At 66.5% G+C, this 112,437-nt stretch carries 104 protein-coding genes, 7 tRNA genes and 1 pseudogene (1 of these 112 only partly in view); 39 read left to right on the forward strand and 73 right to left on the reverse strand.

Annotated elements, in window-relative coordinates; translation table 11 throughout:
* Nucleotides 1–225 precede the first annotated feature (225 nt).
* Complete coding sequence (locus HWX36_RS17805) at nt 226–2,748, reverse strand: penicillin-binding protein 1A (protein ID WP_175953354.1); 2,523 nt, start codon at nt 2,746–2,748, stop codon at nt 226–228.
* Between the two features lie 442 nt (nt 2,749–3,190).
* Here HWX36_RS17805 and HWX36_RS17810 point away from each other — a divergent pair, with 442 nt between their 5' ends.
* The 4 genes from HWX36_RS17810 (at nt 3,191) to HWX36_RS17825 (ending at nt 6,566) form a co-directional block, all read left to right on the forward strand.
* Nucleotides 3,191–3,871 carry a PspA/IM30 family protein gene (locus HWX36_RS17810; RefSeq protein WP_113045091.1) on the forward strand — a complete coding sequence of 227 codons (681 nt, stop codon included), beginning with the start codon at nt 3,191–3,193 and terminating at the stop codon, nt 3,869–3,871.
* Nucleotides 3,872–3,959: 88 nt separating this feature from the next.
* The gene (locus HWX36_RS17815) at nt 3,960–5,123 is read left to right on the forward strand and encodes a tetratricopeptide repeat protein (RefSeq protein ID WP_175953355.1); all 1,164 of its coding nucleotides are present in this window, start codon (nt 3,960–3,962) and stop codon (nt 5,121–5,123) included.
* A 231-nt stretch (nt 5,124–5,354) separates the two neighbouring features.
* Nucleotides 5,355–5,786 (forward strand): large conductance mechanosensitive channel protein MscL, encoded by a 432-nt coding sequence (gene mscL, locus HWX36_RS17820; protein WP_006487991.1) that lies wholly within the window; start codon nt 5,355–5,357, stop codon nt 5,784–5,786.
* Nucleotides 5,787–6,119: 333 nt separating this feature from the next.
* Entirely contained in the window at nt 6,120–6,566 is a 447-nt protein-coding gene (locus HWX36_RS17825) for a hypothetical protein (protein WP_027784713.1), read from the forward strand.
* A 78-nt stretch (nt 6,567–6,644) separates the two neighbouring features.
* Here the strand turns inward: HWX36_RS17825 and HWX36_RS17830 are convergent, their stop codons facing one another.
* Nucleotides 6,645–7,529 (reverse strand): NAD(P)-dependent oxidoreductase, encoded by an 885-nt coding sequence (locus HWX36_RS17830; protein WP_175953356.1) that lies wholly within the window; start codon nt 7,527–7,529, stop codon nt 6,645–6,647.
* A gap of 135 nt (nt 7,530–7,664) precedes the next feature.
* On the opposite strand from HWX36_RS17830, the gene HWX36_RS17835 reads away from it, so the two are divergent.
* On the forward strand, nt 7,665–7,874 hold the full coding sequence (locus HWX36_RS17835; RefSeq protein ID WP_006493215.1) for a dodecin: 210 nt from the start codon (nt 7,665–7,667) through the stop codon (nt 7,872–7,874).
* 221 nt (nt 7,875–8,095) lie between these two features.
* Entirely contained in the window at nt 8,096–9,025 is a 930-nt protein-coding gene (locus HWX36_RS17840; protein ID WP_006762467.1) for a LysR substrate-binding domain-containing protein, read from the forward strand.
* Nucleotides 9,026–9,118: 93 nt separating this feature from the next.
* Here the strand turns inward: HWX36_RS17840 and HWX36_RS17845 are convergent, their stop codons facing one another.
* Nucleotides 9,119–10,537, reverse strand: coding sequence for an 8-oxoguanine deaminase (locus HWX36_RS17845; protein WP_175953357.1), 1,419 nt, complete (start codon nt 10,535–10,537; stop codon nt 9,119–9,121).
* A 511-nt stretch (nt 10,538–11,048) separates the two neighbouring features.
* Here HWX36_RS17845 and uraH point away from each other — a divergent pair.
* Together uraH and HWX36_RS17855 are read left to right on the forward strand one after the other, a co-directional pair.
* A complete protein-coding gene (gene uraH, locus HWX36_RS17850; protein ID WP_175947483.1) occupies nt 11,049–11,402 on the forward strand; it encodes a hydroxyisourate hydrolase in 354 nt (117 codons plus the stop codon).
* 54 nt (nt 11,403–11,456) lie between these two features.
* Nucleotides 11,457–12,650, forward strand: a complete 1,194-nt coding sequence (locus tag HWX36_RS17855) for a urate hydroxylase PuuD (RefSeq protein ID WP_175953358.1) — start codon at nt 11,457–11,459, stop codon at nt 12,648–12,650.
* Between the two features lie 100 nt (nt 12,651–12,750).
* On the opposite strand, the gene HWX36_RS17860 is transcribed toward HWX36_RS17855, so the two are convergent.
* The 12 genes from HWX36_RS17860 to HWX36_RS17915 all read right to left on the reverse strand — a co-directional run bounded on the left by HWX36_RS17860 (nt 12,751) and on the right by HWX36_RS17915 (nt 22,185).
* Nucleotides 12,751–13,161, reverse strand: coding sequence for an ACT domain-containing protein (locus tag HWX36_RS17860; protein WP_175953359.1), 411 nt, complete (start codon nt 13,159–13,161; stop codon nt 12,751–12,753).
* Between the two features lie 72 nt (nt 13,162–13,233).
* Nucleotides 13,234–13,446, reverse strand: coding sequence for a hypothetical protein (locus HWX36_RS37210; protein WP_244136444.1), 213 nt, complete (start codon nt 13,444–13,446; stop codon nt 13,234–13,236).
* Between the two features lie 42 nt (nt 13,447–13,488).
* The gene (locus HWX36_RS17870; RefSeq protein WP_175953360.1) at nt 13,489–14,001 is read right to left on the reverse strand and encodes an ureidoglycolate lyase; all 513 of its coding nucleotides are present in this window, start codon (nt 13,999–14,001) and stop codon (nt 13,489–13,491) included.
* Nucleotides 13,998–15,011 carry an allantoicase gene (gene alc, locus HWX36_RS17875; protein WP_175953361.1) on the reverse strand — a complete coding sequence of 338 codons (1,014 nt, stop codon included), beginning with the start codon at nt 15,009–15,011 and terminating at the stop codon, nt 13,998–14,000. Before alc ends, HWX36_RS17870 begins: the two co-directional genes overlap by 4 nt.
* Nucleotides 15,012–15,074: 63 nt before the next feature.
* The gene (gene uraD / locus HWX36_RS17880; protein WP_089425659.1) at nt 15,075–15,596 is read right to left on the reverse strand and encodes a 2-oxo-4-hydroxy-4-carboxy-5-ureidoimidazoline decarboxylase; all 522 of its coding nucleotides are present in this window, start codon (nt 15,594–15,596) and stop codon (nt 15,075–15,077) included.
* Nucleotides 15,593–16,546 (reverse strand): allantoinase PuuE, encoded by a 954-nt coding sequence (gene puuE, locus HWX36_RS17885; protein ID WP_043187981.1) that lies wholly within the window; start codon nt 16,544–16,546, stop codon nt 15,593–15,595. Before puuE ends, uraD begins: the two co-directional genes overlap by 4 nt.
* Nucleotides 16,547–16,693: 147 nt before the next feature.
* Nucleotides 16,694–17,485, reverse strand: a complete 792-nt coding sequence (locus HWX36_RS17890) for an aspartate/glutamate racemase family protein (protein WP_174960932.1) — start codon at nt 17,483–17,485, stop codon at nt 16,694–16,696.
* Nucleotides 17,486–17,495: 10 nt separating this feature from the next.
* Complete coding sequence (locus HWX36_RS17895) at nt 17,496–18,980, reverse strand: NCS1 family nucleobase:cation symporter-1 (RefSeq protein ID WP_175953362.1); 1,485 nt, start codon at nt 18,978–18,980, stop codon at nt 17,496–17,498.
* Between the two features lie 150 nt (nt 18,981–19,130).
* Nucleotides 19,131–19,835, reverse strand: coding sequence for a GntR family transcriptional regulator (locus HWX36_RS17900; RefSeq protein ID WP_175953363.1), 705 nt, complete (start codon nt 19,833–19,835; stop codon nt 19,131–19,133).
* 307 nt (nt 19,836–20,142) lie between these two features.
* Nucleotides 20,143–21,081, reverse strand: a complete 939-nt coding sequence (gene ldcA, locus HWX36_RS17905; RefSeq protein WP_175953364.1) for a muramoyltetrapeptide carboxypeptidase — start codon at nt 21,079–21,081, stop codon at nt 20,143–20,145.
* 109 nt (nt 21,082–21,190) lie between these two features.
* Nucleotides 21,191–21,787 carry a tRNA adenosine(34) deaminase TadA gene (gene tadA, locus HWX36_RS17910; RefSeq protein WP_175953365.1) on the reverse strand — a complete coding sequence of 199 codons (597 nt, stop codon included), beginning with the start codon at nt 21,785–21,787 and terminating at the stop codon, nt 21,191–21,193.
* Nucleotides 21,784–22,185 (reverse strand): DnaJ family domain-containing protein, encoded by a 402-nt coding sequence (locus HWX36_RS17915; RefSeq protein ID WP_012328731.1) that lies wholly within the window; start codon nt 22,183–22,185, stop codon nt 21,784–21,786. Before HWX36_RS17915 ends, tadA begins: the two co-directional genes overlap by 4 nt.
* 302 nt (nt 22,186–22,487) lie before the next feature.
* Here HWX36_RS17915 and HWX36_RS17920 point away from each other — a divergent pair, with 302 nt between their 5' ends.
* From HWX36_RS17920 to HWX36_RS17940, 5 genes and pseudogenes are all read left to right on the forward strand, one after another.
* Nucleotides 22,488–22,733, forward strand: a complete 246-nt coding sequence (locus HWX36_RS17920; protein WP_175953366.1) for a ferredoxin family protein — start codon at nt 22,488–22,490, stop codon at nt 22,731–22,733.
* 50 nt (nt 22,734–22,783) lie between these two features.
* Nucleotides 22,784–22,972: pseudogene (locus HWX36_RS17925) on the forward strand (HEAT repeat domain-containing protein); the annotation flags it as partial.
* Nucleotides 22,973–23,135: 163 nt separating this feature from the next.
* Nucleotides 23,136–24,020, forward strand: coding sequence for an NAD(P)-dependent oxidoreductase (locus HWX36_RS17930; protein ID WP_175953367.1), 885 nt, complete (start codon nt 23,136–23,138; stop codon nt 24,018–24,020).
* A 50-nt stretch (nt 24,021–24,070) separates the two neighbouring features.
* On the forward strand, nt 24,071–24,562 hold the full coding sequence (locus tag HWX36_RS17935) for an NUDIX hydrolase (protein ID WP_175953368.1): 492 nt from the start codon (nt 24,071–24,073) through the stop codon (nt 24,560–24,562).
* 115 nt (nt 24,563–24,677) lie between these two features.
* Complete coding sequence (locus tag HWX36_RS17940) at nt 24,678–25,142, forward strand: acetyltransferase (RefSeq protein WP_175953369.1); 465 nt, start codon at nt 24,678–24,680, stop codon at nt 25,140–25,142.
* 112 nt (nt 25,143–25,254) lie between these two features.
* On the opposite strand, the gene HWX36_RS17945 is transcribed toward HWX36_RS17940, so the two are convergent.
* Nucleotides 25,255–25,809, reverse strand: a complete 555-nt coding sequence (locus tag HWX36_RS17945; RefSeq protein WP_175953370.1) for a TetR/AcrR family transcriptional regulator — start codon at nt 25,807–25,809, stop codon at nt 25,255–25,257.
* A 96-nt stretch (nt 25,810–25,905) separates the two neighbouring features.
* Here HWX36_RS17945 and HWX36_RS17950 point away from each other — a divergent pair, with 96 nt between their 5' ends.
* Both HWX36_RS17950 and HWX36_RS17955 read left to right on the forward strand, forming a co-directional pair.
* On the forward strand, nt 25,906–26,571 hold the full coding sequence (locus HWX36_RS17950; RefSeq protein ID WP_175953371.1) for a DJ-1/PfpI family protein: 666 nt from the start codon (nt 25,906–25,908) through the stop codon (nt 26,569–26,571).
* A gap of 233 nt (nt 26,572–26,804) precedes the next feature.
* Nucleotides 26,805–27,422 carry a 3'-5' exonuclease gene (locus HWX36_RS17955; protein WP_175953687.1) on the forward strand — a complete coding sequence of 206 codons (618 nt, stop codon included), beginning with the start codon at nt 26,805–26,807 and terminating at the stop codon, nt 27,420–27,422.
* Nucleotides 27,423–27,577: 155 nt separating this feature from the next.
* Here HWX36_RS17955 and HWX36_RS17960 read toward each other — a convergent pair whose 3' ends face one another.
* The 6 genes from HWX36_RS17960 to HWX36_RS17985 all read right to left on the reverse strand — a co-directional run bounded on the left by HWX36_RS17960 (nt 27,578) and on the right by HWX36_RS17985 (nt 34,121).
* Entirely contained in the window at nt 27,578–27,751 is a 174-nt protein-coding gene (locus HWX36_RS17960) for a hypothetical protein (RefSeq protein WP_175953372.1), read from the reverse strand.
* A 683-nt stretch (nt 27,752–28,434) separates the two neighbouring features.
* Nucleotides 28,435–30,054, reverse strand: a complete 1,620-nt coding sequence (guaA, locus tag HWX36_RS17965; RefSeq protein ID WP_175953373.1) for a glutamine-hydrolyzing GMP synthase — start codon at nt 30,052–30,054, stop codon at nt 28,435–28,437.
* Between the two features lie 116 nt (nt 30,055–30,170).
* On the reverse strand, nt 30,171–30,773 hold the full coding sequence (locus HWX36_RS17970) for a hypothetical protein (RefSeq protein ID WP_175953374.1): 603 nt from the start codon (nt 30,771–30,773) through the stop codon (nt 30,171–30,173).
* A 6-nt stretch (nt 30,774–30,779) separates the two neighbouring features.
* The gene (gene guaB / locus HWX36_RS17975) at nt 30,780–32,240 is read right to left on the reverse strand and encodes an IMP dehydrogenase (RefSeq protein ID WP_048020927.1); all 1,461 of its coding nucleotides are present in this window, start codon (nt 32,238–32,240) and stop codon (nt 30,780–30,782) included.
* 278 nt (nt 32,241–32,518) lie between these two features.
* On the reverse strand, nt 32,519–33,328 hold the full coding sequence (locus HWX36_RS17980; RefSeq protein WP_175953689.1) for a DUF2182 domain-containing protein: 810 nt from the start codon (nt 33,326–33,328) through the stop codon (nt 32,519–32,521).
* A gap of 28 nt (nt 33,329–33,356) precedes the next feature.
* On the reverse strand, nt 33,357–34,121 hold the full coding sequence (locus HWX36_RS17985; RefSeq protein ID WP_175953375.1) for a DUF899 domain-containing protein: 765 nt from the start codon (nt 34,119–34,121) through the stop codon (nt 33,357–33,359).
* A 114-nt stretch (nt 34,122–34,235) separates the two neighbouring features.
* Here HWX36_RS17985 and HWX36_RS17990 point away from each other — a divergent pair, with 114 nt between their 5' ends.
* The 3 genes from HWX36_RS17990 to HWX36_RS18000 all read left to right on the forward strand — a co-directional run bounded on the left by HWX36_RS17990 (nt 34,236) and on the right by HWX36_RS18000 (nt 37,294).
* Nucleotides 34,236–35,456: a helix-turn-helix domain-containing protein gene (locus HWX36_RS17990; RefSeq protein ID WP_175953376.1), complete on the forward strand. Its 1,221-nt coding sequence runs from the start codon at nt 34,236–34,238 to the stop codon at nt 35,454–35,456.
* A 31-nt stretch (nt 35,457–35,487) separates the two neighbouring features.
* Nucleotides 35,488–36,174, forward strand: coding sequence for a glutamine cyclotransferase (locus HWX36_RS17995; RefSeq protein WP_175953377.1), 687 nt, complete (start codon nt 35,488–35,490; stop codon nt 36,172–36,174).
* Between the two features lie 136 nt (nt 36,175–36,310).
* The gene (locus HWX36_RS18000) at nt 36,311–37,294 is read left to right on the forward strand and encodes a DMT family transporter (protein WP_175953378.1); all 984 of its coding nucleotides are present in this window, start codon (nt 36,311–36,313) and stop codon (nt 37,292–37,294) included.
* Between the two features lie 54 nt (nt 37,295–37,348).
* Here HWX36_RS18000 and HWX36_RS18005 read toward each other — a convergent pair whose 3' ends face one another.
* Entirely contained in the window at nt 37,349–37,672 is a 324-nt protein-coding gene (locus HWX36_RS18005; RefSeq protein WP_175953379.1) for an RnfH family protein, read from the reverse strand.
* A gap of 4 nt (nt 37,673–37,676) precedes the next feature.
* On the reverse strand, nt 37,677–38,114 hold the full coding sequence (locus HWX36_RS18010) for a type II toxin-antitoxin system RatA family toxin (protein ID WP_034181130.1): 438 nt from the start codon (nt 38,112–38,114) through the stop codon (nt 37,677–37,679).
* 98 nt (nt 38,115–38,212) lie between these two features.
* Between HWX36_RS18010 and smpB the strand changes: the two genes are divergently transcribed.
* Nucleotides 38,213–38,659 (forward strand): SsrA-binding protein SmpB, encoded by a 447-nt coding sequence (smpB, locus tag HWX36_RS18015; protein WP_039342760.1) that lies wholly within the window; start codon nt 38,213–38,215, stop codon nt 38,657–38,659.
* A 237-nt stretch (nt 38,660–38,896) separates the two neighbouring features.
* Here smpB and HWX36_RS18020 read toward each other — a convergent pair whose 3' ends face one another.
* The 3 genes from HWX36_RS18020 to ppsA all read right to left on the reverse strand — a co-directional run bounded on the left by HWX36_RS18020 (nt 38,897) and on the right by ppsA (nt 42,953).
* Nucleotides 38,897–39,832 (reverse strand): SPFH domain-containing protein, encoded by a 936-nt coding sequence (locus HWX36_RS18020; protein WP_175953380.1) that lies wholly within the window; start codon nt 39,830–39,832, stop codon nt 38,897–38,899.
* 33 nt (nt 39,833–39,865) lie between these two features.
* Nucleotides 39,866–40,300: an NfeD family protein gene (locus HWX36_RS18025; RefSeq protein WP_175953381.1), complete on the reverse strand. Its 435-nt coding sequence runs from the start codon at nt 40,298–40,300 to the stop codon at nt 39,866–39,868.
* A 253-nt stretch (nt 40,301–40,553) separates the two neighbouring features.
* Nucleotides 40,554–42,953 carry a phosphoenolpyruvate synthase gene (ppsA, locus tag HWX36_RS18030; RefSeq protein ID WP_175953382.1) on the reverse strand — a complete coding sequence of 800 codons (2,400 nt, stop codon included), beginning with the start codon at nt 42,951–42,953 and terminating at the stop codon, nt 40,554–40,556.
* Between the two features lie 376 nt (nt 42,954–43,329).
* Between ppsA and HWX36_RS18035 the strand changes: the two genes are divergently transcribed.
* Nucleotides 43,330–44,145 carry a pyruvate, water dikinase regulatory protein gene (locus HWX36_RS18035; protein WP_006483812.1) on the forward strand — a complete coding sequence of 272 codons (816 nt, stop codon included), beginning with the start codon at nt 43,330–43,332 and terminating at the stop codon, nt 44,143–44,145.
* A gap of 78 nt (nt 44,146–44,223) precedes the next feature.
* On the opposite strand, the gene HWX36_RS18040 is transcribed toward HWX36_RS18035, so the two are convergent.
* From HWX36_RS18040 to rpsB, 16 genes are all read right to left on the reverse strand, one after another.
* Nucleotides 44,224–45,006 carry an RNA methyltransferase gene (locus tag HWX36_RS18040; protein WP_175953383.1) on the reverse strand — a complete coding sequence of 261 codons (783 nt, stop codon included), beginning with the start codon at nt 45,004–45,006 and terminating at the stop codon, nt 44,224–44,226.
* The gene (rnhB, locus tag HWX36_RS18045; protein WP_175953384.1) at nt 45,003–45,647 is read right to left on the reverse strand and encodes a ribonuclease HII; all 645 of its coding nucleotides are present in this window, start codon (nt 45,645–45,647) and stop codon (nt 45,003–45,005) included. The genes HWX36_RS18040 and rnhB overlap by 4 nt, the downstream gene beginning before the upstream one ends.
* Nucleotides 45,644–46,813 (reverse strand): lipid-A-disaccharide synthase, encoded by a 1,170-nt coding sequence (lpxB, locus tag HWX36_RS18050; protein WP_175953385.1) that lies wholly within the window; start codon nt 46,811–46,813, stop codon nt 45,644–45,646. The genes rnhB and lpxB overlap by 4 nt, the downstream gene beginning before the upstream one ends.
* Nucleotides 46,814–46,816: 3 nt before the next feature.
* Nucleotides 46,817–47,605 (reverse strand): acyl-ACP--UDP-N-acetylglucosamine O-acyltransferase, encoded by a 789-nt coding sequence (gene lpxA / locus HWX36_RS18055; protein ID WP_175953386.1) that lies wholly within the window; start codon nt 47,603–47,605, stop codon nt 46,817–46,819.
* A gap of 58 nt (nt 47,606–47,663) precedes the next feature.
* Nucleotides 47,664–48,131, reverse strand: coding sequence for a 3-hydroxyacyl-ACP dehydratase FabZ (gene fabZ / locus HWX36_RS18060; protein ID WP_011352450.1), 468 nt, complete (start codon nt 48,129–48,131; stop codon nt 47,664–47,666).
* 129 nt (nt 48,132–48,260) lie between these two features.
* Complete coding sequence (gene lpxD / locus HWX36_RS18065) at nt 48,261–49,355, reverse strand: UDP-3-O-(3-hydroxymyristoyl)glucosamine N-acyltransferase (protein ID WP_175953387.1); 1,095 nt, start codon at nt 49,353–49,355, stop codon at nt 48,261–48,263.
* A 16-nt stretch (nt 49,356–49,371) separates the two neighbouring features.
* The gene (locus HWX36_RS18070; RefSeq protein WP_043190836.1) at nt 49,372–49,869 is read right to left on the reverse strand and encodes an OmpH family outer membrane protein; all 498 of its coding nucleotides are present in this window, start codon (nt 49,867–49,869) and stop codon (nt 49,372–49,374) included.
* Nucleotides 49,870–49,933: 64 nt separating this feature from the next.
* Nucleotides 49,934–52,243, reverse strand: coding sequence for an outer membrane protein assembly factor BamA (bamA, locus tag HWX36_RS18075; protein ID WP_175953388.1), 2,310 nt, complete (start codon nt 52,241–52,243; stop codon nt 49,934–49,936).
* Between the two features lie 61 nt (nt 52,244–52,304).
* A complete protein-coding gene (rseP, locus tag HWX36_RS18080) occupies nt 52,305–53,675 on the reverse strand; it encodes an RIP metalloprotease RseP (protein ID WP_175953389.1) in 1,371 nt (456 codons plus the stop codon).
* Nucleotides 53,676–53,686: 11 nt separating this feature from the next.
* On the reverse strand, nt 53,687–54,883 hold the full coding sequence (locus tag HWX36_RS18085; RefSeq protein ID WP_175953390.1) for a 1-deoxy-D-xylulose-5-phosphate reductoisomerase: 1,197 nt from the start codon (nt 54,881–54,883) through the stop codon (nt 53,687–53,689).
* A 15-nt stretch (nt 54,884–54,898) separates the two neighbouring features.
* Complete coding sequence (locus HWX36_RS18090; protein WP_175953391.1) at nt 54,899–55,720, reverse strand: phosphatidate cytidylyltransferase; 822 nt, start codon at nt 55,718–55,720, stop codon at nt 54,899–54,901.
* Nucleotides 55,714–56,496, reverse strand: coding sequence for a polyprenyl diphosphate synthase (uppS, locus tag HWX36_RS18095; protein ID WP_034188847.1), 783 nt, complete (start codon nt 56,494–56,496; stop codon nt 55,714–55,716). The genes HWX36_RS18090 and uppS overlap by 7 nt, the downstream gene beginning before the upstream one ends.
* Before the next feature lie 47 nt (nt 56,497–56,543).
* Nucleotides 56,544–57,104 (reverse strand): ribosome recycling factor, encoded by a 561-nt coding sequence (frr, locus tag HWX36_RS18100; RefSeq protein WP_021159105.1) that lies wholly within the window; start codon nt 57,102–57,104, stop codon nt 56,544–56,546.
* A gap of 91 nt (nt 57,105–57,195) precedes the next feature.
* Nucleotides 57,196–57,909, reverse strand: a complete 714-nt coding sequence (pyrH, locus tag HWX36_RS18105) for a UMP kinase (RefSeq protein WP_011352459.1) — start codon at nt 57,907–57,909, stop codon at nt 57,196–57,198.
* A gap of 163 nt (nt 57,910–58,072) precedes the next feature.
* A complete protein-coding gene (tsf, locus tag HWX36_RS18110; RefSeq protein WP_021159104.1) occupies nt 58,073–58,954 on the reverse strand; it encodes a translation elongation factor Ts in 882 nt (293 codons plus the stop codon).
* 162 nt (nt 58,955–59,116) lie between these two features.
* Nucleotides 59,117–59,857 (reverse strand): 30S ribosomal protein S2, encoded by a 741-nt coding sequence (gene rpsB, locus HWX36_RS18115; RefSeq protein ID WP_006483818.1) that lies wholly within the window; start codon nt 59,855–59,857, stop codon nt 59,117–59,119.
* 377 nt (nt 59,858–60,234) lie between these two features.
* Here rpsB and map point away from each other — a divergent pair, with 377 nt between their 5' ends.
* The 3 genes from map to HWX36_RS18130 are packed head-to-tail and all read left to right on the forward strand — an operon-like array spanning nt 60,235 to nt 65,722.
* Nucleotides 60,235–61,050: a type I methionyl aminopeptidase gene (gene map / locus HWX36_RS18120; protein ID WP_175953392.1), complete on the forward strand. Its 816-nt coding sequence runs from the start codon at nt 60,235–60,237 to the stop codon at nt 61,048–61,050.
* Nucleotides 61,051–61,095: 45 nt separating this feature from the next.
* On the forward strand, nt 61,096–63,672 hold the full coding sequence (locus HWX36_RS18125; protein ID WP_175953393.1) for a [protein-PII] uridylyltransferase: 2,577 nt from the start codon (nt 61,096–61,098) through the stop codon (nt 63,670–63,672).
* Between the two features lie 16 nt (nt 63,673–63,688).
* Nucleotides 63,689–65,722: a pseudouridine synthase gene (locus HWX36_RS18130; protein WP_175953394.1), complete on the forward strand. Its 2,034-nt coding sequence runs from the start codon at nt 63,689–63,691 to the stop codon at nt 65,720–65,722.
* Nucleotides 65,723–65,825: 103 nt separating this feature from the next.
* Here the strand turns inward: HWX36_RS18130 and def are convergent, their stop codons facing one another.
* From def to HWX36_RS18155, 5 genes are all read right to left on the reverse strand, one after another.
* Complete coding sequence (gene def / locus HWX36_RS18135) at nt 65,826–66,359, reverse strand: peptide deformylase (RefSeq protein WP_175953395.1); 534 nt, start codon at nt 66,357–66,359, stop codon at nt 65,826–65,828.
* Entirely contained in the window at nt 66,356–68,431 is a 2,076-nt protein-coding gene (gene ligA / locus HWX36_RS18140) for an NAD-dependent DNA ligase LigA (RefSeq protein ID WP_175953396.1), read from the reverse strand. Before ligA ends, def begins: the two co-directional genes overlap by 4 nt.
* Nucleotides 68,432–68,597: 166 nt before the next feature.
* Nucleotides 68,598–69,869 carry a cell division protein ZipA C-terminal FtsZ-binding domain-containing protein gene (locus HWX36_RS18145; protein ID WP_175953397.1) on the reverse strand — a complete coding sequence of 424 codons (1,272 nt, stop codon included), beginning with the start codon at nt 69,867–69,869 and terminating at the stop codon, nt 68,598–68,600.
* An 85-nt stretch (nt 69,870–69,954) separates the two neighbouring features.
* Complete coding sequence (gene smc / locus HWX36_RS18150) at nt 69,955–73,467, reverse strand: chromosome segregation protein SMC (protein ID WP_175953398.1); 3,513 nt, start codon at nt 73,465–73,467, stop codon at nt 69,955–69,957.
* 139 nt (nt 73,468–73,606) lie between these two features.
* Entirely contained in the window at nt 73,607–74,548 is a 942-nt protein-coding gene (locus HWX36_RS18155) for a DMT family transporter (RefSeq protein WP_175953691.1), read from the reverse strand.
* Nucleotides 74,549–74,707: 159 nt separating this feature from the next.
* Here HWX36_RS18155 and dapC point away from each other — a divergent pair, with 159 nt between their 5' ends.
* The 6 genes from dapC to cls all read left to right on the forward strand — a co-directional run bounded on the left by dapC (nt 74,708) and on the right by cls (nt 80,884).
* On the forward strand, nt 74,708–75,940 hold the full coding sequence (gene dapC / locus HWX36_RS18160) for a succinyldiaminopimelate transaminase (RefSeq protein WP_175953399.1): 1,233 nt from the start codon (nt 74,708–74,710) through the stop codon (nt 75,938–75,940).
* A 43-nt stretch (nt 75,941–75,983) separates the two neighbouring features.
* Entirely contained in the window at nt 75,984–76,811 is an 828-nt protein-coding gene (gene dapD / locus HWX36_RS18165) for a 2,3,4,5-tetrahydropyridine-2,6-dicarboxylate N-succinyltransferase (RefSeq protein ID WP_014896723.1), read from the forward strand.
* Nucleotides 76,811–77,179, forward strand: a complete 369-nt coding sequence (locus HWX36_RS18170; protein WP_011352471.1) for an ArsC family reductase — start codon at nt 76,811–76,813, stop codon at nt 77,177–77,179. The genes dapD and HWX36_RS18170 overlap by 1 nt, the downstream gene beginning before the upstream one ends.
* Nucleotides 77,180–77,276: 97 nt before the next feature.
* Entirely contained in the window at nt 77,277–78,416 is a 1,140-nt protein-coding gene (dapE, locus tag HWX36_RS18175) for a succinyl-diaminopimelate desuccinylase (RefSeq protein WP_175953400.1), read from the forward strand.
* Nucleotides 78,417–78,427: 11 nt separating this feature from the next.
* Entirely contained in the window at nt 78,428–79,336 is a 909-nt protein-coding gene (gene prmB, locus HWX36_RS18180) for a 50S ribosomal protein L3 N(5)-glutamine methyltransferase (RefSeq protein WP_175953401.1), read from the forward strand.
* A 108-nt stretch (nt 79,337–79,444) separates the two neighbouring features.
* Nucleotides 79,445–80,884: a cardiolipin synthase gene (cls, locus tag HWX36_RS18185; RefSeq protein WP_175953402.1), complete on the forward strand. Its 1,440-nt coding sequence runs from the start codon at nt 79,445–79,447 to the stop codon at nt 80,882–80,884.
* A 63-nt stretch (nt 80,885–80,947) separates the two neighbouring features.
* Here cls and HWX36_RS18190 read toward each other — a convergent pair whose 3' ends face one another.
* Complete coding sequence (locus HWX36_RS18190; RefSeq protein ID WP_027787077.1) at nt 80,948–81,427, reverse strand: glutathione peroxidase; 480 nt, start codon at nt 81,425–81,427, stop codon at nt 80,948–80,950.
* A 136-nt stretch (nt 81,428–81,563) separates the two neighbouring features.
* On the opposite strand from HWX36_RS18190, the gene HWX36_RS18195 reads away from it, so the two are divergent.
* Nucleotides 81,564–83,495 carry an ATP-binding cassette domain-containing protein gene (locus HWX36_RS18195; protein WP_175953403.1) on the forward strand — a complete coding sequence of 644 codons (1,932 nt, stop codon included), beginning with the start codon at nt 81,564–81,566 and terminating at the stop codon, nt 83,493–83,495.
* A 162-nt stretch (nt 83,496–83,657) separates the two neighbouring features.
* On the opposite strand, the gene HWX36_RS18200 is transcribed toward HWX36_RS18195, so the two are convergent.
* The 3 genes from HWX36_RS18200 to alr form a co-directional block, all read right to left on the reverse strand.
* Nucleotides 83,658–83,924 (reverse strand): DUF2866 domain-containing protein, encoded by a 267-nt coding sequence (locus HWX36_RS18200; RefSeq protein ID WP_174944456.1) that lies wholly within the window; start codon nt 83,922–83,924, stop codon nt 83,658–83,660.
* 146 nt (nt 83,925–84,070) lie between these two features.
* Nucleotides 84,071–85,447, reverse strand: coding sequence for a DNA repair protein RadA (radA, locus tag HWX36_RS18205; RefSeq protein ID WP_175953404.1), 1,377 nt, complete (start codon nt 85,445–85,447; stop codon nt 84,071–84,073).
* Between the two features lie 11 nt (nt 85,448–85,458).
* Nucleotides 85,459–86,529, reverse strand: a complete 1,071-nt coding sequence (gene alr, locus HWX36_RS18210; protein ID WP_175953405.1) for an alanine racemase — start codon at nt 86,527–86,529, stop codon at nt 85,459–85,461.
* A 218-nt stretch (nt 86,530–86,747) separates the two neighbouring features.
* Between alr and lplT the strand changes: the two genes are divergently transcribed.
* Nucleotides 86,748–88,055, forward strand: a complete 1,308-nt coding sequence (lplT, locus tag HWX36_RS18215; protein WP_175953406.1) for a lysophospholipid transporter LplT — start codon at nt 86,748–86,750, stop codon at nt 88,053–88,055.
* 58 nt (nt 88,056–88,113) lie between these two features.
* Complete coding sequence (gene thiD / locus HWX36_RS18220; protein ID WP_175953407.1) at nt 88,114–88,923, forward strand: bifunctional hydroxymethylpyrimidine kinase/phosphomethylpyrimidine kinase; 810 nt, start codon at nt 88,114–88,116, stop codon at nt 88,921–88,923.
* Between the two features lie 18 nt (nt 88,924–88,941).
* On the opposite strand, the gene HWX36_RS18225 is transcribed toward thiD, so the two are convergent.
* From HWX36_RS18225 to tsaB, 4 genes are read right to left on the reverse strand one after another with little or no spacing between them, the layout of a single operon-like run.
* Nucleotides 88,942–89,907: a DUF1853 family protein gene (locus HWX36_RS18225; RefSeq protein ID WP_175953408.1), complete on the reverse strand. Its 966-nt coding sequence runs from the start codon at nt 89,905–89,907 to the stop codon at nt 88,942–88,944.
* On the reverse strand, nt 89,904–90,938 hold the full coding sequence (locus tag HWX36_RS18230; RefSeq protein ID WP_175953409.1) for a uracil-DNA glycosylase: 1,035 nt from the start codon (nt 90,936–90,938) through the stop codon (nt 89,904–89,906). Before HWX36_RS18230 ends, HWX36_RS18225 begins: the two co-directional genes overlap by 4 nt.
* On the reverse strand, nt 90,925–91,425 hold the full coding sequence (rimI, locus tag HWX36_RS18235; protein ID WP_175953410.1) for a ribosomal protein S18-alanine N-acetyltransferase: 501 nt from the start codon (nt 91,423–91,425) through the stop codon (nt 90,925–90,927). Before rimI ends, HWX36_RS18230 begins: the two co-directional genes overlap by 14 nt.
* Complete coding sequence (gene tsaB, locus HWX36_RS18240; protein WP_175953411.1) at nt 91,422–92,189, reverse strand: tRNA (adenosine(37)-N6)-threonylcarbamoyltransferase complex dimerization subunit type 1 TsaB; 768 nt, start codon at nt 92,187–92,189, stop codon at nt 91,422–91,424. Before tsaB ends, rimI begins: the two co-directional genes overlap by 4 nt.
* 148 nt (nt 92,190–92,337) lie before the next feature.
* On the opposite strand from tsaB, the gene HWX36_RS18245 reads away from it, so the two are divergent.
* The 3 genes from HWX36_RS18245 to aceA all read left to right on the forward strand — a co-directional run bounded on the left by HWX36_RS18245 (nt 92,338) and on the right by aceA (nt 96,227).
* A complete protein-coding gene (locus HWX36_RS18245; RefSeq protein ID WP_011352486.1) occupies nt 92,338–92,607 on the forward strand; it encodes an acyl-CoA-binding protein in 270 nt (89 codons plus the stop codon).
* Nucleotides 92,608–92,966: 359 nt separating this feature from the next.
* On the forward strand, nt 92,967–94,508 hold the full coding sequence (locus HWX36_RS18250) for a DEAD/DEAH box helicase (RefSeq protein WP_175953412.1): 1,542 nt from the start codon (nt 92,967–92,969) through the stop codon (nt 94,506–94,508).
* Nucleotides 94,509–94,919: 411 nt separating this feature from the next.
* Nucleotides 94,920–96,227: an isocitrate lyase gene (aceA, locus tag HWX36_RS18255; RefSeq protein WP_175953413.1), complete on the forward strand. Its 1,308-nt coding sequence runs from the start codon at nt 94,920–94,922 to the stop codon at nt 96,225–96,227.
* 199 nt (nt 96,228–96,426) lie between these two features.
* Here aceA and HWX36_RS18260 read toward each other — a convergent pair whose 3' ends face one another.
* Both HWX36_RS18260 and HWX36_RS18265 read right to left on the reverse strand, forming a co-directional pair.
* Nucleotides 96,427–96,861, reverse strand: coding sequence for a universal stress protein (locus HWX36_RS18260; RefSeq protein WP_031399397.1), 435 nt, complete (start codon nt 96,859–96,861; stop codon nt 96,427–96,429).
* Nucleotides 96,862–97,017: 156 nt separating this feature from the next.
* A complete protein-coding gene (locus HWX36_RS18265) occupies nt 97,018–97,923 on the reverse strand; it encodes a LysR family transcriptional regulator (protein ID WP_175953414.1) in 906 nt (301 codons plus the stop codon).
* A gap of 154 nt (nt 97,924–98,077) precedes the next feature.
* Here HWX36_RS18265 and HWX36_RS18270 point away from each other — a divergent pair, with 154 nt between their 5' ends.
* Both HWX36_RS18270 and aceB read left to right on the forward strand, forming a co-directional pair.
* Complete coding sequence (locus HWX36_RS18270; RefSeq protein WP_175953415.1) at nt 98,078–98,839, forward strand: haloacid dehalogenase type II; 762 nt, start codon at nt 98,078–98,080, stop codon at nt 98,837–98,839.
* Nucleotides 98,840–98,906: 67 nt separating this feature from the next.
* Nucleotides 98,907–100,499: a malate synthase A gene (gene aceB / locus HWX36_RS18275; protein WP_175953416.1), complete on the forward strand. Its 1,593-nt coding sequence runs from the start codon at nt 98,907–98,909 to the stop codon at nt 100,497–100,499.
* Nucleotides 100,500–100,624: 125 nt separating this feature from the next.
* Here aceB and HWX36_RS18280 read toward each other — a convergent pair whose 3' ends face one another.
* On the reverse strand, nt 100,625–101,038 hold the full coding sequence (locus HWX36_RS18280; protein ID WP_175953417.1) for a gamma-glutamylcyclotransferase family protein: 414 nt from the start codon (nt 101,036–101,038) through the stop codon (nt 100,625–100,627).
* Between the two features lie 256 nt (nt 101,039–101,294).
* Between HWX36_RS18280 and HWX36_RS18285 the strand changes: the two genes are divergently transcribed.
* The gene (locus tag HWX36_RS18285; protein ID WP_175953418.1) at nt 101,295–102,170 is read left to right on the forward strand and encodes a helix-turn-helix transcriptional regulator; all 876 of its coding nucleotides are present in this window, start codon (nt 101,295–101,297) and stop codon (nt 102,168–102,170) included.
* Between the two features lie 26 nt (nt 102,171–102,196).
* Here the strand turns inward: HWX36_RS18285 and HWX36_RS18290 are convergent, their stop codons facing one another.
* The 9 genes from HWX36_RS18290 to gltX all read right to left on the reverse strand — a co-directional run bounded on the left by HWX36_RS18290 (nt 102,197) and on the right by gltX (nt 105,588).
* The gene (locus HWX36_RS18290; protein ID WP_175953419.1) at nt 102,197–102,661 is read right to left on the reverse strand and encodes a GNAT family N-acetyltransferase; all 465 of its coding nucleotides are present in this window, start codon (nt 102,659–102,661) and stop codon (nt 102,197–102,199) included.
* 354 nt (nt 102,662–103,015) lie between these two features.
* A tRNA-Asp gene (locus HWX36_RS18295) sits at nt 103,016–103,092 on the reverse strand.
* A 73-nt stretch (nt 103,093–103,165) separates the two neighbouring features.
* A tRNA-Glu gene (locus HWX36_RS18300) sits at nt 103,166–103,241 on the reverse strand.
* A gap of 66 nt (nt 103,242–103,307) precedes the next feature.
* Nucleotides 103,308–103,384, reverse strand: a tRNA-Asp gene (locus HWX36_RS18305).
* Nucleotides 103,385–103,462: 78 nt separating this feature from the next.
* Nucleotides 103,463–103,538 (reverse strand) — tRNA-Glu (locus HWX36_RS18310).
* Nucleotides 103,539–103,601: 63 nt separating this feature from the next.
* A tRNA-Asp gene (locus tag HWX36_RS18315) sits at nt 103,602–103,678 on the reverse strand.
* 79 nt (nt 103,679–103,757) lie between these two features.
* Nucleotides 103,758–103,833, reverse strand: a tRNA-Glu gene (locus tag HWX36_RS18320).
* 141 nt (nt 103,834–103,974) lie between these two features.
* Nucleotides 103,975–104,050, reverse strand: a tRNA-Ala gene (locus HWX36_RS18325).
* 128 nt (nt 104,051–104,178) lie between these two features.
* Complete coding sequence (gltX, locus tag HWX36_RS18330) at nt 104,179–105,588, reverse strand: glutamate--tRNA ligase (RefSeq protein WP_175953420.1); 1,410 nt, start codon at nt 105,586–105,588, stop codon at nt 104,179–104,181.
* Between the two features lie 280 nt (nt 105,589–105,868).
* Between gltX and HWX36_RS18335 the strand changes: the two genes are divergently transcribed.
* A complete protein-coding gene (locus tag HWX36_RS18335) occupies nt 105,869–106,795 on the forward strand; it encodes a patatin-like phospholipase family protein (protein ID WP_175953421.1) in 927 nt (308 codons plus the stop codon).
* Between the two features lie 147 nt (nt 106,796–106,942).
* On the opposite strand, the gene HWX36_RS18340 is transcribed toward HWX36_RS18335, so the two are convergent.
* The 5 genes from HWX36_RS18340 to HWX36_RS18360 all read right to left on the reverse strand — a co-directional run.
* Nucleotides 106,943–107,617, reverse strand: a complete 675-nt coding sequence (locus tag HWX36_RS18340; protein ID WP_175953422.1) for a C40 family peptidase — start codon at nt 107,615–107,617, stop codon at nt 106,943–106,945.
* A gap of 128 nt (nt 107,618–107,745) precedes the next feature.
* A complete protein-coding gene (locus tag HWX36_RS18345) occupies nt 107,746–109,368 on the reverse strand; it encodes a dipeptide ABC transporter ATP-binding protein (RefSeq protein WP_175953423.1) in 1,623 nt (540 codons plus the stop codon).
* The gene (locus HWX36_RS18350; RefSeq protein ID WP_175953424.1) at nt 109,365–110,462 is read right to left on the reverse strand and encodes an ABC transporter permease; all 1,098 of its coding nucleotides are present in this window, start codon (nt 110,460–110,462) and stop codon (nt 109,365–109,367) included. Before HWX36_RS18350 ends, HWX36_RS18345 begins: the two co-directional genes overlap by 4 nt.
* A 48-nt stretch (nt 110,463–110,510) precedes the next feature.
* Nucleotides 110,511–111,554, reverse strand: coding sequence for an ABC transporter permease subunit (locus tag HWX36_RS18355; RefSeq protein WP_059532181.1), 1,044 nt, complete (start codon nt 111,552–111,554; stop codon nt 110,511–110,513).
* Nucleotides 111,555–111,604: 50 nt separating this feature from the next.
* Nucleotides 111,605–112,437, reverse strand: partial view of an extracellular solute-binding protein gene (locus HWX36_RS18360; RefSeq protein WP_175953425.1) — the end only. The gene runs 1,039 nt beyond the window's last position; the window shows 833 of its 1,872 coding nt (coding positions 1,040–1,872); the start codon falls outside the window, past its right edge; it ends in the stop codon at nt 111,605–111,607.

Consider the following 112,437-nt stretch of genomic DNA (forward strand, 5'->3'; position numbering starts at 1 on the left):
CGCCCTGCTCAGCAATGCCTTCTATACGGTTCTTGTCCATCGGCTCGCGATTTACGCTCCACGCTTCCTTCCCACACTCGGTCACACTCATGCAGTTGCGCTTCACTTCGTTCGTTGTGACCAACTTACGGCGGGACTTACACCCGCAGGAGTGCGCCCATGCTGGGCGCACAAAAAACGGGCGCCCGAAGGCGCCCGTCGCATGCCGGCACGGCGGCATGCCGCTTACTTGTTCTCGAACATATCCATGATCTGCTGCTTCTCCTGCGGCGTGACGGGCGGCGGCGCAAGCCCCGCCGCACCGGCCGAGCCGAGCGCGTCGTTCGCGCTGATCGAATTTTCGGCCGGGTTGATGTCGACGTTCGCGACGAAGCCGTTGCCCGGCGTGCGGTCGGCGTAGTACAGCTCGCCGTCGATCGAGGTCAGGCCGTCCGGCATCGGCATCTGCTGCTCGGGCACGCCGTTCAGCGCGGTGCGCATGTAATTCACCCAGATCGGCAACGCGAGCTGCGCGCCGAATTCGCGGCTGCCGAGGCTCTTCGGCTGGTCGAAGCCCATCCACGCGACCGCGACGAGCGACTGCTGGTAGCCGGCGAACCAGCCGTCCTTCGCGTCGTTCGTCGTACCGGTCTTGCCCTGCAGGTCGCTGCGGCCCAGTACGTTGGTGCCCGCGCCCGTGCCGGCCGTCGCGACCGAATGCAGCAGGCTGTTCATCACGTATGCGTTGCGGCCTTCGATCGTGCGCGGCGCCGTGCTGCCCGCGAGCACCGGCTGCGACTTCTGCAGCGGCTGGCCGCGTGCGTCGTCGACCTCGGCGATCAGGTACGGATCGACCTTGTAGCCGCCGTTCGCGAACACCGCATAACCGGTCGCGAGCTGCAGCGGCGTCACGAGGCCCGCGCCGAGCGCCATCGGCAGGTAAGGCGGCGTCTTCGCGGGATCGAAGCCGAAGCGCTGCGTCACGTACTGCTGCGCATACTGCGTGCCGATCGACGCGAGGATCCGGATCGACACGAGGTTCTTCGAACGCTGCAGGCCGGTGCGCATCGTCATCGGGCCGTCCGGCTGGTCGTCGTCCTTCGGCTCCCATGCGGTGCCGCCCGGCACGCTCGGCGGGAAGTACAGCGGCGCGTCGTTGATCATCGTCGCCGGCCCCATGCCCTTGTCGAGCGATGCCGAGTAGATGAACGGCTTGAACGACGAGCCCGGCTGCCGCCATGCCTGCGTCACGTGGTTGAACTTGCTCTTGTTGAAGTCGAAGCCGCCGACGAGCGAGCGGATCGCGCCATCCTGCGGCGCGATCGCGACGAGCGCGCCCTCGACCTGCGGCAGCTGCACGACCTGCCAGCCCGTCTTGCCGTCCTTCAGCACGCGCACGACCGAACCCGGCTTGATGCGCAGCGTGTCGTTCGCACGGGGGCCGAGCGCGGCCGCCACGAAGCGCAGCCCGGCCGGACCGATCGTCGTGGTCGCGCCGCCGACGAACTGCACCTCGACCGCATTGGGCGACGCCGACAGCACGACCGCCGACTGCAGGTCGCCGTTGTCCGGGTGATCGGCGAGCGCGTCGTCGATCGCCTCGTCGCGGTCGTCGCCGGCCGCGGGCAGCTTGATCGACGCTTCCGGCCCGCGATAGCCGTGGCGGCGCTCGTAGTCGAGAATGCCGCGACGCACGGCCTGGTACGCGGCTTCCTGGTCGGACGAGTTGATCGTCGTCGTGACGGTCAGCCCGCGCGTATAGGTTTCGTCCTTGTACTGCTGATACATCATCTGCCGCACCATCTCGGCAACGTACTCGCCGTGCACCGCGTACTGGTTGCCCGGCGTACGCACGTGGATCTCTTCCTTCACGGCCGCGTCGTACTGCGGCTGCGTGATGTAGCCGACCTCGAGCATGCGCTTCAGGATGTATTCCTGGCGCACCTTCGCGCGCTTCGGATTGACGACCGGGTTATACGCGGACGGCGCCTTCGGCAGCCCCGCGAGCATCGCCGCTTCCGCGAGCGTGATGTCCTTCAGGTCCTTGCCGAAATAGACGCGCGCGGCGGCTGCGAAGCCGTACGAGCGCTGGCCGAGATAGATCTGGTTCATGTACAGCTCGAGGATCTGGTCCTTCGTCAGGGCCCTCTCGATCTTGTACGCGAGCAGCATTTCGTAAATCTTGCGCGTATAGGTCTTCTCGCTCGACAGGAAGAAGTTGCGCGCGACCTGCATCGTGATCGTGCTCGCACCCTGGCGCGCGCCGCCGTGCATCAGGTCGGCGACGCCCGCGCGAAGGATACCGACGAAGTCGACGCCGCCGTGTTCGTAGAAGCGGTAGTCCTCGATCGCGAGCACGGCCTTCTTCATCACGTCCGGAATGTCCTGGAAGCGCACGAGGCTGCGGCGCTCCTCGCCGAACTCGCCGATCAGCACATGATCGGCCGTGAACACGCGCAGCGGCACCTTCGGCTGGTAGTTGGTCAGCGCGTCGAGCGACGGCAACTGCGGCGCCATCACGACCAGCGCGTAGCCGACGATCAGCGCGCCGACGATCGCCAGCGTCACGAACAGGCCGACGAACCACAGCACGACGCGCGAGCCGAACGAGCGGCGGCGCCCGCCGCCGCTGCGCTGGGTGCGGCGGTCGTCGTCGCGATGGTCGCGATCGTCGTCATCGGGGTAATAGGCTCCGGACGGCGAACGGCGCAGCGTGTAGTGGGGTTCGTTCCTGTCGGAAGAAGAAGGCGGTCGTTTGATAATTGGCATGTCGGAATGGCGGGTGTACGTGGCACCCTCGGACGCATGCGTAATGCAGGCGAATGAATCAGAGCGGATACGGCGTGATACGGCTGTCACGTCGACAGACCCCGCCGCGCGGCGATCCGTTCCCGCGACGTGACAGCGCATTTTAATGAAATCGACCGGGTGCCTTCGCGATTTTTTGTAAAAATTCCCGCAATGCCGAGATTTGAGGAACGTATTGTCGGCATCCTCTGCCTATCATGGACACGCAATATGGCGCGCACGGCCGATATTCTTTCAACCGCGAAAGGTTCGACATCCTGATGCGCAAGCCGCTTGAACTCGCGCGTTTAAGCCGTATTTAAGTGAACCGGTGGTGTAATATCCGCCGGCTCATGCGGGTCGGAACCGGCTCGCAACGGGCACTGCCGCGGTCACGCGGCGCCTTTCAACCACGGAGGATTTCATGTCGCTTTTCGACTCTGTTTCGCGCACGATCAAAGGCCTGCTGAACGATGCGGCCGATTCGGTACAGGATCCGTCGCGCGACGCACGGCAGATCGTGCGGGAGCTCGACGACAGCATCGGCCGTGCCGAGAATTCGCTGATCGAGATCGAGGCACAGGTCGCGACCCAGCGCAGCAAGCGCGATGCGGCCGACGACAAGGTGAAGAAGTACGAGGACGGCGCGAAGCGCGCGCTGCAGGCCGGCGACGAAGCACTCGCACGCGAGGCACTCAGCGCACAGTCGAACGCGGAAGCCGAGCGCGACGCGCTCGCGGCCGAGCTGTCGACGCTCGAGCCGTCGGTCGACAAGCTGAAGGGGCAGATCGCCGACATGCGTCAGCGCCGCAACGACCTGAATGCACGCTCGAACATCCTGCAGGCCAAGCAGGAAATCGCGCAGGCGAAGGATGTTGCAGCCAGCGCCCTGGGCGGCATCGGCGGCAAGAACCTGTCCGAAGACTTCCAGAAGCTCGAGGACAAGGTCGCGCTGCAGAACGCACGCTCCGACGCACGCCTGAATTCGGCCGACACGTCGAGCGGCAAGGCGCTCGACGACAAGCTCGCCGCGCTGAACAAGGGCCCGTCGGTCGAGGATCGCCTCGCCGCACTGAAGAAGCAGCTCGATACGCCCGCGCAGTAACGGCAACCGCGGGCAACCGCGCCGCCGCCCGCCCCGGGCGCGGCGCGAACCGATCGTCAGGAGACGGGCGCCTGCGCCCGGTTCGACCATGAAGAAATCTCTCGCCGCACTCGGCCTCTCGCTGATGTTGCTGTCGTCCGCCGCGTTTGCGGTCCCGTCGCTGCAGCAGGTCGAGCAATCGATCGCGCAGCGCAACTGGCAGCAAGCCGACACGCAGCTGTCGCAAGTCATCGACGCCCATCCGAACAACGCGCACGCGCGCTACCTGTACGCACAGGTGCTGGATCGTGAAGGCCGCGCGTCCGACGCCCTCGAGCAGCTGCAGCGCGCCAAGTCGCTCGATCCGCAACTCAAGTTCACCGACGCATCGCGCTTCGCGCAGACGGAGTCGCGCATCCGCGCCGACGCCGCGCGCGTGAACGGCAACGCGCCTTCGGCCGCGCAGGCCGGTACGCTGCAATCGTCGCTCGCGCCCGCCGTCGCGCCGGCCGAAAAACACGGGCCGTCGACCGGCATGTGGATCGGCCTCGGGCTGATCGTCGCGGTGATCGCGCTGGTGCTGCGCTGGACGCTGCGGCGTGCGCGCACGGCCGACGACAGCCGCGCCGACGACGAGCGCCGCACGCAGCTCAAGCGTGCCACCGACGTGCTGAACGACATCCGTCCGCTGAAACTCGACGCGAAGCTGTCGACGGCGCCCGGCGCCGCGGCGCTCACGGGTGACCTCGACGCGATCGAGACCGATGCGCGCACGCTCGTCGAATCGCTCTCGAACGGCAAGAATCCGGTGCCGCCGTATCGCATCGACGAACTCGAACAGCGTCATGCGAGCGTGAAGGCACGCGTCGAAGGCCGCCCCGATCCGGCCGCGCAACCCGCGGCACCGGCGAACGGCAGCGGCTCCGTGTATGCGCAGGAAGCCGATCGCATGACGGGCGCGCAAGGCCAGCCGTATCCGCAGCAGCCCTACCCGCAACAGCAACCGCCAGTCGTGATTCAGCAAGGCGGCGGCGGTTTCGGCGGGGGCATGGGCGGGCTGCTGACCGGCGTACTGCTCGGCGAAGCGATGTCGGGCGGCCGCGAGCGCGTGGTCGAACGCGACGTGATCGTCGACGGCGAGCGCCGCCGGCAGGACAACGACCCGGGCTTCGACCTCGGCCGCGGCGACAGTTCGAACTGGAGCGACGGCAACGGCGGCGGCGGCATGGATCTCGGCAGCAACGACGACGGCTGGACCGACGACAACACCTGACGCCGCGCAGCGCGTCGACGCACCCGCGACGCGCTGCAACGCACGCCACGCTCCCCTGCATGCCGGCCCCGCCGACCCGCGGATTTGTCAATCATTTCAAGATGGACTACCGGCAATGGGGAGCGTTCGCTATCATGCGGCCATCGGCGTGCCACCGACCCTCATTCGACGCTCTGCATCCCTGCGCGTCGCGGCACGCCTCCCCTCGCCCCAACCAGGAGAAAGCCGCTCATGAGCATCATCAAGGAATTCAAGGAGTTCGCCGTCAAGGGCAACGTCATGGATCTCGCCGTCGGCGTGATCATCGGCGGCGCGTTCTCGAAGATCGTCGACTCGGTCGTGAAAGACCTCATCATGCCGGTCATCGGCGTGCTGACCGGCGGCCTGGATTTCTCGAACAAGTTCGTTCTGCTCGGCACCATTCCCCCGACGTTCAAGGGTAATCCCGATTCGTTCAAGGACCTGCAGGCCGCAGGTGTCGCGGCGTTCGGCTACGGCTCGTTCATCACGGTGGCGATCAATTTCGTCATCCTCGCGTTCATCATTTTCCTGATGGTGAAATTCATCAACAAGCTGCGCAAGCCGGAAGAAGCCGCACCGGCCGCGACGCCGGAAGACACCGTGCTGCTGCGCGAGATCCGCGATTCGCTGAAGCAGCGCTGATCGCCAAGCGTCCCGCCAGCCAGGCCCGCCCCGTGCGGGCCTTTTTATTGCGCGCGCGATGCACCGCCGCATGCGGCCTATCTCACTTTTTTGTGACGGGCGAATGCACGCGCGGGGAAAGCAGGTCTATGATGGAGACTAAACGACAGTACGGGCGCCAAGACGCTGGCTGTGTCGATCATGGCGAGCAGGTCGACGGGAGACATTGATCGTCGTACTGCACGAAGGCAGCATTTTCGTGTGCTATAAAGGATCGACATGCGGCGTACATAGCCGGGAGTGGGTCGCATGAAAGTGCCGCATTTCTTGCAATTGTTTTTGAGGCGAGTGTTTATGTCCTTCCCGAAAAAACGTCGGCGTGCCCAGCAGGATGGCCAGGAGTCATTCCTCGCGGTATTGCGCCACTCGAAACCGTTTGCCCAGCTCGACACCAAGATTGCCCGCGCCCGCGCGCAGGACGAACCCGTCCTGTACGCGCATGTGCTGCCCGGTCTCGACGTGCTCCTGTGCAGCGTGCGCGGCGCGCAGCCGCCCTATCCGGCCATCGCCGAATTGCGCAAGCGCTGCATCGAATCGATCGCCAACGCGCTCGAGCAGCCGCTGGACGGCCTCGAGAACGGCGGATACTGGTATGAAGCAAACGGCTTCGGCTTCCTCGTGTTCGCCAGCCGTGCGCGTGCGCGCATCCTGCCCGAGTTTGGTGCAGGCACGAAAGCGAGCCTGCGCGGCGGGCTCGGCCGCCAGAACGCCGGCGACACGACACCACGCTCCCTCGGCTGATCAACCTGCCATTCGATGGGCCGCCTCCGGGCGGCCCATCTGCCATTCACGCCCCCTCCTGCCCGTCACGACGCCAGTTCACTGACGCCCGTTGCCGGGCCGCACGATGTCGATGAACGCGGCGAAATCGGCACCGGCGAGCCCTTGCGCAGCGCCGAGCCGCAGCACCTGCTGCACGGTGGCCGACACGGGCATCACCGCGCCGGTGTCGCGCGCCGCGTCGGCAATCGCATCGACGTCCTTCTGGAATGTACCGAGCGCGCCGATGGGTGCATGACCGCCGGACGTCATGCGCGGCACGAACGTCTGCAGCAGCACCGAATCGGCCCAGCCACCGGCCAGCGCTTCGGCCAGCCGCGCGGCATCGATGCCGCTCGCCTGCGCAAGACCGACGGCCTCGGCAATCGCGGTCACCGTCGCGGTGACGATCGCCTGGTTGCACAACTTCGCCGTCTGCCCCGCGCCCGCGTCGCCCATGTGCGTGATCCGCGACGCGTACGTGTCGATCAGCGGCCGCACCGCGTCGAGATCGGCCGCGCGGCCGCCGGCCATCACCGCAAGCGTGCCGGCCTGCGCGCCGGGCACGCCGCCCGACACCGGCGCATCGACCCAGCCGACGCCGAGTGCGGCCGCGCGCGCCGCGTAATCGCGCGTCGCGGCAGGCGGAATGCTCGAATGATCGACGATGCGCCGCAGGCGGCGCGCAGCGGCGTCGCCGGAGAGCAGCCCGTGCTCGCCGAACACGACGTCGCCCACCGCGCGGCCGTCGAGCACGCACACGAATACCGTATCGACGCGCTCCGCCAGTTCGCGCGGCGTGCCGACCACCTGCGCGCCGTCCTTCACGAGCGCCTCGGCCTTGTCGCGCGAACGATTCCACACGCTGACCCGATGCCCGGCCGCCAGCAAATGCCGAATCATCGGCGCGCCCATCAATCCCGGTCCGCAAAATCCGACTTCCACGATGCTCCTCGTCTCCGATATGGGTTGAACTTGCCGCCCATCATACCTATCACTCAAGAAGCCGGGCACACGCGGCGCCGCCTCGGGACCACGGCTTGCACCTTCAATCCATACCGATATCCCAGGGAGCGCATCATGAGCGACCACGTGTACAAGATGATCGAGCTGACCGGTTCGTCGCGGCAATCGAGCGACGATGCGATCCGCAACGCGATCTCGAAAGCCGGCAAGACGCTGCACAACCTGCACTGGTTCCAGGTAACCGAAACGCGCGGCCATATCGAAGGCGACCAGGTCGTGCACTGGCAAGTGACGCTGAAGGTCGGCATGCGCATCGACGACTGACGCGCACGCCACATCACACGCCGCACCGCGATCCGGATACACGCCCCGCGCATCCGCGCGGCGCCGCGCGCACCGCCATCCGCCCCGTTCAGGCCCCTTGCCGCGGCCCGGCCGGTGGGTGCCTGCGGGTATCCATCTCTTGACGCTGATTTTCGTTCATATTAAAAACGATATACCCACAGTACCCCTCGATCAGCCCAGACATATAACCCGGAGAAATCATGAGTCAGCAACGCGAGGCGATCGACACGTACCTCTTGCGCGTCTTGCACACCTTGTTGATGGAGCGCAGCGTCACGCGCGCGGCCGTCAAACTGAACCAGTCGCAACCGGCGATCAGCGCCGCGCTGCGGCGCCTGCGCGACATCACCGGCGATCCGCTGCTGGTGCGCGGCAAATCCGGCATGGTGCCGACCGAATACGGGCTGCGCCTGCTCGAGCCCGTGCAGAACGCGCTGCGTGAAATCGAGCGCATCAAGTTCCAGCAGCACAACTTCGACCCGGCCACGTCGATCCGCTGCTACCGGATCGGCTGCCCCGACTACCTGAACGTGCTGTTCGTGCCGACCGTCGTCGAGCGCTTCCGCCAGGCCGCGCCGAACGCAACGCTCGAATTCCACTCGCTCGGCCCCGCATTCGACTACGAACTCGCGCTGGAAGACGGCAAGCTCGACATCGTCGTCGGCAACTGGCCCGAGCCACCCGAGCAGTTGCACCTGTCGAACCTGTTCGTCGACGAAATCGTCTGCCTGATGAGCAACACGCACCCGTTCGCGAAGCGCGGCGGGCTCACGCTCGACCAGTACCTGAACGCACCGCATCTCGCGCCGACGCCTTACTCGGTCGGCCAGCGCGGCGCGATCGACGTGCATCTCGCGCGCGAACGGCTCAAGCGCCACGTGGTCGTCACGCTGCCGTACTTCAACCTCGCACCGTACGTGCTCGTGAAGTCCGACCTGATCTTCACGACGACGCGCCTGTTCGCCGATCACTACGCGAAGTTCCTGCCGCTGTCGGTCGTGCCCGCGCCGCTCGACTTCCCGCCGATGCAGTACTACCAGCTGTGGCACGAGCGCTGCCACTACTCCGACGAAGTGCGCTGGCTGCGCAGCCTCGTCGCCGAAGCCACCCGCACGCTGATCGAGGCGTAACGGCACACGCCGCCCGCGCCGTTACGGGCGCGGCGCGACGACGCGCCAGCGGCAGGCTCGGCCAGGCCGCCACCGCCCGGCTTCAGGATTGCTTCAGCGCGATGCCTCGACGAGCGCGTGCGCAAGCGCGTTGTGGCGCTCGATCACGGGCGGCAAGTCGAGCGTCGCCAATCGCCCTTCCCGCACCACCACCTTCCCGTTCACCACCGTGTATGCCGCCTGCGACGGCGCGCAGAACACGAGCGCCGCAACCGGATCGTGCAGCGCCCCCGCGAACAGCGGCTGGCGCAGGTCGAATGCGGCGAAGTCCGCGGCCATGCCGGGCTTCAGCGCGCCGATATCGTCACGGTTCAGCACCTTCGCGCCGCCGAGCGTCGCGATCTCGAGCGCTTCGCGCGCGGTCATCGCATCGGGCCCGAAACCGACCCGCTGCAGCAGCAGCGCCTGCCGCACTTCCGCAACCATCTGCGCGCCGTCGTTCGATGCGGAGCCGTCGACGCCGAGGCCGACCGGCACACCCGCGAGACGCATCTTTTTCACCGGCGCGATACCCGACGCGAGCCGCATGTTCGAGCATGGACAGTGCGCGACGCCCGTGCCGGTGCGCGCGAACAGGCCGATGCCCGCATCGTCGAGCTGCACGCAGTGCGCATGCCACACGTCGTGACCGACCCAGCCGAGATCTTCCGCATATTCGGCGGGCGTCATGCCGAATTTCTCGCGGCTGTACGCGATGTCGTTGACGTTCTCCGCGAGGTGCGTGTGCAGCGACACGCCGTATTCGCGCGCGAGCACGGCGGCGTCGCGCATCAGGTCGCGGCTCACCGAGAACGGCGAGCACGGCGCGACCACCACACGCAGCATCGCGTAACGGCCTTCGTCGTGATAGGTCTCGATCAGGCGCTGCGTGTCGCGCAGGATGTCGGGCTCGCGCTCGACGACGGAATCGGGCGGCAGCCCGCCGTCGCGCTGGCCGACGCTCATCGCGCCGCGGCTCGCATGAAAACGCATGCCGATCCGCTGCGCGGCGCCGATGCTGTCGTCGAGGCGGCTGCCGTTCGGGTAGATGTACAGATGATCGCTCGACGTCGTGCAGCCCGACTGCAGCAGCTCGGCCATCGCGGTGAGCGTCGACACCTCGATCATCTCGGGCGTCAGGTGCGCCCAGATCCTGTACAGGTTCGTGAGCCAGCCGAACAGCTCGGCGTTCTGCGCCGCCGGCACCGCGCGCGTCAGGCTCTGGTACATGTGGTGATGCGTGTTCACGAGCCCCGGGATCACGAGGTGGCCGCGCAGGTCGAGCACTTCATCGGCCGTATCGGGCAGCTCGGCGGTCGGGCCGACCGCGACGATCCGGTTGTCTTCGATGTAGAGCCCCGCGTCGCGCAATTCGCGGCGCGCGTCGTCCATCGTCACGAGCACGTCGGCGTGCTTGACCAGCAGGGTTTTCGGGCGGGATGAGGAGGTGTTCGTGTTCGGCGCACGTGCGCCGGCGTGCTGCTCAAGGTTCATGCGTTCTCCGCGTCGGTCTGCCCCCAGGGGAGGATCCTGGGGACGGTCACACAGCCGTTCGAACGCTGAATCGCGGCACGCTCCGGCGCCTGCGTCCGTTCGAACGCCCTGGCCCGGTTACCCGGCGTGCTCGCCGTCTTCGGGGTACGCGCGGGCCACAGGCCGACGCGCACGGCGGGAGGATCGCCCAAGCGCGCGCCGCGCACAATGCGCGATCCGGAATACCGCGATTCACGGTTTCGATATGGTACGCCGCGCAACGCCCCGCCGGTGCGCCGAAACGCCCGCCGGAAGCCGTATCCGGCGTGCCGTCGACAGCCGCTCATGCGCGGCGCATTATCTTTGATATCGCGCCCGTATTTGCGCGGGGAACCTTTTTACAATGCCTGCACGGCGCTCGCTTCAATCTCGCCGACGGGTATGTAGCCACGTGACGTGGAGCCTCGATCCGCCGCACAGTCTATGGATCGAGTCGCCGCCGAACCTCGCATTCACACAAGGACAATTGCGAATGGGAAAGCTCACTACCCACGTACTCGATACGGCGCACGGCCGTCCCGGCGCTGCAATCAAGGTGGACCTCTACGCGCTCGACGGCGAATCGCGCCGCGCGATCAAGACCGTGCTGACCAATAGCGACGGCCGCTGCGACGAACCCCTGCTCGAAGGCGCCGCGCTCGCCGCCGGCGAATACGAACTCGTGTTCCATGCCGGCGACTACTTCGCGTCGCTCGGCGTGAAGGTGCCCGAACCCCGTTTCGTCGATCGCGTCGTGCTGCGCTTCGGCATCGCCGACGCCGGCTCGCACTACCACGTGCCGCTGCTCGTGTCGCCGTGGTCGTACAGCACCTATCGCGGCAGCTGACACACGCATCGGCGCCGGCATCAAAGACAAACGATCTGAGTCTGGAGGAGTTTCATGGAAGGCTTCATCACCGACTGGCTGAACCTCGCATTGCGATGGCTGCACGTCATCGTCGCCATTGCGTGGATCGGCGAGTCCTTCTATTTCGTCGCGCTCGACAACAGCCTGAAACCGCCGACCGACCCGAACCAGCGCAAGCGCGGTGTGTTCGGCGAGCTGTGGCACGTCCACGGCGGCGGTTTCTACAACATGCAGAAGTACACCGTCGCCCCGCCGGAAATGCCGGATGACCTGCACTGGTCGAAGTGGCCGTCATACACGACCTGGCTGTCGGGCTTCTCGCTGTTCTTCGTGCTGTACCTGCTCGCGCCGAACACGTACCTGATCGACAAGAGCGTGCTCGACATGGGCCCGGTGGTCGCCGTCGCGTCCGCGCTCGGCTTCCTGATGGCCGGCTGGATCGTCTACGACTCGCTGTGCCGCATCCTCGGCACCAACGACCGCGTGCTCGGCATCTGCGTCGGCATCTACGTGGTCGCCGCCGCGTATCTCGCGTGCCACATCTTCGCAGGCCGTGCCGCCTACCTGATCGTCGGCGCGATGCTCGCGACGATCATGTCGGCGAACGTGTTCTTCGTGATCATCCCCGGCCAGCGCAAGATGGTCGACAAGATGCTCAAGGGCGAAGAGCCGAACCCGATCTACGGCAAGCGCGGCAAGCAGCGCTCGGTGCACAACACGTACTTCACGCTGCCGGTCGTGTTCGCGATGCTGTCGAACCACTATGCAATGACCTACACGAACAAGTTCAACTGGGTCGTGCTCGTGATGATCATGCTGGCCGGCGCACTGATCCGCCAGTTCTTCGTGATGCGTCACCGCGGCAAGCAGCTGTGGTACCTGCCGATCGGCGGCGTCGCACTGCTGTCGGGTGCGCTGGTGTGGACGATGCCGAAGCCGATCGCACCGGAAGCGCAGGCCGCGAACGCACCGAAGGTCGTGATCAACGACATCATGCCGATCCTGCAGCAGCGCTGCGTCGAGTGCCACTCGGCCAAGCCGACGCTGATGGGCAGCGCGCCCGCAGGCGTGATGTTCGACACGCCGGACGAAATTTCGAAGAACGCGCAGCGCATCTACGAACAGGCCGTACGCCTGAAGGCGATGCCGATCGGCAACGTCACGCACATGACCGACGACGAGCGCACGAGGCTCGCCGCCTGGTTCGAGGGTGGCGCGAACAAGTAAGCCGCCGTGCGCCGTGGGTCGTTCCCGGCGCCATCCTCTCCGTTCGCGGGCCCGGTGACGGGCCCGTTCTTTTTTGCGTGTCCCGGACGCCCTTCGCGCGTCAGCCGCGCATCGCGTCGCGCTGAAGCGCGACGAGCGCATCGAGCGCGCGCGGGCCGTCGTCGAACGGCACGAAGATGTGATCGTGGCAGGCAGCCGCCATTACGTTGCAGCCGATGCCGGCCGCGCCGAGTGCTCGTGCGAACGCCGCCGTGAGGCCAACAGCGGCAAGGTCGGAATGCACGGTCAGCGTGATCCAGGCCGCACGGAACAGCACGTGCCAGCCGTGACGCGCGGCTGTCTGCTCGTCGACGACGACCGTCAGCCCTTCCGCTTCGCGGAATGTTGCGATCACTTCGGATAACGATACGTCTGCGCCGGTCGGCAGCGATACGAAGGCGAACGCGCCCGGGTGCAGTTCGGGCTGCATCGTGCTCAGCAGGATCGCGAGGTCGTTTTCAGGTTGGCTCATCGGAGGAACACGTCCGAAACCGGACGTCGTGCGGTGAAGATGCGGGCACGATAGCATGCGCAGGCACCACCGCTACGCGCGCATCGTCGCGACTTCGTTCGCGAGCCAGTCGCGCAATGCGGCGGTACGCGGATCGTCCCGCGGGCGCGCCGGATACACGACGCGATACACACGTCGTGCACCGATTGCGAATCGGCGGCGCGGCGTCGGCAGGTCGCGCGACACCCGTAACAACGCGGCGACCTGAATCTCGCCGAACAGTCGCGCATAAAAAAACCCGCGCACGATGCGCGGGTTTCATCGGATGACGGTAGAAACGCCGGTGACTCAGGCCGTCAGCGCGTGCAGCGCTTCGTCGGTGAGCCACAGCGATTCCCGCAGGTCCTGCTCGTTCAGGTTCAGGCCGTCGCCGCCGCGATCGACGACGATGAAATCGCTGACCCCGCCCAGCGCGATCAGCGGGTGATGCCACACGCCCTTCGCATAGTTGACGCCCTGCCACCCGCTCGTCACGAACGCGCGGATCTTCGCCGGATCGAGATCGCCCGCGGGCGCCACGACGACGAGATACGGCTGGTCGTTCAGCGGCACGAACGCCTGGCTGCCGAGCGGGTGCCGCTCCAGCATCTTCACTTCGAACGGCAGCGTGCGCGGCTGGCCGCGAAACAGGTTGACGAGCGTGCGGCCGCCTTCATCGGTCACGTCGACTTTCGCGAGATCGTGAAAGCGGATCGTGGTGCCGAGGTTGATCGGGATCTGCTTCGCCCCTTCCGTTTCGATCACGTCGCCGAACGGCGCGAACGCTTCCTTGGTCAGCGGTTCGATAACAAGCGTCTTCATTTGTCGAGCGTCCCCCACAGACGCAACCGCGACACGCCGCCGTCCGGAATGATGTTCAGCCGCACGTGCGTGATGGGGCCGAGCGACGCGATGTCCTGTTCGAAGTAGTGCTGCTTGTCCATCTGCAGCTTCTGTTCGCCGAGCAGCACGGGCCAGAACATCGACTGCGTGATCAGCGAGCTGTCCGTGCCGCCCGACACGTACGCGGCCTGGATCGAGCAGCGATCCGGGTAGTTGCCCTTGAAGAACGCGGTATCGACTTCGATCTTGCGGATCACGCCCGGCTGCGCGAGCGCAATGATCGCCCAGTCGTTGCCCGGTTCGCGGCGGCGGCGGGTTTCCCAGCCGTCGCCCATGTTCACGCCGCGGCCCGGCAGCAGCAGGTTCGACGCGACGCCGAAGTGCTGGTTGTTCGCGGCCACCACGTAACCGCCGTTTTCCATCGCCGCGAGATCGAACTGCTCGGTCGCGCTCGCGCCGGCCCAGTCGAGCTGCGGCTGGCCGTACACGCGCAGGCGTGCAATGCCGCCGTCCGGATAGATGTTCACGCGCAGGTGCGTAAACGCTCGCGCATCGCTCGCTTCGACGTAGTGATGGCTGTTGCCCTGCAACGTCGTCGACGGCACGATCTCGACCCACTCGGTCGCATGCGTCGGCGCGCCGTCGGCCACGAACGCGGCCTCGATCGACGCGGCCGGCGGAAAGTTGCCGGTGAAGTGGCTCGTATCGATGTCGAAGCCCTTGATCACGCCCGGGCGCGCGAGCTTGACGATGCACCAGTCGTAGCCCGTCGTGCGCTTGCGGCGCGTTTCCCAGCCGTCCATCCACTTGCCGTGGTCGTCGTACTTGCCGGGGATGAAGACGGCCGGCTCGGGGTTCAGCATCCGGTCCTTCGGCGCGAAGAAATCGTCGCTGGCTTCGAGCGCCTGCGCACCGAGGCGCGGGTCGGCAAGGTTCACGTAGCGCCGCGTGAAGTCGGGTGCGTTGGGATCGAGAAGCGGAACAGCCATGATGTTTCCTTGGTTTCAGTGATGCGATCAGGCCGCTGCGCCGCAGCAGGCCGTATTGCGATGTCAGGCGTCGATCAGGTCGTCGAGGCGAAAGCGCGCGATCCGGTAGATCTGGTCGAGGCTCGCCCGCAGTTCCTCGGTGCGCGAATGATTCACGCGCGATTCGAAGTTCGCGATGATGCCGTGCCGGTCATAGCCGCGCACCGCGAGGATGAACGGAAAGCCGAACTTCTCGCGATACGTGCGGTTCAGCGTCAGCAGCTTGTCGAACTCTTCCTGCGTGCACTGGTCGAGGCCCGCGCCGCTCTGCTCGCGCGTCGACTCGGCGGTCAGCTCGCCGCGCACCGCAGCCTTGCCGGCCAGCTCCGGGTGAGCATTGATCAGTGCGAGCTGGCGCACTTCGCCGCTCGTTTCCACCGCGCCCGACATCGTCTTGTGCAGCGCGTCGATGCTCGCGAACGGTCGCTCGCCCGCGGCGACTTCGGCCACCCACGGCGAATGTTCGAAAATCCCCGACAACGCCGCGACAAATGCGCTCGGCGCCATCGTGTTCAGTTGTTCCAACGTGTAGCGCATCGCCTTCATGCTTTCCCTTCGTTTCGATGGTTGGGCTGATACGGATGATGTTCACGCCAGTGACGCGCGATATCGACACGGCGCGTCACCCATACGCGATCGTGTTTCTCGATGTGATCGAGGAACCGCTGCAGCCCGCGGAATCGGCCCGGCCGGCCGAGCAACCGGCAGTGCATGCCGATCGACAGCATCTTCGGCGCTTCGTCGCCCTCCGCGTACAGCACGTCGAATGCGTCGCGCAGGTAGTCGAAGAAGTGATCGCCGGTGTTGAAGCCCTGCGGCGTCGCGAAGCGCATGTCGTTCGTGTCGAGCGTGTACGGCACGATCAGCTGCGGCGACTTCTTGCCGCCCGACACGTCGACGTCCATCCAGAACGGCAGGTCGTCGCCGTAGTTGTCGGAGTCGTACAGGAAGCCGCCGTATTCCGCGACGAGGCGGTGCGTATTGGGGCTGTCGCGGCCGGTGTACCAGCCGAGCGGGCGCTCGCCCGTCACGCGCTCGATCGCTTCCATCCCGAGGCGCATGTGCTCGGCCTCGAGTTCCGGCGTCATGCTCTGGTAGTGAATCCAGCGCCAGCCGTGGCACGCGATTTCATGACCCAGCTCGACGAATGCGCGCGCGAGTTCCGGGTGGCGCTCGATCGCCATGCCGACGCCGAATACCGTCAGCGGCATCCCGCGCTTCTCGAATTCGCGCAGGATGCGCCAGACGCCGGCCCGCGATCCATATTCATAGATCGACTCCATGCTCATGTGGCGGTCGGGATACGCGGCCGCGCCGACGATTTCCGACAGGAACTGCTCGGAGCCCGGATCGCCGTGCAGCACGCAGTTCTCGCCGCCCTCCTCGTAGTTCAGCACGAATTGCACGGCGACGCGGGCGCGCCCCGGCCAGTTCGCCTGAACGGGATGGCGGCCGTAGCCGATCAGGTCGCGAGGATAGTTGGGATCGAGTGACATGGTTCGAATGCGGCGAAAGCTCGCTGAAATAATGGGTTCGCATCGACTGCGCGGGTGCCGGAGGCCGGCTGCGCAAGCCGATGCGATGACGGCCCAGTGTAGCGAAAACGCCCATACGCGCCCATACAGCGGCGCAGATAGTGCGTGTCAGACGGTGTGTATGTGCGGTTGCGGCAAATTCGGGACCGGTTCGGCCGCATCCCCGTCCGGCGGGCTGAAGCGGGCGAACGCGCCGTCATAGCGCTTCGGCAGCGGCCGCGCGTAGTCGCCGCGCTTCGCGGTCGCGAGGCGCAGCGCGACGAGCGCCTCGGCCCACTTGACGGCCGCGGTGACGCCCTCGACCACCGGCGCGCCGATCTGCTGTTCGATCTCGTGCGCGAACTCGGCCATCCCCGCGCAACCGAGCACGATCGCGTCGGCGCCGTCCTCGTCGAGCGCGCGCCGACATTCGTCGACGATGATCCGGCGCGCGGCCGAGCCCGGCCGGTCGAGTTCGAGCACGGCCACGTCGGTCGCGCGCACGTTGCGGCAGAACCGCTTCATCCCGTAGCGCTCGGCGAGATGCCATGCCATCCCGCAGGTGCGCGCGAGCGTCGTGACGACCGAAAAGCCCGGCGCGAGCACGCTCGCCGCATGCATCGCGGCCTCGGCAATGCCGATCACCGGCCCGCGTGCCAGCTCGCGCGCCGCGTAGAGGCCGGGATCGCCGAAGCACGCGATGACGTACGCATCACAGCCGTCGCGCTCGCCCTGCGCGATCTCGGCGAGCAGCCCCGGCGTCGCGAGCGCCTCGTCGTAATACCCTTCGATCGACGGCGGCCCCATCGGCGGGCTCACCGCGACGATCTCCGTACCGGCGGCCGCGACCTCGCGCGCGCAGCGGCCCATCGCGTCGGTCATCCTCTGGGTCGTATTCGGATTGATCAGTCGGATCTTCATCGCACGCTCCTCAGGCCTTCGCGCTCGCGAGCAGCCGGTAAAACACGAAGCCGAGCCCCGCGCCGATGAACCACGAGAAGTTCGCAACGCCCTGCCAGCCCGGCGCCATCACGCAGACGATCGCGATCACCGCGGCCGGCAACAGCGCGGCAAGCGCGCGGCGGTTCACACCGCCCGTGTACCAGTACGTGCCGCTTTCCGACATCGTGTACAGGTCGTCGCGCACGAGCCGGCCGCGCTTGACGAGGTAGAAGTCGGCGATCAGCACTCCGTACAGCGGGCCGATGAACGCGCCGAGCACGTCGAGCGTGTAGTGGATCACGGCCGGGTTGTTGAACAGGTTCCACGGCGTGATGAAGATCGACGCGACGGCCGCGAGCATCCCGCCCGCGCGCCAGCTGATCAGCCGCGGCGCGACGTTTGAGAAGTCGAACGCGGGGGACACGAAGTTCGCGACGATGTTGATGCCGATCGTCGCGATCGTAAACGTCAGCGCGCCGAGGATCACCGCGGTCGGATGGTCGATGCGGCCGACCGTCTCGACGGGATCGGTGATGAGTTCGCCGAACACGGGCAGCGTCGCGGCCGTCGTGATCACCGTGACGAGCGAGAACGCGAGGAAGTTGACCGGCAGCCCCCAGAAATTGCCGCGCTTCACGTCGCCGAACGAGCGGCAGTAGCGCGAGAAATCGCCGAAGTTCAGCATCGGCCCGGAGAAGTACGACACGACGAGCGACACAGCCGTGATCATCACCGGAATCACTTCCGCGCCGTGGTACTTCACGCCGCCGAGGTTGATGCCGATGTTGCGCCAGCCCGCGCGCCACACCATGTAGCCGGCGAGGATGAACATCACGACGTAGACGGCCGGGCCCGCGAAGTCGATGAACTTCTTGATCGTCTCCATCCCGTTCCAGAACACGAACGCCTGAAGCACCCACAGCAGCATGAAGCCGGCCCAGCCGACCGCCGAGAGCCCGAGGAAGCCGTAGCGATGCACGTCCGCGTAAGGCAGCCATTGCGGGAAGAATTTCAGCACGACGATCACGAGCGCACTCGATGCGAGATAGGTCTGGATGCCGTACCACGCGATCGCGATCAGCCCGCGGATCACGGCCGGCACGTTCGCGCCGAGCACGCCGAACGTCGCCCGGCACGCGACCGGATACGGCACGCCGATCTGCTGGCTCGGCCGCGCGATCAGGTTGCACAGCAGGTTGACGATGCCGATCCCGGCGATCAGCGCGAGCAGCACCTGCCAGCTCGTCAGCCCGAGCGCGAACAGGCTGCCCGCGAACACGTAGCCGCCGACGCTGTGCACGTCCGACATCCAGAACGCGAAGATGTTGTACGAACCCCATGTCTGATTTTTCAGGGGTGCCAAATCTTCGTTGTACAAACGTTCGCTGTAACCATTCGGCAGTGCCGGGTCGCCGCCCTCGCCGCCTTCTTCCGCCGGATAGGCGCTGTCGTGCGCCACACTGAACTGAGCCATGACTTCTCCTTGACGCGGCCGGGCGGCCGCTCCACCGTCATCGATATCGCTCCGGATCGACGCCCGGAGTCGGACCAGCGGCCCGCGGCAAACACCGCGGGCCTGCATTTCGCTCGTTCTTGTGGCGCGCGGCCGGGTTCGCGTCGCCGCTCAGGCGCCGCCGAACACTTCGCGCAAATCGACCTGCCCTTGCGCGGGCCGGTCCAGCATCTTCAGTTCGACATGCTGCAGGTGGTGCGCCATCAGCGTCACCGCCCGCTTCGGATCGCCCGCCTCCAGCGCGGCGAGGATCTCGTCGTGGTCGTCGCACGAACACGGGCTGCGCCCGTGCGACTCGTACAGCGCCGACATCAGCGTCGAGCGTGCGACGAGCCCTTCGAGGCACTCGCTGAGCGTCGCATTGCCCATCAGCGTGGCGAGCGCCGTATGGAATTCGCCCGACAGGCGGATCCAGGCCGCGAAGTCGTGCCGCTCGAACGCCTTGCGTTCCTTCTCGATCAGCGACGCGACGCCCTTCAGCCGCTTCGCGCCGGGCCCGGTCGCCAGCCGCTCGACCACGGCGAGCTCGATGATCCGGCGCATCTCGAACACCTCGTGCACGTCCTGCAGCGTCGGGCTCGCAACGAACGCGCCGCGGTTCGGCTCGAGATCGACCAGCTTGTCGGTCGCGAGCTGTGCGAGCGCCTGGCGGATCGTCCCGCGCTTCACGCTGAATACGTCGCAGAGCTGCGCCTCCGTCAGCTTCGCGCCGGGCGCGAGCCGATGCTCGAGGATCGCCGTGCGGATCCGCTCGGCGATCGCTTCGGGACTGGCGGCACCGGACAGGTGGGATTCGGGCTCGTTCATGATCGGCATCGTGTGATGATCCTCATCCTAGGGCGGACATAAAGATTGTCAACAATTCTTTTCCGGCATTGCGCACAATCGGCGTGCATCGATGCGACCCTGTTCGGTGCACGATGCGCAGAATCCATGCATGACAAGGCTTAGACGTAAGACAGAGGCGCTTCTCGTCGTATACCCTTCAGGCCATTTTGTTGACAAAACTGGTGCAAGATCTGGCATCGACCCCGCTGGCGTCGATGAAAATACTTGACCGTTAGTTGCGCGTCTACGTAAAGAAAAAGGCGGGAAACCCGCCTTTCGACCGACTGCGCCCGCGTCAACCGAGGTGCGGATAGTCCGACAAGGTGAGGCGGAAACCGTGCGCGTTCGCGACCAGTTGCGCCTGCGCGCCGAACGGCAGCGTCAACAGATCGGGCACGTGGCCGAACTGGAGCCCCGTCACGACCGGGATCCCGATCACCGCACGCATCTGGTCGATCATCGCCTGCATGTCGTAGCCGTTGTCGTACTCGAACGGCCGAGCGCCGGTGAACTGGCCGAGCACGAGCGCCTGCTGGCGCGCGAGCAGCCCCGACAGGTGCAATTGATAGATCATCCGTTCGATCCGGAACGGCTGTTCGTTGACGTCTTCGATGAACAGGATGCCGCCTTCGATGTCGGGCATGTACGGCGTGCCGACGAGCGACGTGAGGATCGCGAGGTTGCCGCCCCACAGCGTGCCCGTCACATCCACGCTCTGCACCTGCGGCGCTTCGGTAATGATCGTCGTACCCGGCTGCGTGAGCGTCTGCCAGAAGTGCTGCATCGTGAAATCGCTCGGCGTTTCCGCGCCGAAGTCGGCAGACAGCATCGGGCCGCCGAACGTCTTGATGCGCGCCTTCGCGTACAGCGCGAGCTGGAGCGCCGTGAAATCGCTGTGACCGACGAGCGCGACCGGCTGGTCACGCAGCCTGCGTTCGAGCCCGCGATAGTCGAGCCCGTGCAGGATGCGTGCGGCGCCGTAGCCGCCGCGCACCGCGAGCGCGATGTCCGGCAGCGGCCGCTCGGGATCGGCAAGTCGGTTCAGGTCGCCTGCCCGCTCGCCGTCGGTGCCGCCGAACCGCTGGAAGCGCCGCTGCGTCGCTTCGATGTTCTCGATGCGATGCTGCGCGGTGCTCAGGCGCTCGAGCGCGCGATTGATCGCGTCCGGGTCGTGCGGATAGCCGGATGGCGCAAGCAGGCGGATGGTGTAGGACGCGGCGGGCTGGAAGGACATGGCGAAGAGAGGTGGGGTCGTCAAACCTGCTTAGAGGGTCCGAACGGTCGCCGGTTCACGGAACCGAGCGCGCCCGGCTCGCACCGAGCGACGGGCGCGGCGGGCGCGCCTATGACGCGCCGGATTCGGCATCGCGGGCCAGCCGCGCTTCGCGCAGCGCGCGGCGGCGCTCGGCGAAGAACGACTTCAGCGCGGCGCCGCACTCGTCGGCGAGCACGCCGCCGGTCACTTCGGTATGGTGGTTCAGCTGAGGATTCGCGAAAGCGTCGATCACACTGCCGCACGCGCCCGTCTTCGGATCGGCGGCGCCGTAGACGACCCGCGCGATGCGCGCATGCATGATCGCGCCCGCGCACATCAGGCACGGCTCGAGCGTCACGTACAGTTCGCAGCCGGGCATCCGGTAATTCTGCAGATGCTGCGCGGCCATGCGCAGCGCGGCCATTTCCGCATGGGCCGACGGGTCGTGCCCGCCGATCGGATGGTTGAAGCCGCGCGCGATCACTTCGTCGCCACGCACGAGCACCGCGCCGACCGGCACTTCACCGGCCGCGCGCGCCTCTTCGGCGGCAGCCTGCGCAAGACGCATGAAATGCAGGTCGCGCGCCGATACGGGCGCTGCTTCGGGAACGGGAGAATCGGCGGCGGGTTCGGACGCCGGGGCGGCTGCCGAGCGGGCTGCATCGTGCAGCGCGTCGGACGTCACATCGGCCCCGCTTCGGCGGGCGCTTCGTCGAGCCCGCGCTCGCACAGGCGCTCCGCGATGCGCCGGCAGTAGTCGCGCGGCATCACCATCGGGCCGCCGCGCAGCGATTCGAGCGCCATGTCGAGTGCGAGGATCTTCGCCTGCAGCCGGCACCGCGCGGCACGGTCGCTGACCGCCTGCACTTCGTCATGCAGGTTGCGCAGCGCGCGCAATTGCTCGACGGCCGGCGGCACGAAGCCCGCATTCTTCAGGATACGGTTGGCCACCCGCACCTCCTCGGGCACGAGCAGGTCGTCATCCAGCGCCTGCGGCGCGCCGGTACCCGGCAAATCGTCGAACTCGCCCCGCGCGGCGGCGGCGGCAATACGTTGTTCGACCAGGGCGTCAAGCAATCTCATCAGTCAATCGGAACAATGCGGCAGGCCGAATTCTAGCAGGGTGACGCGGGTATGACAGGCCCTTCGAATATATGCTCGATATTGTATTTTTAGGGGCCGAATCGCAGCGCATGCGCGCCGATCGGTCTCTTTTGCCGCTCTGCTGCGCCGCAGCGGGCCGCGAGCCGTTCTGACACCCGCCAACCCGCACGGTGTCGGGCCGTGATTTTTTCGTCGGCAACGCGAATCATGCCGCGCCGCCTACACGAATCTGCGCATCCGTGAACCGGCCGCACTCGCGGCCGCCCGTTGAGGAACCAGCCATGCCCCATGCCCCGCACGACATCTTCCAGCGCAGCAGCGCACCCGTCACGATCGACGAGACCCGGTGCATCGCCGACAAGGGCTGCACCGTCTGCGTCGACGTGTGCCCGCTCGACCTGCTCGCGATCGACGTGACCAAAGGCAAGGCCCATATGCAGTTCGACGAATGCTGGTACTGCCTGCCGTGCGAGCGCGATTGCCCGACCGGCGCAGTCAAGGTCGACATCCCTTACCTGCTGCGGTGACCGCGGCCCTCGACGCTCTCTCCCGTCGCCCATGACCGACTCCTCCTTCGCTGCCGCGCGCACCCGCCTCCGACGAAGCTGCGCTCGTCGCCCGTCTCGCCGCGCCCGATGCCTGCGCGCGCCGCGTCGCGTTGTTCGAACTCGCCGATCTCGAGGCCCCCGGATTCGTGCCCGCTTTCATCGCCGCGCTGCGCGACGATCCGTCGGCCGACGTGCGCGGCGAAGCCGCCCGCGTGCTCGGCGACGGTCATGCCCGTGGCATCTATCCGTGGCCCTATCTGGCGGACATGACGGCGCGGCCGTGACGTGGCTCGCGCGGGTGCTCGGGCGAAAAAGCGGGCGTACGCAAACGCTGCGATACTGACGCCCACGATCGTCTCCACCCACCGTGGGAGCCAGAACATGCAAACCGCAGTCGGATTCATCGGCCTCGGCGTGATGGGCACGCCGATGGCGCTCAATCTCGCGCGGGCCGGCACGCCACTCGTCGTGTGGAGCCGGTCGCACGGCAGCGACGATGCGCTGCGGCACGCCGGCGCACGCGTGGCCGAGCACATCGACGACGTGTTCGCGGCCTGCAGCACCGTGATCCTGATGCTCGCGAACGACGCGGCGATCGACGCCGTCCTCGCGCGCGGCACGCCCGGTTTCGCTGCCCGTGTCGGCGGACACACCATCGTGAACATGGGCACGAACGCACCCGAGTATTCGCGCTCACTGGCCGATGACATCGCTGCCGCGTCGGGCCGCTACGTCGAGGCACCCGTGTCGGGGTCGCGCAAGCCGGCCGAAGCCGGTCAACTCGTCGTGATGCTTGCCGGCGCACCGGACGACGTCGACGCCGTCCGCGCGCTCGTGAGGCCGCTGTGCCGCGACAGCTTCGTGTGCGGCGACGTGCCGTCGGCGCTGACGATGAAACTCGCCGTGAACCTGTTCCTGATCACGATGGTCACCGGCCTGACCGAAGCCACACATTTCGCGCAACGCCACGGCATCGATCTCGCCCGCTTCGCCGATGTGCTGAACGCGGGCCCGATGGCAAGCGACGTGTCGCGCGTGAAACTCGGCAAACTCGTCGCGGCCGATTTTTCGGTGCAGGCCGCGATCACCGACGTGCTGAAGAATGCACGCCTCGTCGCCGAATCCGCCCGCGGCATCGGCATCGCGTCGCCGCTGCTCGACATCTGCCATGCGCTGTACGGCGAGACCGAGCGGGCCGGACATGGCGCGCACGACATGGTCGCCGTGATCCGCGCGATCGAGCAGCGCACCGACGACGCACGATGAATCGTCGCCGGCCGCCCCACACACTCGAACGCTTCTGCACGTAGCAACTCATGTCCGATTCTCCCCGCCCGCCGACCGGCGTCACCGCTTCCGTCCGCGCGGTTCCCGCCGTGATCGGCATCGTCCTGCGGGAACGCGACGTGCTGCTGGTACGCCGCGCCAATTCGCCCGATGCGGGCTGCTGGGGGTTTCCCGGCGGCAAGATCGAGGCGGGGGAATCGATTGCGCACGCGGTCGTGCGCGAGATCGCCGAAGAAACCACCGTCGATGTCGAAGCGCTCGACGCCTTTACCGCGCTGGATGCGTTCGATTACGATGCTGACGGCGACGTGCGTCAGCATTTCGTGATGGTCGCGGTGCTGAGCAGATGGTTGCGCGGTACGCCTGCTGCCGGCGACGATGCACTCGACGCGCGCTGGTTCGATCTCGCCGAACTCGACCGCGATGACTTGCCGATGAGCGCGGGCGTTCGCGACGTCGCACGCCGCGCGATCGAGCGTGCGGCGGACCTTGGCGGCGCGCAACGTCCAGCCAATGCCTGAAATACCTGAAAGCATCGCCGTCTTTCACGCAGCCCTTGCGAGTGGCCCGATCGGAGCCACGGCAGTGCCGGTTACCCGCCGAACTTCCAATGACAAATCAAAGCTGGGCCAAACCATGATCAGAATTCGCCAGTCCACCCAGGCCGACGGCGCACGCGTGCTGGATATCTGGCGCAACGCGGTCGACGCCACGCACCGCTTCCTCAGCGACGACGATCGTCGCACGATCGAATCCGAAGTCGTCGCGTTCCTGCCCGGTGCACCGCTCGATCTCGCCGTCGATGAAGGCGGCCGCGCGATCGGCTTCATGCTGCTCGACGGCAGTCACATGGAGGCGCTGTTCGTCGATCCCGCGCACCATGGCGCGGGCGTCGGGCGCCTGCTCGTCGAAGATGCGCTCAAGCGTCATCCCGACCTGTCGACCGACGTCAACGAACAGAACGAATCGGCAGCGGGATTCTATGAACGGCTCGGCTTCGAGCGCACCGGGCGATCGGCGCTCGATGGACAAGGGCGAGCCTATCCGCTGATTCACCTGCGCTACCGCGCGGCACCGCTGTCCTCGCCGCCGCGCGCATAACAGTGGCTGGCGCGGGATATCGCGCCGCCTGCCACGTCATGCACGCCGGGCATGCGAACGCGGCTGCCCGATATCGAGCCCGGCCACGCGTGCAACACGCGCGCGTGACACGTCATGTGCGACGCATCGGCAGCACGCGTTCGACCATTGCAGCCGCGCGCTGCATGAACCCGTTGAACCGGTCGGCATCGCGCCGCAGCCCGGCCTGTTGTCCGCCGATCAGGCACAGGTGCACGGCCTGCCCGACGATCTCCGCCTCGCCCGGCGTACGCACCAGCCCGCGTGACGTCTCGATCGCAAACGCGAGCCGCGCCGCATCCACGCGCTGCTGGAATTGCGCGACCAGCGGATCGTGCAGCGCCCATGCGCGGATCGCGATTTCGCGCCCCGGCCGCTTTTCGGCGGCAATGCGCAGATAGCGCGCCAGCGTGTCGCCGGCACCGTGGCCGCCCGCCGCATACGCAAGCATGCGAGCGGTGTAGTCGTCCTCCCACGCGGTCAGCAAGGTCCTGACGAAGTCCTCGCGATTGCGGAAGTGGTGATAGAACGATCCGCGGGTCACGTTCAGCCGGCGCGCGAGGCTCTCGGCCGAAATGCCCGCGTACCCTTCCCCGTCGAGGGCATCGAAGCCCGCTGCAATCCAGTCGTTACGCGTCAGTGTGCTCATCGTCATCGCCATACAGGCTGTGTATGGTGCGGCATGGACAGATAGGCTGCGAACTCTATCACGGCCGCCGCCGCTCCCGGCAGCGCGCCACGACGCATGGAGTCCGCCTTGAAAGACATTGCGCTCGTCGCCTTCGACCGGTTCACCGACATCGACCTGTTCCTGACGTGGGACATTCTCGGCCGCAACAACAAGGACTGGCGCGTCCGGATTCTGGGCGCGACGCCGGTGCTGCGGTCCGCGCATGGCCTGGCGATCCCGACGCACGGTCCGCTCGCCGACGCCAATCACGCCGACGCGGTGCTCTTTTCGAGCGGCAAGGAAGGCGTACCGGCCGCACTGGCCCATCCCGATTTCCTGCCGTCGTTCGATCTCGATCCCGAGCGCCAGCGTGTCGGGTCGATCTGCGGCGGGGCCTTCATTCTCGAGCAGCTCGGGCTGCTGCCGGCGCGCCGCGCCACGACGCATCCCGACGCGCGGAAGAGTTTGCAGACGCTCGGGCTGGACGTGCGTGACCAGCCGCTCGTGTGCCATCGCAACGTCGCGACCGCGGGTGGGTGCCTGGCGTCGCTCTATCTGACGGGATGGCTGGTGGAATCAATGTTCGATGCGGACAAGCGGCGCGAGACGCTCCGGCCTGTGCTGCCCGCCGGGCAACGGGAAATTTATGAAGACCTGATCGAGTTCAGCATCAGGCAGGGTGCGGGACAGGCTGCGGGCACGATCCGGATGGTCGAAGGCGAAAACGGGCTTGCGGCATGACACGCGGGCCAATCAGCTGCCGATCGTCGGCGGCCAGCACCGTGTTGCATCGTCGCGCGTCCTGCCGAGCCAATGGCGAATCGTGACGAATTGGCGGGCAGTCCGGATCATCGACCGGGTCGGCGTTCGCCGCAAGGATGGCCGTTTCTCGAGTTGAACGAGTCTGTCGCGGGCTGGAGATGCTAACCTCTCGGCCACTCTAACGACACCGCGTGAAGCAACAGGATTCGACCATGCAAACCGTTGCGGTACTGGACTTCGAAACAACCGGACTTTCGCCGAATATGGGCGACCGTGCGACCGAAATCGCCGTCATCCTGCTCCGGGACGGACAAATCGTCGACCGTTTCCAGAGCCTGATGAATGCCGGCAGGCGCATACCGTCCGATGTCGTTGCGCTGACCGGCATCTCGAACGAGATGATCGCATCGGCGCCGCCGGCGTCGAAAGTCATGAAGGAAGCCGCGGCGTTCGTCGGCAAGCATGCGGTCGTCGCTCACAACGCCGGTTTCGACAAACGGTTCTGGCAGGCGGAACTCGGGCTTCTTGGCGTGTCGGCCGAGCATGCCTTTGCGTGCACGATGCTCGTGGCGCGACGCATCTACCCGGACGCCCAGAGTCACCGCCTGTCGAACCTGGTGGATATGCTACGGCTGCCGAAATCGGGCCGGGCGCATCGGGCGATGGTCGATGCCGAGATGGCCAGCCATCTGTGGTGCCGGCTGCAGCAGGACATTGCGCGGACCTACGGACTGGGTCGCATCGATCACGCGCTCATGACACGTGTGCAGGCAACGGCGAAGGCGAAGGTGCCGATGTACTTGCGTTCGCTCGTGGGCTCGCACGCGTGAGAATCCGGGGCGCGATGGCCCCGGCTTGCGCAATCCGTCAACGAAAAACGGCTTGGCAGCCTGCCAAGCCGTTTTCTTGCCGCAACAGTCATCCGGTTGATGCCGTCGTGACCTGCTCCGACGCTGACCAGCCGGGTCGCGACTTGGCTTTCGAACTAATCAAGGCCGATAAGAAGGACCTTGAGGGTACCGCCGTGGTTGAGGTCTCCCAGATAGGCCACGACCTTCTGCTTCTGTCCAAGCGCTGTGAGTGCGTTTCCGATCTGGATCAGCAACGCCGTATTCGAGGCATTCACTGCAAACGAATTCCCGCCCTCGTTATTGAGCATGAAGCAGAGTACCGTGATTGTCCCAATAGCCCAGTTGGATTGACTCAACGTCTACGTGTTTCAAATCGTCCGCCTACTCCGCGAACTTCTGAATTTCGCTGAAATTTTCGTTCGACATGACAATTTCTCCTGCTGTGAGTTGAAAAACCGAGAACCAGGGCCGTATAGGTCGAATCTGGCTCGCGCGAGTCACGCATCGACAACGTTCATCACAACCTCCGCGGCGGCTTGGGTCAGCCATCCGCGAAGCGCACCTGCCGGGAAGAAATTAGGCTGAGCGCGCGGAGCAATCAATTACACTCGATTACAGTCGCGGTGAAACTGGGCGGGGTAGCCGCATCGCGTTTACCGACTTCTCTGCCAGGCGGTCTCGCTACGCAGCCCGCGGACGCTGTTTCAAATCCGCGCCTTTTGCGCTGCAACTGATTGCAGGCACCGCTCGAGTACGGCACGGTGCAATTGATGAGCAAAGCCGCTGGTTGGACGAGTGCGGAAATAGAAGCACCCCCGACGCCTCATGGCGCACGAATGCTCGGGTGTGTTCCAGTCGATGAAACGCGAAATCCGCGCGATGTTCCAATCGGGCGGTGGCGCCCATCGGGCCAAAAACAAAAAAGCCCGCTGTGAGGCGGGCTTTGATGTGTTCTGCTGTCAGGTCGTACTGGTACGTGCCGGACGGCCGATCACTCCCACTCGATCGTCGCCGGCGGCTTCCCCGAGATGTCATACACCACACGGTTGATCCCGCGCACCTCGTTGATGATCCGGTTCGACGCGCGGCCGAGCAGCGCGTACGGCAGGTGCGCCCAGTGTGCGGTCATGAAGTCGGTCGTCTGCACCGCGCGCAGCGACGTCACGTAATCGTACGTGCGGCCATCGCCCATCACGCCCACCGACTTGACCGGCAGGAACACCGCGAAAGCCTGGCTCGTCAGGTCGTACCAGCTCTTGCCGACATCGGATTCACCGCACAGGCCGGCAGCCGCATCGTGCGCGGTCGCGGTCGTGTTGCGCAGTTCCTCGATGAAGATCGCGTCCGCGCGGCGCAGCAGATCCGCGAACTCGCGCTTCACTTCGCCGAGAATCCGCACGCCGAGGCCCGGGCCCGGGAACGGATGGCGGTACACCATCTCCGGCGGCAGGCCGAGCGCGACGCCCAGTTCGCGCACTTCGTCCTTGAACAGGTCGCGCAGCGGCTCGAGCAGTTTCAGGCCGAGCGTTTCCGGCAGGCCGCCGACGTTGTGGTGGCTCTTGATCGTCGTCGCCTTCTTCGTCTTCGTGCCGCCCGATTCGACCACGTCCGGGTAGATCGTGCCCTGCGCGAGCCACTTCGCCTTCGACAGCTTCTTCGCCTCGGCCTGGAACACCTCGACGAACTCGCGGCCGATGATCTTGCGCTTCGCTTCCGGATCGGTCACGCCGGCCAGGTGGCCGAGGAACTGTTCGGACGCGTCGACGTGCACGACCTTCGCATGCAGGCGGCCCTCGAACATGTCGAGCACCATCTTGCCTTCGTTCAGGCGCAGCAGACCGTGGTCGACGAACACGCAGGTGAGCTGGTCGCCGATCGCGCGATGGATCAGCGCAGCGGCAACGCTCGAATCGACGCCGCCCGACAGACCGAGAATCACTTCCTCGTCACCGACCTGCTCGCGGATCTTCGCGACGGCTTCCTCGATGTGGTTGCTCATGATCCAGTCGGGCTTCGCGCCTGCGATCTGCAGCACGAAGCGCTCGATGATCTGGCGGCCCTTCACCGTGTGCGTGACTTCCGGATGGAACTGCACCGCGTAGTAGCCGCGCGCCTCGTCGGCCATGCCGGCGATCGGGCAGCTCGGCGTCGACGCCATCAGCGCAAAGCCCGGCGGCAGCTCGGCAACCTTGTCGCCGTGGCTCATCCAGACCTTCAGCATCCCGTGGCCTTCGTCCGTCTTGAAATCCTCGATGCCGTCGAGCAGGCGCGTGTGGCCGTGCGCGCGCATTTCCGCGTAACCGAATTCGCGGTGGTCGCTCCACTCGACCTTGCCGCCGAGCTGCACGGCCATCGTCTGCATGCCGTAGCAGATGCCGAGCACCGGCACGCCGAGATCCCACACGGCCTGCGGCGCGCGCAGCTGATGGTCTTCGTACGTGCTCGCGTGGCTGCCCGACAGGATCACCGCCTTCGGCGCGAACTCGCGGACGAAGTCGTCGGACACATCGTTCGGATGGATTTCGCAGTAGACGTGCGCTTCGCGCACGCGCCGCGCAATCAGTTGGGTGACTTGCGAACCGAAGTCGAGAATCAGGATTTTGTCGTGCATGGCTGCGGACGGGATGAAGAGAATAAGAAAGGCAGCGCATCATTTTCATCATGCGCTGCGTCAATAGCATGGACTACGGCGTCGGGCGGAAGGCGGCACGCTCGACGCATGGCCGGTCAATCCTGCATCGGCGGGCGCTCGTCGAGTGCGACGCCGCCCGAAGATGATTGGCCGGATGCGGCCGGCGAAGGTGCCGCTGGCGCCGCGGGACGGCTGACGACAGGTTCGACGCGCTGCGGTGCGGACGACGACGCCGACGCCATCGCCGTCCCGGCCGGACGCTGCGCCGGCGCGCGCGCCTCGAGCGCCTGCGCCTTTTCGCGCCGACGCACGGCCGATGCGAGCCGCACGCCGCCGAGGCCGAGCACGATCAATGCGACACCGGCCACGGCCGACAGCACCCTGCCGGCGGCCGCGAGCGCGGGACCGCTGCCGGTGCCGATCGACCAGACGATCGTCAGCGCGCCGGTCAGCCAGTACACATGGCCGACCGCTCGCGCGACCGGCGCCGTGAGATCGCCGTTGAACGCTGCATGAAACGCGAGCCACGCGAGCCCGAGCAGCGCGATGCCGAACGCCTGGCCGAGCATCGCCGGCTGGACGTTCGCGAGCTGCAGCGCGTTGAAGAGCGACTGCCAGGGCGTCAGCACGAACAGCACGCCGAACGCCAGCAACAACACGGCATCGATGATCAGCACGGCTCGCAGCAGCGGTTTCATCGGCGATCAGTCCACGTGGTAGTTCGGCGCTTCCTTCGTGATCTGCACGTCGTGCACGTGCGACTCGCGCATGCCCGCCGCGGTGATCTGGACGAATTCGGCCTTGTCGTGCAGTTCGTCGATCGTGCGGCAGCCGCAGTAGCCCATGCTGGCGCGCACACCGCCGACCAGCTGGAACAGGATCGCGTTGACCGAGCCCTTGTATGCGACACGGCCTTCGATGCCTTCCGGCACGAGCTTGTCGATGTTCGCCGAGTTGTCCTGGAAGTAGCGGTCTGCCGCGCCGTCCTTCATCGCACCGACGGAACCCATGCCGCGATACGACTTGTACTGGCGGCCCTGGTACAGGAACACGTCGCCCGGCGCCTCTTCGGTGCCCGCGAACATGCTGCCCATCATCACCGCGTTCGCGCCGGCCGCGAGGGCCTTCGACACGTCGCCCGAGAAGCGCACGCCGCCGTCGGCGATGCACGGCACGCCCGTGCCCTTCAGCGCTTCCGCGACGTTCGCGATCGCGCTGATCTGCGGCACGCCGACACCGGCGACGATCCGCGTCGTGCAGATCGAGCCCGGGCCGATACCGACCTTGACCGCATCTGCGCCGTATTCGACGAGCGCCTTCGCGGCGGCGGCCGTCGCGATGTTGCCGCCGATCACTTCGACGTGCGGGAAGTTCTGCTTGACCCAGCGAACGCGCTCGAGCACGCCCTTGCTGTGGCCGTGCGCGGTATCGACGACGATCACGTCGACGCCGGCCTGCACCAGCAGCTCGACGCGCTCTTCGTTGTCGGGACCGACGCCGACTGCCGCGCCGGCGCGCAGCTTGCCGTGTTCGTCCTTGCACGCGTCCGGGTGCTCGGTCTGCTTCGTGATGTCCTTGACGGTCATCAGGCCGCGCAGTTCGAACGCGTCGTTGACGACCAGCACGCGCTCGAGGCGGTGGCTGTGCATCAGCGCCTTCGCTTCGGCGAGCGGCGTGCCTTCCTTGACCGTGACGAGCCGCTCGCGCGGCGTCATGATCGACTTGACCGGCTCATCGAGGCGGGTTTCGAAACGCAGGTCGCGGTTCGTGACGATGCCGACGAGCTGCGGGCCTTCGACGACCGGGAAACCCGAGATGCCATGCTGGCGCGACAGCGCGATCACGTCGCGCACCTTCATTTGCGGCGGCACCGTGATCGGGTCGCGGACGACGCCCGATTCGAAACGCTTGACCTTCGCGACCTCGCGGGCCTGTTCGGCCGGCGTCAGGTTCTTGTGGACGATACCGACGCCACCCTGCTGTGCCATCGCGATCGCAAGGCGACCTTCGGTGACCGTGTCCATCGCGGCGGACACGAGCGGCATGTTCAGGGAGATGTTGCGGGTCAGCTTGGTCTTGAGGCTGGTGTCGCGCGGGAGAACGTCGGAGAAGGCAGGAACGAGGAGCACGTCATCGAAAGTGAGTGCTTTTTGGATCAGACGCATGGCAAATCCTATGGGCGCAAAAGCGAATTATACGCGAAGCGCTGCGAATTTTCACAACACGAACAACGGCTTAGCCGGTTTCGGCCGTTCGGGGGCCGAATCGTTCGGATCGCCGTTCGGTTCGTTTTCGATCGCCTTTCGTTTCACCGCCGCATCGAGCCATTCGCGCAACCGGCCGCGAAACGGCCCACCCACCTGTTGCGGACGGGCCACGCGACGGTAGTGACGACGGGGAAGCGCGGCCCGGCAGCACGCCGCACGGGCACGCCTTCCCCGTCCTACAGCAGCCCGGCCGCGCGGACAATCATCGCCGCGCCGCCGCCGATCGCGACCCAGCCGACGATCCGCGCAACCCGCGCGCCGGCCGGCGCAAGGCGCTCGGCGGCGATCGCAACCGTCACGGCCGCCATCACGCGCAGGTCCATCATGCCGGCGGCCAGCGCGACCGCCATCAGGTTCCCGCAACACATCCCGCATCGCATGGCCGTTCGCACGCCGTGCCGCCATGCCGCACCGGCCGCCGCGCGCGGCGGCGACACACCGGTCGCGGCGTGCCGGCAGCACGCCAGCCGGCGCGCCTTCCATCCGGAGAATTGCAGCACACCTGCAGCCAATGCGACCGAGCCAGCCGCGAACGGCATCGCACCGGCAAGCGCCGGCAGCTTTGCGGCGGCGCCCGTCAGTGCGGCGCCGGCCGGAAACACGAGCGCTCCCACCGCCATCCACACCGCGAAATACCCGGCACCCGCGACGACGACGAGCCCGGCCGAACGTACCGCCGAGTGCAGACCGACGCACTGCCGGTATCGCCAGAGCACCGGCGCCAGCACGGGCAGCATCATCGTCACCGTCATCGTGCCCCACATGCCGGCGAACTCCGCGAACGCACGGCCGGCGCCCCATCCGCACGGTCGCTGCCATGCCGCCGACGTCATCGTCCAGCCGCCGGACACGGGAGCGCCGCCCATCGCGGCCATCGACGCGTACTGCGCCACGGTCGCCATCGCGGCGACGGCGAACACCGCCACGAGCGCCACCGCGAAGGCCCGCTGATCGGGCCCCGGCGCGCCGGCCGCCGGCTGCGTCATCGCCCGCCCCCGCCCGTCGCCGGCGCGCTCAGCCGCGTGCGTACTCGTCATGGCGGCGCCACCACGGGCCGGTCTCGTTGCGCCCGCGCGGCGCGCGATCGAGCCACGGGTACATCCCCCACAGCCCGTCGAGCCCGCGCGCATAGGTCGAGTACGTGTGATAGACGATGCCGTCCTCGCGCACGAACGCGCTCATCCCCGGCCGGTCGAGCGAATACGTGACCGCGTCGGTGCCGCATGTCGCCGCGAACTGCACGACGGGTGCCGGCGGCGGATCCCTGTCCATCGCGTGGCCGGCCCGCGCGTAGTTGTACTCGACGTCGCCGGCGCGCTGCTGCGCTTCGGTGAACGACACGTTGAAGTCGAAGTTGAAATCGCTGCCGATCGACGATGCCCACGGGAAGCGCCACCCCATCCGCTGCCGGTACGCGCGCAGTTTCGCGAGCGGCGCGCGCGACACGGCGGCGAGCGTCACGTCGTGGTTCGCCAGATGCACGGCGAAGCCGTCGAAACCGTCGGCGATCGACGAGCACGACGGACAGCCGGCCTTGTAGTCGGGGCCGAACATGAAGTGATAGACGAGCAGTTGCGAACGGCCGAGAAACAGGTCGTCGAGTGTTGCCTGCCCGTCCTCGGTGTCGAACCGGTAGGTCTTGTCGACGCGCACCCAGGGCAGTGCCTGGCGCCGCCGCGCGAGTTCGTCGCTTTGCCGCGTCAGCGCCTTTTCCGCGTCGAGCAGCGCGCGGCGCGCGGCCAGCCATTCGTCGCGGGTTCCGGTGAGATGGGTCGTCATGGCGGGTTTCTCCTTCCGATGGGTATCCAGGCACGGCATCCGGTGCCGTGTGCGTGGTGCTAGATTAGTGACGGGCATCGAACCGAAGGGAGTGACAAGTGTGTCGGGATTCGGATGGATTCGCTGATCACGGCGGCCGCGCGCGCACTCGCGGCCGGTGACGCGCTCGGCGCGCTGAATCGCGTCGCGCTGCGCGACGATGCGCCGGCGCTCGCACTGCGCGGGATCGCAATGGCGCAGCTCGGCGATTTCGAACGCGCGCGCGCACTCGTGCGCGGCGCCGCTCGTGCGTTCGGCCCGAAGGAGGCCGTGGCGCGTGCGCGCTGCGTCGTCGCGGAAGCGGAGATCGCACTCGCGTCGCGCGACCTGCGCTGGCCGACGCGCGCGCTCGATGCCGCGTGCGCGACGCTCGACGCGCACGGCGACCGCGCAAACGCCGCGCATGCACGCTATCTCGGCGTGCGCCGGCTACTGCTGATCGGCCAGCTCGACGATGCCGAGCGGATGCTCGCGAATCTCGATCCCGCGCCACTGCCGGCTGCATCGCGCGCCGCCCATGAGCTGATCGCGGCCGGCATCGCGATGCGCCGCATCCGCACGCACGCGGCGCGCGCTGCGCTCACCCGGGCACGCGCAGCGGCCCGCGACGCCGGCATCGCCGCGCTGACGGCCGAGGTCGACACTGCGGCACGCGTGCTCGACGCACCGGCCGCGCGCCTCATCACGCGCGGCACATCGCGGCTCGTGCAACTCGACGAAGTGGAGGCGCTGTTCGCATCGAACGCGCTCGTCGTCGACGCGTGCCGCCACACGGTGCGCGACGCGCGCACGACCGTGTCGCTTGCGCGACGGCCCGTGCTGTTCATGCTCGCCCGCGCGCTCGGTGAAGCGTGGCCGGCCGACGTGTCGCGCAACGCGCTCGTCGCTGCCGCGTTCCGCGCAAAACACGCGGACGAATCGCATCGCGCACGCCTGCGTGTCGAGATCGGCCGGCTGCGCGCGCTGCTGCGGCCGCTCGCGAACGTCATCGCAACCCCGTGTGGCTTCGCGCTCGAACCACTCGGCATACGCGAGACCGTCGTCCTGGCGCGCCCGGTCGACGATCGCCACGCGGCCGTGCTCGCGCTCCTCGCCGATGGCGAAGCCTGGTCGAGCTCCGCACTGGCGCTGGCCCTGCGCGCGAGCCAGCGCACCGTGCAGCGCGCGCTCGACGCGCTCGCCGAAGCAGACAAGGTCCAGGCGCTCGGCCGCGGCCGCGCCCGCCGCTGGATGACGCCGCCGCTGCCCGGTTTCGCGACGACCTTGTTACTCCCTGCCCCGCTGCCGGACGATTAGGATGGCCTCACCGAACGACGAGGTGACGAACATGAAACGCTCCCGTGCAGACATCCTTCGCGAATACGGCCCGTTTCCGGGCGTCGACAGCGTACACGGCGTCACGTACGACGGGCAGTACGTGTGGTACGCGTGCGGCGACAAGCTGAATGCGCTCGACCCGGAGCGCGGCACGACCGTGCGCTCGATCGCCGTCGCCGCGCATGCGGGCACGGCGTTCGACGGCCGCCACCTGTACCAGATCGTCGAGAACCGCATCGAGAAGATCGATCCCGGATCGGGCCGCGTGCTCGCAACGATCCCCGCCCCCGGCAATGGCCTCGATTCGGGGCTGGCTTGGGCCGAAGGCACGCTGTGGGTCGGCCAGTACCGCGAACGCAAGATCCATCAGGTGGATCCGCAGTCGGGCGCCGTGCTGCGCACGATCGAATCGAACCGCTTCGTCACCGGCGTGACGTGGGTCGACGGCGAGCTGTGGCACGGCACCTGGGAAGCCGACCAGGCCGACCTGCGGCACATCGATCCGCACTCGGGCCAGGTGCTCGAGCAGATTGACATGCCGGCCGGCGTCGGCGTATCGGGGCTCGAATCCGACGGCCACGACCGCTTCTACTGCGGCGGCGGCAACAGCGGCACGCTGCGCACCGTGCGTCGGCCCGCGCGGGCGCGGACGTCGGGCAACAACGCGGGCGCAACGCCCGACCCTGCTGACGAATGATCCACCGCCTGCCTTGATCGCTCCCGGGCGCGGCACGCCTGCGCCCCGCCCTGCGCCGAGTGCAGGAATGAACAAGACGACGCAACGACCGCGTCGCTAAGATGCGCGCTCGTCAGTCATGTGTTCGGAGCGGTCGATGCAGCGCGGTGTGGTCTATGGTGTTCTGGCAGGGGCCCTGTGGGGCATGGTGTTTCTCGTTCCGCGGCTGCTGACAGACTTCTCGCCGCTGCTGCTGAGCGCCGGCCGCTACGCGATGTACGGCCTCGTATCGCTCGCGGCCGCGCTGCCGGCCGCCCGCTCGTTGCTCGCGCGGCTGACCCGCGAGGATCTCGCCGCGCTGGTCAGGCTCGCCGTCGTCGGCAACGTCGCGTACTACATGCTGCTGTCAGGCGCCGTGCACCTGATCGGCATCGCGCCCAGTTCGCTGATCGTCGGCGTGCTGCCCGTCACGGTCACGCTCGCGGGCCTCGGCGACCACGGCGCCGTGCCGCTGCGGCGGCTCGCCGCCCCGCTCGCGCTGGTGATCGCAGGCATCGTCTGCATCAACGTCGACCTGTTCACGTCCGAGGCCGCGCATGCGACGACGCTCGGCCAGAAGCTCGCGGGCATCGCCTGCGCGGCCGGCGCGCTCGCGAGCTGGACCTGGTATGCGGTCGCGAACGCACGCTATCTGCAGCGCCATCATCATTTCGGCGGCAACGAGTGGTCGGTGCTGTGGGGCGTCGTGACGGGCCTGATCGGCGGGCTCGTCGGGATCGCGATCCTCGCGCTGCCGGCCGGCACCGTGCAGGCGGCGGTCCCGGCGTCGCGCTGGCAGTTGTTCTGGCTGCTGAACCTCGTGCTCGCGATCGGCGCATCGTGGCTCGGCAACGGGCTGTGGAATGCCGCGTCGAAACGGCTTCCGCTCACGCTGTCCGGCCAGCTGATCGTGTTCGAAACCGTGTTCGCGATGCTTTACGCATTCGTGTACGACCAGCGGATGCCGCATGCGCTCGAGATCGCCGCGCTGGCGCTGCTGCTCGCAGGCGTCTACGGATCGGTGCGGCAGCATGGCAACAGGCCCGCCGGCGGCGATACGTCGGGAAGCCCGCCGGCAAGCGCAAACGCCGCGGCCCACTGAGCGCCACGGCGTTTGATCAGACGATTCGGGGCGAAAGCCGCGAATCGGCCCGCGTCAGCGCGCGTCCTTGTGCATCCACTTGCGGCCCTCGATGGAGCCTTCGCGACGCGACTTGTCGACGCGCCGCTGGCGCGCGAGCTTCGGATCGACGATCAACGGGCGGTAGATCTCGACGCGGTCGTGGTCGGCGAGCGGCGCGTCGAGCGGCGCAAGCTTGCCGTACACGCCCGTCTTCGCGTTCGCGAGATCGATTTCCGGGTGCAGCGCGAGCACGCCGCTCGCATCGATCGCGGAACGAACGGTCGCCCCTTCCGGCAGCGACAGCGGAATCAGCGTCTGGCGATCCGGCAGCGCGTAGCAGACTTCAATCGACAGCATCGCGTCACCCCTTTCCGTAGCGCTGGTCGGCGCGCTTCACGAACGAATCGACGAACGTGTTCGCGATATGGCTGAACACGGGCCCAATGATCTTCTCGAGCAGGATGCTCGAGAACTCGTAGTGCAGCGCGAATTCGATCTTGCACGCATCGGCACGCAGTGCCGTGAAGCGCCACGAGCCCGTGAACTTCTTGAACGGGCCGTCCGTGAACTCCATGTCGATCCGCGTCGGACGCTGCTGCGTGTTGCGCGTCGCGAAATGCTGCTTGATACCCTTGAAGTTGATGTCGATGCGCGCTTCCATCCCGCTATCGTCCTGACGGCGAATCTCGACGCCGCCGCACCAGGGCAGGAAATTGGGGTAGTCGGCCACGTCGGTGACGAGGTCGAACATCTGTTCCGCCGAATGACGGATCAATACTGTTTTCTGGACATCTGCCATAAATCGCGCGGCATCGCTTAAGGTGAGAAAGCAAGCCGGACGATTCTCGCCCCGCTTTGCTAAAATCGTGATTTTAAACGAGTTGGCCCAATCCATTCATGAGCATCATCGACAACAGGAAGGCGCACTTCGATTATCACATCGAGGAACGCTACGAGGCGGGGCTCGTGCTGGAGGGCTGGGAAGTCAAGGCGCTGCGCGCCGGGCGCGGCCAGATCAGGGAAGGTTACGTCGTGATCAAGCACGCCGAGATCTTCCTGATCGGTACCCATATCAGCCCGCTGCCCGAGGCTTCGACCCACATCACACCCGACCCGGTTCGCACGCGCAAGCTGCTGCTGCACCGCGAGGAAATCAAGAAACTGATCGGCAAGGTCGAGCAGCGCGGCTACACGCTCGTGCCGCTGAACTTCCATTACAAGGGGGGGCGCGTGAAGTGCGACATCGCGCTCGCGAAGGGCAAGAAGCTGCACGACAAGCGCGAAACCGAGAAAAAGCGCGACTGGGAACGCGAAAAGGCACGCATCATGCGCGCCGGCACCTGACCCGCGCGACACGCATCACAAACGACACGGCCCGCTCGAAGCGGGCCGTGTTGCTTTGGGTGAGGTGTCTTGCATGCCGGCCGCCCGGCAGTGGCCGGATCGGCACGCCGGGCGCCACCCCGCCCGTTTCGACTGAAGAAAGGGTCCGCCTACGGGACCGCACGGGCATCATCCGCGCCCCGGTTGCGCGACGATTCGCCGCACGCGGCGACCTCCTGCGCACCGCGCAGGTCCGACTCAGGCCTTTCCGCCCGAAGCCGCCGCCGCGCTCTTGACGATCGTCAGTGCTGACGAGATCGCGGTGCCGAGATCCGACAGATTCGCCGGCACGATCAGCGTATTGCCCTGTTTCGCGAGATTCGAGAAGGCGCTGACATACTGCTCGGCAACCTTCAGGTTCACCGCGTCCATCCCGCCCTGCGATTGCATCGCGTTCGCGATCTTCTGGATCGCCTGCGCGTTCGCCTCGGCCACCGCCAGAATCGCAGCGGCCTCGCCCTGCGCCTGGTTGATCGCGGCCTGCCGCTCGCCTTCGGATTTCTGGATCGCCGCTTCGCGCGCGCCCGACGCGAGGTTGATCTGCTCCTGCTTGCGGCCTTCGGATGCGGCGATCAGCGCGCGCTTTTCACGCTCCGCGGTGATCTGCGCCTGCATTGCATGCAGGATTTCCTTCGGCGGCGTCAGGTCCTTGATCTCGTAGCGCAACACCTTCACGCCCCAGTTCGCAGCGGCCTCGTCGAGCGCCGACACGATGCTGTGGTTGATGAAGTCGCGCTCCTCGAAAGTCTTGTCGAGCTCCAGCTTGCCGATCACCGAGCGCAGCATCGTCTGCGACAACTGCGTGATCGCAAGCACGAAGTTGCTCGACCCGTACGACGCCTTCATCGGGTCCATCACCTGGAAATACAGCACGCCGTCGACTTGCAGCTGCGTGTTGTCGCGCGTGATGCAGATCTGGCTCGGCACGTCGAGCGGGATTTCCTTGAGCACATGCCGGTACGCGATGCGATCGACGAACGGCAGCACGATATTGAGACCGGGCGACAGCGTTGCGTGATAACGACCGAAGCGCTCGAGCACCCACGCATGTTGCTGCGGCACGATCTTGACCGTCTTCGACACGATCACGATCGCGATGACGAGCAGGACAACCCAGATGATCAGCGAATCCATGAAGTATTCCCTCCTTGTTGTATCGGCGGACGATCAGCCCGCGGGTTTCGCCACGACCACGAGACAGCTGCCGCGCACGGCGCTTACCTGATACACGTGCGCATCGTCGCGCTCGCCGTTCGCAAGCTCGACGTCCCAGTCGGCCCCGCGATACTGCACACGCGCGCGGCCGTCGCGCCACGCGTCGACCGTGACGGTCGCGCCGATATCGAGATTGACGTCGGGATTCGTCGACGTGTCGCGCTTCTGCTTGCGGCCGAGCCCCGAACGGCGCAGCACGATCATCGCGACGATCGCGACCACGGCCGCCGCGCCGAATTGCACGTGCGGCGCGAAACCGGCCAGTTGCAGCAAACCGCCCGCGAGAAAGCCGAGCGCGATCATCAGCAGGTAGAACGTGCCCGTCAGCAACTCGGCCACGACCAGCACACCCACCGCGACCCACCAGAACAGATGCCCCGACATCATTGTGGTCTCCAGAAAAACATCCCCGCGCTCACCGGCGTTGCATGGAACCAGAATAAGCGTTGGCGCGCGACTCCGGCGCGGCATGCCCGCTGCCCCCCCGACGGGGCGGTCGGCACGCTTGGGGCGGCCCGGGGTTACCGACAAACAAAAACACCCCGGTGCCTACCGGGGTGTTTATAGCATGAACCTTGCATTTTGCCTTCGACGAAAGCACGATGCCGCCGCGCTTTCGCCGATGGTGCGTTACCGGCCGTTACTTCCGGTTGGCAAGCGCCTGCCACGTATCGATGATCGTGTCGGGGTTCAGCGAGATCGACACGATGCCTTCGTCCGTCAGCCATTGCGCGAAGTCCGGATGATCGGACGGGCCCTGGCCGCAGATGCCGACATACTTGCCCATCTTGCGGCAGGTATCGATCGCGCGCTTCAGCAGGAACTTGACGGCCGGGTCGCGTTCGTCGAAGTCGACAGCCAGCAGTTCCATGCCCGAATCGCGGTCGAGGCCCAGCGTGAGCTGCGTGAGGTCGTTCGACCCGATCGAGAACCCGTCGAAGAACTGCAGGAAATCTTCGGCGAGGATCGCGTTGGTCGGGACTTCGCACATCATCACGAGGCGCAGGCCGTTTTCGCCGCGCTTCAGGCCGAACTTCTCGAGCAGGCCGACGACGCGCTCCGCCTGCTTCACAGTACGCACGAACGGCACCATGATCTCGACGTTGGTCAGGCCCATCTCGTCGCGCACGCGCTTCAGTGCACGACACTCCATCTCGAACGCCTGCGCGAAGTCTTCAGCGATGTAACGCGACGCGCCGCGGAAGCCCAGCATCGGGTTTTCCTCGTCCGGCTCGTAACGCGAACCGCCGATCAGCTTCTTGTACTCGTTCGACTTGAAGTCGGACAGACGCACGATCACGGGCTTCGGATAGAACGCCGCCGCGATCGTCGCGACACCTTCCGTCAGCTTGTCGACGTAGAACTGACGCGGCGATGCGTGACCGCGCGCGACGCTCTCGACGGCCTTCTTCAGGTCCTGGTCGATGTTCGGGTACTCGAGGATCGCCTTCGGGTGAACGCCGATGTTGTTGTTGATGATGAACTCGAGACGCGCGAGGCCCACGCCGGCGTTCGGCAACTGCGAGAAGTCGAACGCGAGCTGCGGGTTGCCGACGTTCATCATGATCTTGACCGGGATTTCCGGCAGTTCGCCGCGCTGCACTTCGGTGACTTCCGTCTCGAGCAGGCCGTCGTAGATCTTGCCTTCGTCGCCTTCCGCGCACGACACGGTGACGAGCGCGCCGTCCTTCAGGATGTCGGTTGCATCGCCGCAGCCGACGACTGCCGGCACGCCGAGTTCGCGCGCGATGATCGCCGCGTGGCAGGTCCGGCCGCCACGGTTCGTGACGATCGCGGCTGCACGCTTCATCACCGGCTCCCAGTTCGGGTCGGTCATGTCGGCGACCAGCACGTCGCCCGGCTGCACGCGTTCCATTTCCGACGGATCCTGGATCACGCGCACGGGGCCCGCGCCGATCTTCTGGCCGATCGCACGACCCGTCGCGAGCACCTGCGACTGGCCCTTCAGCTTGAAGCGCTGCTCGGCCTTGCCGGTCGCCTGGCTCTTCACGGTTTCCGGGCGTGCCTGCAGGATGAAGATCTTGCCGTCGCGGCCGTCCTTGCCCCACTCGATGTCCATCGGACGCTGGTAATGCTTCTCGATGATGACCGCGTACTTCGCCAGCTCGACCACGTCTTCGTCGGTGATCGAGTAGCGGTTGCGCTGCTCGTGCGGCACGTCGACCGTCTTCACGCGGCCCGGCTCGCCCGGCTGCGTGAATTCCATCTTGATCAGCTTCGAGCCGATCGAACGGCGGATGATCGGGTACTTGTCCTGCGCGAGCGTCGTCTTGAACACATAGAACTCGTCCGGGTTCACTGCGCCCTGCACGACGGTTTCACCCAGGCCATAGCTCGACGTGATGAACACGGCGTCCTTGAAGCCCGATTCGGTGTCGATCGTGAACATCACGCCGGCCGCGCCGACGTCCGAGCGAACCATGCGCTGCACGCCGGCCGACAGAGCGACTTCCGCGTGCGTGAAACCCTTGTGCACGCGATACGAGATCGCGCGGTCGTTGTACAGCGACGCGAACACGTGCTTCATGCGGTCGAGCACGTCATCGATGCCGACGACGTTCAGGTACGACTCCTGCTGGCCGGCGAACGATGCGTCGGGCAGGTCTTCCGCGGTGGCGGACGAACGCACGGCGAACGACAGCTCGCCCGGCGAGCTGTTCGTCAGGATTTCGAACTGCTCGCGGATTTCCTGTTCGAGACGTGCCTGCATCGGCGCATCGACGATCCACTTGCGGATTTCGGCACCGGCTTCGGCGAGCGCCTTCACGTCGTCGATGTCGAGCGACTCGAGACGCTTGGCGATGCGGTCGGTAAGGTCGTTGTGCTTGAGAAAATCGCGGAACGCGAGCGCGGTCGTGGCAAAACCGGTGGGTACGCGAACGCCTGCTTCGGAAAGCTGGCTGATCATTTCGCCAAGCGACGCATTCTTGCCGCCGACGATCTCCACATCGGTCATCCGCAACTGCTCGAACGGAATTACATACGCCTGGTCCTTTGCGACATTTGCTGCGTTAGTCATACAAGCCCCTAAGTGTGAAAAAAATGCTCGATTGCGCAAGTGGGCTTGGACGCGGGCGCTTGCAAAAAAGCGCGGCGCGTCTTGCGCAACCTGTTAGATAAACAATCGCAGCAGCGGGAAATCTTCCGACCCGATTTACAAAAATCCCGGCAGAAGGACGATATTTGCAGACAAATCGCCAAACTTGCCGGGAATTTTTGAATCAAGCGGCGAAGCCTGAGGCGCCGTTCGCGCCCTGCCCCCGCAATTGCTTATCCAACAGGTTGCCGCTATTCTACCGTGCCGGCTGCCGGATGTGGCGCGACCTTGTCACTGCGTCTGGAGGCGGACCTCCAGCCGCCCGCGCAACCGCCCTTCACGTTCGACGCCCAGATTCATGCTGCCTACCGTATTCATCGTCTCCGACGGCACCGGGATCACTGCCGAAACCTTCGCGCATTCGATCCTCTCCCAGTTCGACCAGAAATTCCGCCTCGTGCGCGTGCCGTTCGTCGACTCGCTCGACAAGGCCTATGCGACCGTCGAGAAGATCAACGAGGCCGCCGTGCACGACGGCCGCCGCGCGATCGTGTTCACGACGCTTGTCGACAGCGAGTCGAACGACATCGTCAAGCGCTCGAACGCACTCGTGCTCGACATGTTCCAGCGCTTCGTCGAACCGCTCGAGCAGGAACTGGAGCTCAAGTCGAGCCACGCGATGGGCCGCGGCCACCAGAACGCCGATACCGAGGAATACAAGACCCGGATCGAGGCGATCAACTTCTCGCTCGCCCACGACGACGGCCAGTCGAACCGCAACCTGTCGGAAGCCGACGTGATCCTCGTCGGCGTGTCGCGCAGCGGCAAGACGCCGACGAGCCTGTATCTCGCGATGCAGTACGGCGTGAAGGCAGCAAACTATCCGCTGATTCCGGAGGATTTCGAGCGCGGCAAGCTGCCGTCGGCGCTGTCGCCCTACAGCGAGAAGCTGTTCGGGCTGTCGATCGACCCGCAGCGCCTGTCCGAGATCCGTAACGAGCGTCGGCCGGGCAGCAAATACGCGGCGCCCGAGAACTGTCGCTACGAGATCAACGAAGCCGAAGCGATGATGCGCCGCGAGGGGATCAAGTGGCTGTCGTCGACGCACAAGTCGATCGAGGAAATCGCGACGACGATCCTGCAGGAAATCCGCCTCGACCGGCAGTCGTACTAAGACTGGCCGCCGCCGGAAACAAAAAGGCCGCGTCGAACGCGGCCTTTTTCATGGTGCGGAGCAAGCACGCGTGTGGCGTCACGCACGCCGCTGCTGACGCACCTGCTCGAACAGGCAGACCGCAGCCGCGGCCGCGACGTTCAGCGACTCCATCCCGCCCGGCTGCGGGATCGTTACGCGAAGCGTGGCCGCGTCGCGCCAGAACGCCGACACGCCGGCACCCTCGTTGCCGAACACCCATGCAACCGGCCCCGACAGGTCGCAGTCGTAGACCGCCTGCGCACCGTGCGAGTCGGTCAGCGCGACCGGCACATCGAGGCGCTCGGCGAGCGCGCCGGCTTCGACGTCCTCGTGGATCGACAGCAGGAAATGCGCACCCATGCCCGAGCGCAGCACCTTCGACGACCAGGCGTACGCGGTGCCCGGCGCACAGAACACGTGGCGCACGCCTGCGGCCGCCGCGCTGCGCAGGATCGAGCCGACGTTGCCGGCGTCCTGTACGCCGTCGAGCACGACCGACGTATGCATCACGCGCGCCGGCAGCGGCTGCGCCGGCCGGTCGACGAGCAGCAGGAAGCCGACGCCGCTGACGACGTTCGACAACTGCCCGAACAGCGCGTCGGGCAGCGTGACGACCCGTTGCGCATCGATGCGCGCGACGATCGCCTGGGCCTCGGCGTGGCCGAGTGCGCCTTCGGTCGTGACGCACAGCTCGGGCGTCGCGCCCGTGTCGAGGTACGCGCTTGCGAGATGGAATCCCTCGAGCAGCGCCTGGCCGCCGCGGCGCTGATGGGACGTCGAACCCGCGAGCGCCTTCAGGCGCTTGTACAGCGGGTTGTCGCGGGAAGTAATGCTTTTCATCGAATCAGGTCGAGTGCCGCACGCACCGGTGCGAACGAGCGCCGATGGGCCTCGCACGGGCCGTGCTCGCGCAGTGCGGCCAGGTGTTTCGCGGTGCCGTAGCCCGCATGCACGTTGAAGCCGTACACCGGGAAGCGTTCGTGCAGGTCGACGAGCATGCGGTCACGGGTGACCTTCGCGAGGATCGACGCGGCCGAGATGCTCGGCACGAGCGCATCGCCGCTGACGATCGCTTCGGCACGCACCGTCAGCGTCGGGCAGCGGTTGCCGTCGATCTGCGCGAGCGTCGGCAGGACCGACAGCCCTTCAACCGCCCGCTTCATCGCGAGCATCGTCGCGTGCAGGATGTTCAGCGTGTCGATCTCGTCGACGCTCGCCGATGCGACGCAATACGACAGCGAGCGCGCGACGATCAGCTCGTACAGCGCCTCGCGCTTCTTCGCGGACAGCGCCTTCGAATCGTCGAGCCCGTCGATCGGCTGCGCCGGATCGAGGATCACCGCGGCGGCCACCACCGGCCCCGCGAGCGGGCCACGGCCCGCTTCGTCGACGCCGCAGACGATCTCGTCGGGACGGCTGAAATCGAAACCGCCCTGCCCGTCGCTCGACGCGCGACGGCGTGGTGCACGTACTGCGGTCATGCGCGCCCCTTGCGTTGTTCGAGCACGCGCACGACCGCTTCGGCCGCCTTCGCGGCCGTGTTCTGCCGCAGCGAAAGATGCATGTCGGTAAATACTTCGGTCAGCGTGCGGCGGTTCGCGTCATCGCGCAGCTGCGTGAGCGTCGCATCGGCGAGCGCCTCGGGCGTCGCGAAATGCTGCAGCAGCTCGGGCACGACGAAACGCCCCGCCAGGATGTTCGGCAAGCCGACGTACGGCAGGTAGCCCTGCCGGCGCATGATCTGCCCGGTCAGCCAGGGCACCTTGTACGAAATCACCATCGGCTTCTTCAGCAGCGCGGCTTCCAGCGTCACCGTGCCGCTCTTCACGAGGATCGCGTCGGCAGCCGTCATCGCGACCTGCGAGCGGCCGTCGGTGATCGTCAGCGCGAGCTTAGGATGCGCATCGACGAGCGGCTGCAGCAGCGCGCGCAGCGCCGGCGTCGCCGCCGGCATCACGAACCGCACGCCAGGCTCGCGCTGCTGCATCAGCGCCATCGCCGCGAAGAACGTCGGGCCGATCAGCGCGATTTCCGAACGCCGGCTGCCCGGCAGCACGGCGATCACCGGGCCGTCGGCCGGCAGTCCGAGCGCGATGCGCGCACCGTGCGTGTCGGGCTCGAGCGGGATCTCGTCGGCGAGCGGATGGCCGACGTAGGTCGAGGCAACGCCCGCCTTGTCGAGGATCGCCGGTTCGAACGGGAACAGGCACAGCATGTGATCGACGGACTTCGCGATCTTCTTGATCCGGCCGCCGCGCCATGCCCAGATCGACGGGCACACGAAGTGAATCGACGGGATGCCCGCGTCGCGCGCGGCCTGTTCGACGTTGAAGTTGAAGTCGGGCGCGTCGATGCCGATGAAGGCGTCCGGCCGCTCGGCGAGCAACTGGCGCTTCAGCTCGCCGCGAATCCGCAGGATCTCGGGAATCTGGCCCAGCGCCTCGACATAGCCGCGCACGGTCAGCTTGTCCATCTGCCAGTGCGAGTCGAAGCCCTGTGCGAGCATCCGCTGCCCGCCGATCCCGTAGTACTGGGCCGATTCGGGCAGCCGCTCGCGCAGCCCGCCGAGCAGCGACGCGCCGAGCAGGTCGCCCGACGGTTCGCCGGCCACCATCGCGAGCCGGAGCTGAGTGGTCGGAAGCGGCATCGCTTAGCGGATGATGCCGCGTTGCGACGCGTCGATGAACTCGACGAGCGCCTTCACGGATGCGTCGCCTTCGCCACCCGCCGCCGCCAGCTCGCGCAACTGCACTTTCGCTTCCTCGAGCGACAGGCCGTTCTTGTACAGCAGGCGGTACGCGCTGCGCAGCGCGGAGATCGCGTCGGGCGAGAAGCCGCGCCGGCGCAGCCCTTCGACGTTGATCCCGTGCGGCTCGGCCTTGTTGCCTGCCGCGATCACGAACGGCGGAACGTCCTGCACGAGCGCCGACGCGCCGCCCAGCATCGAGTGCGCGCCAATGCGCACGAACTGGTGGACGCCCGACATCCCGCCGACGATCGCCCAGTCGCCGATCTCGACGTGGCCGGCCATCTGTGCGTTGCTCGACAGGATCACGTGATTGCCGACGGTGCAGTCGTGACCGATGTGCACATAGGCCATGATCCAGTTGTCGTCACCGAGCGTCGTCACGCCGACGTCCTGCACGGTGCCCGTGTGGATCGTCGTGAATTCGCGGATCGTGTTGCGGTTGCCGATCACGAGCTTCGTCGGCTCGTCCTTGTACTTCATGTCCTGCGGACGACCGCCGACCGACGCGTAATGGCCGATGCGGTTGTCCTCGCCGAGCGTCGTATGGCCTTCGATCACGCTGTGCGAGCCGATCGTCGTACGCGCGCCGATCGTGACGTGCGGACCGACGATCGCGTACGGGCCGATCTCGACCGATTCGTCGATCTGTGCGCCCGCCTCGACAATCGCGGTGGGATGAATCCTGGTCATGCGCCGTTGCCTCTCGATGTGATGTGTCGCGTTGCGTTGCCTGTCCGTGCCGCGTCGCTCAGGGCGCCACGTCGGTCGTCTTGACCGTGCACATCAATTCGGCTTCCGCCGCCACCTTGCCGTCCACTTCCGCCACCGCCTTGAACTTCCAGATGCCGCGGATGTAGCGTTCGAACGTCACGTTCAGAATCAGTTGGTCGCCCGGCTCGACCGGACGCTTGAAGCGCGCGCCGTCGATCCCGACGAAGTAGTACAGCGTGTTCTCCGGATCCTTCGGCTGCTCTTCCGAGAAGGTCAGCAGCGCCGCGGCCTGCGCGAGCGCCTCGAGGATCAGCACGCCCGGCATCACCGGCCGCTTCGGGAAATGTCCCTGGAAGTACGGCTCGTTGATCGACACGTTCTTCAGCGCTTTGATTCCCTTGTGCGGTTCGAGTTCGAGCACGCGATCGACGAGCAGAATCGGGTAGCGATGCGGCAGCAGCGTGAGGATCTTGTGGATGTCGAGATTGATTTTTTCAGTGCTCATGATGGTTCGTCTCACGCAGAGGCTGCGCGGTGGTGATGCAAAGGCTGAAGCGGGCCGCCGTGCGGCCCAGTCTGGCAAACCGGGCCGGTTGCGCTGGCCGTGCCCGGTTCGAGGGCTCGCATGATGCGCTCAGGCGTCCATGCCGCCCTGGGCGGCGAGCGCGGCTTCGAGCGCCTTGATGCGCTCGCGCAGCTTGTCGAGATTGCGCACGAGCGCGGCGCTCTTGTTCCATTCGCCGTGGTCGACGGCCGGGAACGCGCTGGTATAGATGCCGGCCTTCGGCAGCGACTTCGATACGCCCGATTTCGCGGTGATGATGACATAGTCGCCGAGCGTCACGTGGCCGGCGATCCCGGCCGCGCCGCCGATCATGCAATGGCGGCCGATCGTCGTGCTGCCCGCGATCCCGGCGCTGCCGGCGATCACCGTATAGGCGCCGATCCGGCAGTTGTGGCCGATCTGCACCTGGTTGTCGATCTTCACGCATTCCTCGATGACGGTATCCGCCATCGCGCCGCGGTCGATCGTCGTGTTCGCGCCGATCTCGACGTCCGGGCCGATCGTTACGCCGCCGACCTGAGGGATCTTGACCCAGCTGCCGGTGCGCGCGTCGCCGTCGCCGACGAAATCCGGCGCGAAGCCGAAGCCGTCGGAGCCGATCACCGCGCCCGCATGGATGATCGCGCGCGGGCCGACCTTGCAGCCGTGGTATACCGACGCGCTCGGATACAGGTGCGAGCCCGCGCCGATCGTCGTGCCGCGGCCGACGAATACGTTCGCGTCGAGCTGCACGCCGTCTTCGATCACCGCACCGGCCTCGACCGTCACGTGCGGGCCGATCACCGCGCTCGCGGCAACCTGAGCGGCCGGATCGATCGTCGCGCTCGGATGCACGCCGGCGGCACGCTGCGGCGTGGCCAGGTCGATGAACATCTGCGCGACGCGCGCGAAGTATGCGTACGGATTGGGCGTGACAATGAAATTGCGGGGGCCGGCCGTCCGGCCGCTCGCGGCCGCGCCCAGCTTTTCCAGATCCTTCGGCGCGATCAGCACCGCGCCGGCGCGGGTCGACTCGACCTGCGACAGGTACTTCGGATTCGCGAGGAACGCGAGTTGCTGCGGGCCTGCCTGGTCGAGCGGTGCGAGCCCGCTCACCTTGCACTGTGCGTCGCCGGCGATCTCGCCGCCGAACCGCTTTACGAGTTCCTCAAGCGTCAATGCCATTCGTCGTCTGCTCCGTTCAGTTCGTCGAGCCGGACGCGAGCGCCTTGAGCACCTTGTCGGTGATGTCGATGCGCGGGCTGACGTACACGGCCTCCTGCACGATCAGGTCGTAATTCTGCTGCTCGGCGATCTGCTTGATGACCTTGTTCGCCCGCTCGAGCACGGCCGCCAGTTCCTCATTGCGGCGCTGGTTCAGGTCTTCGCGGAACTCGCGCTGCTTGCGCTGGAAGTCGGTATCGAGCTGGGCGAGATCGCGCTGCTTCTGCGCGCGGTCGGCCGCCGACAGTGACGCACCGTTCTTGTCCAGCGAATCGGACATCGACTTCAGACGCGCCGCCAGATCCTGCAGATCCTTGTCACGCTTCGCGAACTCGGCTTCGAGCTTCGTCTGCGCCGCCTTCGCGGGCGCCGACTCGCGCAGGATCCGATCCGAATTGACCGCCGCGATGCGGGCGACGTCCTGTGCGTGCACCGTTGCCGCGCCCAAGGCCAGCGCAACGGTCAGCGCGCACATCACTCGTTTCGAAAACTTACCGGTTAGCAAAATTACCCTCTCGTTGCTGTTGTCATGCGTTCGATCAGAACGCCGTCCCGATCTGGAACTGGAATTTCTGGTACTGGTCGCCTTCGTGCTTCTGCAGCGGGAAGCCGAGGCTCAGCTTCAGCGGGCCGATCGGCGAGATCCACGCGAGACCCACGCCGTAGCCGTAACGCAGGCCGTTGGCGCCCGTACTCGTGCCGCCCGGCGCATTGCCCCACACGTTACCGCCGTCGAGGAACGTGAACACGCGCAGCGTGCGGTCGTAGCCCGTGCCCGGCAGCGGGAACGTCAGCTCGATGTTGCCGACGACCATCTTCGAACCGCCGATCGGGTCGTTCGTCGTGGTGTCGCGCGGGCCCAGCGAGCTCGGCTCGTAGCCACGCACGGAGCCGATACCGCCCGCGTAGTAGTTCTTGAAGATCGGGTACGTGTTGCCGATACCGTTACCGTAGCCGCCCTGCAGGTTCAGGCCCAGGATGAAGCCGCGCGAGAACGAATAATAGTACTGCGCCTGCACGTCGGTCTTGTAGTACTGGATCTTCCCGATGGGTGCGCCATATTCGACGTTCGCTTGCGTGAAGTAGCCCCGGCTCGGGATCAGCGCACTGTCGCGCGCGTCACGCGACCACGCAACCGTCAGCGGCGCGGTGTTCGACACGCGGCCGAACTCGTTCACGTAGTCCTTGTAGCTCTGCGGCGTCGCCGAATCGACATCGAGACGGTTCTGCTCGAGACCCACGCCGAAATAAACGGTGTCGACCTCGGAGAACGGGATACCGAACTTGAGGTTGCCGCCCACGGTAATGATCCGGAAGCTCGAGCTCGTCGAATAGTAGAGCGGCTGGTACGTGCGGTAGTAGACGTCCGTGATCCGCTTGATGCCGTCGACCGTGAAATACGGGTCGACCTGCGTGACGGTCAGCGTGCGGTAGCTCTTCGCGGTGTTGACGTTCACCGACAGGCTGGTACCCGAACCGAACACGTTGTCCTGCGACACGCCGGCCGACAGCACGACCTTGTCCGTCGACGAGAAGCCGGCACCCAGCGTGATCGCGCCAGTCGGCTTTTCGTCGACCTTCACGTTCACGTCGACCTGGTCGTTCGTGCCTTCGACCGGCACCGTCGTCACGTCGACGTTGGTGAAGTAGCCGAGACGGTTCACGCGATCCTTCGACAGCGCGAGGCGGTTCGAGTCGAACCACGAGCTTTCGAGCTGGCGCATTTCGCGGCGCACCACTTCGTCGCGCGTGCGCGTGTTGCCGACGACGTTGATGCGGCGCACGTACACGCGGCGGCTCGGATCGACGACGAGGTTCAGGTTCACCTTGTGGTTCGCCTGGTCGATGTCCGGCTGCGCGTTGACGGTCGCGAATGCGTAACCGTACTCGCCGAGCTTGTCGACGATCGACTTGGTGGTCTGCTGCAGCTTTTCGGCCGAGAAGCGGTCGCCCGGCTTGATCTTGATCAGCTTGTTGAGTTCGGCTTCGCGATCGAGCAGGTTGCCCGACAGCTTGATGCCCGACACCGTGTACGGCTCGCCTTCGTGCAGCGTGACCGTCAGGTACATGTCCTTCTTGTCGGGCGAGATCGACACCTGGGTCGACTCGATGTTGAACTCGAGGTAGCCGCGGTTCAGGTAATACGAGCGCACCGCCTCGAGGTCGCCCGTGAGCTTTTCCTTCGAGTACAGGTCGTTCTTCGTGTACCAGGAGAACCAGTTCGGCGTCGACAGCTGCATCTCGTCGCGCAGCGTGCTCGTGCTGAACACCTTGTTGCCGATGAAGTTGATCTGGCGGATCTTCGCGCTCGGCCCTTCGGCGACCGCGAACAGGATCGACACGCGGTTCGCGTCGACCGGCGTGACCGTCGTCTTGACCTCGGCCGCGTAGAAGCCGCGCGTGAGGTACTGGCGCTTGAGCTCCTGCTCCGCCTTGTCGACGAGCGCCTTGTCGTAGTAACGGCCGTCGGCGAGGCCGACCGCGCGCAGCGCCTTCGTCAGGTTATCCTTGTCGAATTCCTTCGTGCCGGTGAAGTCGATCGACGCGATGGCCGGACGCTCCTGCACCTGCACGATCACGACGTTGCCCTGCGTGGCGATGCGTACGTCGTTGAAGAAGCCCGTCGCGTACAGCGCGCGGATTGCTTCGGATGCCTTGTCGTCCGTGAAGGTATCGCCCTGCTTGATCGGCAGGTAGGCGAACACCGAACCCGCTTCGACGCGCTGCAGCCCCTCGATCTTGATGTCTTGCACCACGAACGGTGCCGCTGCATGCGCCGCGAGGCCGTGCGCGGCGAGCGCGGCCGCTGCAACTGTCTTAGGTACAAAGCGATGAGGTTTGAACAACATGCATCCCCAATATTTAGCTGCATCAAATCAGGCGGCTGCCCAGCGGCGGCCGCCTGACGCTTCAGAAATGGATTAACCGAGCCAGATCGTTGAACAGCGCGATCGCCGATAATGCGACGATGCAGATCAACCCGGCTCTTTGCAGAATCAGCTGCCAGCGCTCCGAGACGGCTTTCCCGGTCGCGGCTTCAACCGCATAATATAACAGATGCCCCCCGTCCAAAACGGGAATCGGCAACAAGTTCAGGACGCCAAGGCTAATGCTGACAAGGGCGAGGAACGACAGGAACGCCGACGGGCCAAGCCGCGCACTCTTGCCCGCGTAGTCCGCGATCGTTACCGGGCCGGACAGGTTCTTCAGCGACGCGTTGCCCGTGATCATGCGCCCGAACATCCGCAGCGAATACACGGAGATGTCCCATGTGCGGTGCGCGCCGAGCCGTAGGCTCTCGATCGGCCCGTACCGTACGTCGACGGACGGCGCATGCATCGACAGCGCCGCGCCGATACGGCCGACCTCCTGCCCCGACTCGTCGTCGCGCTGCATCTGCGGCACGATCGACACGGTCTGCGCGGCGCCGTCGCGCTCGATCTGCAGATCGAGCGGCGTGCCCGCATGGTGTTTCACGAAATCGATGAAACGCGACGCGCCGCCGATCGGCTTGCCGTCGAGCGCGACCAGCTTGTCGCCGGACTTCAGCCCCGCCTGCTCCGCCGCGCTGCCGGGCTGCACCGACGCGACCGACAGCGTGCCGCCGCCGGTCTCGAAGCCCAGATGGGCCATGAAATCGTCGTCGAGCTGACTTTCGGGAACATTGCGCAGGTCGACGCGAAAATCGAACGTCGTGTTGCCGTCTCGTGCACCGAGCACGATCTCGCGGTGATCGAACGCAGCCGCCAGCAGCTTCCAGCGCAGGTCCGACCACGACCGCACCGGCTCGGACTCGCCGCCCTGCCCGTTGCGGATCGACACGATCGTCTCGTTGCCGTCGAAGCCCGCGCGCGCCGCCACCGTGCCGGCGGCCGGCGGTGCGACGATCGCGGCCGGCTCGGTTACGCCGGTGGCGAATACGATGGAAAACAGTGCAATTGCCAACAGAAAGTTGGCAATTGGTCCGGCCGCGACGATTGCGATGCGCTTGTAGACGGATTGCCGGTTGAACGCCTGACCGAGTTCCTCGGGCGGGATGCCGGGGCCGGGATCGCGTTCGTCGAGCATCTTCACGTAGCCGCCGAGCGGCAGCGCCGACAGCGTCCACTCGGTGCCCGTCCTGCGGCTGACCCAGCGCGCGACGGGCTGGCCGAAGCCGATCGAGAAACGCAGCACCTTCACGCCGCACCAGCGCGCGACGCGATAGTGTCCGTACTCATGCACGACGACCAGCACCCCGATCGCCACCGCAAACGCGATCAGTTCGACCAGCACGTTCATGAGCACTCCATTCAGACAGTGCGCTCCACGCGTGGCGCAGGCGCTTTCGCAATGATGTCGGCGGCAAGGCGGCGTGCCTCGGCATCCGCCGCCAGGACGTCCTCGAGCCCGTCGGGCGTACGGTTCGGCAGCGTGTTGAGCACGGCGTCGACCGTCGCCGCAATCGCCATGAAGCCGATGCGGCGCTCGAGAAACGCTTCGACCGCGACTTCGTTCGCCGCGTTCAATGCGGCGCTCGCGATACCGCCTTCCTCAAGCGCCTTCAGCGCGAGCGCGAGGCACGGGAAGCGCGCGTAATCGGGCTTCTCGAACGACAGCTGGGCGATCTGCGCGAGATCGAGCTGCTCGACGCCCGCATCGACACGCTCGGGGAATGCGAGCGCGTGTGCGATCGGCGTGCGCATGTCGGGGTTGCCGAGCTGTGCGAGCACCGAGCCGTCGCGATACGACACGAGCGAATGGATCACGCTCTGCGGGTGGATCAGCACGTCGATCCGGTCGCCCGGCAGCCCGAAGATCCAGTGCGCCTCGATCACCTCGAGGCCCTTGTTCATCATCGTCGCGGAATCGACCGAGATCTTGCGGCCCATCACCCAGTTCGGATGCTTGCACGCCTCGTCCGGCGTCACGTCGACCAGCGTAGCCGGTTCGCGCGTGCGGAACGGCCCCCCCGACGCGGTCAGGATGATCTTCGCGATCCCGCCGTGCTCGGCCGCGTCGCGCGGCATGCACTGGAAGATCGCGTTGTGCTCGCTGTCGACCGGCAGCAGGATCGCGCCATGGTCGCGCACGGCGTCCATGAAGATCGCGCCCGACATCACCAGCGCTTCCTTGTTCGCGAGCAGGATGCGCTTGCCGGCGCGCGCGGCCGCAAGGCTCGGCGCCATGCCGGCCGCACCGACGATCGCCGCGACCACCGTGTCGCAGCCATCGCTCTTCGACACGTCGACGAGCGCCTGCGGCCCGTGCAGCACGGTCGTCTTGCTGCCCGCCGCGCGCAGCTTCGCGTCGACGTGCGCGGCCGTCGCGGCATCGCCCACCACCGCCACTTCGGGTGCGAAGCGCAGGCACTGCTCGACCAGCTTGTCGCCGTTGCGGTGTGCGGTCAGCGCATAGACCGAGAAACGCTCGGGATGGCGCGCGACCACGTCGAGCGTGCTGTCTCCGATCGAGCCCGTGGAACCGAGCAATGTCAGACGTTTTTGCATAACAGAATTAATGGTTTAACCAAGCAGCAGCATCGCGAGCGGCAGCACCGGCAGCAGCGCGTCGACACGGTCGAGTACGCCGCCATGGCCAGGCAGCAGTCCGCTCGAATCCTTCACGCCCGCCTGCCGCTTCAGCAACGACTCGAACAGGTCGCCGATCACGCTGTACGCGACCAGCAGCGTCAGTGCGGCCCACGCGCCGGGCATCCCGTAACGCACGGCGAACGCGGAAAACAGGGTCGGCTCGAACGCATGCGCGGCCATCGCGACACCGGCGACGACCATGACGGCGAGCCAGCCACCGATCGCGCCTTCCCAGCTCTTGCCGGGGCTGATCGTGATGGCCAGTTTACGCTTTCCGAAGGCCTTGCCCGCGAAGTATGCGCCGATATCGGCGAGCCAGACGACCAGAAGCAGCGACAACACGAACGGCACGCCCTGCGTGCGCGCCGCGACGAGCGCATGCCAGCAGGCCGCAAAGACCACAAGGCCGGCCGCGAGCAGGAACGGCCGCCATACGCCGCCCGCGAGCTCCGGCTTGCGCCGCAGCGTAAACGGGCCGACCAGCAGCCAGAACACGCCGGCTGCCATGAAAAGGGGACGGGACGAAGCCGCGTCAACGCCGAGCGGCACCGTTGCCGCGAGCGCCAGCGCCGCGACGGCTGCATAGACGACCGGGCCGGCGCCGCCGAGCTTGAGCAGGCGCGCCCATTCCCATGCGGCAAACACGAGCACGACGCCGATCAGCGCGCCGAACGCGGTGAGCGGCGCGAACAGCGTCACCGGCAGCAGTACCGCCAGCATCACGATCGCCGTGATCACACGGGTTTTCAGCATGAAAGGGAGTCGGCGTTCTGCGATTGTGGTTCGAGCTGTGCGCTCGTGCGGCCGAAACGGCGCTCGCGCTCCGTATACGACGCCAGTGCGTCGGCCAATGCCGCGCCGTCGAAATCCGGCCAGTATTTGTCGGTGAAATAGAATTCGGCGTACGCGAGTTGCCACAGCAGGAAGTTGCTGACGCGCTGCTCGCCACCGGTGCGGATGAAGAGATCGGGCTCCGGCGCATAGGCCATCGCCAGGTGCGGCGCGAATGCGTCCTCGGTCACCTCGACCTCGCGACCTTCGCGCACGGCCTGCTCGACGAGCTTCTTCGTCGCCTGCAGGATGTCCCACCGGCCGCCGTAGTTGGCCGCGATGGTGAGCGTAAGACGGGTATTGCGCGCCGTCTTGGTTTCGGCGCGGCGAATCAGTTCGCGGATGCGCGGCTCGAAGCGGTCGAGATCGCCGACGACACGCAGGCGGATCCCGTTCGCGTGAAGCTTGCCGACCTCGCGCTCGAGCGCGGTGATGAAGAGACGCATCAGGAACGACACTTCGTCGTTCGGACGGCGCCAGTTCTCCGAACTGAACGCGAACAGCGTCAGGTATTCGACGCCGGCGCGCGCGCAACCTTCGACCACCGCCCGCACGGCATCGACGCCGCGGGTGTGCCCCGCGACGCGCGGCAAGCGGCGTTCGGTGGCCCAACGGCCGTTGCCGTCCATGATGATCGCGATGTGACGCGGCACGACGCCGACGTCAGGCACGCGAACGGTAGAGCTGGTATAGGTCATGGCCGTTGAGACAGTTGCGGGAAGAAGGCGGCGCGCGAGGACGGTCGTCAGACCGTCATGATCTCGGCTTCCTTGGTCTGTACGAGCTTGTCGATTTCGGCGACGTGCTTGTCGGTCAGCTTCTGCACGTCGTCGCTCGCACGGCGCTCGTCGTCTTCCGAGATTTCCTTGTCCTTCACGAGCTTCTTGAGCGCTTCGTTCGCGTCGCGGCGCAGGTTGCGGATCGCGACCTTGGCCGTTTCGCCTTCGCTCTTGACGACCTTGGTGAGCTCGCGGCGGCGCTCTTCCGTCAGCGCGGGCATCGGCACGCGGATCAGGTCGCCGGCGGTGGCCGGGTTCAGGCCCAGGTCGGCTTCGCGAATGGCCTTCTCGACCTTCGCGACCATGTTCTTTTCCCACGGCTGCACGCCGATCGTGCGCGCATCGACGAGCGTCAGGTTAGCGACCTGCGAGATCGGCACCATCGACCCGTAGTAGTCGACCTGCACGTGATCGAGCAGACCGGTGTGTGCACGGCCCGTACGGATCTTTGCCAGATCGTTCTTGAACGCTTCGATCGAGCGCTGCATCTTTTGCTCGACGCCCTTCTTGGTATCAGCGACACTCATTTCAACCTCCGAACCTTCTAACCTTCAAAGAACGCGGGACCTGCCCGGCGCATCCGGTGCGCCGCGGCCAACGACCCGCATCCGCGGGAGTTTACACGTGGACGAGCGTACCTTCGTCCTCGCCCAGCACGATGCGCTTGAGCGCGCCCGGCTTGTTGATCGAAAACACGCGAATCGGCAGCTTCTGGTCGCGGCACAGCGCAAAGGCCGTCGCGTCCATCACCTGCAGGTTGCGGCTGATCGCCTCGTCGAAAGTGATCGTCGTGTAACGCGTGGCCGACGGATCCTTCTTCGGATCGGCAGAATATACGCCATCGACCTTGGTCGCCTTCAATACGACCTCGGCGCCCACTTCCGAACCGCGCAGCGCGGCGGCCGTGTCCGTCGTGAAGAACGGGTTGCCCGTACCGGCCGCGAAGATCACGACGCGGCCTTCCTCGAGCTGGCGGATCGCGCGGGGCCGGATGTACGGCTCGACGACCTGGTCCATCCGCAGCGCGGACTGCACGCGCGCCTCGATGCCGGCGTGGCGCATCGCGTCCTGCAGCGCCAGCGCGTTCATCATCGTCGCGAGCATCCCCATGTAGTCTGCCGTCGCGCGATCCATGCCGGCCGCGCCGCCCGCGACACCGCGGAAAATATTACCGCCACCGATCACGACCGCGAGCTGCGTACCGAGACGCACGACTTCGGCGATATCGGCCACCATCCGTTCGATCGTCGCGCGATTGATGCCAAAGGCATCGTCGCCCATCAGTGCTTCGCCGGAGAGTTTGAGGAGAACGCGTTTATAGGCATTGGACATAGGGGCTTCCGAGCGACGAGAGGATGACAACCACGAACTGTAGGGGCGAAATACTGATTCGGGCAAGCGCCGACGGTCGGACCGGGTTTCCCGGCCGGCCGGCGGCGGCGCCGACCGCGGCGGAGCGGACGCCCGCCGCGGATACTGCCTGACTGCTTACGGCTTACTGCTGCTTTGCTGCTGCGACTTGCGCGGCCACTTCGGCGGCGAAGTCGTCCTGGCGCTTCTCGATGCCTTCGCCGACGACGAACAGCGCGAACTTCTGCACTGCGGCATTCGCTGCCTTCAGCATCTGCTCGATCGTCTGCTTGTCGTTCTTCACGAACGTCTGGTTCAGCAGCGACACTTCCTTCAGGTACTTCTGCACGCTACCGTCGACCATCTTCGCGACGATTTCGGCCGGCTTGCCCGATTCCGCAGCCTTCTGCTCGGCCACGCGGCGTTCCGTCTCGATCAGTTCTGCCGGCACGTCGGCCGACGACAGCGCGACCGGCTTCATTGCCGCGATGTGCATCGCGACGTCCTTGCCGACCTGCTCTTCCGCGCCCGTGTACTCGACGATCACGCCGATACGCGCGCCGTGCAGGTACGTTGCGATCTTGTTTGCGGTTTCGAAACGGACGAAACGGCGGATCGAGACGTTCTCGCCGATCTTGCCGATCAGCGCCAGGCGCACTGCATCGACCGTCGAGCCTTCGAGCGGCAGTGCCGACAGCGCAGCCACGTCGGCCGGGTTTTGCGTCGCGACGAGTTCTGCAACCGTCTTCGAGAATGCGAGAAAGTCGTCGTTCTTCGCGACGAAGTCGGTTTCGCAGTTCAGCTCGACCAGCGCGCCTGCATTGCCGCCGACGAACGATGCGACGACGCCTTCTGCCGTCACGCGCGATGCCGCCTTGCTCGCCTTGTTGCCGAGCTTGACGCGCAGCAGCTCTTCAGCCTTGGCCAGATCGCCGTCGGCTTCCGTCAGCGCCTTCTTGCACTCCATCATCGGTGCGTCGGTCTTTGCGCGCAGTTCTGCCACCATGCTTGCGGTAATTGCCGCCATCATTCGCTCCTTGAGTCTGTATTCACAACGCCGCCCGCTTGGACGCGAACGGCCGAGATTCGTTTCCGGACCCGCGCCGATTCGGCGCGATCAGGTCCGGCGCACAAGCTTAAAAAAAGGGGGCCTGTTGAGAGCCCCCTTTTTGCGCCGGCTCGGGGCCAGTTACGCGTTTTCCTCGACGTACTCGTCGTCGCCGCGCGCAGCCTGGACCACTTCGTTGACCGCGTTCGCACGGCCTTCGAGGATCGCGTCGGCCACGCCTTCAGCGTACAGCGCGACTGCCTTGCTCGAGTCGTCGTTACCCGGGATCACGTAATCCACACCTTCCGGCGAGTGGTTCGTATCGACCACGGCGATGACCGGCACGCCCAGCTTGTTCGCTTCGGTCACGGCAATCTTGTGGTAGCCGACGTCGACGACGAAGATTGCGTCCGGAATGCCGCCCATGTCCTTCACGCCGCCGATCGACTTCTGCAGCTTCGCGATTTCGCGTTCGAACAGCAGCGCTTCCTTCTTGCTCATCTTCTCGAGCTCGCCCGCCTCGACCGCCGCTTCCATGTCCTTCAGGCGCTTGATCGAAACCTTCAGCGTCTTGAAGTTGGTCATCATGCCGCCGAGCCAGCGTGCGTTGACGTACGGCATGCCTGCGCGTTGCGCTTCCTGGGCGATCGTGTCACGCGATTGACGCTTCGTGCCGACGAACAGGATCGTGCCGCGGTTCGCTGCCAGCTGGCGCACGTACTTCTGTGCGTCCGTGAACATCGGCAGCGTCTTTTCGAGGTTGATGATGTGAATCTTGTTGCGGTGACCGAAAATGAACGGGGCCATCTTCGGGTTCCAGAAGCGCGTCTGGTGACCGAAGTGGACACCCGCTTCCAGCATTTGGCGCATCGTAACTGCCATGTAAATTCTCCACGAGGGTTGGGTCTTAAGCCGGCTGCCGTACCGCCGCGCGATCCCACCCCGAAGGGCGCGAATGCCGCGCGGCCGGCACCCTGGTTGCGCCGGCTTGCGATTCGACACGTGCAAAATGCGCGTGCCGCAAGCCTTTCACCGCCATGCCGCCCCAAAACGGGGCACATCGGCATTTGGATATCGACTTAGCCAAAGAGTATAGCACGCCGATTTGTCCGCTCTCAAGTCGCCCGCCACTTTCGCTTGCCGCGCGGCATGCGGCCGGACAATCCGCGAAAACCCGCACCCGCACCGCCCGCAGGGGCTGCGACGCCTGCCAGAAGGTGCGATAATCCGTCAATTCACCGCATTCCAGGCATACCTCGATGGCTATTACGCTCAAAAACGAACACGATATCGCCGAGATGCGCGTCGCCTGCCGTCTCGCGAGCGAAGTGCTCGACTTCATCACGCCGCACGTCGTCGCGGGCATCACGACCGCCGAACTCGACCGCCTCTGCCACGAGTTCATGCTCAACGAACAGGGCACGATCCCCGCGCCGCTGAACTACCAGCCGCCCGGCTACCCGCCGTACCCGAAGGCCACCTGCATTTCGGTCAACGACGTGATTTGCCACGGCATTCCCGGCGAGAAAGTGATCAAGAACGGCGATGCGCTAAACATCGACATCACCGTGATCAAGAACGGCTACTTCGGCGACACGAGCCGCATGTTCATCGTCGGCGAGGGTTCGATCCTCGCGAAGCGCCTCGTGCAGACCACCTACGAATGCATGTGGCTCGGCATCGACCAGGTCAAGCCCGGCGCGCACCTCGGCGACATCGGCTACGCGATCCAGAAGCACGCCGAAGCGCAGGGCTACAGCGTCGTGCGCGAATACTGCGGCCACGGCATCGGCACGGTGTTCCATGAAGATCCGCAGGTCGTCCACTACGGCCGCCCGGGTACCGGCATCGAACTGAAGGCCGGGATGATCTTCACGATCGAGCCGATGATCAACGCCGGCAAGCGCGACATCCGCACGATGCCCGACCAGTGGACGGTCAAGACGCGCGACCGCAGCCTGTCGGCCCAGTGGGAGCACACGGTGCTCGTCACCGAAACCGGCTACGAAGTGCTGACCGTGTCGGCCGGCACGCCGGCGCGCCCCGTGTTCTCGCAACCGGCCGCCGCCGTCTGAGCGCCGTCGCGCCAGCCCGCCCCACCCGCACCTGAACGGCCGCCCATGAGCGCTCACGCTGCCCCCTCGCCCGAAGCGCTGTCGCGGCGCGCCGAATTCAAGGCCGCCAAGACGGAGATGCTCGAGCGCTTTCGCCGCGCGGCGAACGTCGCGTCGCTGATGCACGCGCTGTCGAAGCTCACCGACGAAGCGCTGAAGCGCGTGTGGGACGACTGCGGGCTGCCCGCGACGCTCGCCCTCGTCGCCGTCGGCGGCTACGGGCGCGGCGAGCTCGCGCCCTATTCCGACGTCGACATCCTGGTATTGCTGCCCGATGCGCACGACCCGGCGCTCGATGCACGCATCGAACGCTTCATCGGAATGGCGTGGGATCTCGGCCTCGAGATCGGCAGCAGCGTGCGCACGGTCGCGCAGTGCATCGAGGAGGCGTCGCAGGACGTCACGGTGCAGACCTCGCTGCTGGAAGCGCGCCGCATCGTCGGCAGCACCGCGCTGTTCGAACGCTTCACGGTGCGCTACCACGAGGCGCTCGACGCCCGCGCGTTCTTCACCGCGAAGGTGCTCGAGATGCGCCAGCGCCACGCGAAGTTCCAGGACACGCCGTACAGCCTCGAACCGAACGTGAAGGAAAGCCCCGGCGGGTTGCGCGACCTGCAGACAATCCTCTGGATCGCGCGCGCGGCCGGTTTCGGCAGCAGCTGGCGCGAACTCGACACGCGCGGCCTCATCACCGATCGCGAAGCGCGGGAGCTGCGCCGCAACGAAGGCTTCCTGAAGACGCTGCGCGCGCGGCTGCACGTGATCGCCGGCCGCCGCCAGGACATGCTCGTGTTCGACCTGCAGACGCAGGCTGCCGAGAGCTTCGGCTACCAGTCGACGCAGGCCAAGCGCGCCAGCGAGCAACTGATGCGCCGCTACTACTGGGCCGCGAAGGCCGTCACGCAGCTCGCGACGATCCTGATCCAGAACATCGAGGCGCAACTCTTCCCTGCGACGAGCGGCATCACGCGCGTGCTGTCGGCCGATCGCTTCGTCGAGAAACAGGGGATGCTCGAGATCGTCGACGACGGCGTGTTCGAGCGCTACCCCGACGCGATCCTCGAAGCGTTCCTGTTGTACGAGACGACCCGCGGCGTGAAGGGGCTGTCCGCCCGCACGCTGCGCGCGCTGTACAACTCGCGCGAGATCATGAACAACACGTGGCGCCGCGATCCGCAGAATCGCGACACGTTCATGCGGATCCTTCAGCAACCCGAAGGGATCACGCACGCGTTCCGGTTGATGAACCAGACGAGCGTGCTCGGCCGCTACCTGCTGAACTTCCGCCGCATCGTCGGCCAGATGCAGCATGACCTGTACCACGTGTATACGGTCGACCAGCACATCCTGATGGTGTTGCGCAACATCCGCCGCTTCGCGGTGGCCGAGCACGCGCACGAATATCCGTTCTGCAGCCAGCTGATCGGCAACTTCGAGCGCCCGTGGGTACTGTATGTCGCGGCGCTGTTCCACGACATCGCGAAGGGCCGCGGCGGCGACCATTCGACGCTCGGGATGGCCGACGCACGGCGCTTCTGCCGCGAGCACGGTATCGCCAGCGACGACGCGGCGCTGATCGTGTGGCTCGTCCAGCATCACCTGACGATGAGCCAGGTCGCACAGAAGCAGGATACGAGCGACCCCGAAGTCATCAAGCGCTTCGCCGAAGTCGTCGGCAACGAACGGTACCTCACCGCGCTGTACCTGCTGACCGTCGCCGATATCCGCGGCACGAGCCCGAAGGTGTGGAACACGTGGAAGGGCAAGCTGCTCGAGGATCTGTACCGCATCACGCTCGCGGTGCTCGGCGGGGCCAACCCCGACGCGCATTCGGAGTTGAAGTCGCGGCAGGAGCAGGCGCTCGCGCTGCTGCGCCTCGAGACCGTGCCCGAGGACGCACATCGCGCGCTGTGGGATCAGCTCGACGTCGGCTTCTTCCTGCGTCACGACGCGGCCGACATCGCGTGGCAGACACGCGTGCTGTACCGGCACGTGAATGCCGAAACCGCGATCGTCCGCGCGCGGCCGTCGCCGATCGGCGATGCGCTGCAGGTGCTCGTGTACGTGAAGGATCGCCCCGACCTGTTCGCGGGCATCTGCGCGTATTTCGACCGCAACGGGCTGTCGGTGCTCGACGCACGGGTCAGCACGACGCGGCACGGCTATGCGCTCGACAACTTCATCGTCACGCAGACCGAAAGCGACGTGCGGTACCGCGACATCGCGAATCTCGTCGAACAACAGCTCGCGTCGCGGCTCACCGAAACCGCACCGCTGCCGGAGCCGTCCAAGGGCCGCCTGTCGAGGCTGTCCCGGACGTTTCCGATCACGCCGCGCGTCGACCTGCGGGCCGACGAGCGCGGCCAGTACTACATCCTGTCCGTGTCGGCCAACGACCGGCCGGGCCTTCTCTATTCGATCGCGCGCGTACTCGCCGAGCACCGGATCGGCGTCCACGCGGCGCGGATCAATACGCTCGGCGAACGCGTCGAGGACATCTTTCTGCTTGCGGGTGCCGGCCTGTCCGACAGCCGCCTGCAGATCCAGCTCGAAACCGAATTGCTGCGTGCGATCGCAGTCTGAATGAATTCCAGCGTTTATGCGCACCAAATTAACCGTCAAGAACCCGAAGCCGGCGTCGCCGACCCGCGCCCCTGTCCGCTCCGGCAGCCTCGTCGCCCGCAAGGCGGTGCGCCCCGCTGCGCCGCCCGCAGGGGACAAGCCGGCCCGCCCGAAGAAGGCGGCCCCGGCCGCCGCCGGCGAGCGCACGTTCAAGCCGCGCGCTGCCGCGGGCGCCGAACGCCCGGGCGCGGATCGCGCACCGTCCAAGCGTGCGCCGCGTGACGGCGGTGCCGAACGCGGCACGCGTGCCCCGTATCGCGACAACGCAGCCGGCGACGGCGCGAAACGCAGCTTCGGCGACCGTCGCATGTCCTCGGATCGCCCGCCCCGCCGCGATGACGATGCACGTCCGCGTCGCGCAGGCGCCGGTGAAGGCGGTGCACGCGCACCGTATCGCGACAACGCAGCCGGCGACGGCGCAAAGCGCAGCTTCGGCGACCGTCGCACGTCGTCCGATCGCCCGCCCCGCCGCGATGACGATGCACGTCCGCGTCGTACAGGTGCCGGTGAAGGTGGCGCACGCGCACCGTATCGCGACAACGCAGCCGGCGAAGGCGCGAAACGCAGCTTCGGCGACCGTCGCACGTCCTCGGATCGCCCGCCCCGCCGCGATGACGATGCACGTCCGCGTCGTGCAGGCGCCGGTGAAAGCGGTGCACGCGCACCGTATCGCGACAACGCAGCCGGCGAAGGTGCGAAACGCAGCTTCGGCGACCGTCGCACGTCCTCGGATCGCCCGCCCCGTCGCGATGACGATGCACGTCCGCGTCGTGCAGGCGCCGGTGAAGGCGGTGCACGCGCACCGTATCGCGACAACGCAGCCGGCGAAGGCGCGAAACGCAGCTTCGGTGACCGTCGCACATCCTCGGATCGCCCGCCCCGCCGCGATGACGATGCACGTCCGCGTCGTGCAGGCGCCGGTGAAAGCGGTGCTCGCGCGCCGTATCGCGACAACGCATCTGGCGAAGGCGCGAAACGCAGCTTCGGCGACCGTCGCACGTCCTCGGATCGCCCGCCCCGCCGCGATGACGATGCACGTCCGCGTCGTGCAGGCGCCGGTGAAGGCAGTGCTCGCGCACCCTATCGCGACAAGGCAGCCGGCGAAGGCGCCAAGCGCAGCTTCGGCGACCGCCCGGCCCGCCCCGCCCGCGACGGCGAGCGTGGCAGCACCGAACGCCGCTCGTCCGGCGCGGGGATGAAGACCGCGAAACCCGTCAAGAAGCCGGCCACCGACATCGACTACGGTGACGAATCGGGCCTGATGCGCCTGTCGAAACGGATGTCCGAGCTCGGCATGTGCTCGCGCCGCGAAGCCGACGAATGGATCGAAAAGGGCTGGGTTCTCGTCGACGGCGAACGCATCGACACGCTCGGCACCAAGGTACGCGCCGACCAGAAGATCGAGATCGACGAACGGGCAAGCGCCGCGCAGGCCGCGCAAGTGACGATCCTGCTGCACAAGCCGGTCGGTTACGTGTCGGGCCAGGCGGAAGACGGCTACGAGCCCGCGGCCGTGCTGATCACGCGTGCGAACCGCTGGAGCGGCGACCATTCGCCGGTGCGCTTCTCGCCGCAGCACCTGCACGCGCTCGCACCGGCCGGCCGCCTGGACATCGATTCGACCGGCCTGCTCGTGCTGACGCAGAACGGTGTGATCGCGAAGCAGTTGATCGGCGAGCAGTCGGATATCGACAAGGAATACCTGGTGCGCGTGCGCTTCGGCGAGCGGCTCATCGACATCGACCAGCACTTCCCCGCGGAATCGCTCGCGAAGCTGCGCCACGGCCTCGAGCTCGACGGCGTCGCGCTGAAGCCCGCGATGGTGAGCTGGCAGAACGGCGAGCAGTTGCGCTTCGTGCTGCGCGAAGGCAAGAAGCGCCAGATCCGCCGCATGTGCGAACTGGTGGGCCTCGACGTGATCGGCCTGAAGCGCGTACGGATGGGCCGCGTGATGCTCGGCGCGCTGCCGCAGGGTCAATGGCGCTATCTGTCGGCCGACGAGACGTTCTGACCGCGGGCGCGCACACACGTGCGCCACGCAATGAAAAAGCCCGCGCAAGCGGGCTTTTTCGTTTCCTGCGAGAAACCGGGCAAGCGCCGGGCAAGCCGGCGGATCAGTCGTCGGGAGCCGGATCGAGCCCCGGGAACAGCACTTCCGTGAAGCCGAAGCGCGTGAAGTCGGTGATCCGCATCGGATACAGCTTGCCGATCAGGTGATCGTATTCGTGCTGGACGACGCGTGCGTGAAAACCGTCGGCGACGCGATCGATTTTCTCGCCGTACTGGTCGAAGCCGCTGTAGCGCACCTTCGCATAGCGGCTGACGACGCCCCGCATGCCCGGTACCGACAGGCAACCTTCCCAGCCCTCTTCCATGTCCGGCGGCATGTATTCGACCTTCGGGTTGATCAGCACGGTCTCGGGTACCGGCGGCGCATCCGGGTAGCGGTTGTTGTTACCGAAGCCGAAGATGATGATCTGCAGCCCGACGCCGATCTGCGGCGCGGCCAGGCCGGCGCCGTTCGCATGGTGCATCGTCTCGAACATGTCCGCGACGATCTCGTGCAGTTCGGGGGTATCGAACCGTTCGACCGGCTTGGCGACTTCGAGCAGGCGCGGATCGCCCATCTTCAGGATCTCGCGAATCATGGCGTATTGCCCTCCAGGAGTTGGTGCAGACCGTCTTCGTCCAGCACGGGGATGCCGAGCTCCTCGGCCTTCGCGAGCTTGCTGCCGGCTTCGGCGCCCGCGACCACGTAATCCGTCTTCTTCGATACCGAACCGGCCACTTTCGCGCCGGCCGCTTCGAGCATTTCCTTCGCGGCATCGCGCGTGAGCGTCGGCAGCGTGCCCGTCAGCACGACCGTCTTGCCGGCCAGCACACCCTGCGGCGCCTTCGGCGCGGGCGGCCCTTCCGGCCACGTCACCTTGCCCGGCGCACGCAATTGCTCGATCACGGTCCGGTTGTGCGCTTCCGCGAAGAACTGATGGAGCGACTCGGCGACGATCGGCCCGACGTCGTTGACTTCGAGCAGCTCTTCGATCGATGCGTCCATGATCGGCGTCAGCGAGCCGAAATGCTTCGCGAGATCCTTCGCGGTCGATTCGCCCACATGACGGATACCGAGCCCGTAGATGAAGCGCGCGAGCGTCGTATGCTTCGCCTTCTCGAGCGAGTCGAGCAGATTTTGCGCCGACTTCTCGGCGAACCGGTCGAGCTCGGCGAGCGTCGCAAAGCCGAGATTGAACAGGTCCGCCGGCGTGCGCACGAGATTCAGCTCGACGAGCTGGTCGATGATCTTTTCGCCGAGCCCGTCGATGTCGAGCGCGCGGCGCTGCGCGAAGTGCCACAGCGCCTGCTTGCGCTGCGCCGGGCAGAACAGGCCGCCCGTGCAGCGCGCGATCGCCTCGTCCGGCAGGCGCTCGATCTTCGAGCCGCACACCGGGCATTCGGTCGGCATCACGAATTCGGCCGCATCGGCCGGGCGCCGGTCGAGCAGCGCGCCGACCACCTCGGGGATCACGTCGCCCGCGCGGCGCACGATCACGGTATCGCCGATCCGGATGTCCTTGCGGCGCACTTCGTCCTCGTTGTGCAGCGTCGCATTGGTGACGGTCGCGCCGCCGACGAACACGGGCTCGAGGCGCGCGACCGGCGTGATCGCACCCGTCCGGCCGACCTGCACGTCGATCGCGACGAGCTTGGTCAGCGCTTCCTGCGCGGGGAACTTGTGCGCGAGTGCAAAGCGCGGCGCGCGCGACACGAAGCCCAGGCGCTCCTGCTCGTCGCGCCGGTTGACCTTGTAGACGACGCCGTCGATGTCGTACGGCAGCGACTCGCGCTTCTCGCCGATCTTGCGGAAGAAGTCGAGCAAGCCTTCGGCACCGTGCACGACCGCGCGCTCCCGGTTCACGGGCAGGCCGAGCGACTCGTACCAGTCGAGCAGCGCGCTGTGTGTGTCGGGCATCGGCATCCCGTCGAGCACGCCGATCCCGTACGCGAAGAACGACAGCGGGCGCTGCGCGGTGATCTTCGAGTCGAGTTGGCGCAGGCTGCCGGCCGCCGCGTTGCGCGGGTTCGCGAATTCGCGCTGCTCGGCCGCGCGCTGGCGTTCGTTCAGGCGTGCGAAATCGCGCTTGAACATCAGCACCTCGCCACGTACATCGAGCACGGCCGGCACGTTCGTGCCCTTCAGCTTCAGCGGAATCGAGCGGATCGTGCGCACGTTCTCGGTCACGTCCTCGCCCGTCGTCCCGTCACCGCGCGTCGACGCCTGCACGAATACGCCCTGCTCGTAGCGCAGCGAGATCGCGAGACCGTCGAACTTCAGTTCGCATGCGTATTCGACGGGCTCCGTTACCGAGCCGGCGAGATCGGTCGTCTTGTCGAGCGCGTCGGCGACACGCTTGTCGAACGCGACGATATCCTCGTCGGCGAAGCCGTTGTTGAGCGACAGCATCGGCGCGTCATGGACGACCGGCGTGAAGCCGCCGGCCGCCTCGCCACCGACGCGCTGCGTCGGCGAATCGGGCGTCACGAGTTCGGGATGGTCGGTTTCGAGCTGCTGCAGTTCGCGGAACAGCCGGTCGTATTCGGCGTCGGGCAGATCCGGCTGGTCGAGCACGTAGTAGGCGTAGTTCGCCCGCTCGAGTTGATCGCGCAGCCACGCGGCGCGCGCGTCGGGCTGGCTGGCTGGCGGTTCGGCTTGGGTTCGGGCCATGCTGGCGGCAAATTCGTTCTGAGAAAATCGGATGCCCGATTATCTCAGTTTGCCGCCGTGGCGGGGCGTGCAATGCGCGCCCGACGCGCGTGCTGCAGCGCAAACGGCAAGGTGTGCGCCGCAGCGACGAACGGCGGCGCCGACGCCCGCCGCCCGCGCGTTCGCGTTACTGGCTGAAGAGGCGGCGCGTGACCGGCGAACCGGCCGGAATGCCGGCTTCCTCGAGCTTCGCGTACAGCTTCATCAGCTGCTGCTCGATCGCCAGCAGCGTCGACTCCGGCAACGGCCGGCGCGAATCGTCGACCACGCGTGCGCCGATCCGTTCGGACAGCGATTTCGCGTAATCGCACATCAGCCGGAACGGCAGGATGTCCTCTTCGGCAACCGGCACGTCGAGCACCAGCGTGATCATGTTGCCGCCCTTGTACGTGAGGTCGTCACGCAGGAAGTTCGTGTCGCCGAACTGCAGCATGAACACGGGGTTCTGCTTCGCGTCGAGCTTCACGAAACGCGTGCCGTCGCGCGACAGCAACAGCCCGTCCTGCGATGCGACCGCCTGCACGTAGTTCGCCGACCAAGGCGCGCCGTCCGACATCACGTTGATCGACAGTTGCGCGTCGCATTGCGCGGCAAACGCGTCGAGCTCGCGCGCCATCGCGACCGTTTCCATCATGTCCGGGAATTCGGGCGCGCCGTCGATCGCGTCGGCGAACTGCTGGACGCCCGTCACGAATTCGGAGAACTCGAGCTCGTTCAGCGCGCCGCTGCGGTTCGCGAGCTGCGCGGCCGCGCGCAGTTCCTCGTAGCGCACGCCGTTCTGCAGCAACTCCCACTGGCCGCCTTCCGGCTTGCCTTCGATGTGCACGGGCTTGCTGCCCGCGCGGCGCAGCCGCTGCGCGGCCGGCAGGATCTTGTCGCCCGGCAGCGACCCGCCGAGGCGGATCGGCACGATGCAGTCGATCCGGCGGTCGACGATCGCCGGCGGTGCCGACGAGATCGTCGTTGTGGCCGGCAGCACGGGTTCGGCCGGCTCGGCCGGTTCGGCGTGCGTTTCGTGCGCGGAGGCCGGCGCGGCCTCTTCGCCGGCAACCGGCTCGACCAATTCGGCCGGAGTATCGACGCCGGTCGCCTCGGCCTGCAGATCGGCCGGCATGTCGGCCGGCGCTGCGCCACCGAACGTCGGCTCGACGCGCGCGACTTCGGCTGGCGTGGCGGCCGCCGCCGGTGCCGTGGGCTCGCGCCGCACCGGCTGGCGCACCGGCTCGATGAACGGTAGCTCTTCTTCGCGTTCGGGGCGGTTCATCGCCTCGACCGCTTCCTCCGGCATCGGGCGCGGCATCCTGCGCCGCACCTTCGCGCCCTGCCATGCGTTGTAGACCACGACGCCGCCCACCACGACGGCGCCCGCGCCGATCAAACCGAGTGTCAACTCGTCCATGCACGCTCCATCAGCAATTCTTGTTCGTCGGAACCGCGAACGGGCGCCCATGCGCCGCGCGAACGCGGTCCGGTTTCGTCAAACATCAATTCTGGGCAAAACCCGCGGCGGTTTCCATGTCCACCGCGACGATCCGCGACACGCCCTGCTCCTGCATCGTCACGCCGATCAACTGCTGCGCCATTTCCATCGCGATCTTGTTGTGCGAGATGAACAGGAACTGCGTCTTGTCGGACATCGCGCGCACGAGATTCGCGAAACGCTCCGTGTTCGCGTCGTCGAGCGGCGCGTCGACCTCGTCGAGCAGACAGAACGGCGCCGGGTTCAGCTGGAACATCGCGAACACCAGCGCGGTCGCGGTCAGCGCCTTCTCGCCGCCCGACAGCAGGTGGATCGTTGCGTTCTTCTTGCCGGGCGGCTGCGCCATCACCTGCACGCCGGCGTCGAGAATTTCGTCGCCCGTCATGATCAGCTTCGCCTGACCGCCGCCGAACAGGCGCGGGAACAGGTCGCTGAAGTGACGGTTGACCTCGTCGAAGGTGCCCTGCAGCAGCGTGCGGGTTTCCTGGTCGATCTTGTGGATCGCGTCCTCGAGCGTCGTGATCGCGTCGATCAGGTCGGCCGACTGCGCGTCGAGGAACACCTTGCGCTCGCTCGCGGCCTTCAACTCGTCGAGCGCGGCCATGTTCACCGGGCCGAGCGCGTTGATCGCGTTGTTCAGGCGCGTGACCTCGCCCTGCAGGTATGACGGCTTCAGATCCGGCGTCAGCTTCTCGCTCAGCGCGGCCTCGTCGACCTCGGCCGTCGCGAGCTGCTCGGCGAACTGCTCGACCGACAGGCGCGCGGCCTGCTCCTTCAACTGCAATTCGGTGATGCGGTCGCGCAGCGGCTGCAGCGAGCGCTCGGCGACGAGCCGCTGCTCGTCCGACGCGCGCAGTTTTGCAGTCAGGTCGTCGAGTTCGATTCGTGCGGCCTGCAGCGCCTCTTCCTTCACCGCACGAATCTCGAGCGCGTCCTGCAGGCCCGTGTGCGCGGTCTGCTCGTTGATCGTCTCGAGCTCGGCGCGTGCGTCTTCCAGCGACGCGGCAACGCGCTCGCTCTGCTCGTGCGCGACCTGGATGCTGCGCTTGAGCTCGTCGATCCGGGTCACCGCGTTGCGCGCGGCGAAGCGCGCATCGTTCGCGCCGCGCTCCAGATCGCGCGCTTCCTGACGCGCCTGCGTCAGCGATTCGTCGAGCGCTTCGAACGCGAGCTGGTTGTCCTCGAAGCGCGCCTGCAGTTCCGCGAGTTCGCCGTCGAAACGCTCGAAATTCGCTTCCGACTCCGCGCGCATCGCGCGCTGCTCTTCGATCTGCGCGCCGATTTCCTCGAGTTCCTCGCGGATCTGCGTGCTGCGCTGCGTGTAACGTTCGTGCGCCTGCGCGAGCTTCAGCACGTCCATCTGCAGCGCGTGCACGCGCTGCGTCGCACGTTCGGCCTGCGCTCGCACGTCGCCGAGCGCCTGCGTGGCCTGCGTGTGCGCGGCTTCCGCACGCACGGCTGCCGTGCGCGCCTCGTCGGCGAGCAGCGCCTGCGCGCGCACCTGGCGCGTCAGGTTTTCGATTTCCTGCTGACGGGCCAGCATCCCGGCCTGCTCCGAATCGGCCGCATACAGCTGCACGCCGACGCGCGTGACGATATGGCCGGCCTTGACGACGAACGCGCCGCCTGCCGGCAGCTGCGCGCGCGTCGCGAGCGCCTGCGCGACGTCGTCGGCGACGTACACGCTGCCGAGCCAGTCGTTCAGCACCGCGCGGATGCCCGCATCGTCGATGCGCACGAGCGACAGCACCGGACGCAGGCCGGCCACGGCCGCAGGCGGTTCGCCGGCCACGGGCGGTGCGTAGAACGCGAGCTTCGCGGGCGGTGCGTCGGTGGCAAAAGCCTTCACCCAGTCGAGATTCGACACTTCGAGCGCGGCGAGGCGCTCGCGCAGCACGGCTTCGAGCGCGGCTTCCCAGCCCGCCTCGACATGCAGCTTCTTCCACAAACGCGGCAGCGCGCCGAGCTCGTGCTTGTCGAGCCACGGCTGCACCTTGCCTTCGGTCTGCACGTTTTCCTGCAACTGCTTCAGCGCGGCGAGACGCGCCTCGAGCTGGTGGATCTGCGCGGCTTCGGCCTGCACGCGCTCCTGCGCGGCACGCCGTTCGCCATCGAGGCGCGGCACCGTTTCCTGCGCATCGGCAAGACGCGCCTGCGCTTCGGCCAGGATCTCTTCCTGCTCGGCGAGTTGCATGCGCAGTTCTTCGAGCTGGGCTTCGTCCGGCGCGTCGAGCCCGCCCGCTTCGCTCTTCAGGCGCTCATGGCGCTGCTGAAGCTGCTGGAGCTGCTGGTCGGCGTTGCGCTGGTGCGCGGCTTCGAGCTTCAGCGACTGTTCGGTCTGTGCGATCCGCGCGCGCTCGTCGTTGAGCTGCGCCTGCGCGTCGCGCCACTTCGCCTCGAGCGCCGGCAACGCGTCGTGCTTCGCGGCCGCGTTGTCTTCGGCGAGCGCGGCCTTCTCGTCGGCCATCGCGCGCGCTTCCTCGGCTTCCTCGAGCTCGTCCTGCGCCTTCTCGGCCTGCGCGCGCCATTGCTCGCGCTGCGCATTGAGCGCGGCGATCTGCGCCTGCACGCGATTGCGCGATTCGACGATGAACTTGATCTCGGCTTCGAGGCGGCTCACCTCGGCGTTCGCCTCGTAGAGCGAACCCTGCGCGCCCTGCATCGCGTCGCTTGCCGAGTAATGCGCGACGCGCAGCGTCTCGAGCTGCGCCTCGACCTCGCGCAGCTTCGCCGTTTGCGCTTCGAGGTCGATCTGCGCCTGTTCGATCGCACGCTGCTGCTTCTGCTGTTCGCCGGCGGCCTCGTTCTTGCGCAGCAGCCACAACAGGCGCTGCTTCTCCTCGCCGTCGGCGACGAGTTCCTTGTACTTGGTGGCGACGACGGCCTGCGCCTCGAGCTTCTCGAGGTTCGCGCCGAGTTCGCGGACGATGTCCTCGACGCGCGTCAGGTTCTCGCGCGTGTCGTGCAGGCGGTTCTCGGTTTCGCGGCGGCGTTCCTTGTACTTCGACACGCCCGCGGCTTCCTCGAGGAACACGCGCAGCTCTTCCGGCTTCGCCTCGATGATCCGCGCGATCATGCCCTGCCCGATGATCGCGTACGCACGCGGCCCGAGGCCGGTGCCGAGGAAGATGTCCTGGATGTCGCGGCGGCGCGCCGGCAGGTTGTTGATGTAGTAACTCGACGTGCCGTCGCGCGTGAGCACGCGCTTCACGGCGATCTCGCCGTACTGGCCCCACTGGCCGGCCGCGCGGCCGTCGGAGTTGTCGAAGATCAGTTCGACACTGGCCCGGCTGCCGGGCTTGCGGGCGGTCGAGCCGTTGAAGATCACGTCCTGCATCGACTCGCCGCGCAGCTCGGAAGCGCGCGACTCGCCGAGCACCCAGCGCACGGCGTCGATGATGTTGGACTTGCCGCACCCGTTCGGGCCCACCACGCCGACAAGCTGGCCCGGAACCTGGAAATGCGTGGGATCGACAAAGGATTTGAAGCCAGCGAGTTTGATCGAGCTCAGACGCACGGCGGTATCGGATGTGAAGAAGGTGTGAAACGGACGGAGCCGCACTGCGCGAGGCCGGACGGCCCATGCGCGCGATGCGCCCCGGAATTCAAAAGCGGGGCCGCGCGCATCCAGCGTTGGGCCCCGCAAACGGCTTCCATCATACCATCGCGCGTGCACCGTCCCGACCGTCGCCGGGTTTGTCCGGTGCCGGCGCGGCGCGATGGACCCGGCTCGACAGCAGCGTCGCCAGCACGATGCACGCGCCGCCCGCCCACTCGCGCGCGCTCGGCAGCTCGTTCGCGAACACCCACGCCGACAGCGCGGTGATCACGATCTCGAACAGCATGATGATCGACGCACGGTTCGCCGGCACGCGCGCCAGCCCGTATTGCACGAGCAGGTTGTTCGACGCCATCGTCACGCCGATCGCAACGATGATCAGCGCGGCCGTGCCAAGCTGGCCGCCCGCCGGCGCCGCCGGTATCCCCTCGAACAGCGACGCGATCGCGCCGAACACGGCCGCGCCGCCGAACAGCGTCGCGGTGCGCATCTCGGCGCGCATCTCCGGCAACTCGCGGCTCGCCTTGATCACGAGCACGTTGCTCATCGCGAAGCTCAACCCGGCCGCGAGACCGGCCCATTCGGCCGGGGTGGCCGGCAGCGGCAGGCCGAGCTTCGGCGACCACAGCATCAGCATCGCACCGCCGATCGACAGCGCCGCGAGCCCGGCGCCGGCCCAGGTCAGCCGCTCGCGCAGCAGGAAGTGCGCGTAGATCGCGGTCCACGCGGGGGTCAGGTAGAACAGCAGCATCACGCGCAGCACTTCGCCGTGGATCGTGCCCCACACGAACCCGAGGTTCGTCACGCCGGCCGTCACCGCGATGCCGGGCAGCACCCAGTGCCAGCGCAGCGTCGAGATCGTGCGGTGCCGCGCGAATATCACGAACAGGAAGGCGACGAGGCTCGTCAGCGCGCTCGCCAGCGTGCCCGTCACGCCCAGCGACGCCAGGATCCGCAGCGGATACCAGATCAGGCCCCATACCGATGCGCCGATCAGGATGGCCAGCGTCGGCAGGCTGCCGCGTACCGCGTTATTCATTTGGTTCAATACCCTTTATTCGACTGGCCCGGCCGCCGTTCCGGCGGGCCGCGACCGCATTCCGTCACGCTATAATCGTCCGTTGCGACCCGCGCGCCATCCGCGCCCGTTCGCAGCCGCGCGGCGCGCCCGCCGCTTCTTTCGCTCCAACCGGCCGCGATGGCCGCTTCGCCCGTGAACCCTCGACTCGACTCGCTCCAGCCCTATCCCTTCGAAAAGCTGCGCGCCCTGTTCAAGGACGTGACGCCCTCCGGCGCCCTCAAACCGATCAGCTTCGGCATCGGCGAGCCCAAACATGCGACTCCGGCGCTGATCCGCGACGCCGTGGTGGCCGCGCTCGACGGTCTCGCATCGTACCCGGCCACCGCCGGCTCGGACGCGCTGCGCACGTCGATCGCGCACTGGCTCGAGCGCCGCTACGGGCTGCCGGCCATCGATCCGGCGACGCAGGTGCTGCCCGTGTCGGGGTCGCGCGAAGCACTGTTCTCGCTTGCGCAGACGGTGATCGACGCACGCCCGTCCGAGCGGGGCGAGAAAGCGATCGTACTCTGTCCGAATCCTTTCTATCAAATTTACGAAGGCGCGGCGCTGCTGGCCGGTGCCGAACCCTATTTCGCGAACAGCGACCCGGCCCGCAACTTCGCGTGCGACTACGCGTCCGTGCCCGACGAAGTCTGGGCGCGCACGCAACTGCTGTATGTCTGCTCGCCGGGCAACCCGACGGGCGCCGTGCTGACGCTCGACGACTGGCGCGAGCTGTTCGCGCTGTCCGACCGCCACGGTTTCGTGATCGCATCCGACGAGTGCTATTCGGAAATCTATTTCGACGAAGCGGCGCCGCCGCTCGGCGGCCTCGAGGCCGCGCACCGCCTCGGCCGCGGCTTCGAGCGGCTCGTCATGCTGTCGAGTCTGTCGAAGCGCTCGAACGTGCCGGGCATGCGCTCGGGCTTCGTCGCCGGCGACGCGGCGCTGCTGAAGAAATTCCTGCTGTACCGCACGTATCACGGCGCGGCGCTGTCGCCGGTCTGGCAGCACGCGAGCATCGCCGCGTGGAACGACGAGGCGCACGTGCGCGAGAACCGCGCGCTGTACCTGCAGAAGTTCAATACCGTCACGCCGATGCTGGCCGACGTGATCGACGTGAAGCTGCCGGACGCGGCGTTCTACCTGTGGGCCGACGTGTCGCGCACCGGGCTGTCGGACACCGAGTTCGCCCGCCGCCTGTACGCCGACTATAATGTGACGGTTCTGCCCGGCTCGTACCTGGCGCGCGACGCGCACGGCACGAATCCGGGCCGCGATTTCATCCGGATCGCGCTCGTCGCGGGCACCCCCGAATGCGTCGAGGGCGCGCAACGCATCGTCGATTTCTGCCGGTCTCTCGCGCGGTAATCGTCCATCCGATCAATTCCATCCATCTCCTGCGAAAACGAACATGTCGCAACAACTTCAGCAAATCATCGATACCGCCTGGGACAACCGCGCCGAGCTGTCGCCGAAGGCCGCACCGGCCGACGTCCGCGAAGCCGTCGCGCACGCGATCGAGCAGCTCGACAAAGGCGCGCTGCGCGTTGCCGAGAAGATCGACGGCAACTGGACCGTGCACCAGTGGCTGAAGAAGGCCGTGCTGCTGTCGTTCCGCCTGGAGGACAACGCACCGATGCCCGCCGGCGGCTACTCGCAGTTCTACGACAAGGTGCCGTCGAAGTTCGCGAACTACACCGCTGAAGATTTCGCCGCAGGCGGCTTCCGCGTCGTCCCGCCGGCCATCGCGCGCCGCGGCTCGTTCATCGCGAAGAACGTCGTGCTGATGCCGTCGTACACCAACATCGGCGCGTACGTCGACGAAGGCACGATGGTCGACACCTGGGCAACGGTCGGTTCGTGCGCGCAGATCGGCAAGAACGTGCACCTGTCGGGCGGCGTCGGCATCGGCGGCGTGCTCGAGCCGCTGCAGGCGAACCCGGTCATCATCGAAGACAACTGCTTCATCGGCGCGCGCTCGGAAGTCGTCGAAGGCGTGATCGTCGAGGAAAACTCGGTGATCTCGATGGGCGTGTACCTCGGCCAGAGCACCAAGATCTACGATCGCGAGACGGGCGAAGTCAGCTACGGCCGCATCCCGGCCGGCTCGGTCGTCGTCGCCGGCAACCTGCCGTCGAAGGATGGCTCGCACAGCCTGTACTGCGCGGTGATCGTCAAGAAGGTCGACGCCAAGACGCGCGCGAAGGTCGGCCTGAACGAGCTGCTGCGAGGCGACTGATGGCAAAGCCGCACACCGTGGTCGTCTACGGCATTCCGAACTGCGACACCGTGAAGAAGGCCCGCGTTTGGCTCGACGATCACGGCGTCGAATTCGAGTTTCACGACTTCAAGAAGCTCGGAGTCAGCGCACCGCTCGTCGAGGACTGGCTGAAGGACGTGTCGCTCGACGCGCTCGTCAACAAGCGCGGCACGACGTGGCGCGGCCTGGACGACGCGATGAAGGCGGCCGCCGAAACGAAGGCCGGCGCGGTCGCGCTGATGATCCACAAGCCGTCGGTCATCAAGCGCCCCGTGCTGGTGGTCAACGGCCGTGTGAAATCGCTCGGCTTCGCGGCCGATCAATACGCGGCGCTGTTTGCCGCATAGGGCTGCCCGCGCTGCGCGGCGCCCGTTCGCGCAGCGCACGACGTCTCATCGCTGCCGGCCACCGCGCCGGCATTTTTTATCGAAAGTGGTCCGAACCATGTCCGCCACCCTAGCCCTTACCGAACAACTGATCGCCCGCGCGTCCGTGACGCCCGACGACCAGCACTGCCAGCAGATCATGATCGAGCGCCTCGCCGCGCTCGGCTTCGAATGCGAGACCATCTCGTCGCACGGCGTGACCAACCTGTGGGCCGTCAAGCGCGGCACCGACGGCCGCGACGGCAAGCTGCTCGCGTTCGCGGGCCACACCGACGTCGTGCCGACCGGCCCGCTCGAGCAGTGGAGCTCGCCGCCGTTCATCCCCGCCCATCGCGACGGCAAGCTGTACGGCCGCGGCGCGGCCGACATGAAGACGTCGCTCGCGGCGTTCGTCGTCGCGTCCGAGGAATTCGTCGCGGCCCATCCCGGCCACCGCGGCGCGATCGCGTTCCTGATCACGAGCGACGAGGAAGGCCCCGCCACCGACGGCACCGTGAAGGTCGTCGAGCTGCTCGAAGCACGCGGCGAACGCATGGACTACTGCATCGTCGGCGAGCCGACGTCGACCACCGAGCTCGGCGACGTCGTCAAGAACGGCCGCCGCGGCTCGATGTCGGGCGAACTCGTCGTCAAGGGCGTACAGGGCCACATCGCGTACCCGCACCTCGCGAAGAACCCGATCCACCTGCTGGCGCCTGCGCTCGCGGAGCTCGCCGCCGAGCAGTGGGACGCAGGCAACGAATACTTCCCGCCGACCACCTGGCAGGTGTCGAACCTGCACGCCGGCACTGGCGCGACCAACGTGATTCCCGGCCACGCCGACCTGCTGTTCAACTTCCGCTTCTCGACCGCCAGTACGGTCGAGGGCCTGCAGGCGCGCGTGCATGCGATCCTCGACAAGCACGGCCTCGCATACACGCTGAAATGGTCGGTAAGCGGCCTGCCGTTCCTCACGCCGCGCGGCGAGCTGTCGGGCGCGCTGGAAAACGCGATCCGCACCGAGACCGGCATCACGACCGAACTGTCGACGACGGGCGGCACGTCGGACGGCCGCTTCATCGCGCGCATCTGCCCGCAGGTGATCGAGTTCGGCCCGCCGAACGGCAGCATCCACAAGATCGACGAGCACATCGAAGTGCGCTTCGTCGACCCGCTGAAGAACGTGTACCGCCGCGTGCTCGAACAACTGATCGCCTGACGGAGCCTCGCATGACGACACCTTTTGCCACTGTTCGCGACCTGCTGCGCTACGCGGTCACGCGCTTCTCGAAAGCGAAGCTCGCGTTCGGCCACGGCTCCGACAATGCGTACGACGAAGCGGCCTACCTCGTGCTGCGCACGCTCGACCTGCCGCTCGACACGCTCGAACCGTTCCTCGACGCGCGGCTGCTGCCCGACGAAATCGCGGCCGTGCTGGCGGTGATCGAACGGCGCGCGACCGACCGCGTGCCGGCCGCCTACCTCACGCATGAGGCGTGGATGCACGGCCACCGCTTCTACGTCGACGAACGTGTGATCGTGCCGCGCTCGTTCATCGGCGAGCTGCTCGACGACGGGCTGCAGCCGTACGTCGCCGATCCCGAGCAGGTCGGTGCAGTGCTCGAGCTGTGCACGGGCTCCGGCTGCCTCGCGATCCTCGCGGCGAGCGCGTTCCCGAACGCCGAGATCGACGCGGTCGACCTGTCCGACAAGGCACTCGAAGTTGCCGAGATCAACGTGCGCGACTACGGCCTCGAAGACCGCGTCGCGCTGCATCGCGGCGACCTCTACGCGCCGCTGCCCGCGTTCCGCACCGACCCGGGCTCACGCTATGACGTGATCCTGACGAACCCGCCGTACGTGAACGCGTCGTCGATGGCCGCGCTGCCGCCCGAGTACCGGCACGAGCCGGAGATGGCGCTCGCGGGTGGCGACGACGGGATGGACATCGTGCGACGCATCGTCGCCGAGGCCCATCGCTGGCTGCACGACGACGGCGTGCTCGTCGTCGAGATCGGCAACGAGCGCGAAAACGTCGAAGCCGCGTTCGGTGGCCTCGAACTCACATGGCTGCCCACCAGCGGGGGCGACGACGCCGTGTTCCTGATCCAGGCGTCCGACCTGCCGCGCAAGGGCTGAGACTTTCCGGCTTGCCCACCGTGCGGTGCACCGTTGCACCGCACGGTTGGGTAAGATGCGCGTAGGCGGCCGCCCGGCCGCGCGACCTCAGGAGTCCGTCACGCGCCCATGACCCTAGACTGGCTACATCTCGGCACCCTGATCCTGACCATCCACGTGCTCGGGATCGTCGCGGCGTGCCACGCGATCATGAACACACGCACGTCGCAAGGCGCGATCGCGTGGGCCGTCTCGCTCGCGGCCATGCCGTACCTGACGCTCATTCCGTACCTGTTCCTCGGCCGCAGCAAGTTCTCCGGCTACGTCGACGCACGGCGCCACGAGCTGGAAATGTTGCGCACGCACACACCGCGCTCGCCCTGGCTCAGCACCGACGCGACCGACGGGCCGGCCGCCGACGCGCTCGGCCAGGCCGCAGTGCTCGCGCTCACGCGGCTCGGCGGCATGCCGTTCCTCGGCGGCAACTCGGTGCGCACGCTCGTGAACGGCGACGCGACGTTCTCGGCGATCCTGGCGGCTATCGACGCCGCGCGTGACTACGTGGTGGTGCAGTTCTTCATCGTGCGCGACGATGCGCTCGGCCGGATGCTGCGCGACTCGCTGCTCGCGCGTGCGGCAGCCGGCGTGCGCTGCTGCCTGCTGTACGACAGCATCGGCAGCTTCGACCTGCCGCACAGCTACGTCGACACGCTGCGCCGGGGTGGCGTCGAAGTGCATCCGTTCGCGACCAACCGGAAGTTCGTCAACCGTTTCCAGCTCAACTTCCGCAACCATCGCAAGATCGTCGTCGTCGACGGCAATCGCGCGTTCGTCGGCGGCCACAACGTCGGCGTCGAGTATCTCGGCGCGAAGCCGCGCCTGTCGCCGTGGCGCGACACGCACATCGAGATCCGCGGCCCGGTGGTCGCGAGCATCCAGTACGTGTTCGCCGAAGACTGGCACTGGGCGACGCAGAAACTGCCGCCCCTCGCGCTGCCGCCGCCCGCTCAGCCCAGCGACAACATGCATTGCCTCGCGGTGCCGATGGGGCCGGCCGACAAGCAGGAGACGGGCTCGCTGTTCTTCGTCGAGGCGATCAACGCCGCGCGCGAGCGGGTCTGGATCACCACGCCGTACCTCGTCCCCGACGAAGCCGTGATCTCCGCGTTGAAGCTCGCCGTGATGCGCGGCGTCGACGTGCGCATCCTGATCCCGAGCCGGCGCGATCACTACGTGGTGTTCGAAGCGTCGAAGCTGTACGCACGCGACCTGGTCGATGCGGGCGTCAAGGTGTTCCGCTACCGGCCCGGCTTCCTGCACCAGAAGGTCGTGCTGATCGACCGCATCGCGGCGGCGATCGGCAGCGCGAATCTCGACAACCGCTCGTTCCGCCTCAATTTCGAGATCATGGTGCTGACCGTCGACCGCATGTTCGCCGATGAGGTCGAGACGATGCTGGATGCCGATTTCGCGCAGGCGTACGAGGTCGATGCGAACGAATACCGCCGGTCGCCCGCCTGGCGGCGCATCGCGATGCACGTCGCACGGCTGTTCGCCCCGATCCTCTGACGGCCGGGACGGTGGCGGCGCCCGTGCGATCCGCACCGGCGCCGCGAACGCCGCCGGCAGCCGTCACAGCAGCTTGTCGATATCCGCGGCGATTTCGTCGGGCTTGGTCGACGGCGCGTAGCGCTTGACGATGCGCCCTTCCCGATCGATCAGGAATTTCGTGAAATTCCACTTGATCGCCTTGAGGCCGAGGATGCCGGGCGCCTCGTCGGTCAGGTACCGGTACAGCGGATGCGCATGGTCGCCCTTCACGTCGATCTTCGCGAACATCGGGAACGTGACGCCGTAATTGCGCTCGCAGAACGCGCCGATCTGCGCGGCGTCGCCGGGCTCCTGCTTGCCGAACTGGTTGCACGGAAAACCGAGCACATAGAAGCCGCGTGCCGCGTACTGGTCGTACAGCTTCTGCAGGCCCGCGTACTGCGGCGTGAAACCACACTCGCTCGCGGTGTTGACGATCAGCAGCACCTTGCCGCGATACGCGTCGAGCGAGGCCGGCGCGCCGGCAAGCGTCTCTGCGCTGAACGAATACAGGGTGGACATCGGGCACTCCTCTTACGAAACCGGATCGACGTGAAGTCTAGGCGAAATTGCCCCGTTGCGGCATCCGCCGAACGGCCAATGCCCGGCGCGAGCGGCACGCAGTCTAGAATAGCGGTTTTGGCCAGTCATCTCCGCCGTGATCCGTTTCAATCAGTTCAGCCTTGCGCGCGGCACCAAGCCGCTGTTCGAGTCGACCTCCTTCGTACTCAATCCCGGCGAGAAAGCCGGCCTGATCGGCGCGAACGGCGCCGGCAAGTCGACCCTGTTCTCGGTCCTGCGCGGCGAGCTGCACTCGGACAGCGGCGATTTCTCGATGCCGCCGTCGTGGCGGATCGCCCATGTGTCGCAGGAAACGCCCGCCGTCGACCGCTCGGCGCTCGACTACACGCTCGACGGCGACGCCGCGCTGCGCGAGATCGAAGCGCGCATCGCCGCCGCGTCCGCCGCGCATGACGGCGCCGCCGAAGCCGACGCGCACGCGGCGTTCGCCGACGCCGACGGCTACACCGCACCCGCCCGCGCCGAGGCGCTGCTGCTCGGGCTCGGCTTCACGCTCGCGCAGACGCGCGAATCCGTCGCCAGCTTCTCCGGCGGCTGGCGCATGCGCCTGAACCTCGCGCAGGCGCTGATGTGCCGTTCCGACCTGCTGCTGCTCGACGAACCGACGAACCACCTCGACCTCGACGCGATCGTCTGGCTCGAAGACTGGCTGCACCGCTACCCCGGCACGCTCGTCGTGATTTCGCACGACCGCGAATTCCTCGATTCGATCTGCAATGTCACGCTGCATCTGGAAAACCGCCAGGTGAAGCGCTACGGCGGCAACTACTCGCAGTTCGAAGTGCTGCGCGCCCAGCAACTGGCGTTGCAGCAAAGCGCCTACGAAAAGCAGCAGAAGACGATCGAACACCTGCAGAGCTTCGTCGACCGCTTCAAGGCCAAGGCGACCAAGGCCAAGCAGGCCCAGAGCCGGATGAAGGCGCTCGAGAAGATGGAGTTGATCGCGCCCGCGCACATCGCGTCGCCGTTCACGTTCGAATTCCGTACGCCCGATGCCGCGCCGAATCCGATGATGGTGATGGAAGACGTCCGCTGCGGCTACCGTGCCGACGGCGGAGCAGAGATCCCGATCGTCGAGCGCGTCGCGCTGTCGATCCAGAACGGCCAGCGCATCGGCCTGCTCGGCGCGAACGGCCAGGGCAAGTCGACGCTGATCAAGACGCTGGCCGGCACGCTCGCGCCGCTGTCGGGGCACGTCCGCGACGGCAAGGGGCTGACGATCGGCTATTTCGCACAGCACCAGCTCGAAACGCTGCGCGAGGACGATTCGCCGCTCGCGCATCTGGCGCGGCTCGCGCCCGACACGCGCGAGCAGGAACTGCGCGACTTCCTCGGCGGCTTCAACTTCTCGGGCGACATGGCGACCACCCCGGTCGGGCCGTTTTCGGGCGGTGAAAAAGCACGCCTCGCGCTCGCGCTGATCATCTGGCAGAAGCCGAACCTGCTGCTGCTCGACGAACCCACCAACCACCTCGACCTCGAAACGCGTCATGCGCTGACGATGGCGCTCGCGCAGTTCGAAGGCACGCTGATCCTCGTCTCGCACGACCGCCACCTGCTGCGCGCAACGACCGACCAGTTCATGCTGGTGGCGAAGCACCGGCTGCAGCCGTTCGACGGCGACCTCGACGACTACCGCGACTGGCTGCTGCAGCACGCGGCCGAGCAGCGCGCCGCCGCGAAGGCCGACAGCGCGGCTTCGCCGGGCGCGGGCGCCGCAACCAACCGCAAGGACCAGAAGCGTCAGGCCGCCGAGGAGCGGCAGCGCCTGTCGGTATTGAAGAAACCGCTGCAGACGCGCATCACGAAGCTCGAGAAGGAGATGGAGACGCTGCACGCGGAGAAGGCGCGCCTCGACGCATTCGTCGCCGATCCGGCGAGCTACGAAGCCGAGCGCAAGACGGAACTGACCGATGCGATCCGCAAGCTCGGGGACATCAACACGCGTCTCGAAACGGTCGAGGTCGACTGGCTCGCCGCGCAGGAAGAGCTCGAGCAGATCGGCTGACCGCGGCCGCTGTACCGCCGGCCGGCGCCGCCAGCCCGGCAAGCCGGCGACGGGTTCTTCGACAAACCATCAGGCCCGCACAGGGCCCGGATGCAACGAGGCCGGGCACATTGGCCCGGCCTCGTTTTGCCGTCGTTCGCCGGCCGCTCGCCGCCTACCGGCTCAGCGTCGCGGCAACGTGTCGCGCGGCATCTGCTCGTCGTCACCCATCAGGTACCGGCGCCCTTCGGTCGGCCGCCTGATCGCCGCAGCCACTTCCGCTTCCGTCACATCCTCGGACACGACCTTGCGCGCCAGGCGCCCCTCTTCGTCGATCCATTCGACGATCCGGCATCCGCCGCCCCAGGGTTGGCGAATCGGCTCCGACACGCGACAGCCACGCAGGTTGTAAAGGCGTCCGCTCGGCGCTTCCCCGTACGATTTCAACATAGGTTCCCTTCGCATTGCGCGGTTCGACAATCGGGCAAAGGATAGGGAAAAGCAATGTCCGTCGGGTTACATAACCCTACATCTTCTTTACAGAGAATTACGCGACAGATCGCCAGCACGTATGGTCCGGGCGCCTGCCGGGCCGGTCACTCGAGATCGCGAACGCGGTCGATCGCCTGTTCGAGCCGATCGACGGCCATCACGTTCAGCCCTTCGATCGGCTGCTTCGGCGCATTCGCCTTCGGAATCAGCGCGGACGTGAAGCCGAGCTTCGCGGCCTCGCGCAACCGCTCCTGCCCGCGCGGCGACGGCCGGATCTCGCCCGCCAGCCCCACTTCGCCGAACACGATCAGCCCTTTCGGCAACGCCTTGTTGCGCATCGACGAATGGATCGCGAGCAGCACAGCGAGGTCGGCGGCCGGCTCGGTGATCTTCACGCCGCCAACCGCATTGAGAAAGACATCTTGGTCAAAGCACGCGATACCCGCATGCCGGTGCAGCACCGCGAGCAGCATCGCGAGCCGGTTCTGCTCGAGGCCGACCGCGAGCCGGCGCGGGTTCGGCACGTGCGCCGTATCGACGAGCGCCTGGATTTCGACGAGCAGCGGGCGCGTACCTTCCTGCGTGACGAGCACGCACGAGCCGGGCACGACCTGCTCGTGCTGCGACAGGAACAGCGCGGATGGATTCGTGACGCCGCGCAGGCCGCGCTCGGTCATCGCGAACACGCCGAGTTCGTTGACCGCACCGAAGCGGTTCTTGAACGCACGCACGAGCCGGAACGACGAATGCGTGTCGCCTTCGAAGTAGAGCACCGTGTCGACGATGTGCTCGAGCACGCGCGGGCCGGCCAGGTTGCCCTCCTTCGTCACGTGCCCGACCATGATGATCGCGGTGCCCGACTGCTTCGCGATGCGCGTGAGCTGCGCCGCGCACTCGCGAACCTGCGCGACCGAGCCCGGCGCCGACGTGAGCGCTTCCGAATAGACGGTCTGGATCGAGTCGATTACGGCCACGTCCGGCCGTTCCGTATCGATCGCGGCCTGGATCTTCTCGAGCTGGATCTCGGCGAGCAGCTTCAGTTCATCCGCCGGCGCACCGCCGTCGAGCAGCGCAAGCCGTTGCGCACGCAACGCGATCTGCGCGGCCGATTCCTCTCCGCTGATATAGAGCGCGCGCCGCTCGCTCGCGATGTCCGCGAGCGACTGCAGCAGCAGCGTCGACTTGCCGATGCCCGGGTCGCCGCCGATCAGCACGACGCCGCCGGCAACCAGCCCGCCGCCGAGCACGCGGTCGAATTCGCCGATGCCGGTCGAGAAGCGCGGCACGTCGGCCGCTTCGATGTCGACGAGACGCTGGACGGGCGCCCGCTTCGCGAGCGACTGGAAACGATGGGCCGACGGCGCCTCGGCGACCGATTCAACCAGCGTGTTCCAGGCCTGGCACGACGGGCATTGGCCCTGCCACTTCGGGGTCTGTCCGCCGCACTCGCTGCAGACGTATACGGTTTTCTGTTTGGCCACGCGCGACGCCCTTATTCCGCTCGCACGGGCACGCGGCCGGCGACCGCGCACATCAGCTCGTAACCGATCGTCCCGCAATGGCGGGCGACGTCGTCGATCGGCAGCGCGTTGCCCCACAGCTCGACGCGCGCGCCGACACCGGCCTGCGGGCACGGGGTCAGGTCGACGGTGATCATGTCCATCGATACGCGACCGACGATCCGCGTGCGGATGCCGTCGACGATCACGGGCGTGCCTTCGGGCGCGACCCGCGGATAGCCGTCCGCGTAACCGCACGCGACCACGCCGATCCGCATCGGTGCCTGCGCGGAGAACGTCGAACCATAGCCGATGGCCTGGCCCTTCCCGATCGTCTGCACCGCGATCAGCTCGGACGCGAGCGTCATCGCAGGCTTCAGCCCGGTATCGGCGATGTCGGACGACGACCCGGACGGCGATGCGCCGTACAGCACGATCCCCGGGCGAACCCAGTCGAAGTGCGTATCCGGATGCCACAGCACGGCCGCGGAGTTCGCGAGGCTGCGCGCACCGGCGATGTTTTCCGCGCCGCGCTCGAACGTCGCGAGCTGCTCGGCGACGCCGCGCTCGTTGTCCGCATCCGAAAAATGGGTCATTAACGTGATCTGGCCGATGCCCGGGCACGCACGGGCGCGCTCCCATGCGGCGCGGTATTTTTCCGGCAGGTAGCCGAGCCGGTTCATCCCGCTGTTCATCTTGAGCTGCACGTTGACGGGCTTCGACAGCCGCGCCGTTTCCAGCATCCGCATCTGCTCGTCGTTGTGGACGGTCGTGGTCAGGCTGTAGCGGTCGATCACGTCGATGTCGGTCGAGCGGAAGAACCCTTCGAGCAGCAGGATCGGGCCGGCCCAGCCGAGCTCGCGCAGCTTGACGGCCTCGTCGAGGTCGAGCAGGCCGAAGCCGTCGGTGCCGCGCAGGCCGGGAAACGCACGCGCGAGACCGTGGCCGTACGCGTTGGCCTTGACGACCGCCCAGACCTTGGACGGGCCGGCAAAGCGGCGGACGACGGAGAGATTGTTCGCGAGAGCGGCGGTATGGATGGTGGCGGAGATCGGGCGCGGCATGGGAAATTTACGTAAAGACGCTTGCGAATCATCAGCTTACCGTGCCTTTTGAGCACTGAAGCCGACAATTTGCGGAACGATCGGGGAATCTTGCTAGTCCGAATTGGCGTATTTTCATGTTATAAAGCCGTGCGCACAACCCATTTCGAACGGAATAAGCCGATCGCATATCAGGCGGCCTACGCGGCCCTGCCGCAGCGACGAAAGCATCGCATCAGATGAAAAAAGGTTTTTACACCATCATGGCCGCGCAGTTTTTCTCGTCGCTGGCCGACAATGCGCTCCTCATCGCCGCCATCGCCCTGCTGAAAGACCTCCACGCCCCCAATTGGATGACACCGCTGTTGAAGCTGTTCTTCGTGTTGTCCTATGTGGTGCTGGCGGCCTATGTCGGCGCCTTCGCGGATTCGCGCCCGAAGGGCCGCGTGATGTTCATCACCAACTCGATCAAGGTCGTCGGCTGCATGATCATGCTGTTCGGCGCCCACCCGCTGATCGCGTACGGGATCGTCGGTTTCGGTGCGGCGGCCTACTCGCCTGCGAAATACGGCATCCTCACCGAGCTGCTGCCGGCCGACCGGCTGGTCGCCGCGAACGGCTGGATCGAAGGCACGACCGTCAGCTCGATCATTCTGGGCACCGTGCTGGGCGGTGCGCTGATCAGCCCGCACATCGCATCGCACGTGATCGCGCACACGCCCGCCTGGATCAGCACGCCCGCCGAAGCGGCAATGGCGATCATCATGGCGATCTACGTGATCGCCGCGCTGTTCAACCTTCGCATCCCCGATACGGGCGCCCGCTACCCGAAGCAGGAACGCGGCCCGGTCAAGCTCCTCACGGATTTCGCCGACTGCTTCATGGTGCTGTGGCGCGACAAGCTCGGCCAGATCTCGCTGGCGGTCACGACGCTGTTCTGGGGCGCGGGCGCGACGCTGCAGTTCATCGTGCTGAAGTGGGCTGAAGTCTCGCTCGGCATGTCGCTGTCGGAAGGCGCGATCCTGCAGGCCGTGGTCGCCGTCGGCGTCGCCGCAGGCGCAATCGCTGCTGCGGCGCGGATCCCGTTGAAGAAATCGCTGACCGTGCTGCCCGTCGGCATCATCATGGGCATCGCGGTGATGTTGATGGCGTTCTACACGCGCGACCTGTTCCCGTCGCACTGGGCCGTGCACTTCGGCCACCTGCGCATGCCCGTGTACCTGATCGTTGCGTACATCTTCCTGATCTGCGTCGGCGCGTTGTCCGGCTACTTCGTCGTTCCGATGAATGCGCTGCTGCAGCATCGCGGCCACGTGCTGCTGTCGGCCGGCCACTCGATCGCGGTGCAGAACTTCAACGAGAACCTGTCGGTACTCGTGATGCTGTGCCTGTATGCGGTGCTCGTGTGGCTCGACGTGCCGGTCGGCGTCGTGATCGTGCTGTTCGGCACGTTCGTCTGCCTGACGATGTGGCTCGTGATGCGCCGTCACCAGGCGAACCAGCGCCAGTTCGACTCGGTCGCGCTGATCGGCGAATCGCGGCACTGACGCTACCCTTCCCGTTTCCGTCCGCCGGCGCCGGTCCTCGAACCGGCGCGTTGCCCTCATGACGCACCCGATACCCAACATCCTGACGATCGCCGGCTCCGATTCGGGTGGCGGCGCAGGCATCCAGGCCGACCTGAAGACCTTTTCCGCGCTCGGCGCATATGGCGCGAGCGTGATCACTGCGCTGACCGCTCAGAACACGCGCAGCGTGACGGGTGTGCATGCGCCGGACGCGGCGTTCGTGGCCGCACAACTCGACGCGGTGTTCGGCGATATCCGCATCGATGCGGTCAAGATCGGGATGCTCGCGAATGCCGCGATCGTGCACGCGGTCGCCGACGCGCTGCGGCGCTACACGCCACGCTTCGTCGTGCTCGACACGGTGATGATCTCGAAGAGTTCGCACGCGCTGCTCGCGCCCGATGCCGTCGACGCGTTGCGCGACGCGCTGCTGCCGCTCGCGACGGTCGTGACGCCGAACCTGCCCGAAGCGGCCGCCCTGCTGAACGATGCGCCCGCAACCACCGAAGACGACATGGTCCGGCAAGGACAGGCCTTGTTACAGACCGGCGCGCGCGCCGTGCTGATGAAAGGCGGCCACCTGCCCGACGCGTCCGCGAGCCCCGACTGGCTCGTCGAAGCAGCGCGCATCGTGCGGCTCGACGGCGCACGCGTACCGGTCAGCAACACGCACGGCACCGGCTGCACGCTGTCGTCGGCGATCGCCGCGCTGCTGCCGCAGCAGCCCGACCTCGAAAGCGCGGTGCGCGAAGCCAAGATCTACCTGACCGGCGCGATCGCCGCGAGTGGCCGCCTCGACGTCGGGCACGGCGTCGGCCCCGTCCATCACTTCCATCGCTGGTGGTAAGCGCCGGCTAGCGCGGCGTCAGTGATCCTGCGCCGCGAACGCCTGCGCGCGCGCCGGCCAGTCGTCCGGCACGACGAAGCCGCGCGCCGTCTCGCGCCACGTGCCATCGTCCCCCTTCACATGGACGCCGATCAGGTCGGGGGCCTGACGCTTCGCCAGCACGGGCGGCAGCTCGAGTGCGGCCGCGAGCGGTTGAGGTTCGAAGCCGGCGTCGGCGGCAGCGCGCCGCGGCGCGAGCCACGCCAGCCGCGGCAGCACACCCCACGCAACGCCGGCACGCTGCGCGGCCGCCCAGGCCGGCCACTGCGCGTGCGTGAGCCAGAAACCGCGCGGGTGATCCGGCGCGATTTCGGCGGACACGGGCGGCAAAGGCGCACCGTACGGATAGAACAGCCAGCCCTTGATGAACATCTGCGCATCGGACGGCGCGCCGTAGCCGAGCCGCGCGAACGCGTCCCGATCGCCGAGCCGCAACTGGTGCTCGAGCAACCGGCTGCGCTTGCGGTCGAACCGGTCGACGAGATTGGGGCCGACGAAATCGGCGAGCGACGCACCGGCTTGTACCGGCGCGCACAAATAGCACTTCACCGCGAGCTCCCAGTGCAGGCGCTGCCCGTCCGGTGCGTCGACGAGAAAATCGACCTCGCCGAGCGTCTTGCCGTTGCTGCGCAGCGGCAGATTGGCCGCGACGAGCCGCAGCGACGGCCCATGCGTCAGGAAATACTCGAGCAGGCATTCGGCGTAGCGGCCGAGCCGGGTCGGCCGGAACCCGTCGAGTGCGCGATGCAGCGGCTCGGGCTGCGCATCGAGCGCGGCGAGCCATGTTTCGACAGCCGATTGCCCGACCGCATCCAGCCACGGACGCGCAAGCGGCGCGGCCGGCACCGCGGTCAGCAGGCTCGGGCTGGCCAGCAGCCAGCCCAGATCCCGGACCGCGACGTCGTGCAGCGTATCGACGAATGCGACCGCCGCGCCGGTCGTCATTGTCCGGCCGGCCCGTTCGCGTCGCCGCCCTCTGCGCGCCGGAACGTGTCGCGCGCGAGGCACAGGTCGGCCCACGCCTTCGACTTGTCCTGCAGGCTGCGCAACAGGTACGCCGGGTGGTAGGTCACGATCACCGGCACACCTTCGTATGCATGCACGCGGCCGCGCAGCGACGCAATGCTCGCGTCCGTCTTCAGCAGGGTCTGCGCGGCGAAACGGCCGAGTGCGACGATCAGTTTCGGCTTCACGAGCGCGACCTGGCGCTGCAGATAGGGCTCGCAGCTCGCGACCTCGTCCGGCTCCGGATTGCGGTTGCCGGGCGGCCGGCACTTGATCACGTTCGCGATGTACACGTTGTCGCCGCGCTTGAGCGACAGCGACTGCAGCATGTTGTCGAGGAGCTTGCCGGCCTGGCCGACGAACGGCTCGCCCTGCTTGTCCTCGTTCTCGCCCGGCGCTTCACCGATCAGCATCCAGTCCGCTTCGCGGTCGCCGACGCCGAACACGGTGTTGGTCCGCTTGTCGCACAGCCGGCAAAGCGTGCAGTCCGACACGCGTGCAGCCAGCGCATCCCAGTCGAGCGCGGCAACCGGCGCACCGACGGGACGCGATTCGGCCACCGGCACGGGGTCGCCCGGCGGCGCCGCATCGAACCACGCAAAATCGTCGGGTCCGGCAGGCGGCATGTCGTCGATCGGCGGCATCGTGTCGGCCGACGCGACCGGCGCAACCGGTGCAGGCGCGCGATCGCCATCGTCGACACGCCGCGCCGGAGCGACAGGCTCGCGAGCCGGCGGAGCATCGACGCGCCGCGCCACTGCCGGCGGTGCATCGTCCTGCACCGGCGTACGCGCGGAGCGCGCAGGTCGCTCGGTCGCGACGGCCGGCGCGACGTCAGTCTCACTGGTTTGCGCGGCGGCGTGCGCGCCGGTTGCCGCGCCCTCGTCCGCGCCTTCATTCACGCCTTGCCCGCGCCGCACCCAGATCTGCGCGAGGCCCATTTCCTCGAGCGCCGCTTCAGCCCATGCCATGCGCGTCTCCTTCGTTCTTGTTCAGCGTCAGACGCATCACGATCGCGTCCTCCCGACCGCGATGCTTCGCCGGGTAATAATTCTTGCGCCGGCCGATCGTCAAGAAGCCGAAACGCTCGTACAGATGAATCGCGCGCGGGTTGGACGGCCGCACCTCGAGCAGCACGCCGTCGAGCCCTTCCGCGCGCGAAATGCGCACGGCCTCGCGCAGCAGCGCCAGGCCCGCGCCCGCGCGCTGCGCGGCCGGCGCGACGCACAGGTTCAGCAGGTGCATTTCGTCGATCACGGGCATCAGCACGCAATAGCCGATCAGCGAACCCGTCACGTGCCGCAGGCACACGCCCAGATAGCCGTTGCGCAACGAATCCTCGAAATTGCCGCGGCTCCACGGAAATTCGTACGCGACCTGTTCGATCGAGACGACCTCGTCGAGATCGGCATCCGTCATCGGCGCCAGATAGCGGTCGCTCAACAGTACGCCTGTCATCCCTTCGCTCCGCCCGCCTGCGCGGCCCGTGCTGCGACGCGCTCGGCAGTGGTCTGTGCAACCTTGTCGCGCACGTACTCCGGCGCGGCCTGATCGGCCGGCACCGCGCGGCCGGCGCGGAACGCACGCAAAGCGGCATGGGCAACCGCCAGTGCGTGCGGCATCGCGTCACCGTCGATCACGGCCGCGTGCGCGGCGGCCGGCAACTGCGCGCCGAACGCGGCAGCCGCATTGCCCGCGAGCGTGAACGGCGCATCGGGCACGCCGACGGCACCCGGCGCATCGAGCGAAGCCGGATGCAGCGTGCGCCAGTCGCCGGCGCTGTCGTCCCACGCGAAATCCGCCCAGTAGGCTTCATCCATCCGCGCATCCAGCGCGGCCAGCACGCGGGTCGTGCCGGGCGCGCGCAGCCGCGCGTGCTCGGCGCACGCGAGCAGCGTGCCGATCGGCACGACCGGCAGCCCGCGCCCGAACGCGAGACCCTGGGTGATGCCCGTCGCGGTGCGCAGGCCCGTGAACGAGCCGGGGCCCGCGCCGAACGCGATCGCATCGCAATCGGCGAGCGTCAGCCCCGATTCGGCGAAAAGCTCCTGGATGGCCGGCAGCACGCGTGTGCTCGACACGGCGCCCGTCAGTTCGTGGCGGACCCAGGTTTGCGGGGTGGAAACGGCGTCGTCGGCATGGGCCGAGCGCAGCAGCGCGACCGAGCAGTATTCGGTCGACGTATCGATGGCGAGGAGCACTGTTTGCGTCATGGGCGACATTGTAATGCGACGCCCCGCTCCCACGGGCGATCGGGCCCGATCCGTGCGTGCGCGCGGCACCGGGCGGCGGTTTGGAAGGATCGCTCGACCCCGCGCGGCGGTCCGCTTGTTAAGATCGCCCGACCTGAAACCCTTACGGAGACACCCGATGAGCGAACTCACCGCCCAATTCGACCAGGCCCAGATCGACGTCAAGCAACTGACGGAGCGTCCGGGCAACCTGACCCTGCTGCGCCTTTACGCGCTCTTCAAGCAGGCGACCGACGGCGACGCCCATGGCGACAAGCCGGGTTTCACCGACATCGTCGGCAAATACAAGTACGACGCTTGGGATGCGCTGAAGGGCACGTCGCAGGATGCGGCGAAGCAGCAGTACATCGAACTCGTCGAATCGCTGAAGAACGGCACGGCTTCCTGACCGAACCACGCCCTTCGCAATAGGCAATCAAATCAGTGGCGCAGCGCAGCAAATCTCTTTATAATGCGGCCTGCGTCACCTCCGCGCTCGGCTCGCATGCCGTTCCGGCCCGACGCCTCGTAGCGTTAAGCTCCAATCCGGTTTAGAACCTGTCCCCTCCTGCTTCGACCCTAGCGGTCGTCACTTATCAGGCTGGCGGCCCCGCTCCTGAAGCGCGCCGCACCCAAAACAGCTTCTAATGCCTCATCCGCCGACTGTTCGGCGGATTGCACCCGTTTCCCGATTTGCTCGCTGAATCCGACGACTTGGGTATGCGCGATTGGCGCCGACGTTTCACCCACTGTGTTTCAAGGATTGTTATGACTTCGAGCATCAACTCCAGCCCGCTCAACGCGATCGCCGACCAGGCGCTCGGTCTCGACGACGCCGCCGCACCGGCCGCGGTCGAACCGGCGTCGGACGAGCCGAGCTTCGCGTCGCTCGGGTTGTCGCCGGAGATCGTCTCCGCGCTGCAGGCCGCCGGCTATGTGAAGCCGACGCCGGTCCAGCAGCGCGCGATTCCGGCCGGCATCGCCGGCCGCGACCTGCTGGTGTCGAGCCCGACCGGTTCGGGCAAGACGGCCGCATTCATGCTGCCCGCGATCGAACGTTTCGCGCAGCTCCAGAAGACGCTCGCGCAGCAACCGCGCGCGCCGCGCGAAGCAAGCCAGGGCGACCGCCGCGTGCGCCGCCCGCAACCCGTCGCGCGCCCGGGCCTGCTCGTGCTGACGCCGACCCGCGAACTCGCGATGCAGGTCACCACGGCCGCATCGACCTACGGCAAGCACCTGAAGCGCCTGCGCACGGTCAGCATCCTCGGCGGCGTCGCCTACGGCCAGCAACTGATGCTGCTCGCGAAGAACCCCGAAATCCTGGTCGCCACGCCGGGCCGCCTGCTCGACCACCTCGAGCGTGGCCGTATCGACCTGTCCGAGCTGAAGATGCTCGTGCTCGACGAAGCCGACCGCATGCTCGACATGGGCTTCATCGACGATATCGAAACGATCGTCGCCGCGACGCCCGCGACGCGCCAGACGATGCTGTTCTCGGCGACGCTCGACGGCAAGATCGGTTCGCTGACGAGCCGCCTGCTGAAGGATCCCGAGCGCATCGAGATCCAGCAGCGCCTCGAGTCGCGCGCGAACATCGCGCAGACCGTGCACTACGTCGACGACCGTGACCACAAGGACCGCCTGCTCGATCACCTGCTGCGCGACGACGCCCTCGACCAGGCGATCATCTTCACGGCGACCAAGATCGACGCCGACCAGCTCGCCGGCCGTCTCGCCGACGCAGGCTTCGAATCGGCCGCGCTGCACGGCGACCTGCCGCAGGGCGCGCGCAATCGCACGATCCGTGCGCTGCGCGAGCGCCGCGTGCGCGTGCTGGTAGCCACCGACGTCGCGGCACGCGGTATCGACATCCCGGGCATCACGCACGTGTTCAACTACGACCTGCCGAAGTTCGCTGAAGACTACGTGCACCGTATCGGCCGCACGGGCCGCGCAGGTCGTTCGGGCATCGCGGTGAGCCTCGTGCACCACGCCGAGCAAGGCGCGCTCAAGCGCATCGAGCGTTTCGTGCGCTCGCCGCTGCCGGTCAACGTGATCGAAGGTTTCGAGCCGCGCAAGGCTCCCCCGCGCAACGGCGGCACCGGCGGACGTGGCCGTCCGGGCGGCGGTAACAGCGGCGGTCGACGTTTCGGCGGCAAGCCGGGCGGTGGCCATGGCGGCAACGGCCGCAGCTACGGCGGCGGCAATGGCGGCGGCTGGAGCGGCAAGCCGGGCGGCAGCCGTGACGGCGGCCCGCGTCGCGACGGTCAGCGCAGCGGCGGCCCGCGTCGCAGCAACTCCGCGTCGTAAGCACGCACGGGCGGCCACCGGCCGCCCCACGGAGGGCAGACCCGCGGATAGCCGCCCTGCCCATCCAGCCAACCGGCGCATCTGCGCCGGTTTTTTTTCGTCTCGCCCCACATTTCACCATGCGGAAAATTTTTTTGTGTCGTAAAAAATCATGCTGCGTGGCACAACCCGGGCGATTGCAGGATGGGAAAAAGCATTTCTTATCCCGAAATAACGATTTCAAGATATTGATTTAAAACAACTAAAAATTTACACCATCCCTCGGAAAGCCCCCTGTCCTGCCTTGGTCGATTTGCCTAGACTCTTATACAAGACCTCACGAACCGGAACACACCGCTCCCGGCTTCGAGAACAGCCTCACCACCGTCAGATTCAACCCATCAGGCATCGCACCGCATCAAGGAGCTCATCATGTCGCGTCAGCAACAGGCACAGGAACTGCAAAAGCAATGGGAAACCGATCCGCGCTGGAAAGGCATCAAGCGCAGCTACTCGGCTGAGGACGTGGTCCGCCTGCGTGGTTCGATCCCGATCGAGCACACGCTCGCCAAGCGCGGCGCGGAAAAACTGTGGAGCCTCGTCAACAACGAGCCGTTCGTCAACGCACTCGGCGCGCTGACCGGCAACCAGGCGATGCAGCAGGTGAAGGCCGGCCTGAAGGCCATCTACCTGTCCGGCTGGCAAGTGGCCGGCGACGCGAACGTCGCGGGCGAAATGTACCCTGACCAGTCGCTGTACCCGGCAAACTCGGTGCCGCTCGTCGTGAAGCGCATCAACAACACGCTGACGCGCGCCGACCAGATCCAGTGGTCGGAGGGCAAGAACCCGGGCGACGAAGGCTACGTCGATTTCTTCGCACCGATCGTCGCTGACGCGGAAGCCGGTTTCGGCGGCGTGCTGAACGCATTCGAACTGATGAAGGCGATGATCGAAGCCGGCGCGTCGGGCGTCCACTTCGAGGACCAGCTCGCTTCGGTGAAGAAGTGCGGCCACATGGGCGGCAAGGTGCTCGTGCCGACGCGCGAGGCCGTCGCGAAGCTGTCGGCCGCGCGCCTCGCGGCCGACGTGATGGGCACGTCGACCGTGCTGGTCGCCCGCACCGACGCGGAAGCGGCCGACCTGATCACGTCCGACATCGACGACAACGACAAGCCGTTCCTGACGGGCGAGCGCACGGTGGAAGGCTTCTTCCGCACGAAGCCGGGCATCGAACAGGCGATCTCGCGTGGTCTCGCCTACGCGCCGTACGCCGACCTGGTCTGGTGCGAAACGGGCAAACCGGATCTCGAGTACGCGAAGAAGTTCGCGGAAGCGATCCACAAGCAGTTCCCGGGCAAGCTGCTGTCGTACAACTGTTCGCCGTCGTTCAACTGGAAGAAGAACCTCGACGACGCGACGATCGCGAAGTTCCAGAAGGAACTCGGCGCGATGGGCTACAAGTTCCAGTTCATCACGCTGGCCGGCTTCCATGCGCTCAACTACTCGATGTTCAACCTCGCGCACGGCTATGCCCGCACGCAGATGAGCGCGTTCGTCGAACTGCAGCAGGCCGAGTTCGCGGCAGCGGACAAGGGCTTCACGGCGGTCAAGCACCAGCGCGAAGTCGGCACCGGCTACTTCGACGCCGTGACGCAGACGGTCGAGCGCGAAGCATCGACGACCGCGCTGCACGGCTCGACCGAAGACGAGCAGTTCTTCGACGGCAAGAAGGTCGCGTAAGCAGAAAAGCACGACGCGCCACGCGTCATGCCGATGGCCGCCCCGTCTCGCGACGGCGCGGCATCGGCCACCGAACAAAAATCAGGGAGGAGACGGCAGGCGCGCGATACCGATCGCGCGACCGGCCGCACGGCCTGCGGGCCGCCAGCAACGACGCGCGCCGGCTCCGTCCGGCGCGCCCTTTTTCCAGGGCGCCGCCCTACCGATAGACGATCACCGGAATTTTCGTATGGGTCAGCACGCGCTGCGTCTCGCTGCCGATCAGCAAGCTGCCGAGCCCGCGGCGTCCGTGGGACGCCATGAAGATCACGTCGCAGCCGCCGCGTTCGGCCGCCTCGATGATGCCGAGATACGGCGACGGATGCACGCTCGTCCAGGTGTCGCAATCGACACCGGCCGCCTTCGCGGCCGATTCGACCTCGTCGAGGTGCGCGCGCGCCTCGCGCTCGCTGCGCGCCCGGAAATCGGCGGGCGGCTCGATGATCACTTCGGAAAACGGCGAGTACGGATACTGCGGCAGGCACGCGTAGGCGGTGACCCGCGCACCGACCGCACGCGCCAGGTCGATCGCACCGTCGATCGCCTTCTGCGACAGTTCGGAACCGTCGGTTGGAACGAGGATGTGCCGGAACATCGCGCCCTCCTTCAATTGCACTCCGCACGTCGCGACCCCGTCCGAGCCGGCCGCGGCGTGTCGGACATGCCTCCTACGAGTGTAGTGCGCGAAACCGCCCAACCGGCGCCGGCAGCGGGTTCGCCCTCATATCGGAAACGCGCGGGCACGCGCGGCCTACTCGCCCCAATATCCAGGCTGTTCGTAGGTGTGCTTCAGATAATCGAGAAACAACCGCACGCGCAGCGGCAGATGCCGGCGTTGCGGAAACACCGCGTGGATACCGATCGGCGGTGCGGCGAATGCGTCGAGTACGCTGACGAGCCGGCCGGCCGCGATGTCGTCGCCGACCTCCCACCACGAGCGCCACGCGAGCCCGTGGCCTTCGAGGCACCACTCGTGCAGCACTGCGCCGTCCGAGCATTCCATCGTGCCGTTCACGCGGATCGACACCACCTTGCCGCCCTCCTGGAACGTCCAGCCGCGTTGCTGGTTCGCGTTTGCCGCGAGCGCGAGGCAGTTGTGCCGCGCCAGCTCCGCGAGCGAAGTGGGCGTGCCGCGCCGTGCGAGATACCCGGGAGAAGCGACGCACACGCGGCGATTCTCGCCGAGCTTCAGCGACACGAGCGACGAATCGGGCAGTTCGCCGAGCCGTACCGCGCAATCGAACCCCTCGTTGACGAGATCGACCATCCGGTCGGACAGGTCAAGCGTGACCGACACGTCCGGATGGCCCACGCTGAATTCGGGCACGAGCGGCGCGACGTGCCGCCGGCCGAAACCGGCCGGCGCGGAAATGCGCAGATGACCGCTCGCCTTGACGCCGCCGGCGGACACGCTCGCCTCCGCGTTCTGCATGTCGTTGATGATGCGCTGGCAATCCTCGAGGAACGCCGAGCCCTCGAACGTCAGCGTGAGCTTGCGCGTCGTGCGCACCAGCAGCTTCACGCCGAGCCGCTCCTCGAGTGCGTCGAGGCGGCGACCGATGATCGCCGGTGCGACGCCTTCCGCGTGCGCGGCCGCCGACAGGCTGCCCTTCGCCGCGACCGCGGCAAACGTTTCGATCTGCTTGAACCGGTCCATCACTCGCAGGGGCAGCGCTGCCGCCCTTCAAATAGCTTGAATCGCTCAAGATTAGGTATATGAAAGTAAAAGATCAAGTGATGTTTAGCGTCTTTTTTGGCATATCCGATCACGAATAGAATTCACCTGACCTCTGAAACCGGAGCGCAAGGCTATGTCGGCCACAACGACACTCTCCTCTCCCGACGCAATCCTCTTCGACGCATTCGGCACGTTGTTCGACGTGCGTGCGGTCCTGGCCGCGGCGGAGCAGATGTTTCCCGGTCACGGGGAACGGTTGTCGCAGCTGTGGCGACGCAAGCAAATCGAATACTCGCAGTTGCGCACGCTCGCCGATCCTGCCGGCGCGCGCTATCGCCCGTTCCGGGACATCACGCTCGATGCGCTGCGGTTCGCCGCGCGCCGGCTCGGGCTCATGCTGAACAGCGCGGCCGAGAAACGGCTGATGGACGAATACGCCTGCCTGTCCACCTATCCCGATACGGTGCCCGCGCTGCGCAAGCTGCGCGCGCTCGACCCGCGCCCGCCGCTCGGGATCCTGTCGAACGGCACGCCGCAGATGCTCGACATCGCGATCAAGAGCGCCGGCATGTCCGGGCTGTTCGATCGCGTGCTGTCGGCCGACACCGTGCGCGCGTACAAGCCGAGCCCGGCTGCCTACGCGCTTGGCACCGACGCGTTCGGACCAAACCGGCGCGGCATCGTGTTCGTGTCGTCGAACGCGTGGGACGTCGCCGGCGCCGTCTGGTTCGGCTACACGACGTTCTGGCTCAACCGCACGGGCGCGCCCGCCGAGGAACTCGGCGCGCCGCCCGACGGCGCCGGCGCCAGCATGGCCGACCTGCTCGCATTCCTCGCCACCCCGGCTCCATCCGGCAGACCCGCAAACCGCACGCGCCCCAGCCCGGGTGCATGACGTTCGCAGCGCTGCCGCCTTCCCCCTTCACCGAAACCGCAACTGACCGACCAAGGAGATGAGACTCATGAGCACCCCGATCACGCTGCCGCAAGGCATGGCGATCACCGGCGAAATCAAGCCGGGTTACGAAGCAATCCTGACGCCCGACGCGCTCGCACTCGTCGCGGCGCTGCACCGCACGTTCGAGCCGCGCCGCCAGGCACTGCTGCAGGCGCGCGTCGAGCGCACGAAACGCCTCGACGCGGGCGAGCGCCCCGACTTTCTGGCCGAGACGAAGGCGATCCGCGAAGGCGACTGGAAGGTCGCGCCGCTGCCGGCCGACCTGCAATGCCGCCGTGTCGAGATCACTGGCCCCGTCGAGCGCAAAATGATCATCAACGCGCTGAACTCGGGCGCCGATTCGTACATGACGGACTTCGAGGATTCGAACGCGCCGAGCTGGACGAACCAGATCGACGGCCAGATCAACCTGAAGGACGCGGTGCGCCGCACGATCTCGCTCGAGCAGAACGGCAAGTCGTACCGGCTGAACGACAAGGTCGCGACGCTGATCGTGCGTCCGCGCGGCTGGCACCTCGACGAGAAACACGTGACGGTCGACGGCCAGCGCGTGTCCGGCGGCATCTTCGATTTCGCGCTGTTCCTGTTCCATAACGCAAAGGAACTGCTCGCGCGCGGCTCGGGCCCGTACTTCTACCTGCCGAAGATGGAAAGCCATCTCGAGGCGCGCCTGTGGAACGACATCTTCGTCGCCGCGCAGGAAGCCGTCGGCGTGCCGCGCGGCACGATCCGCGCGACGGTGCTGATCGAGACGATCCTCGCCGCGTTCGAGATGGACGAAATCCTGTATGAACTGCGCGAACACAGCTCGGGCCTGAATGCCGGCCGCTGGGACTACATCTTCTCGGCCATCAAGAAGTTCAAGAACGATCGCGACTTCTGCCTCGCCGAGCGTTCGAGGATCACGATGACGGTGCCGTTCATGCGCGCGTACGCGTTGCTGCTGCTGAAGACCTGCCACAAGCGCAACGCGCCGGCGATCGGCGGGATGAGCGCGCTGATCCCGATCAAGAACGATCCGGAGGCAAATGACAAGGCGATGGGCGGCGTGCGCTCGGACAAGCAGCGCGACGCGACCGACGGCTACGACGGCGGCTGGGTGGCGCACCCGGGACTCGTGCCGATTGCGATGGAAGAGTTCGTCAAGGTGCTCGGCGACAAGCCGAACCAGATCGCGAAGCAGCGCGACGACGTGCAGGTCGAAGGCAAGAACCTGCTCGACTTCCAGCCTGAAGCGCCGATCACTGAAGCCGGCCTGCGCAATAACATCAACGTCGGCATCCACTACCTCGGCGCATGGCTCGACGGCAACGGCTGCGTGCCGATCCACAACCTGATGGAAGATGCGGCCACGGCCGAGATCTCCCGTTCGCAGGTGTGGCAATGGATCCGCTCGCCGAAGGGCGTGCTCGATGACGGCCGCAAGGTCACGGCCGAACTCGTGCGTGAATTCGCGAAGGCCGAGCTGGACAACGTGAAGCGGTCGGTCGGCGGCAACACGCAGCCGTACGAGCGCGCCGCGGCGATCTTCGAGCAGATGTCGACGTCGGAAGGCTTCACCGAATTCCTGACGCTGCCGCTGTACGAGGAAATCTGACGCAGCTGCCCATCTCGATGAACGCCGGCCCTGCGTCGGCGCCGATTGCACACGATGACGGCATTATAAAAGCGCCCCTCGGGGCGCTTTTTCATTTGCGTCAGGACCGGCTGCCGCGCATCCGGTCAGATGGCTTCCCGCTCGCGCCGGTGCTGAACCCAGTCGCCCGACGCAATGCGCGGACGCCCGGCTATCGCATGCGCGGCGACCGGATAGTAAAGGCAGGCGTACTGCCGGCCGCCGAGCTCGACGGTCACGTCTTCCGGCTTGAACAACGAGTCGACGCCCGGATACACGCGCTCGATCTCGTCGAGCACGGGAACGAGCCGGTCGTCGACCTCGTAGACGTCGCCCCAGACCAGCGACTTGCCGGCCGACCCGGCGATCATCCCCGGATACGTACCGAAATCGTACAGTTCGCCCGGCAGCGCGGCGGCACCGAGCAGCGTCGGCGCGGCAATCCCGTGCCTGGCGGCCGCGTGGCCGATGTCGTTGGCCTCCCCGTTTCTCAAGGTGCCATAGACGAATACGTAACGCATCGTGGTTCTCCTCTTTGATTCGTATGTTGCCGTGTTCGCGCGTCATGCGAGCGAAATCGCCTGAGCATCGATAGACCACGATACCGGCTCGATGGTTCGCTCCCGCAAGCGCGTCCGGCCTCCGGCAGCCCCGAAATCGCCGGGCCCCCACACAAAGTTCATTTGAACGCGGCATGATCGCCCGACAAACCGCCGCATGCGCTTTCGCGGCGCCTTCTACAATAACGGCATCGCCGCCGCGCTGCCCGAATCGTCCATGAGCCCGCCGTTCCAAGCCGACGTACCGAACCCGTACGTCATCGACATTCCGCCCGAATTCGCGCCGACCGCCGTCCATCCGATGCGCGTACGCGCAAGGCAAGTCAATACCGGGCAGCGTATCCCGCTGCATACGCATGCGTGGGCGCAGCTCGCGTACGCATCGCGCGGTGTGCTGCGCATCGCGACGACCGGCACGACATGGATGGTGCCGCCGTCCCGCGCGATCTGGATACCGCCGCGCGTGACGCACGAGGTCGTGATCGTCGAAGAGGCATATTTGCGCACGCTCTATATCGACGAGTCGATCGTGCCGGGCGGGCTCGACGCGTGCCGCGTCGTCGAAGTGACGGGGCTCCTGCGCGAACTGATCGTCGCACTCGATGCACGCGACCTGAGCGCCACGCGCGAACGCCTGCTGTGCGGGCTCGTGCTCGACGAGTTGAGCCACGCCGAACCGCTGCCGCTCGCGGTGCCGATGCCCGACGAAAAAAGGCTGCGCATGCTGTGCGAATCGGTCCTCGCACACCCGGCGCACGCGGAGTCGCTCGAGCATTGGGCCGGCGAAGTCGGCGCCAGCACACGCACGATTTCGCGGCTCTTCAAGCAGGAGCTGGGGGTGAGCTTTTCGCAGTGGCGCCAGCAGGCGCTGCTGGCGCGGGCCATTCCGCTGCTGAACCAGGGGCGCCCGCTGTCGCATATCGCACGCGAACTCGGCTACCAGAGCCAGAGCGCCTTTTCGGCGATGTTTCGGCGCGCATTCGGCGAAAGCCCACGCGCGTTCATGCTGCGCGGCTACGAGCACCGCGGCCCGGAAGGCCACCTCGCGGACGATGAAACCCCGGACGACGATGCGATCGACGCTGTCCGCTGAATATCTGGCTCCGGGTCGTCAGGTCTTCAGACTGGCCTCACCATGTGGCGAATCGAGCCAAGTTGCGCGAGCCGCGACCCGGCAACCTGATAGCCCATGCGCAAGTAGAGACGCGCGGCTGGATTGTCGACGAACACGCGCAGTTGCAGTTCGTGCAGCCCGCGCGCTCGCGCCCAGCGGTGCGACATGTCGAGCAGGTAGGTGCCGGCGCCCTGTCCACGATGGCCGGCCGCGATCTGTACGTCGCGGATGTGCAGCGAGTCGTCTTCCTCGGTCACGCGCAGCACGCCGATGCGCTCGCCGTCGGCCTCGAGGATGAAGTTTTCGGATTCGCGCCAGCTCGCGTAGAACAGGTCGCTGCGCCACACGAGCCCATGGCGCTTGTAATAGCCGCCCATGTTGCCGTGCGTCAGCGCTTCGGCAAACGGAAAATCGCCGGCCTCCGCGGGCCGGAGTTGATACAGGAGTCGCAGGTCGGTCGGATCGAGCATCGCACAGGGGTCAAGAACGCATGCCGCCACGATAGCGCAGTCGCGTGCGGATGCAATCGCGGATTTCTCGTAGCGGCTAGACGACGGATGACCGGAGGTTACGCGCCCGCCAGCGGGCGCAACCGAGAACGCAAATGAAAAAGCCCGCGCAAGGCGGGCTTCTTCATTTTCTGGCGGAGCGGACGGGACTCGCCTACATCCCGCAGGCCGCGGATGCGCGTGCACGCGCATCCCTTCGAGTCCCGCCGGAAGCCGCACAGGCGGCTTCCTCCGCTCCACAGCCACGCGCCCGCCAGCGGGCGCAACCGGAAACACAAATGAAAAAGCCCGCACAAGGCGAGCTTCTTCATTTTCTGGCGGAGCGGACGGGACTCGAACCCGCGACCCCCGGCGTGACAGGCCGGTATTCTAACCGACTGAACTACCGCTCCAGTCTTGCTGCTTGCCTGGCAGGCGTCGGTTGCTTCCTGCCGGCACATCGTTTGTTCGAACGACGCCGAAATCTGGCGTCCCCTAGGGGATTCGAACCCCTGTACTCACCGTGAAAGGGTGATGTCCTAGGCCTCTAGACGAAGGGGACAACGTACTGCCTACATCCTTAATGCAAAAGCCCGTTCAAAAAACGTTCTTTGAACGGGCTTCGTTCTGGCGGAGCGGACGGGGCTCGAACCCGCGACCCCCGGCGTGACAGGCCGGTATTCTAACCAACTGAACTACCGCTCCAGCTTTCTTACTCTCACCCGCAGGACGTCGTCACGTTCCTGCAAGCGATGCGACACTTCTACGAAACGCCGCTGAATCTGGCGTCCCCTAGGGGATTCGAACCCCTGTACTCACCGTGAAAGGGTGATGTCCTAGGCCTCTAGACGAAGGGGACAACGTACTGCTTACATCCTTAATGCAAAAGCCCGCTCAAAAACGTCTTGAACGGGCTTCGTTCTGGCGGAGCGGACGGGACTCGAACCCGCGACCCCCGGCGTGACAGGCCGGTATTCTAACCGACTGAACTACCGCTCCAGCTTTCTTACCCTCACCCACAGGACGTCGGTTACGTTCCTGCAGGCGTTGCGACATTTCCACGAAACGCCGCTGAATCTGGCGTCCCCTAGGGGATTCGAACCCCTGTACTCACCGTGAAAGGGTGATGTCCTAGGCCTCTAGACGAAGGGGACAAAATCTTTTCAGATCTGTCTGACTTTCGCTATTCACTTTTCAATCAACAGCGAAGGCCGAAATTCTAACTGCTTTGAATCATTTTGGGAAGCATTTATTACTACCACTGCTGCTTCGCAAATCAACTCAGTTTGTTCTGATGGTGGAGGTAAGCGGGATCGAACCGCTGACCTCTTGCATGCCATGCAAGCGCTCTCCCAGCTGAGCTATACCCCCTTGCAGAACAGAAATGAGATTATATGGAGCTACTTTGAACTTGTAAATACCCTTTTTGCGATTCGAGCGAATTTTTTTGCGAAGCTGCCGCGATGTCATGCACGGGCAGCCTCACTCGCCCTCGCGCCTCAGGCCAGGGCAGCCTCGATGCGCGACACCACGACATCGCGGCCGAACAGCACGAGCACCGCATCGATCGACGGCGTGTGCGTCGTACCCGCCACCAGCAGACGCACCGGCATCGCGAGTTGCGGCATCTTCAGCTTGTGCGTGCCGAGCGTCGCCTTCAGCGCGGCGGACACGGCCTCCTTCGTCCAGTCGGCCGCCTTCAGCGCAACGACGAGATCGGCCAGCGCCGGACGCACCGCATCGGTCACGTGCTGCGCAAGCGCATCGGCTTCCGGCGCCGGCACACGGTAGAACATCGCGGCGCCTTCGGCGATCTCCTTGACCGTCGTCGCGCGATCCTTCATCAGCCCGACCACCGCTTCGAGCGCAGGGCCCGTCGCGATCGCCGCATCATCGATGCCGAGGGCGGCGAGGAACGGCTTCGCCAGCTCGGCAAGGCGAGCGTTGTCCGCTTCCTTGATGTAATGCGCGTTCAGCCAGCTCAGCTTGCTGTGGTCATACTGCGCGGGCGACTTGCCCAGATGCTCGAGATCGAACCATTCGACGAACTGCTCGCGCGAGAAGATCTCGGCGTCGCCATGCGACCAGCCGAGGCGCGCGAGATAGTTGACGACGGCTTCAGGCAGGAAGCCCGCGTCGCGGTACGCCATCACGCTCATCGCGCCATGCCGCTTGCTCATCTTCTCGCCCTGCTCGTTCAGCACGGTCGGCAGGTGCGCATAGACGGGCGGCTCGCCGCCGAGCGCGTTCAGGATGTTGATCTGGCGCGGCGTGTTGTTCACGTGATCGTCGCCACGAATCACGTGCGTGATGCCCATGTCCATGTCGTCCACCACCACGCAGAAGTTGTAGATCGGCGTGCCGTCCGGGCGCGCGATCACCAGGTCGTCGAGTTCCTCGTTCGAGATCTCGACACGCCCCTTCACGGCGTCGTCCCACACAACCGTGCCCGTCAGCGGATTGCGGAAGCGCAGCACCGGCTTCACGCCAGCCGGCGGCTCCGGCAAAACCTTGCCGGGCTCAGGACGCCACGTGCCGTCGTAGCGCGGCTTCAGGCCCGCCTCGCGCTGGCGTTCGCGCAGCGCGTCGAGCTCCTCGGCCGACATGTAGCACGGGTACGCGAGCCCCTTCTCCAGCATCTGCGCGAGCACCTCGCAATAGCGGTCCATCCGCTGCATCTGGTAAATCGGGCCTTCGTCGAAATCCAGGCCGAGCCACTGCATCCCTTCAAGGATCGCGTCGACCGCTTCCTGCGACGAGCGCTCGACGTCGGTATCCTCGATGCGCAACACGAACGTGCCCTTCATCTTGCGGGCGAACGCCCACGGATAGAGCGCGGAGCGGATGTTGCCGAGGTGGATGAAGCCGGTGGGACTCGGCGCGAAGCGGGTACGGACAGGACGGGTCATAAACGGTAACTCGAACGCCTGGGGCGCATGAATGATTCGACGCGGGATCGACGGCGGCAGCCCGGACAGCAACGGGGCCGGCGACGCCCGGAACGGGAAAGAAGCCGGAATTATACTCGCGCCGGACTTCGCGCCAAGCGCGCCGCTTGCTTTATGATGTGCGCGCCGCGGCCGCCAGCCGGCGCGGCGCCGGCCGCCCGGAACCTGCCACGCGGCCGCTCGAAACCTATCGCCGCCGCGGGCCGTGTAACCCGCCGCCAAGCCGCCGGAGAATCATTCGATGTCGTCCCCTCGCCTGTCGCGCCGCCACTTCACGATCGCCGCCGCGTCCGCCAGCCTCGCCGCCTGCACGTCATTCGGCGACAAATCCCGCCCGGGCAATGCCTCCGGCGCCACGCAGCCGCACGAGAAGCCGGTGAAGATCGGCATCGCGCTCGGCGGCGGCGCCGCGCGCGGCTTCTCGCACATTGGCGTGCTGAAGGCGCTCGAGGCGCGTGGCATCCCGGTCGAGATCGTCGCGGGCACGAGCGCGGGCTCGGTGGTCGGCGCACTCTACGCGTCGGGCATGAGCGCGCTGCAGATCAACAAGATCGCGCTCGACATGGACCAGGCGGCGATCAGCGACTGGGCGCTGCCGTTCCGCTCGCGCGGGCTGCTGCAAGGCGTCGCACTGCAGAACTTCCTGAACAAGACGCTCAACAACCGGCCGATCGAGAAGATGGCCAAGCCGCTCGGCATCGTCGCGACCGATCTGCAGAGCGGTCAGCCGATCCTGTTCCAGCAAGGCAATACGGGGCTCGCGGTGCGTGCGTCGTGCAGCGTGCCGTCGGTGTTCGAACCGGTGAAGATCGGCAACCGCGAGTATGTCGACGGCGGCCTCGTGAGCCCGGTGCCCGCATCGTATGCACGCAAGATGGGTGCGAGCTTCGTGATCGCGGTCGACATCTCGGCCCGGCCGGACGGCGCGGCAACCAACAACCCGATCGAGATGCTGCTGCAGACTTTCACGATCATGGGCCAGACGATCAAGACCTACGAGCTCGACAAGTACGCGGACGTCGTCATCCGCCCGAACCTCAACGCGATGGGGGGCAGCGACTTCAACCAGCGCAACGCGGCAATCCTCGCGGGCGAGGAAGCCGTCGCGCGCATCATGCCGGAACTGCAGCGCAAGCTCGCGGCAGCGCGCGGCGTGGCCGCCGCGTAAGCACGCGATGCGCAGGCCGGCGCGCGCCGCCGGCCCGCCAACGGCGGAACGGCTTTCCGCTCGCCGTTTGCACCTCCCCAAAACAAAAAACCCTGCCGCCTTTCGGTGACAGGGTTTTTTCGATCCGGCCGGACGGGCCGTCGAACGTCAGTTGTTGCCGTTCGCAGAATCGTCGCCGATCGTCGCGCGCACGCGCTGACGCAGGTCTTCCGGCTTCATCGGAAACTCCGATTCGATCCGGCGCGCGCCGGTGAAACGCTTTTCCCAGTAACCGCTGTCGAGATCGTCGACGCGGATGGTGCTGCCCGTCGACGGCGAGTGCACGAACTTGTTGTCGCCGATGTAGATGCCGACATGCGAGAACGTGCGGCGCATCGTGTTGAAGAACACGAGGTCGCCCGGCTTGAGGTTGCTCATGCTCACCTTCTCGCCGACGCGGCTCATCTCTTCCGCACGGCGCGGCAGCGACATGCCGAGCGTGTCCTGGAACACGTAGCGCACGAAGCCGCTGCAGTCGAGGCCCGAATCCGGCGAGTTGCCGCCCCAGCGATACCGCACGCCGATCATGTTCAGCGCGCCGACGACCACGTCGCCAGCCTTGCCGGCCATGCCGGCGAGGAACGACTTCGCGCCGCCGCTCGACGGCTGCGCGCTGGTCTGCTGGAGGGAGGAATTCGACGCGTTCTGCGTCGAATTCGTGACATTTTGGTTAAAACTGCTGACTTCGTCGGCGAACGCGCCGGGAGCTGCTGCAAACAGGGCGCCGATGAACAGCCCGGCGATGGTGCGCGCGCATGCCTGGGTCAGGGATCGATGCTGCATTGGTCGATGGAATTTGCTTAAAAATCAGCTGATTGGCGGAAAATTTCGGTCGATACTAGCCAGCGCGTAATCGTTTGTCAAAACAAATTAATAAATACAATCGAGATGGTCAGACCATTGGCGGCCTATCACGCTTTCCAGACCGCTTTCAACAGCTTTTGTGTGTAAGGATGTGACGGCCTGGTGAAGATGTCCGCCACCTCTCCCGACTCGACGACGGCCCCGTCCTGCATCACCGCGACGCGATGCGCCATCGCCCCGATCACCTCCAGGTCGTGGCTGATGAATACATAGCCGAGGTTGTATTTCTGTTGCAAATTCGCGAGCAGTTTCAGCACCTGCTGCTGGATCGACACGTCGAGCGCCGACGTCGGCTCGTCGAGGATCAAGAGGCGCGGCTCCAGCACCAGCGCCCGCGCGATCGCGATCCGCTGGCGCTGCCCGCCCGAGAATTCGTGCGGATAACGGTGCAGCACCGTGCGGTCGAGGCCGACTTCGCGCAGCACCGCGAGCGACTTCGCACGGCGCGCATCGGGCGTCATGTCCGGGCGATGCAGCTCGAGCCCCTCGCCGACGATCCGCTCGATCGTGTGACGCGGCGAAAGCGAACTGAATGGATCCTGAAAGACCACCTGCATGTTCGAGCGCAGCGCGGTTTGTTCGCGGCCGCGATAGGTCGACAGCGCGCGCCCCTGGAATTCGATCGTGCCGCCGACCGTCTTTTGCAGCCCGAGCAGCGCCATCGCGAGCGTCGACTTTCCCGACCCCGATTCGCCGACGATGCCGAGCGTCTCGCCCTGCCGCACCGACACCGACACGTCCGCGACGGCCGTCACCGGCACCGAGCCGAACCAGCCCGCGATGCCGGGCCGCTTGCGCGCGAACTGCACGCTCACGTGGTGCGCGTCGAGCACGACGGGCGCGATCGGCATCACCGGCGTGACCGCGCGCTGCGGCCGGCTGTTCAGCAGCCGCTGCGTATACGGATGCTCGGGTTGCGCGAAGATCCGCTCGACGGGCCCGCTCTCGACGAGCCGGCCGTGCTCCATCACCGCGACGCGATCCGCGAAGTGCCGCACGAGATTCAGGTCGTGCGTGATGAGCAGGATCGCCATCCCGCGCTTTTCCGCTTCCTCGCGCTGCAGTTCCAGCAGCAGCTCGACGATCTGCGCGCGGATCGTCACGTCGAGCGCGGTGGTCGGCTCGTCGGCCAGCAGCAGGCGCGGCCGGCAGGCGAGCGCCATCGCGATCATCGCGCGCTGCCGCTGGCCGCCCGACAACTGGTGCGGATAACTGTCGACGCGCTTCTCAGGCTCCGCGATGCCCGTGCGTGCGAGCAGCGCAATCGCACGCTTGCGCGCCTCGACGGCCGACACGCCGTCGTGCAGCACGATCGTCTCGCCGATCTGCACGCCGATCGTATACAGCGGGTTGAGCGCGGTCATCGGTTCCTGGAAGATCATCGCGATGTCCGAGCCGCGCAGCCCGCGCATCTCGCGCTCGCTCTTGGCCGCCAGGTCCTGCCCCGCGAAGCGGATCGCGCCGCTCACGTCGGCGTCGCGCAGCAGCCGCAGGATCGACAGCGCGGTCACGCTCTTGCCCGAACCCGACTCGCCGACCAGCGCGACGCGCTCGCCGCGGCCGATCGCGAGCGTCACGTCGTCCACCACGACCGTGTCGCCGAAACGCACATGCAGATGCTCGAGCGCCAGCAGCGGCTCTTGCTGCGTCGATACGACCGGTTCGCTCATCGCTGGCCTCCCGCCGCCCGCACCGAATCGGCGATCCGTGTGTCGAGTGCATTGCGCAGCGCGTCCCCCATGAAGGTCAGCAGCAGCAGCGTCGCAACCAGCACGCCGAACGTCGACAGCGAGATCCACCATGCGTCGAGGTTGCCCTTGCCCTGCGCGAGCAGCTCGCCGAGGCTCGGGGTCGGCGGCGGCACGCCGAGCCCGAGGAAATCGAGGCTCGTGAGCGCGAGGATCGAACCGCTCATCCGGAACGGCAGGAACGTGATCACCGGCGTGAGACTGTTCGGCAGCACGTGGCGCCAGATGATCTGCCAGTTCGTGAGGCCCATCGCGCGCGCGGCGCGCACGTAGTCCTGCGTACGGTTGCGCAGGAATTCCGCACGCACGTAGTCGGCGAGCCCGATCCAGCCGAACAGCGACAGCAGCACGATCAGCAGCAGGAAGCTCGGCTCGAAGATCGACGCGAAGATGATCAGCAGGTACAGCTCGGGCAGCGAACTCCAGATCTCGATCAGCCGCTGCCCGACGATGTCGATGCGCCCGCCGAAGAAACCCTGCACGGCGCCCGCGGCGATCCCGAGCAGCGTGCCGATCGCGGTCAGGATCAGCCCGAACTCGACCGACACGCGGAACCCGTACACGAGCCGCGCGAGCAGGTCGCGCCCTTGCGCGTCGGTGCCGAGCCAGTTCGCGCGCGACGGCGGCGCGGGATTCGGCACGTTCGAGAAGTAGTTCAGCGTGTCGTAGTAGTAATGGTTCGGCGGGTAGACGACGAAGTTGCCGGGCGCCTCGAGCCGCTTGCGCACATACGGATCGAGATAGTCGGCCGGTGTCGGGAAATCGCCGCCGAAGGTCGTCTCCGGATACGCATGGAACATCGGGAAATAGGTCTGGCCGTCGTAATGCACGACGAGCGGCTTGTCGTTCGACCACAGCGGCGCCGCCACGCTCGCGGCAAACGCGACGACGAAGATCACGAAGCTCCAGTAGCCGAGGCGCTGCTGCCTGAAGCGCTGCCATACGCGGCGCGCGGGCGACGGCGACACGCGGGCGCGCGCCGCGTCGATGCGGGACGATGCGACGGCCCGGCTCATCGCGCACCTCGCCCGGTGACGCCGGGCATGCAGACGGAAGGTTTCATGTCAGCGCTCCAGGGTGTCGAACTGAATGCGCGGATCGACCCACACATAGCAGAGATCGGAGATCAGCTTGGTCGCGAGACCGATCAGCGTGAACAGGTACAGCGTGCCGAGCACGACCGGATAGTCGCGCCGCACGACGGATTCGTACGACAGCAGCCCGAGGCCGTCGAGCGAGAACAGCGTCTCGATCAGCAGGCTGCCCGTGAAGAACGCGCCGATGAACGCCGCCGGGAAGCCGACGATCAGCGGCAGCATCGCGTTGCGGAACACGTGCTTCCACAGCACGTTGCGCTCGGAGAGCCCCTTCGCGCGCGCGGTCAGCACGTATTGCCGGCGGATCTGGTCGAGGAACGCATTCTTCGTGAGCATCGTGACGACCGCGAAGCTGCCGACGACCGACGCCGTGATCGGCAGCGCGATGTGCCACAGGTAGTCGAGCACCTTGCCCACGAGCGACAGTTGCGCGAAGTTGTCCGACGTGAGCCCGCGCAGCGGGAACAGCTGCCAGAACGAGCCGCCACCGAACAGCACGAGCAGCAGCACGCCGAGCACGAAGCCCGGAATCGCATAGCCGACGAGCACGACGAGGCTCGTCGCGACATCGAACGGCGAGCCGTTGCGCACCGCCTTCGCGATGCCGAGCGGCACCGATATGAGGTACGTGAGGAAGAACGTCCACAGCCCGATGCTGATCGACACGGGCAGCTTCTGCACGACCAGCGACCACACGCTCTGGTGGCGGAAGTAGCTGTCGCCGAGATCGAAGCGCGCGAAGCGCTTCAGCATCAGCCAGTAGCGTTCGAGCGGCGGTTTGTCGAAACCGTACAGCGCCTTGAGCTGCGCGAGCTGTTGCGCGTCGACGCCGGTATGCGCGCGCATCCCGAACGGCACCGCACCCTGCTCCGTCGCGCCCTTGCGCAATTCCTGCACGGCCTGTTCGACGGGGCCGCCCGGCACGAACTGGATCACCGCGAACGTGAGGGTCAGCACGCCGATGAGCGTCGGGATCATCAGCAGCAGGCGTTTGAGGATGTAGCTCCACATGGGCGTCGACTCGCGATCGGTAAGCGGGATTGGACTCGGGGCGGCGTGGCTCAGTGATCGGGCTTCGCCCACCAGGTCGACACGACCCAGCCCTCGGCCGAATAGTACAGCGGCAGCGTCTGCGGATAGGCAAGCGTGCGCTTGTACGCGATCCGGTGCGTCGTGCTGTACCACTGCGGGACCGCGTAGTAGCCGTGCATCAGCACCCGGTCGAGCGCGTGGGTCGCGTCGAGCAGGTCTTCGCGCGTCTGCGCGGTCCCCAGCGAATGGAGCAACGCATCGACGGCCGGCGACTTCAGCCCGATGAAGTTGTCGGAGCCCGGCTCGTCGGCGAACTTGCTCGCGTAACGCGAGTATTGCTCGGCCCCGGGAACCTGCACGCCCGGCAAGCGGATCGTCGTCATGTCGTAGTCGAACGCGTCCAGACGCTTTTGCAGCAGCGCGAAATCGGCCGTACGAAAACGTGCGTCGATGCCGAGCTTCGCCAGGTTGCGCTGGTACGCCGCCACGATTCCTTCCATCGCCGCGCCCGAATCGTCGAGGATCTCGAACGTGAACGGCTCGCCTTTCGCGTTGCGCAGCGCGCCGTCGCGATAGGTCCAGCCGGCCTGCGCGAGCAGCGCGCGCGCCTTCAGCAGGTTCGCGCGCAGCGAGCCCGGCGGATTCGTGTTCGGCTGCGTGACCATCGGGCCGAACACGGCCGGGTCGAGCTGCGCGCGCAGCGGCTCCAGCAGCCTCAGCTCGCCGGGGCCGGGCGTGCCGGTCGCCTGCAGGTCGGTGTCGGCGAAGTAGCTGTCCAGACGCGTGTAGGCGCTGTAGAACAGCTGGCGGTTCAGCCATTCGAAGTCGAACGCCAGGTCGAGCGCCTGGCGCACGCGCACGT

The organism is Burkholderia sp. BCC0405, assembly GCF_902833075.1.
Lineage (GTDB): Bacteria > Pseudomonadota > Gammaproteobacteria > Burkholderiales > Burkholderiaceae > Burkholderia.

What these genes read in the sequence shown, in the direction of transcription:
- HWX36_RS18145 (WP_175953397.1), bottom strand. Translation starts at nt 69,869, where the DNA reads ATGGACGAGTTGACACTCGGTTTGATCGGCGCGGGCGCCGTCGTGGTG.
- HWX36_RS18340 (WP_175953422.1), bottom strand. Translation starts at nt 107,617, where the DNA reads ATGCAGCATCGATCCCTGACCCAGGCATGCGCGCGCACCATCGCCGGG.
- alr (WP_175953405.1), bottom strand. Translation starts at nt 86,529, where the DNA reads ATGCCGCGCCCGATCTCCGCCACCATCCATACCGCCGCTCTCGCGAAC.
- uraD (WP_089425659.1), bottom strand. Translation starts at nt 15,596, where the DNA reads ATGAAGGCGATGCGCTACACGTTGGAACAACTGAACACGATGGCGCCG.
- HWX36_RS18345 (WP_175953423.1), bottom strand. Translation starts at nt 109,368, where the DNA reads ATGAGCGAACCGGTCGTATCGACGCAGCAAGAGCCGCTGCTGGCGCTC.
- HWX36_RS18085 (WP_175953390.1), bottom strand. Translation starts at nt 54,883, where the DNA reads ATGCAAAAACGTCTGACATTGCTCGGTTCCACGGGCTCGATCGGAGAC.
- HWX36_RS17985 (WP_175953375.1), bottom strand. Translation starts at nt 34,121, where the DNA reads ATGACGACCCATCTCACCGGAACCCGCGACGAATGGCTGGCCGCGCGC.
- dapE (WP_175953400.1), top strand. Translation starts at nt 77,277, where the DNA reads ATGTCCGCCACCCTAGCCCTTACCGAACAACTGATCGCCCGCGCGTCC.
- HWX36_RS18265 (WP_175953414.1), bottom strand. Translation starts at nt 97,923, where the DNA reads ATGGACCGGTTCAAGCAGATCGAAACGTTTGCCGCGGTCGCGGCGAAG.
- HWX36_RS18260 (WP_031399397.1), bottom strand. Translation starts at nt 96,861, where the DNA reads ATGTTCCGGCACATCCTCGTTCCAACCGACGGTTCCGAACTGTCGCAG.
- tsf (WP_021159104.1), bottom strand. Translation starts at nt 58,954, where the DNA reads ATGGCGGCAATTACCGCAAGCATGGTGGCAGAACTGCGCGCAAAGACC.
- uppS (WP_034188847.1), bottom strand. Translation starts at nt 56,496, where the DNA reads ATGACCTATACCAGCTCTACCGTTCGCGTGCCTGACGTCGGCGTCGTG.
- HWX36_RS18025 (WP_175953381.1), bottom strand. Translation starts at nt 40,300, where the DNA reads ATGATGTCGGGGCATCTGTTCTGGTGGGTCGCGGTGGGTGTGCTGGTC.
- HWX36_RS18170 (WP_011352471.1), top strand. Translation starts at nt 76,811, where the DNA reads ATGGCAAAGCCGCACACCGTGGTCGTCTACGGCATTCCGAACTGCGAC.
- rseP (WP_175953389.1), bottom strand. Translation starts at nt 53,675, where the DNA reads ATGAACGTGCTGGTCGAACTGATCGCGTTTGCGGTGGCGATCGGGGTG.
- HWX36_RS18200 (WP_174944456.1), bottom strand. Translation starts at nt 83,924, where the DNA reads ATGTTGAAATCGTACGGGGAAGCGCCGAGCGGACGCCTTTACAACCTG.
- HWX36_RS17870 (WP_175953360.1), bottom strand. Translation starts at nt 14,001, where the DNA reads ATGAAGACGCTTGTTATCGAACCGCTGACCAAGGAAGCGTTCGCGCCG.
- HWX36_RS18335 (WP_175953421.1), top strand. Translation starts at nt 105,869, where the DNA reads ATGTCGTCCCCTCGCCTGTCGCGCCGCCACTTCACGATCGCCGCCGCG.
- HWX36_RS18355 (WP_059532181.1), bottom strand. Translation starts at nt 111,554, where the DNA reads ATGTGGAGCTACATCCTCAAACGCCTGCTGCTGATGATCCCGACGCTC.
- HWX36_RS17825 (WP_027784713.1), top strand. Translation starts at nt 6,120, where the DNA reads ATGTCCTTCCCGAAAAAACGTCGGCGTGCCCAGCAGGATGGCCAGGAG.
- HWX36_RS17930 (WP_175953367.1), top strand. Translation starts at nt 23,136, where the DNA reads ATGCAAACCGCAGTCGGATTCATCGGCCTCGGCGTGATGGGCACGCCG.
- aceB (WP_175953416.1), top strand. Translation starts at nt 98,907, where the DNA reads ATGAGCACCCCGATCACGCTGCCGCAAGGCATGGCGATCACCGGCGAA.
- HWX36_RS18245 (WP_011352486.1), top strand. Translation starts at nt 92,338, where the DNA reads ATGAGCGAACTCACCGCCCAATTCGACCAGGCCCAGATCGACGTCAAG.
- HWX36_RS18125 (WP_175953393.1), top strand. Translation starts at nt 61,096, where the DNA reads ATGAGCGCTCACGCTGCCCCCTCGCCCGAAGCGCTGTCGCGGCGCGCC.
- dapC (WP_175953399.1), top strand. Translation starts at nt 74,708, where the DNA reads ATGGCCGCTTCGCCCGTGAACCCTCGACTCGACTCGCTCCAGCCCTAT.
- thiD (WP_175953407.1), top strand. Translation starts at nt 88,114, where the DNA reads ATGACGCACCCGATACCCAACATCCTGACGATCGCCGGCTCCGATTCG.
- HWX36_RS17940 (WP_175953369.1), top strand. Translation starts at nt 24,678, where the DNA reads ATGATCAGAATTCGCCAGTCCACCCAGGCCGACGGCGCACGCGTGCTG.
- lpxD (WP_175953387.1), bottom strand. Translation starts at nt 49,355, where the DNA reads ATGGCATTGACGCTTGAGGAACTCGTAAAGCGGTTCGGCGGCGAGATC.
- lpxB (WP_175953385.1), bottom strand. Translation starts at nt 46,813, where the DNA reads ATGCCGCTTCCGACCACTCAGCTCCGGCTCGCGATGGTGGCCGGCGAA.
- HWX36_RS18070 (WP_043190836.1), bottom strand. Translation starts at nt 49,869, where the DNA reads ATGTGCGCGCTGACCGTTGCGCTGGCCTTGGGCGCGGCAACGGTGCAC.
- prmB (WP_175953401.1), top strand. Translation starts at nt 78,428, where the DNA reads ATGACGACACCTTTTGCCACTGTTCGCGACCTGCTGCGCTACGCGGTC.
- puuE (WP_043187981.1), bottom strand. Translation starts at nt 16,546, where the DNA reads ATGTCACTCGATCCCAACTATCCTCGCGACCTGATCGGCTACGGCCGC.
- HWX36_RS18020 (WP_175953380.1), bottom strand. Translation starts at nt 39,832, where the DNA reads ATGGATTCGCTGATCATCTGGGTTGTCCTGCTCGTCATCGCGATCGTG.
- HWX36_RS17995 (WP_175953377.1), top strand. Translation starts at nt 35,488, where the DNA reads ATGAAACGCTCCCGTGCAGACATCCTTCGCGAATACGGCCCGTTTCCG.
- dapD (WP_014896723.1), top strand. Translation starts at nt 75,984, where the DNA reads ATGTCGCAACAACTTCAGCAAATCATCGATACCGCCTGGGACAACCGC.
- alc (WP_175953361.1), bottom strand. Translation starts at nt 15,011, where the DNA reads ATGGCTGTTCCGCTTCTCGATCCCAACGCACCCGACTTCACGCGGCGC.
- HWX36_RS17845 (WP_175953357.1), bottom strand. Translation starts at nt 10,537, where the DNA reads ATGAACCTTGAGCAGCACGCCGGCGCACGTGCGCCGAACACGAACACC.
- HWX36_RS18230 (WP_175953409.1), bottom strand. Translation starts at nt 90,938, where the DNA reads ATGGCATGGGCTGAAGCGGCGCTCGAGGAAATGGGCCTCGCGCAGATC.
- HWX36_RS17950 (WP_175953371.1), top strand. Translation starts at nt 25,906, where the DNA reads ATGGAGTCCGCCTTGAAAGACATTGCGCTCGTCGCCTTCGACCGGTTC.
- HWX36_RS18190 (WP_027787077.1), bottom strand. Translation starts at nt 81,427, where the DNA reads ATGTCCACCCTGTATTCGTTCAGCGCAGAGACGCTTGCCGGCGCGCCG.
- HWX36_RS17835 (WP_006493215.1), top strand. Translation starts at nt 7,665, where the DNA reads ATGAGCGACCACGTGTACAAGATGATCGAGCTGACCGGTTCGTCGCGG.
- ligA (WP_175953396.1), bottom strand. Translation starts at nt 68,431, where the DNA reads ATGGCCCGAACCCAAGCCGAACCGCCAGCCAGCCAGCCCGACGCGCGC.
- HWX36_RS18270 (WP_175953415.1), top strand. Translation starts at nt 98,078, where the DNA reads ATGTCGGCCACAACGACACTCTCCTCTCCCGACGCAATCCTCTTCGAC.
- bamA (WP_175953388.1), bottom strand. Translation starts at nt 52,243, where the DNA reads ATGTTGTTCAAACCTCATCGCTTTGTACCTAAGACAGTTGCAGCGGCC.
- HWX36_RS17960 (WP_175953372.1), bottom strand. Translation starts at nt 27,751, where the DNA reads ATGCTCAATAACGAGGGCGGGAATTCGTTTGCAGTGAATGCCTCGAAT.
- HWX36_RS18155 (WP_175953691.1), bottom strand. Translation starts at nt 74,548, where the DNA reads ATGAATAACGCGGTACGCGGCAGCCTGCCGACGCTGGCCATCCTGATC.
- HWX36_RS17855 (WP_175953358.1), top strand. Translation starts at nt 11,457, where the DNA reads ATGGAAGGCTTCATCACCGACTGGCTGAACCTCGCATTGCGATGGCTG.
- HWX36_RS18000 (WP_175953378.1), top strand. Translation starts at nt 36,311, where the DNA reads ATGCAGCGCGGTGTGGTCTATGGTGTTCTGGCAGGGGCCCTGTGGGGC.
- HWX36_RS18130 (WP_175953394.1), top strand. Translation starts at nt 63,689, where the DNA reads ATGCGCACCAAATTAACCGTCAAGAACCCGAAGCCGGCGTCGCCGACC.
- HWX36_RS18035 (WP_006483812.1), top strand. Translation starts at nt 43,330, where the DNA reads ATGCTGCCTACCGTATTCATCGTCTCCGACGGCACCGGGATCACTGCC.
- HWX36_RS17920 (WP_175953366.1), top strand. Translation starts at nt 22,488, where the DNA reads ATGCCCCATGCCCCGCACGACATCTTCCAGCGCAGCAGCGCACCCGTC.
- map (WP_175953392.1), top strand. Translation starts at nt 60,235, where the DNA reads ATGGCTATTACGCTCAAAAACGAACACGATATCGCCGAGATGCGCGTC.
- HWX36_RS18280 (WP_175953417.1), bottom strand. Translation starts at nt 101,038, where the DNA reads ATGCGTTACGTATTCGTCTATGGCACCTTGAGAAACGGGGAGGCCAAC.
- def (WP_175953395.1), bottom strand. Translation starts at nt 66,359, where the DNA reads ATGATTCGCGAGATCCTGAAGATGGGCGATCCGCGCCTGCTCGAAGTC.
- HWX36_RS17895 (WP_175953362.1), bottom strand. Translation starts at nt 18,980, where the DNA reads ATGGCTCAGTTCAGTGTGGCGCACGACAGCGCCTATCCGGCGGAAGAA.
- rpsB (WP_006483818.1), bottom strand. Translation starts at nt 59,857, where the DNA reads ATGGCAGTTACGATGCGCCAAATGCTGGAAGCGGGTGTCCACTTCGGT.
- HWX36_RS17805 (WP_175953354.1), bottom strand. Translation starts at nt 2,748, where the DNA reads ATGCCAATTATCAAACGACCGCCTTCTTCTTCCGACAGGAACGAACCC.
- HWX36_RS18250 (WP_175953412.1), top strand. Translation starts at nt 92,967, where the DNA reads ATGACTTCGAGCATCAACTCCAGCCCGCTCAACGCGATCGCCGACCAG.
- HWX36_RS17955 (WP_175953687.1), top strand. Translation starts at nt 26,805, where the DNA reads ATGCAAACCGTTGCGGTACTGGACTTCGAAACAACCGGACTTTCGCCG.
- fabZ (WP_011352450.1), bottom strand. Translation starts at nt 48,131, where the DNA reads ATGAGCACTGAAAAAATCAATCTCGACATCCACAAGATCCTCACGCTG.
- HWX36_RS17840 (WP_006762467.1), top strand. Translation starts at nt 8,096, where the DNA reads ATGAGTCAGCAACGCGAGGCGATCGACACGTACCTCTTGCGCGTCTTG.
- tsaB (WP_175953411.1), bottom strand. Translation starts at nt 92,189, where the DNA reads ATGTCGCCCATGACGCAAACAGTGCTCCTCGCCATCGATACGTCGACC.
- HWX36_RS18350 (WP_175953424.1), bottom strand. Translation starts at nt 110,462, where the DNA reads ATGAGCCGGGCCGTCGCATCGTCCCGCATCGACGCGGCGCGCGCCCGC.
- lpxA (WP_175953386.1), bottom strand. Translation starts at nt 47,605, where the DNA reads ATGACCAGGATTCATCCCACCGCGATTGTCGAGGCGGGCGCACAGATC.
- guaA (WP_175953373.1), bottom strand. Translation starts at nt 30,054, where the DNA reads ATGCACGACAAAATCCTGATTCTCGACTTCGGTTCGCAAGTCACCCAA.
- HWX36_RS18090 (WP_175953391.1), bottom strand. Translation starts at nt 55,720, where the DNA reads ATGCTGAAAACCCGTGTGATCACGGCGATCGTGATGCTGGCGGTACTG.
- HWX36_RS17935 (WP_175953368.1), top strand. Translation starts at nt 24,071, where the DNA reads ATGTCCGATTCTCCCCGCCCGCCGACCGGCGTCACCGCTTCCGTCCGC.
- ppsA (WP_175953382.1), bottom strand. Translation starts at nt 42,953, where the DNA reads ATGACTAACGCAGCAAATGTCGCAAAGGACCAGGCGTATGTAATTCCG.
- HWX36_RS18010 (WP_034181130.1), bottom strand. Translation starts at nt 38,114, where the DNA reads ATGGCAGATGTCCAGAAAACAGTATTGATCCGTCATTCGGCGGAACAG.
- gltX (WP_175953420.1), bottom strand. Translation starts at nt 105,588, where the DNA reads ATGACCCGTCCTGTCCGTACCCGCTTCGCGCCGAGTCCCACCGGCTTC.
- HWX36_RS17890 (WP_174960932.1), bottom strand. Translation starts at nt 17,485, where the DNA reads ATGAAGATCCGACTGATCAATCCGAATACGACCCAGAGGATGACCGAC.
- rnhB (WP_175953384.1), bottom strand. Translation starts at nt 45,647, where the DNA reads ATGACCGCAGTACGTGCACCACGCCGTCGCGCGTCGAGCGACGGGCAG.
- HWX36_RS18225 (WP_175953408.1), bottom strand. Translation starts at nt 89,907, where the DNA reads ATGACGACCGGCGCGGCGGTCGCATTCGTCGATACGCTGCACGACGTC.
- HWX36_RS17810 (WP_113045091.1), top strand. Translation starts at nt 3,191, where the DNA reads ATGTCGCTTTTCGACTCTGTTTCGCGCACGATCAAAGGCCTGCTGAAC.
- lplT (WP_175953406.1), top strand. Translation starts at nt 86,748, where the DNA reads ATGAAAAAAGGTTTTTACACCATCATGGCCGCGCAGTTTTTCTCGTCG.
- HWX36_RS18290 (WP_175953419.1), bottom strand. Translation starts at nt 102,661, where the DNA reads ATGCTCGATCCGACCGACCTGCGACTCCTGTATCAACTCCGGCCCGCG.
- HWX36_RS17990 (WP_175953376.1), top strand. Translation starts at nt 34,236, where the DNA reads ATGGATTCGCTGATCACGGCGGCCGCGCGCGCACTCGCGGCCGGTGAC.
- guaB (WP_048020927.1), bottom strand. Translation starts at nt 32,240, where the DNA reads ATGCGTCTGATCCAAAAAGCACTCACTTTCGATGACGTGCTCCTCGTT.
- smpB (WP_039342760.1), top strand. Translation starts at nt 38,213, where the DNA reads ATGAGCATCATCGACAACAGGAAGGCGCACTTCGATTATCACATCGAG.
- HWX36_RS17915 (WP_012328731.1), bottom strand. Translation starts at nt 22,185, where the DNA reads ATGAGATTGCTTGACGCCCTGGTCGAACAACGTATTGCCGCCGCCGCC.
- HWX36_RS18285 (WP_175953418.1), top strand. Translation starts at nt 101,295, where the DNA reads ATGAGCCCGCCGTTCCAAGCCGACGTACCGAACCCGTACGTCATCGAC.
- pyrH (WP_011352459.1), bottom strand. Translation starts at nt 57,909, where the DNA reads ATGTCCAATGCCTATAAACGCGTTCTCCTCAAACTCTCCGGCGAAGCA.
- mscL (WP_006487991.1), top strand. Translation starts at nt 5,355, where the DNA reads ATGAGCATCATCAAGGAATTCAAGGAGTTCGCCGTCAAGGGCAACGTC.
- cls (WP_175953402.1), top strand. Translation starts at nt 79,445, where the DNA reads ATGACCCTAGACTGGCTACATCTCGGCACCCTGATCCTGACCATCCAC.
- HWX36_RS17900 (WP_175953363.1), bottom strand. Translation starts at nt 19,835, where the DNA reads ATGCCGATCATGAACGAGCCCGAATCCCACCTGTCCGGTGCCGCCAGT.
- frr (WP_021159105.1), bottom strand. Translation starts at nt 57,104, where the DNA reads ATGAGTGTCGCTGATACCAAGAAGGGCGTCGAGCAAAAGATGCAGCGC.
- rimI (WP_175953410.1), bottom strand. Translation starts at nt 91,425, where the DNA reads ATGACAGGCGTACTGTTGAGCGACCGCTATCTGGCGCCGATGACGGAT.
- ldcA (WP_175953364.1), bottom strand. Translation starts at nt 21,081, where the DNA reads ATGTCCTTCCAGCCCGCCGCGTCCTACACCATCCGCCTGCTTGCGCCA.
- HWX36_RS17815 (WP_175953355.1), top strand. Translation starts at nt 3,960, where the DNA reads ATGAAGAAATCTCTCGCCGCACTCGGCCTCTCGCTGATGTTGCTGTCG.
- HWX36_RS17945 (WP_175953370.1), bottom strand. Translation starts at nt 25,809, where the DNA reads ATGAGCACACTGACGCGTAACGACTGGATTGCAGCGGGCTTCGATGCC.
- HWX36_RS18040 (WP_175953383.1), bottom strand. Translation starts at nt 45,006, where the DNA reads ATGAAAAGCATTACTTCCCGCGACAACCCGCTGTACAAGCGCCTGAAG.
- aceA (WP_175953413.1), top strand. Translation starts at nt 94,920, where the DNA reads ATGTCGCGTCAGCAACAGGCACAGGAACTGCAAAAGCAATGGGAAACC.
- uraH (WP_175947483.1), top strand. Translation starts at nt 11,049, where the DNA reads ATGGGAAAGCTCACTACCCACGTACTCGATACGGCGCACGGCCGTCCC.
- HWX36_RS17970 (WP_175953374.1), bottom strand. Translation starts at nt 30,773, where the DNA reads ATGAAACCGCTGCTGCGAGCCGTGCTGATCATCGATGCCGTGTTGTTG.
- HWX36_RS17860 (WP_175953359.1), bottom strand. Translation starts at nt 13,161, where the DNA reads ATGAGCCAACCTGAAAACGACCTCGCGATCCTGCTGAGCACGATGCAG.
- HWX36_RS18005 (WP_175953379.1), bottom strand. Translation starts at nt 37,672, where the DNA reads ATGCTGTCGATTGAAGTCTGCTACGCGCTGCCGGATCGCCAGACGCTG.
- HWX36_RS17980 (WP_175953689.1), bottom strand. Translation starts at nt 33,328, where the DNA reads ATGACGCAGCCGGCGGCCGGCGCGCCGGGGCCCGATCAGCGGGCCTTC.